Here is a 114,841-nt window from a genome sequence, read left to right as displayed (position 1 = left end):
CCGCCGACCTCGTTGTCCAGGAGTTCGCCGTCGGTGCCCTGGCAGTCGCCGATGCCGTCGTCGTCGGGTACGGCGAGATCGGGCAGCTCCTCGGCGAGGCGCTGCTCCAGGGTCTCGCCCTGGTGGCGTTCCGCCGCCGTCACACCGGTGTGCTCCACGGCCCACGGCCGCTCGGGAGGGGACCAGCCCCGGTCGAGGGGATCGTCGACACCGTCGGCGACCAGCGTGTCCTCCGCGTCGAGCAGCCCCGAGTCCTCCTGGATCTCGGATCCATCGGGCTGGTAGACGTCGTCTCCCCATCCGTCGGCGCTGTCCACGGGTACCTCCAGGTGCTGGGGACGGCTCCTTCTCACCACGGTCGGCGCAGGGCCGTCGTCGCGCGCGGCACGCGTTTCACCCGGCTCGAACCGGACGGCTCCCGGGCGTCCCCCGAACCGGTGCTGCTCTCCAGCCTTCCACCCCGGTTCGGCACCGCGCAACGGCACGGGCCCTGGCCTGGGGGTGCGTGTCCGCGTCACGGTCCGAGGCGGCCGACCGGGCGGCCCGGCGCGGGAAGGACATGCCGCTGTCCGGGCCGGCCGCTTCCGGCCCGGCGGTCTCGCCGGGGCGGCTCCCACACCGCCTCGGCCGGGCGAGGGGGGTACGGTGACCTGCCTGTTCGGTCACCCGTGCCAGGACCGCCAGAGCGCCGCGTAGGCTCCGTCCGCCGCTACGAGCTGGTCGTGGCTGCCGAGCTCGCTGATGCGGCCGTTCTCGACGACGGCGATGACGTCGGCGTCGTGGGCGGTGTGCAGGCGGTGGGCGATGGCGACCACGGTACGGCCGTCGAGGACGCGGGCGAGGGAGCGCTCCAGGTGACGGGCAGCGCGCGGGTCGAGGAGCGAGGTCGCCTCGTCCAGGACGAGCGTGTGCGGGTCGGCCAGGACCAGCCGGGCCAGCGCGATCTGCTGGGCCTGGGCCGGGGTGAGCGCCACACCGCCCGAGCCGACCTCGGTGTCCAGGCCGTCGTCCAGTGCCCGCGCCCAGGTGTCCGCGTCCACCGCGCCCAGGGCCGCCCACAGCTCGGCGTCGACGGCGCCGGTGCGGGCGAGCAGGAGGTTGTCGCGCAGGGAGCCCACGAACACGTGGTGCTCCTGGTTGACGAGGGCGACGTGGGAGCGGACCCGTTCCGCGGGCATCCGGGACAGTTCGGCGCCGCCCAGGGTGATCCGGCCGTCCCGGGGCGCGTAGATACCGGCGAGCAGCCTGCCCAGCGTCGACTTGCCCGCGCCGGACGGACCGACCAGGGCCAGCCGGGTGCCGGGCGCGACCTCCAGCGACACCTTGCGCAGGACGTCGACGCCCTCGCGGTAGCCGAAGTGGACCCGGTCCGCGTGCACATCGCGTCCCTCGGGCGCCAGCGAGGCGTCCCCGGCCTCCGGCTCGATGTCCCGGACACCGACCAGGCGGGCCAGCGACACCTGTGCGACCTGTACCTCGTCGTACCAGCGCAGGATCAGGTTCACCGGGTCGACGAGCATCTGGGCGATGAGCGCGCCCGTCGTCAGCTGACCCACGTCGATCCAGCCGTTCAGCACGAAGACCCCGCCGGCCATCAGCACCGAGCCGAGCACCAGCACGTGCACGGTGCTGATCACCGGGAAGAGCACGGACCTCAGCCACAGGGTGTACCGCTCCCAGGCCGTCCACTCCTTGATCCGCCGGTCCGACAGGGCGACGCGGCGGTCGCCGAGGCGGTGCGCCTCGACGGTGCGGCCGGCGTCCACGGTCTCGGCGAGCGAGGCGGCCACGGCGGCGTATCCGGCGGCCTCCGAACGATAGCCGGACGGTGCCCGCCTGAAGTACCAGCGGCACCCCACGACCAGCACCGGCAGGGCGATCAGCACCGCGGCCGCGAGCGGCGGCGCGGTGACCACCAGCCCACCGAGCAGCAGCACGACCCACACGGAGCCGATGGCCAGCTGCGGCACCGCCTCGCGCATGGCGTTGCCGAGCCGGTCGATGTCCGTGGTGATCCGGGACAGCAGGTCGCCCGTGCCCGCACGCTCCAGTACGCCCGGTGGCAGGCCGACCGAGCGTACGAGGAAGTCCTCGCGCAGGTCGGCGAGCATCCGTTCGCCGAGTATCGCGCCGCGCAGCCGCACTTCGCGTACGAACACGGCCTGCACGACCAGCGCGAGCACGAAGAGCCCGGCGATCGGGCCGAGATGGAGTTCCCCCGCCCCGTCGGACACCCTCTCGACGAGCCCGCCCAGCAGATAGGGGCCCGCCATGGAGGCCACCACGGCCACGGTGTTGACGCCGATGAGGAGCAGGAAGGCGCGGCGGTGCCGGCGGAACAGTTCGGCCACGTAGTCGCGGACGGTCGCGGCGGCACCGACGGGCAGGGTGGTGGCCGTCGTCGGGGCCGCCGGGTCGTATGCCGGTGGCGCGACGCCGATCATGCGCTCTCCTCGATCTCTTCGAGCACGCCTCGCCGGGCGGCCTCGTGGTGGTCCGGCACACCCCGCAGGGCGGCCGTCTCGTCCTCGGTCTCGCGGGTCACGACCGCCCGGTACCGGGGCTCGGTGTGCACCAGTTCGCGGTGCACGCCGACCGCCGCGACCTCGCCCTCGTGCACCAGGACGACCCGGTCCGCCCGGTCCAGCAGGAGAGGCGACGAGGTGAACACCACGGTGGTGCGTCCCGTCCGCAGGTGCCGCACCCCCTCCGCGATGCGGGCCTCGGTGTGCGAGTCGACGGCGGAGGTCGGTTCGTCCAGGACGAGGATCTCGGGGTCGGTGATCAGGGAACGGGCCAGCGCGAGTCGCTGGCGCTGGCCGCCCGACAGCGAGCGCCCGCGCTCGGTGATCCGTGCGTCCATCGGGTCGGCCGCGTCCAGTGACCCCTGTGCGAGCGCCTCCAGAACGTCCCCGCACTGCGCGGCCGCCAGCGCGGCCTCGGCCCGTACGTCACCGGACGCGGGGACGTCGAGCAGCTCGCGCAGCGAACCGGACAGCAGTACCGGGTCCTTGTCCTGGACGAGGACGGCGGTGCGGGCGGATTCCAGGGGCAGTTCGTCGAGCGGCACGCCCCCGAGCAGGACCGACACACCGGCCTCGGCGGGATGCCCGCCGAGCCGTTCCGCGAGCCGTCCCGCCGCGTCCGGGTCGCCGCACACCACGGCGGTGAACCGACCGCTCGGCGCGAGCAGTCCGGTGGCCGGGTCGTACAGGTCGCCGCCCGGCAGCTGGGCCTCGCGCGCTCCCGCGGTGTCCGTGGCCCGTTCCAGGGACAGCACACGCGCGGCCCGTCTGGCCGACGGGCGTGAGAAGGAGTACGCCATGGCGATCTCCTCGAAGTGACGCAGGGGGTAGCTGAGGACCATGACCGCGCTGTAGACGGTGACGAGTTCGCCGACGGTGATCCGGCCCTGGTGGGCCAGGTCGATGCCGTGCCGGACGACCGCGATCAGCAGCAGCCCCGGCAGCAGCACCTGGATCGCGGAGATCAGGGACCACATCCGGGCGCTGCGCACGGCCGCGTGCCGCACTTCCTGCGAGGCGCGGCGGTAACGGTCGAGGAACAGGTCCTCGCCGCCGATGCCGCGCAGTACGCGCAGTCCGGCCACGGTGTCCGAGGCCAGCTCGGTGGCCCGGCCGGCCTTCTCGCGCTGGAAGTCGGCGCGCCGGGTCGCCCGGGGCAGCAGCGGCAGCACGGCGAGCGCCACCACGGGCAGCCCGACCGCGACCATCACGCCGAGCGCCGGCTGGTAGACGACCAGACCGACGCAGACCACGACGACCGTCAGCGCGGCCGCCGTGAAACGCGACACGGCCTCGACGAACCAGCCGATCTTCTCCACGTCGCCGGTCGAGACGGCCACCACTTCGCCGGCCGCGACCCGCCGGGTCAGTGCCGAGCCCAGCTGGGCGGCCTTGCGGGCGAGTAGTTGCTGAATGCGGGCGGCCGCCGTGATCCAGTTGGTGACGGCGGTCCGGTGCAGGAAGGTGTCTCCCACGGCAATGCCCGTGCCGCACAGCGCCATCAGCAGGCCGGTCAGGGCCAGCCGGGTGCCGGAGCGGTCGACGACCGCCTGGACGGCGAGGCCGACGCAGAACGGCAGCGCGGAGACGGACACGAAGTGCAGCAGGCCCCAGGCCAGCGCCTTCAGCTGTCCACCCAATTGGTTCCGCCCCAGCCACCACAGGAATCGGGGACCCGAACGAGCGTCCGGTACGCCCGGGTCGGGGTACGGAAGGTCTTGAATCTGCATGACGTCCCAGTGGCTCGTGTCAGGCGGGGGGAGCGGCAACAAGCCGTGAAAGGTTCGCGTCGGAGCGTGGTCGAAATCAAACGGTTTTCCACGGACCTCGACAGCGAGCCGGGCCGGGGTGCGCTCGCGTGTCGGGAGAAATGCGTGCAGGGACAGACCCCGTCACGGAAGGCAAACGGGCCTGCCCCTGCACGTCGGCGCCCACTCGCCTTCCCCCGGAGTGGCAGGCGCCCCTGACCCCGCCCGGGGTCACTTCTTTCAGCGATCCGTGCGTCATGAGTGTCACGGGGGATTGCTGATGTTTTCCAGGTCGACACCGGTGTGATGGGACGCCCTTGCGGGCATCACGCATCAGCCACGAAGCGAAGGGCATGTGAATCGGGTGATCGCTGATACTCGGGACTTCGATCGATGTCTGACCCATGTGACAGGATCCGCCGCATGGATCTTGCCGCCGTGTTCGCGGGCCTCGACGGGGTTGCCTGGCCGGAACTGCACCATGCCTATGGTCCTGCCGATGATGTGCCCGGCTTGCTGCGCGCGTTGACGGCCGCGGACCAGGCGGCCGTGGCGGAGGCCGATCAGGATCTGTGGAGCAGCCTCGTGCACCAGGGCACGGTGTACGAGGCCACGGTGTCGGCTGTTCCCTTTCTGGCCCGTCTCGCGGCGGCCGGTGTGCGCCGTGCGGACCTGCTGGGCATGTTGGGCGCCATCGCCGAGAGCACGGACGACCACGGCCTGGACCGACCGGGTGCGGCGCGTGCGGCCGTCGTCGCGCAACTCCCGCTGATGCTGCCGTTGCTGTCGGACGCCACCCTCGAGGTGCGGCAGTGCGCTGCCTGGGCGGTCGCCCAGTGCGGGCAGGCGGCGGGCCCGGCCGCACAGCGGGCGTTGCGGCAACGATGGGAGGCGGAGGCGGATCCAGCGGTGCGCGCGGACGTGCTGACCGCGTGCGTCCTGGTCGACCGGGACGCGGCCGACGAGCTGTGCGCGGCCGCCCTGCGCCCGACGGAGCCCGCACCGGTGCGGGTGGCAGCACTCCTGGCCTGTGTCGACACCGGGCGACCATGGGACAGGGAACTGGCCGCTGTCGTGGCGGGGCTGTCGCCGCTGGGGCAGTACGCGGCAGGCAGCCAGTGGGAACGGGAGCCGCTGAAGGCCCTCGCCATGGGCCTGTACGACCGTGGCGACGTGGACGCGGCGATCGAGGTTGTCGTCTCGGCGCTGGATCGCGCGGTGGAGACGGTGCGCGTCGGCGCAGATCCCCGGCCGGCGGTGGCGGAGGCGACCTGGGCAGCCGAATCGCTCGCCCTGCGCTCCAGGACCGCACCGGTGCGGTTGCTGCCGGCGATGCTGCCGCTGTTGGACACTCCGGCCACCGCCGGCGACGTCATCACCGCGGTGCGCGACTGGGCCGAGTCCGCGCCGCGGGCCGTCCCGGCACTGGTCCGCCTCGCCGAGGGGACGAGCGAGTTGGCCGACCGCGCCCTGGCGGCCCTGGTGTCGCTGGGCGCGCCCGAGGCGGCGGATCTCCTCGCACAGCAGTTGGCGGACCGGCCACACGCTCTCGAGGCCGCTTTCCAGCGCACCATGTATCGTCCCCCGGCTCCGCTGCCGTGCACTCCGGCGCTGCTCGGCACGGTCCGCGCACGTCTGGCCGCTGTGACAGCCGACGCCGCGGCGCCGCGCAAGCGCCAACCGCTGCCGGCGGGTGGCCTTGCGGCTGTCAACGAGCCGGTCTTTCTCGCCGGGCTCCTGGCCGGTTGGGGGCCCTCTGCGCGGGCCGCGATACCCGAGTTGGTGGACGCCCTGCCGCATCACTCCGTCGCGGTCGGCCGGGCGCTCGCCGCCGTCGCCGACGCGGAGCCCGACCCTGAAGCGGTCACCGCCCTGCGAGCCTGTGCCGGGGCCGGTCCCCGGCCGCAACGCCAGGCGGCCGCGGCCGCGCTCCACGCCCTGACGGGCGACGCCAGACCCTTGGTCGCGGTTTTGGGCTCGGCGCTCAGCGAGCAGAACACCGCGCGCGACCAATGTGTTCAAGCCGCCGCCTCACTCGGCGAGCAGGCGCGCCCGCTCCTGCCCCACCTCCTGGCCCTGCTGGCAGAACCGGCGGAGACCCGGACCGACACCGCGGCAGTCCGAGCGGGGCTGGCGGCGGCCGCTGCCGTCTGGAAGCTGACTGGCGATCAGGAGAGCGTACTGCCCATGGTCCTGGAGGGCCTGACCTGGGCTGCCAGGCCATGGGGCCACCAGGCCGCGAACCGCGGGGCCGAGGTCGCCGCCCTCCTCGGCCCCGCCGCGCAGCCGACCGTCCCTCACCTGCTGCCGATGCTCGACCGACCGGACACGGCAGCGGCCGCCGTGCGGGCGCTGGTGGCCGCACACCCGGGCAGTGACCGCCCCGCGGGTGTCACGCTCACCGACCTTGTCGACCGCGTCCTCCCGTCAGCCGCGCCAGGCGCGTATCTGAACTCCGCGCTGGCCGCGCTCGAGGCCCTCGCCGCCCTCGGCCCCGCCGCGTTCACCCCCGCCCAACTCGGCCGCGTGCAGATGCTGGCCGACGGCGAACGCCGTGTCGTGGGCTCGGGTAGCCATACAGAGATCATTCACGACGACATGGAGTTCCGCGCCGTCGCCCGGCGCGTGCTGGCGGACTTGGCGGACCTGGCGGACCCGGCGGACTGAACGGTGTCCACCGGTCCCGCCGTCGTCCCGATGTGGAGCCCCCTGGCGTGTCAGTGGTGGTGGTCGTGTCGGCCCAGGGTCTCCTCGGGGGTCGCGCCGGGGCGGGTCCACTGCGGTACGGGGCGGCTGGTCGGGCCCCAGGTGGCGTTTCCGTCCGCGTCCGAGCGCCAGGACCAGCACGCGCTGTGTCCCTTGGGCCAGTCCTCGGGGTTGTCCTCCCATGCCTCGCCGCGGCCGTAGGGCGTCATGTCGAGCAGGCTGAGGGATCCGTTGACCCGCTCGTTGCCACGGCCCGTCGTGGAGTAGGTGAGGAACACACGGTTGCCGTCGCGCAGGAAGCAGGTGATGTACCCCATGTCGCCGCCGACCGGCGCCTCCACGTCGCGCACCGAGTACCAGGGCTGGGTGTAGCCCATGAACGCGACATAGGAAGCCACCTCGTCCCAACGGCCCGTGGTCAGGACGGCGAACGAGACTCCGCGGGCGTTGAGGTAGACCGCGTCCTTCAGGTGCCAGGCCGTGGTGGTGCAGCCCTCGCACTGCCCCTGGTGCGGCGCGCCGTCGTACCACATGTGCTTGTAGACCACGAGCTCGTCGCGGCCCTGGAACAGGTCCAGGAACGGGACCGGGCCGTCGGGTCCCACGACCTCGACCGTCCCGTCGAACTCCACCATCGGCAGCCGCCGGCGGGCCGCGGCGAGGGCGTCGCCCTCGTGCGTGTGGGCCTTCTCGCGGACCAGCAGCTCGTCACGAGCGGTCTGCCAGGTGGCCAGGTCGACCACGGGCGGGCGGCCGGGCAGCGCGGTGGGCGGGTCGTTCGGCGTGGTCGTCATCGTGTCCTCCGAGGTCGTCATCGTGTCCTCTGTGGTGTCCCGGGCCGGGCAGCGTCGTACGCCGTCCTGCCACGGTCACCAGAACAGACTCGCGACGCGGCCGGAACTCATCGCGGCGCGGACGCCCTCGGCCCTGCACCAAAGGGGTACCCGCGGCCCCCCGTCCCGGTGAGCAGTGCCAGGATGACCCGGTGCGGATCGACGGTGTGCGGCGTGTGGTGGTCGTGGTGGCGGCCCTCGGGACCTTTCTGACGGCTCTGTCCGCGTGCGGCACGGCGGCGCACGACGTGGGTGAACCGGAGGGTGCCGGACACGCGGGGCCGTCCCGCACCGTCAGTCAGGACCCCACCCGCATTCCGGACGTCGGTGACCTTCTGCAGCGGCGGATTCCGGCCGAGTCCGGGCAGGTGGTGGCGGTCTACGGGAAGGGCAAGGACTCGGCGGAGTCCACGGTCGTGCTGTACACCAGGCACGGCACGGCCTGGCAGCGGACCCGCAGCTGGGCGGGGCACAACGGCAAGAAGGGCTGGACCACCGATCACCACTCCGGTGACCGGCGCAGCCCCGTCGGCGTGTTCACGCTGACCGATGCGGGGGGTGTGCTCGACGATCCCGGTGCCAGGCTGCCGTACACGCGGGACCCGTCCTTCGCCGCCCCGCGCTGGTGGGCCAGGTCGCACTGGCACGACTTCGACTACGTCATCGCCATCGACTACAACCGGGTCGAGGGAACCCCGCCGAACGACCCACGGCGCCCCGAGGGCGAAGAGCGGGGCGGGAGCATCTGGCTGCACATGGACCACGGCAGCGGTACATCGGGATGCGTCAGCATGTCCAAGTCCGACATGGAGTATCTGCTGCGCACGCTGGATCCGGACCGGCACCCCGTGGTGGTGATGGGGGACAGGGGCGAGTTGGCGGCCTGATCGCGCGGGGCCTCATTGCGGCGGGCGCCTCGATCCCCGTAGAACACCGGCCATGAGAAGCCGGATAGTCATGTCCATGCTCGCTGGAGTGACCCTCCTGGCGAGCACCCTCGTCGGAGCGAGACCCGCCCCCGCGCAGGCCGCCCCCGCGCAGGCCGCCCCCGCGCAGGCCGCCCCCGCGCAGGCCGCCCCCGCGCAGGCCGCCCCCGCGCAGGCCGCCCCCGCGCAGGCCGCCCCCGCGCAGGACGTCCCCGCGCAGGACGTCCCCGCCGAGTTCGGCACCGACTGGCACGACCCGGTCACCGCCGCCCCGCCCGTCGCCGAGCCGGGCGGCACGTCCTGCCGGGTGACCCTCGCCGAGGCACAGTTCCGTGACTTCACCCCGTACAAGGGCAGGTACACACCGCCCAAGGGCTGCGGTGACCGCTGGAGCAAGGTGGTCCTGCGCCTCGACGGCAAGGTGAAGGGCCGTCAGTACGACCGGCTCGGCCATCTGCACGTCGGTGGCGTGGAAGTCCTCCGTACGTCGACACCCGAACCGTCCCCGGACGGCATCGAGTGGTCCGTCGAGAAGGACGTCACGCGCTACAGCGACACCTTCCGCAGTCCCCAGGACGTCGAGATGCTCATCGGCAACGTCGTCGACGACACCTACACCGGCGTCATCGACGTCAAAGTCACGCTGACCTTCCACCCAGGCAGCGGCATCGCCGGGTCCACCGCCCCGGACCGCGTCCTCACTCTCGCCGACACGGCCGACGGCACGACCGTCACCACGCCGCGCAACAGCGAGCGCATCGTCGCCGAGGTGTACGCCACCGGATCCGGCGGCGGCTGCGAGGAGTTCTGGTACCTGACGGTGGCCGACCCGGCGTCGTACTCCTGCAAGGCCGACCACGGTCCCTACCGCGAGGTCCAGATCAAGGTCGACGGCCAACTGGCCGGAATCGCCGCGCCGTTCCCCCACGTGTGGACCGGCGGCTGGTCCAACCCCTTCCTCTGGTACGTCGTCCCGGGCCCGCGCGCCTTCGACGTCAAGCCGATCGAATACGACCTGACCCCCTTCGCCGGGCTGCTCAACGACGGCCGCCCGCACCGCGTCGAGGTCTCCGTCGTCGGTGTTCCCGAGGTGCAGACCGGCTGGAGCGCCCCTGTGGACGTGCTGGTGTGGCAGGACCCGCACCGCGCGCACGTCACCGGCAGGCTCACCGTGGACAGGGCCGGCGACCTCGCCAACTCCTCGATGTACACGCCCGGTTCCACGGAACACCGCGTGGACACAGAGGCCGGTCACCGGCTGACCGTCGCCGGATACGTCGACACCTCGCACGGCCGTGTGACGACCACCGTCCACCGTACGCTGGCGAACACATCCGCGCATCGCTGGACCGATGGTGAGACGACCGACGCACTGGTCGCCACCTGGACGGACGACCAGACCGTCACGGTCGACGGACGCGGGCCGGCGCGGACGGCACACACGCACCGGACCTACACGATGGACGGCACCACGACCCTCGGTACCGACGACCGGCTGCGCACCGTCCTGACTCTCGGCGACCGCGCGGCGGTCGTGGAGCGGCGAGATGGCCGGCGCATGGCGTGGTCGCGGCTCGACGACATCTACACAGGCGATGCCTCGTACACCGTGAACGTGCCCCGCGACCAGCGCCATGCGGTCGGCACGACGAGCGAGCGCTACCGGGTGTACGGCTCGGACGGCTGCTACGACCGCTCCCTGACCACCGTCCAGGGCGTGCTCACGCGGGACGACAGCGGCTGCTGAGCCCGGCCGACGGAATCCGGACGCGCCGCGGCTCCCGCTCCACCGCTACGGACGTGGGAGCCGCGGCCTTCTGTACGTCGGTACGTCCGCCGATCAGCAGCGCGTCACGGCCTCCCCGTCGATCAGCGTGTCCAGCAGCCCGCCGAGCAGCACGCGCTGCTCGTCCGACAGCGGGGCCAGGATCTCCTCCGCCGCCGACCGGCGCGCACGGCGCAGCTCGCCCAGCGTCCTGTGCCCGTCGTCGGTCAGCTCGATCCGGGTGACCCGGCGGTTCGTCGGATCGGGCACCCGGCGCACCCTGCCGCTCGCCTCGAGCCCGTCGACCAGCGTCGTCACCGCCCTGGGCACCACCTCCAGGCGCTCGGCGAGGTCGGCCATGCGCGGCGGCGAGCCGTAGTGCGCGAGCGTGCGCAGCAGCCGGGACTGCGCCGGCGTGACGCCCAGCTCGCGCTGCTGCAGATGGCGCTTCTGGATGCGGTGCACCCGGCGGGTGAGCCGCAGCAACTGCTCGGCGAGCTGGCCCTCGGGATCGGGGGTGGTCATGCGGGAACAATATCAGGACCTAGTTCATTGTGAGCATAGGTAACAATGAGCTATCCTCCGTCAGTCATCGTCGGCCGGCATCCGCGCCGACGCCCGCACACCTCCGTAGGAGCCCATGCATCCCGACCGTGAACCCTCCTGGACACCGTCCGACCCCGCCGGGGACCAGCCCCGGCAGGTGCGCCGCATCCTGAAGCTCTTCCGCCCCTACCGCGGCCGGCTCGCGATCGTCGGCCTGCTGGTCGGCGCCTCGTCGCTGGTCTCGGTGGCCACACCGTTCCTCCTCAAGGCGACCCTCGACGTCGCGATCCCGCAGGGCCGCACCGGCCTGCTGAGCCTGCTCGCCCTCGGCATGATCCTGAGCGCCGTCCTGGCCAGCGTCTTCGGTGTGTTGCAGACGCTGATCTCCACGACCGTCGGCCAGCGCGTCATGCACGACCTGCGCACCGCCGTCTACGGCCGCCTGCAGCGCATGTCGCTCGCCTTCTTCACCCGCACCCGCACCGGCGAGGTGCAGTCCCGGATAGCCAACGACATCGGCGGCATGCAGGCCACCGTCACCTCGACCGCCACCTCCCTGGTCTCCAACCTCACCAGCGTGGTCGCCACGATCGTCGCGATGATCGCCCTCGACTGGCGGCTGACCGTCGTCTCGCTGCTCCTGCTGCCGGTGTTCGTCTGGATCAGCCGCCGCGTCGGCAACGAGCGCAAGAAGATCACCACACAGCGCCAGAAGCAGATGGCCGCGATGGCCGCCACCGTCACCGAGTCGCTGTCGGTCAGCGGCATCCTGCTCGGCCGCACCATGGGCCGCTCCGACTCGCTCACCGCGTCCTTCGCGGAGGAGTCCGAGCAACTGGTCGATCTCGAGGTGAGGTCGAACATGGCCGGCCGATGGCGGATGGCCGTCATCACGATCGTCATGGCCGCCATGCCCGCCGTCATCTACTGGACCGCGGGCGTCGCCCTGCAGACGGGCGGACCCCAGGTCTCGCTCGGCACCATCGTCGCCTTCGTCTCGCTCCAGCAGGGCCTGTTCCGCCCCGCCGTCAGCCTCTTGGCGACCGGCGTCCAGATCCAGACCTCGCTGGCGCTCTTCCAGCGCATCTTCGAGTACCTCGACCTGCCGATCGACATCACCGAGCGGGACGAGCCGGTCCACCTCGACCACGTCAAGGGCGAGGTCCGCTTCGAGGGCGTCGAGTTCCGGTACGACAGCGGCAATGACGCGGTCGACCCGGTCATCGACGGCATCGACATCACCGTCCCGGCGGGCAGCAGCCTCGCGGTCGTCGGCCCGACCGGCGCAGGCAAGTCCACGCTCGGCTATCTGGTGCCCCGGCTGTACGACGTCACCTGCGGCCGCGTCACCCTGGACGGCGTAGACGTCCGCGACCTCGACTTCGACACCCTCGCCCGCGCGGTCGGCGTCGTCTCGCAGGAGACGTACCTCTTCCACGCCTCGGTCGCAGACAACCTCCGCTTCGCCAAGCCGGACGCCACCGACGAGGAACTGCACGCTGCGGCGAAGGCGGCCCAGATCCACGACCACATCGCCTCGCTGCCCGACGGTTACGACACGGTCGTCGGCGAGCGCGGCCACCGCTTCTCCGGAGGCGAGAAACAGCGCCTCGCCATCGCCCGCACCATCCTGCGCGACCCGCCGGTCCTCATCCTCGACGAGGCGACCAGCGCCCTGGACACCCGCACCGAGCACGCCGTGCAGGAGGCCATCGACGCCCTGTCGGCCAACCGGACGACACTCACCATCGCGCACCGGCTGTCCACCGTTCGCGGTGCCGACCAGATCGTGGTCCTCGCCTCCGGGCGCGTCGCGGAACGCGGCACGCACGAGGAGCTGTTGGAGGCGGACGGCCGGTATGCGGCGCTGGTCCGCCGGGACGCGCAACTGGAACCGACAAGCTGACGATATGCCGTGTTTGTGGAGATATGCGGGTTAACGTGCCCGCATGCAGAAGAACACTCCGCCACGGAGCACGATTCGACTGACGCGCCGGGGCAAGCTCGTCCTCCTCGTGTCCTGCGCCGTCGTGACCGGCACCGCCGTGGCGGTGCCGCTGCTGCACTTGTACGGCGGCGGGAACACCACGAAGACCCTGGTGATCCCGGAGGGCTGGCGCGCGAGCCAGGTCTACGACGCCGTCGACAAGGTCCTCGCCCTGCCCACGGGCACCACCCGCAAGTCCATCGGCAAGGCCGGCCTGAAGCTGCCGAGCGACGCCCAGGGCAACCCGGAGGGCTACCTCTTCCCGGCCACGTATCCGGTCCGGGAGGAGGCCACGCCGCAGTCGCTGCTGCAGTACATGGTCGACACGGCGAACCAGCGCTTCAACAGGGCACCGCTCGCGGCCGGTGCGCAGCGCAACGCCATGAACCTCTACCAGGCGGTCACCATCGCGAGCATCGTCCAGGCCGAGGCCGCCACGAAGGAGGACATGGGGAAGGTGGCCCGGGTCGTCTTCAACCGGATGGAGCGCGGCATGCCGCTGCAGATGGACTCCACCCTCAACTACGCGCTGAACCGCAGCACGCTCAGGACGAGCACGGACGACACCCGGATCGAGAGCCCCTACAACTCCTACCGGCGCATGGGCCTGCCGCCCACGCCGATCGACAACCCCGGCGAGCAGGCGATGCACGCCGCGCTCAACCCGCCGCAGGGCAACTGGCTGTACTTCGTCACGGTCAAGCCCGGCGACACCCGCTTCACCGCCGACTACGCGGAACACCAGCGCAACGTGGCCGAGTTCAACGCACACCTGAAGAGCAGCGCGCCGCGGCAGAGCCAGACTCCACAGCAGAGTCGGAGTCCGCAGCCGAGCCAGAGCCCGCAGCGGAGCGGAAGTTCCCAGCAGCACCAGCACCAGAGCCCGGCGCAGCAGTCCCAGTCCCAGTCCCCGACCCCGTAGCCCCCGAAATGACCCGAGCGACGACCCGGCCGGCGACCCGACGGGACATCACGCGGCGACAGGCTCCTCGGCCAGCAGCCGCCTGGTCTCCCGTACGGCCGCGCGTCCCGCGCGGTTGGCCCCGATGGTGCTCGCCGAGGGACCGTAACCGACGAGATGGATCCGCGGATCGGCGGCCGTACGGGTCCCCTCCATACGGATCCCGCCGCCCGGCCCGCGCAGCCGCAGCGGGACCAGATGGTCGAGAGCGGCCCGGAACCCGGTCGCCCACAGGATCACGTCGGTGTCCACGCGCCTGCCGTCCTCCCATTCCACCCCGACCGGTGTGATCCGGTCGAACATCGGCAGCCGGTCCAGGCCCCCGTCCCGAAGCCCTTGCCGAATCGCGTCGTTGAGCGGCAGCCCCGTGACCGAGACCACACTCCGCGGCGGGAGGCCCTGCCGCACCCGCTCCTCCACCAGCGCGACGGCCGACCTCCCCACGTTCTCGTCGAACGGCCCCTCGCGGAAGACCGGCGGCCGCCGGGTGACCCAGGTGGTGGCGGCCGCGTACGGGGCGATCTCCAGGAGATGCTGGGTGCCGGACGCGCCGCCGCCGACCACGACCACCCGCTGCCCGGCGAACTCCTCGGGCCCCGCGTACTGAACGGTGTGCAACTGCCGCCCGCGGAACGTCTCCTGGCCCGGACAGCGCGGCCAGAACGGCCGGTCCCAGGTGCCGGTCGCGTTGATCAGCGCCCGTGTAGACCAGGTGCCGTCCGAGGCCTCCACGAGCAGCCGGTCGTCCTCCCGGTCGCGCACGGCGCGTACGTCGACCGGGCGCCGTACCCGCAGATCGAAGGCGCGCTCGTAGGTGTCGAAGTACTCGGCGATGACCTCGGCCGACGGCCGCGCCGGATCGGTGTCCGTCAGCTCCATGCCCGGCAGCGAGTGCATCCCGTGGACCTTGCCGTACGTCAGCGAAGGCCAGCGGAACTGCCAGGCACCGCCCGGACCGGGGGCGTGGTCGAGCACCACGAAGTCGCGGTCCGGCTCGAAGCCGGTGCGGCGCAGGTGATAGGCGCTGGACAGACCGGCCTGACCAGCGCCTATGACGACTACCTCGACCTCGCGCGTGTTGTTCACGCCTCTGCCAACAGGGCGCCGGCCGAGGATCTTCCCGACGCGACCTGTAGGTTCTCATTTCGCATGTCCCTTTCTCGTCGATCTTGGCCTCTGTCCGGCCCAAAGGACAGCGCAGCGAGACGAACACATGTCTGATCGCTCACCCGTAGTAGTGCAGATCGTGCTTTCGGCTGTGAATTGGTGCTCCCTGGCGTGGCCCTGGAACGTCTCAGCTGATCGAGACCGGGCCAATCACCGAGCCTTTGTAGCTCGGGGGTGGGATGTGTCGCGCATCGTCGGCGATGTCTCCGTAAGCCTGCGTCGTACGGACGGGACGATCGAGGAGGGCCGGGCTTGGCATTCGTCGGGTGTCGATGACCTCGGGCCGTCGAAGCCCCACTACTCGGGCACATATTGGTCCTCCACAATGCGGGATCATGTTGTCTACGAGTCGCGCCTCGAGTTGACGCGCCTGCTCTATGACGACTTCGACCGGAGCGTGACGGGAATCTGGGCCCAGCCGTTCCTGCTCTCCGCCAAGGTGGATGGACAACGAACACGTCATGTCCCGGACTTCCTTGTGAGGCGTGACGGGCATGTGCCGCTGGTCGTCGATGTCAAACCACGCCACCTGTTGATCCGGCCGAAAACGAACTACGCGCTCGGCTGGGCACGTGAGGTAGCCCTGGCTCGCGGTTGGGACTTCGAGTTGTGGAGCGAACCGCCGGAATCCGAGTTGGCGAATCTGCGGTTCCTCGCGGGTTACCGTCGCGACTGGCTCTTCGACGAAGATCTGCTCACGGAGATCCGGGAAGCCGATTTGCACGGGGCATCCCTGGGTGAGTCATTCCGAGCGTTCCCTAATCACTCGGTATGGAAAGTACGGGCCGCCGTGCTGCGGCTGCTGTGGTGCCAGCACTTCGTGACCGACTTGACGGTGCCGCTGTCCGAACGTCACGAACTGCGAAAAGGGCAAGCCTTGCTGGTTGGCGCTGGGAGGCGCGACTTGCCGCCCCTCATAGACGAAAGCGGCCAGGACGAAACGCCCCTGAGGGACGAGCCCGCTCGGCAGGTGCCGGACACACGAAGGGGAGCGAGCATGACCGGAGCCGCGGTACGGGTGGGCGTGGGTACGAGGCTGATGGACGACGGCGAGGCCGTCGTAGTGGAGGCAATGTTCGGCGCCGCTGCGGGCAACGAGGTCCTGGTCCGTGATGGCTCCGGACGCCGATTCCGTCTTTCCGTACGAGAGGTCCTCACCTCCAGCAGGGCCGCCGTCATTCCCGAGCGGCTCGGCCCGGCTTCCGACGATGACCGTGAGACGGCCTCGGTCATCCTGGCCCAGCTCACCGATGCCGAGCTTGCCGAGGTGCGCGAGCGCGCGGCTCACATGGGCAACCGGCCTCCGACGTAGGGGCCGCCGTCCTCGGCCAACTCGCTGCCGACATCGCACGTACCTGCGTGGACTTCCTCCAATACCCCGAGTCCTACTACTTCCACGACGGACCCGGCGACATCTCTCTGGCTCTCACCCTCGGCTACGCCGGCGACTTCGCCGGGCGGACAAGTCGAACAGAGCGCCCGGAGGCCCGGAGCGCCGCAGCCGTGCTCGCCATCGCCCTCGATGACCTCGCCACTGTGCTCGACCAGCGATTCCTGCACACCGGAGGCACAAGACAGCAGGTCTCTGGCCGCCTACGCCCGCGACCACGGCAGCCCCTGAGCGAGCCGAAGGAGGAGTCGGTCCGGGCTCGTATGCGACGGTGCTGGTGGTCGGCAGGCCCGGTTCCATGGCTGTACAGCCGCTCGTTAAAAGCAGCGTGGCTGCCGGGGACAGCACTGGTCGGCGACGAGGTCGCAGACCGTCATCTGCTCAGCCATGCGGGTAGGGGCTCGTCCTGCAGATCCGGGCCCCAGGACATTGCCGCACACCGGCAATGGCGAGCGAGCAGCCGCAGCGCATAATCCTCGGGTGTCCGAGTCTCCCCTCCCGATACCTTCCGCCTCCGTGCCACCAGGCACGCCCATCTGGTCCTCCGAAGATGCTGCCCAGTGGACGCGCGCCCGCAGCGCGCCCTGGGCGCGGCCGCTGTGGTCGATATGGGCACTTCTGATCACCGTGGTCTGGGCGAACGCGGCGACGCCGGACCGGCCGTGCAGCGATGCCGCTCCGTGCGGTGCGGACTGGCTCGGCATGGCAGAAACGGGGCTGGCCGTGGGGCTTCTGTACTGGCTCGCCCGACTGCCGGAGCTGACGCTGCTCACCGCACCCGCCTTGGCGGTCATCGTCGCGCGGGTCGAACTGCCAGGCAGCGGACCGATGGCGGCGGTCGCCAACATCTCCGTACTCGTGGCCCTGGTCTTCGGCTGTGCAGCCGCCTTCGCACGCATCGCCGCCCGTCATCGGCAACGAGGCTTGATGGAGCGCGCCGCGGGGGTCCGGCACTCACTGCCCGACCCGGCCGCCCGACTGCGGCGCGGGACGATCCAGATCACGGCAGGGCTGCTTCTTGTCGGGGTGGCCGCCTTCGCTATCGCTCATGGACTCGATGGCATCCGCGTAGACCAGCACCGCGCGGATCGTGCCGAGCGCACCACCGCGAAGGTGGTCGGCCGGGGCGAGGCATCGGTCCGGGTGCGCACCGATGACACCCGGCGCCTCACCCTCAGCGCGTCCTACCCGGAGGATTACCGCATCGGCAGCACCGTGACCGTACTGGAGGACGGGAGGCGGCGGCGTCTGGCAGCCGAGCCGTACGACGCCCTCGACTGGCAGCTGCTCACCCTGGCCGGCGGCCTGCCCGGGGGCTCCATGCTGCTCACCGGTCTCCTGGCCCGGCGCCGCGCCGCCGTCCTGCGTCGGGCACCGGTGCCGACCTTGCGCGTGCTGGAACGCATCGATGACGACGGGCGGATCGGGATCTACGCAGGAGATGACACAGCCGCTCGTGCGCCGATCTTCGTCGGCCGATTCACAGCGGATCGGCCCGACGCGGACGAGGCCGATGCAGAGCACGGCCATGAGGAAGCGGACGAAGAAGTGCCGCTCGTCATCGACCCCCGGTTGCGCGAAGCCGTTATGTTCGGCTCTCCATACGAAGGCGGCGAACTGGTCCTCGCCACCACCGACAGGGACGCCCAGCCGGTCGTGATCCGTACGACCAGCCCGGTCCGGCTGCCTCGCCCCGGCACGGCGCCGACACCGGCCACCGAAGAGGCAGGAACTACCTCCGCGGCCACGGACTCACAGGGGCCACCCGCGGCCGATCGCGTTCCCACGCGCTTGACCCCGGCGGAACATCCTCTGCGCTGGGGACCGAGCGCTCTGGCGCGCACATGCGGCCTGGCCCTGGCCCTGTGCGTGGGTGCGGGCGTCGCCTTCATCGCCCAGTCGCTCGTGACGGAGGGGTTCGGCTGGAGGGCTGCTCTCCTGCCCGGCCTTCTGACGTGGTTCGGCCCGGCTGCCAAGCAGCTCAACTGGCGGGTCACTGCGGACAGTTCGGGGCTATGGCTGACAGGGGCGTGGAGGGTACGGCATGTCCCCTGGGAACGGTTTCGAGCGGCCCGGTACACAGCGGAAGGGAGCGTGCTGATCACCATGGCGGACGGCCGTACCTGGCAACTTTCGGGCGTGGGCCTGCCGAAGGCGGAACGTCGGCTCAAACTGTGTCCGTCGTACGTCCGCATGGTGAACGAGGTCACCACCCTGCACGCGCACCCAGAGCTGCGGCCCGCCCTCCCTGTCTTCCCCCGCGACCGCGGCCTGCCATTGGGCCCCGTCATGTTGGTCCTCACCGCCCTCGCCGTCGGATCCTGGCTTCTTGGGTGAATACACCGTGGCCGCTGTGCCCCAAGCCGTCGCTCGCGCGGCAGGACGGGCTCATCTCGCGAAGCGCGAGGAGCCGAGGTTCGCTTGGTGACCGACCGTGCCGATCTCGACGCCGGCAGAGGTGGCGCGTGCCGACCTGCAGACCGATCATGTACGACCGGCGGCCGGGGCTACATCCCCGTTGGCCTCAGTCACGCCGCGTCCAAGAAGGCGGCCGCCTGATGCCGGTCCCAGCCACGGACGGATCTCCCCGTAGGCCCCCGCTCCCGGGAGCGGTGCTGGTGACACCCCGACTGATGGCCAGGGCCGTCAGCGCCCGGCACCTCTCGGGCAGGCGGGGTATGCGAGGACTTGGGCGCGCCTGCGTTGGAGTGGAGTCCCGGGTGAGCGGTCCGCTTCGAACGGCGCGGCATGGGATCAGGCGCCGGAGGCGAAAGAAGCGGCTCGCCTCATCGGGGTCTGAGGCAGGCCGTCCGGCGGCAGCGTGATCCTGGTGGAGGGAAACACCAGGATGAACGCTCCGATGACGATCGGATCTGCGACTGACACGGATGCAGCGCCACCAGGCAGCAAGCATGCTACCGGCGCGCCAACACGGTCACAGTGAGGCAGCACGATGTCGGCGCCCCAAGGACGACCGCTAAGGAGGCGTCAAATCCCCGTTTGGAACACATACTTGACCATGAAGGAAGGTCTCGCGATGGTCCCGAGAGGAGCGGCAAGGTGAGTGGTGGGGGGTTGGGCAAGGTCGAGGTGCGGCTCCGGTGGGATCCGAGTCCGTACGGGGAACCGCCTCGGCACCTCGACATCATCGCGACGACGTACCCGGCGGACGATCTTTACGGGCGGCCGGCGTATGTCGTGCACTACGACAGTCGATCGCCGGACGGCACCATCAACATGAGCCGGCACAGCCAGACCGGCTTGGGTTTCGGGTTCGTCGAGGTGATGGTGCTGGAGTTCGAGCGGCTGTCGTCCGTGTACGGGCGAGTGGTGGTCGGGGTGGCCATCCACCAGGACGGCGGCCCCCGCACCTTCGGTGACATATCCAACGCGGAAGTGGTCGTCTTCGAGGGATACCGGCAGCTGCTGGCGGACGACTTCGGCCGGGTCGCCGACGCCACGTCCGCGACGGTCGCCGAGTTCATCAGGAACGCGTCCGGGGCGTGGGAACTGCACGAGATGATCCGGGGCTTCGACAGTGACCCCGTGCTCTTCACCACGGAGATGGGCCGCATCGCGCAGTGAGCACGGCTGGTGCCAGTTCCGGTCGCTCGGCGCATTCCGTACTCTCTCGCATCCCCGGTGGAGCTGCCGCGTGGTTCGACCGGACACGGGGGTGAAGTGATGGTCCTGGTGAGGGCGGGTCGGCTCCACTCTGGCCCAACGTGGGAACGTGTCGATGCGCGACGGGATGGGGAAACCGGCTGACTCCAGCCTTGGAGTACCTCCTGCCCGTGGGCTTGAGGAGCCCACGGGCAGGAGATCGCTCTTTGTTAGCGGTCAGGCCGCCTCTGCCTGGCGCGGTTCCAGCGGACGTACAACCCGGCGGCAATGAGGAGTGTGGCCACCATGGACAGCATGGGCCAGCCACGCAGGGGTGCAGGACGCTCGCCGCGCGTCGGCGTGTTTCACACAATCCCGCGTTCTGGCGTCTGGTGAAGGCGGGCGCGAGAGCACCGTCGGAGAGCAGGGCCGTCAGGAGCCGCGGTGGCTACTTTGCACCGTGGGTCACGTATAGGGGTCGGGCCGAATCAGACCAACGGTAACAACCTCGTCCAGCGCGTTCCGGTGTTTTGCCCGGACCCCGCCGACATCGCGTGACAGCCGTACTGGCGGCAAGCCGCGGGGTGCCCGAGGGAGTGGTTCGACCGTTCGGCTGGTGGCGGACACCCGCTTGTACCTCAGGCCCGGACAGCCCGCCTGACCTGTGCCAGCTTGGAGGTGTCCTTGTTGACCGGAGGAGGCGGCCGATGGCAGGTGGCGGGCATCCGTCGGGTTCGGACCCGTCCAGTGGGCCGCGACGCCGGAAGCCGGGCGACAAGTCGGCGGGCGAGTGGCTGAAGCGTGTGCGCGGCGTCGTGGCGACCGCTGGTGCGGCGGGCGCTGCCTGGAGCCGTGCAGCGGCGCAGCGCTTCGGGCAGATGCCCCCGCCCCCGGGTCCGTTCCGTCCCGGGTTCTGGCGCAGCCCGATTCGAGGGCCTTGGCTGACGTCGATGTTCGGTCTGGTCCTCCTGATCGGGATGCCGCTGCTGTTCGTCACCGGACTGCTCTCCTACGCCTCCTACAACCCCGGGCTGAGCCCGCTCAACGACGAGACCCCCGACAAGGGCGCACTGGGCTTCTACCTTTTCAGCTGGCCCACGCAGCCGTACTGGCTCTATCGGCTGCTCCAGGGCGTGCATGTGACGCTGGGGGTGGTCCTCGTGCCGGTATTGCTGGCCAAGTTGTGGTCGGTGATCCCGAAGCTGTTCGAGTGGCTGCCGGTGCGCTCCGTCGCCCACGCACTGGAGCGGCTGTCCCTGCTGATGCTGGTGGGCGGGGCCATCTTCGAGTTCGTCACCGGCATCTTCAACATCCAGCTCTACTACGTCTTCCCGGGCTCGTTCTATCGTCTGCACTTCTACGGCGCCTGGGTGTTCATCGCCGCCTTCGTCGTCCACGTGTGCCTCCGACTCGGCAGGATGACCCGGGCCCTGCGCTCGCGCAGCCTGGCCGCCGAACTGCGCACCGACCTCGCCCACACCGTGCCCGAGCCCCCCGACCCCGACGGCCTGGTGGCAGCCGCCCCCGCCGCGCCGACGATGACCCGCCGCGGCGCGGTGGGCATGGTGGGTGCGGGCTCGCTGCTCCTCCTCGTGGTGACCGCCGGACAGAGCATCGGCGGCCTGATGCGCGGCACGGCGCTGCTCGCACCGCACAACCGCGACCCGGGCAGCGGCCCGAACGGCTTCCAGATCAACAAGACGGCGGCGAAGGTCGGCGTCACCCCCGCCCTGGTCGGCCCCAGCTGGCGGCTGGAGGTGCACGGACGCGGAGCGCCGCAGGTCTTCGCACGAGAGCAGCTCCTGACGATGCCCCACCACGCCGCCGCGCTTCCGATCGCCTGCGTGGAGGGATGGTCCACGGACGACCAGCACTGGAGCGGCCTCCGGCTGGCCGATCTCGCGGCCATGGCAGGAATGCCGGACGCCGGGAGTGTCCTGGTCGAATCCATCCAACCGCCGGGCCCGTTCACCAGGGTCGTGCTGAGGGGCAACCAGATCCGCGATCCCCGAGCGCTGCTCGCGCTCCGCGTCAATGGCGCGGACCTCTCGCTCGACCATGGCTACCCGGCTCGCGTCATCGTCCCCGCCAACCCCGGCGTGAACAACACCAAGTGGGTCCACCGGCTCACCTTCAGGGCGTGACCATGGCACGATTCGTCCGCTGGTACGGCTCCGGACCCCTGCACCTCCTGGTCCTGATCGCCTCGCTCGCCCTCACCGGCTACGCCATGATGCGCCTGTTCGCCGTCCGGCCGCTGGAGGTGGCGATCTGGTTCGTCGGTGCGGCCGTCCTCCACGACCTCATCCTGTTGCCCTTGTATTCGCTGGCCGACCTGTCGGCACTCTCCGTTCTGAGGCACCGTGCCACCGACGCACCGATGGTGCCGTGGATCAACTACCTGCGTGTTCCCGCCTTCCTGTCAGGACTGCTCCTGCTGGTCTGGTTCCCCCTCGTCTTACGTCTTGCTGTGCCCTACCCCGGTGACACCGGGCTGTCCGACGATGTCTACCTCGGCCGATGGCTGGCGATCACCGGCGTGCTCTTCGCTGCCTCCGCCGTGGCCTTCGCGCTCAAGCTTCGCCGCGCCCGGCGAGCTGTGCGCGCCGACGAGAGCCGGCCCGCCGGACGTGGTACCACACCATGACCGTGGACGAAGACGAGCTGTACGGCGCCGACGAGAATCCCTACGCACTGGCCCTGCGACCAGCCCGCGGGCCGGTTTACCTGCGGCTGGCGGACGGGCGCCGGATCCGGATGCCGGTGCACCGCTGGCACGCGCGGCCCACGGTGGCCGACAAGACCGTGCTGGACCGCTGCATCGGCCCCGTCCTCGACGTCGGCTGCGGGCCTGGCCGTTTGTGCAGCGAACTCCTGAGCCGGGGAGTCTTCGCCCTCGGGGTCGACATCGCGCCTCGCGCTGTCGCGCTGACCTGTGCCTTGGGCGGGCTCGCCCTCTGTCGATCGGTCTTCGACCGGCTGCCGGCCGAGAAAGGCTGGCAGACCCTTCTACTCATCGACGGCAACATCGGCATCGGAGGGGACCCTCGCAGCCTGCTGCACCGCTGCCGCGGACTCATTGCGCCGACAGGGCGCCTCGTCATCGAGGCCGACCCCAGCGACGTCGACGAGCTGTGCACCGCCCGGTTCGAGGAACTCGATGGCCATAGCGGGCCACCTTTTCCCTGGGCGCGGCTCGGACGAAGAGCGCTGCGCAAGGTCGCCGAGGACCTTGGCCTCAGCGTCACCGACCAGTGGACGAGCGGGCACCGACGCTTTGTCACCCTGACTCACCGGAGATCATTCTCGGATTGCCCTGACCTGGGAGCACGATGACGCGGAGGGTGGGATCGAGGTCGTATCAGCCGGCGCCCGTCGGGCCCCCTCGGCTTTGCAGGGCACCCTCGGCGAGCGTCAACAGCGCGGCGGGCCCTGACCTGATCGATCACGAGCCGGGGCCGCACCCCTGGAGCGCCTCTTGGGTCACGGCGGCACTGGCCGAGGAAGCCGGAATGTTTGTGGGTCCGACGAACTTCCAGCCGCGCTTTTTCGGGTCCCTGGACAGTGCGACCGCGGTCGGCGATGTCGAGACCGTCTGTAGCGGGGGTTCGCAGCGCCCGTAGTAGCTGGCCAGCGAGCCGTGCTTGTCGCCAGATCGACCGACCGGCGGGGCGTTGTTGACGACGGCCTCGATCTTGCCTCGGTGGCGCACGATCCGCGGGTCCTGGAGCAGCCGATCTACGTCAGGGCCTGTGAACTCCGCGACCACGTGGTAGTCGAAGTCGGAGAATGCCTCCCGGAAGCTATCCCGCTTGGCCAGGATGTGCACCAGCCGAGTCCTGATTGGAACCGTTCGAGGCTGATCTTCTCGAAGAGTCGCCGGTCGTCGGCGACTGGACCCCACTCGGTGTCGTGGTAGTCGAGGAACTCAGGTGCAGTGCCTGACTACGCGCAACGTGGTTCGCCGTCGCGGGCGATGAACACGGTCATGGGTTCAGCCCGCCAGGAACGCAAGCCGCGGATCGGTACGGTTCGGGGCGATCTCGATGATCTCGGCTGAGACGACCTCGTGGGCGACGAACGGATCGGCCGCAACACGCCGCTGCAGGTCGTCGAAGGTGGTGTTGTGGGCCAGTACGGCACCGCCCTGACCAGGTTGTATGCCTCCGATCAGCAGGAAGACCCCGTCACGCAAGCCTTGCTGGATCCATTCCTGATGGCCTGCCATGTGATCCGTAGCCTGGCTCTTGTTGGCCGCAAAGCGGAGCAGGACGACGAACACTGAATCTCCTTCGTTTGCTGGTGGTGTGGTGGGTCGCCTCAGTGAGGGGAGCGCGGTGACGCGTGGTCTGCGAGGCACCTGTCGAGCCAGTCATGGAGGCGATCGACCTCCCGATGCACGAACTCGCTGTCGTGGAAGGCGTTGGACAAGGTGGCCACGCCTTGAGTGGAAGCTAGGACGTGCATTGCGAAATCGTCGGCTTCGACGGTGAACCCGAGTTCTTCGAACTGTTCCCGAAGCCAGGTCCGGAACAGACCGAAGACGGCGACAGCTTGGGGGCGTGCGGGGTGATCGAGTTTGGCGAGTTCGTTCGTGAGGGTTCCGACCGGACAGCCGTAGTTCTGGATGTCCGCACGGTTGGTGACGACGATCTCCACGAACCGTCGCACCCGCTCAGCGGGACCTGGCTCGTCTCGGTCCCACTCCGCGAGCATCGCGCGCGTGCTCTGGAGCCGGGCCTCGATGACCGCGCTGAGGATCTCGTCCTTGGTCTTGAAGTGGTGGTAGAAGTTGCCCCGCGAGATGCCCACCGCCTCGGCGATCGCCGCGAACGACGTGTGCTCGAAACCCTGCTCGTAGAAGAGCCGGTTCGCAGCATCGACGATCTGCGCCCGCGTACCCGTGCTCCCAGCCACCGCGCAACCTCACCGTCCTCACCCAGTGCTAGGACGAGCGTCCTAGGCGCGAATGCAACTCTAGGACACGCGTCCTAGTAGGGCTTGGTCATCTTCACTCCTGAGTGGCGTGTCTGTTGCCTCGTGGGTGGCGTTGTCGTGGTGTGACACCTGAGGAGATGACCGAGGCCCGGGGGGACCTGGAGGCGTTCGCGGCGGAGTTGTTCGACGGGTTCTTCCGTGCGGACCAGCGGCGGTGGGGACAGGCGTATGTGCGAGGGCTGCTGCTGGACGGGCGGCGTAAGTCGGTGGAGCCGATGGCAGCCCGCCTCGGCGAGGACGGCAACCGGCAGGCGCTGGCGCACTTCATCACCTCCAGCCCGTGGGATCCGGCGCATGTGCGGGCCCGGCTGGCCTGGAGGATGCACGAGGCGATCGGTCCGGAGGCGCTGATCGTTGACGACACCGGCTTCCTCAAGGACGGGGACGCGTCTGCGTGTGTGTCGCGGCAGTACACCGGCACCGCGGGCAAGGTCACCAACTGCCAGGTGGGAGTGTCGCTGCACCTGGCCCGTGAGCAGGCCTCGGCCGCAGTGAACTGGCGGCTGTTCGTGCCCGCTTCATGGGATCCGGCCTCTGGACAGGCGGATGCGGCCAAGGTCGCCCGCCGCGGCCGTTGCGGCATCCCCGCCCAGGTGGGGCATGTGGAGAAGTGGCAGCTGGCCCTGGACATGATCGACGAAACCCGGTCGTGGGGCGTCGATGTCCCCTTGGTCGTGGCGGATGCCGGATACGGCGATGCCGCCGCCTTCCGTCTGGGGCTGGAGGAACGCAGCCTGCCCTATGCGGTCGGGATCTCCTGCCGCCACACCGCCCATCCGGCCGACGCCCGGCCCGTCCAGCCCCCTACGCGGGCACCGGCCGGCACCGAAAGCGCAGTACCCCGACCCTGCGCAGACGGTGAAAGACCTGGTCATCGCGGTACCGGGCGGCTGCACGGCCGGTTTCCTGGCGGGTAGGCTCCCGGCCGGGCACGGGCCGAAACGGCTTCAAGCGCATGTACTCGCGGTTCGTCGCCCTCAGGGTCCGGCCCGCCGGACGGGGCCTACGCAAGACCACGGACGCTCCCGAGCTGCCTGAACGCTGGCTGCTGGCCGAATGGCCCGCCACCGAGAGCGAGCCGGTGCAGTTCTGGCTGTCCAGCCTGCCCTCCGGCATGCCACTGGCCACCCTGGTGCGGCTGACCAAGCTGCGCTGGCGCATCGAGCACGACTACCGGGAGATGAAACAGGCCCTGGGACTTGCCCACTTCGAAGGCCGCACCTGGGGCGGCTGGCACCACCATGTCACCCTCGTCTCCGCCGCCCATGCCTTCTGCACCCTCAGGCGCATGGCTCGCGCCCCAAAAGACACAGCGGCGGTCTGAGTCTCTACCAGATCGTCCGTGAACTGCAGACACTCCTCGCCCTCTGGACCGGCGCCTGCCCCACCTGCCGCCGCGACATACCCGCACCGATAGCAAGATGACCAAGCCCTACTAGGTGACGTCAAGGCTGAGCGGGGACGGACGGTGTCAGCAAGGTCATGACCGCTAGTCACCTCAATGCCTGGATGGAAGCAGCACTCCCCTCCGTCGCAGCACCTCGTACCGGGAGCGGCGTTGGTCCGCAAGGCCGTTGGTCATGAGCGCTTACGGCACGACACGGGGGGCTTCAGAATGGGGTTCCAGGCGAACCAGTCCAGGACCTCGGAGCCGAGGTCCCAAGGGGCATTCAGCAGTGCCTTCTTCGTCGTCTGGAGGTCGGAAGAAACCGACTCCGGTGCCGGTCCGACCTTCTTCATCAGAGCGCCCCACTTTTCGAGGAACTCTTCGTCCTCGCCTCGCAGTCGGCTGATGGAGGCCTCCACACATGCGGGCCACTTCGGCATGCCGAAGTGGTCGTCGTGCGTTCCGATCTGAGGAGCGGCGAGGAAGACCAGGAAGTCATCCGGGGAGAGGCGCTTCTCGAAGTGCCTCAGCGTGTCGATGCGCTGCTTGACGTGCTTCTTGATCTCTCCGAGGAACCCCCGGCCGAAGTCTGTCAACGTTCCGTCACACCCGGGCCAGAGTGCCTCGCGGTCCAGGATCATGTCTTCGAGGCTGTAGAGACGGAAGCGATCTCGGCTGATCAAGGTGTCGTACGCCTGCTTCGTCAGCCACGTGTTGCGCGCGAACATCACGCCGTCGCTCAAATTCTTGCGTCGCCTGGTCGGCCGAGACGCGTGGGCATCCTCGATGGGGCCGTTGCGCCACACGAACAGGACGAGACCGTGGGCGGCTGCCCAGCGAAGCCCTCCGGGACGTTCGAGCACGCCCATCCTGACGATCTGCTCGCGCGCCCACGCAAGCCGTTCCTGCAGCTCCTCGTCCGTCACAGCCCATGTCCTTCGCCCCCACGGCAGCCGCCTCCGTTGTCGCTGCCTCCCCAGCCCGACCGTTACTTCGTGTGCCACGTCCGTGAGAGCGGATTCCAGGGGGCGGTCCGACCTCCCGGTGACGCCATGGGCAGTTGATACCCAAGCGGCCCCGTTGTACGTCCTGTTACGGCACCTTGGCCGGAACTGCCGGACTTCACTTACCGGAGGCCCCCGTACCGTCAGGCTCGGCGCGACCGCGATCTTCTGTACGAAGTACGCGTCGGTGATCAAGGCGGCGAGGCTGATCCACCCCAGCTCCACCACTCACGTCACCGACGTCGAGCAGCGCTCGATCGCACTGGGCTTGAAGGAGGCGAAGGACGGCAAGGGCATCCAGGTCAGCGTCCCGAACAATCGCAACCTGGTCCCGGCTGGCTGGTACATGCTCTTCGTGACCGACGATCAAGGAACACCGTCCAAGGCGCAATGGGTCAAGGTGCCCTGAGGAGACCGCCGCGCGCAGCGGGGTGTGGAAGGTGTGGGTGCGCTGCGGAGCCGGGCGTGGGGCTTCGGCGCTGCCCCGCTTCGTCATCCGGGCGCGGGCCGCTCAACGGGCGATGCCCGCAGAACGCAGGGTGGTCCCGGCATGGGAAATCACCGTCCGGTCGGCCGGCGCGTGTGCGTACGGTTGCGGGTCCGCAGGCGGAAGATGACCAGCCCCACTGTGCTGAACGCGGCAGCCCATGCAAGCCCGAGGGCGAGACGCCCCCATAGAGCGGTGCCGCCGAAGGAGCCCCCGACGGCGAACTGCATGGGGCCGAAGGACGGGAACCACTGCAGGATGGGCTTGTTGGCGAGCGGATTGCCCAGGGGGTTCTGCAGGAAGGTGTCCATCAGCCCGCCCATGATGATGAGGAAGAAGCCCTCCAGGTCACGCTTGACCAGGACGCCGAGGAGCAGCCCAAGGGCGCCGTAGGTGAGAGCGATGACCGCGAATCCGGCGAGTACGGCGAACCAGCCGGCGGCCGTCGGCCGCCAGAAGAACAGGATGGCCAGCGCCGTGTAGAGGGCGATCGCGGTGGCGACCGCTGCGATGGCGAGGGTCTTGGCGCCGATGAGGGTGGACTGCCGGTATCCGGCGAAGACGAGGCGCCGGTCGAAGGCGAGCGCCCTCCGGACGGCGTCGAAGACGACGAACCCGGCGATCATCGTCACGGAGTTGAGGCCCGCGGAGATCAGGGTGAGATGACCGCCGTCGACATGCAGGACCTCTCCGGTGGCATACAGTTTGAAGTCCAGCACCTCGCCCGAGGCCATGGCGTCCATCACCAGGTACCAGACGGGCACGAAGAGGACGAGCAGCAGTCCGGCGAGGCGGTTGCGGGTCTGGTCGCGTACCGAGAAGCGCAGCGCGGTGGGGAACTGGCTGTACAACGGCCGGGGTTGTGAGGTGTCAGGCGCCGACATCGCGGTCCTCTCGGGAAGCGGTGCGTGGGGTGAGGCGGCCGTCGGCGAGGTCGGCCAGCAGGTTGAAGCGGCCCTGCTCGAAGACGAGGTGGGTGATGATCACGACGGCTTTGCCTCGGGCGCGCAGCTCCTCGACCAGGTCCCAGAACCGTAGGTACGTCTCCCAGTCGAAGCCCTGGTACGGCTCGTCGAGGAGCAGGACGTCCGGGTCGTGGAGCAGAGCCAGTGTGAGGTTGAGTTTCTGACGGGTACCGCCGGACAGTTCTCCGGCGGCCGACCGCTCGTACCGCTCGTAGCCGAGGAGCCGGACGAGTTCTCTGCCGCGGTCCACATTGGGCAGCCCCCGGGCGGCGGCGAAGTAGCGGAGGTGCTGCTCGACGGTGAGCGCCCCGTTCAGGACGGGATCCTGCGGACGAGGCACAGCATGTCGCAGCTCAACGATGGTTCGTTGAGGCTGATGTTCCCTCGGGTATGCGGTGGCCGACCGGCCTCACGCTGCTCTTGGCCATGGAGCGACGGCACGGACGTCTCTTGCAATAACTAGTTTGTAATGCAAAGCTGACTGTGTGACAGACGCATCGGTGCCCTCGCAAGGCACGCCTCATGAAGTCCTCGCCGGCCTCGGTGACTTGACTCGGCGGGTCCGTGCCGCCCAGCGCGGTGCCTGGTTCCCCCTCCTGCTGTTCGGCGTGCTCACGCTGGGCGCAATCGTGGCGAGTCGTCTCACTTTCAGGATCGAGTCCGTTCCCTGCCCCGCCGGCGACCCCACGGCAGGCACCGGATGCACTGCGGTCACGCAGGGCTCGCCGGTCTACTGGCCCGTCGGGCTAGCCCTGGCCTACGCCGCGACGGGCTTCTTCTACATCCGCCGCTCCCGCAACCGCGGCGTAGGTACTCCGGTCCGGCCCTACATCCTCACCGGGATCGTCCTCGGCGGCCTGGTGACCGCCACCACGCTCTGGGCCATCCGCCACGGAATGCCGAAGCCCGGCCAGCCGCTCGACCTCTGGGGCCTGCACCTCGATCCCGCCTCAAGGGCGGCGGTGCTCCTCCACCGCCTCATCGGGAACGCCACAACCATCGGGCTGCCGCTGCTGGTGCTGTGCTGGGTGGAACGCAGCCGTGCCCTGCTGCTGCTCACCGCCGTGTACCTGGCCATCGATCTGGTTCCGCTCACCGACGGCTGGGCCGGGATCCCCTACACCTCGCCCTGGTCATCTCTGCCCCATCACGGCGTCCAAGGCATCCTCCTCCTGCTCGGCGCCCTCGGCTTCGGCCTGGCCGAGCTGCCCGCTAAGCGCGCCCGCTCATGAGCGAGCAGATCGACCAGCACCCCGTCAATGGCCTGGACGACGTTGTCCACCAGCGCGTCCGCCTCGGCATTCTCACCGTCGCCCACCAGGGCCGCCGTGTCGAGTTCGGCTTCCTGCGGACAACGCTTGGCCTCACCGCCGGAAACCTCAGCCAGCACCTGGCCACCCTGGAGAAGGCCGGACTGATCGACATCGAGAAGGGCTACGAGGGCAAACGCGCCCGCACCTGGCTCTCCCTCACCCCCGCCGGCGCCCAGGCCCTCCGGGACGAAGTCATCCAACTCAAGCGGCTCATCCACCAGATCGAACAGGGCAGCTCAGACCCACAGCCCTAGCCCGCATCGCCCGGGAACTCCTCCGTGCGCCGCGACCGGCTCGCGCTGGTCGCGGCGCATGCGTGCAGCATGCCCAACGCCTCCAAGAGACTGGGGAAGACCTGTGACCACGACATCGGTCACCACCCGAACGGACATGACGCGCCGTCGCATACTCGCGGCAGCGCTCATCGCCGGCCTCGGGGCTACCGTGCCGCTTGGCGCCGCATTCAGCGCGTGGGCGGCTCCTACCGACTCCGGCCCGGCACGACTCACCCTGCCTGCGCCCACCGGACCGTACCCGGTGGGCACGGTGCCACTCCACCTCATCGACACCTCACGTCCGGACCCCGCGGCCGGTCCCGGGCACCACCGCGAGCTGATGGCCGGCGTCTGGTACCCCGCTTGCAAGACGGAGAACCTGCCGCGCTCTCCCTGGATGACCGACGGCGCGCTGCGGGCGTTCCTGGCGGACGTCGGCTTCCCCCTCGACCCCGCCCTCGGCCCGCTCACCGCCGGGCACGTCGGCGCGCCCGTGCACCGTGCGAGCCACCGTCTGCCCGTCATCGTGTACTCGCATGGCGCGGGCAGCCACCGCGGCGACCACACCATCATGGTCCAGGAACTCGCCAGCCACGGCTACGCCGTGGTCACCGTCGACCACACCTACGACACGTTCACCGAGTTCCCCGACGGCCGGGTGCTCACCCCAGCCGACTTCCCCCCGATGTTCCCGAGGGACTTCGCCGCGGACCTCCGGTTCCTGCTCGACTGCGTGGAACAGCTCGCCGCCGGGCGCAGCCCCGACGTCGACGGCAAGACCCTGCCCCAGGGCCTGCTCGGTGCCCTCGACCCGCAGAGCATCGGCGCGTTCGGCTGGTCGAAGGGCGCCACCGCCACCGCGCTCACCATGCTCGCCGACCAGCGCGTGCGCGCCGGACTCAGCATCGACGGCCCGATGCAGCCGACCATCACCGCCGATCTGGACCGGCCGTTCATGATGATGACCGCCGACTTCACCCGGGCCGGCATGCCGGACGTCGCCGAGTTCTGGATGCATCTGCGCGGTTGGCGGCTGAACGTCCAGGCCGAGGGGGCCGTCCACAAGTCGTACGGCGACGACGCGACGCTGATCCCGCAAGCGGGCAAGATCCTCGGCATGGCCGACCAGCAGATCCAGGACATGATCGGCACCCTCGATCCGGCCCGGGCGGTACTGATCCAACAGGCCTACCCGTTCGCGTTCTTCGACCAGCACCTGCGGCACCGCAGAGGGCACCTCCTCGACGGCCCGAGCCCGGCCTTCCCAGAGGTGAAGTTCATCCGGTGAAGCGTTGGGCGGCGCGGTGCGCGGTCCAACCAGGGCCGCCGGAAAACGCCGTCCCCGCCCGGCCGTGGCCTTCGCAAGGGCGGCCACCCGCGCGCGTAGCCCTTCCCTCGCGTGATCGGCGCTTCTACCGCTGGCCGTTGTCCTCCTCGCGGGTCGAGGGTTCGCGCAGCGGCCTGCGGCCAGCCTCCTGCGGGCGGAAGAACGCGTAGCGGCCGAGGAAGTTGATGTGGTCGAACTGGAGTGGTGAAAGGCGGGCAAGGAGGTCGTCGGGCCGGGGACTGCCGATCAGGCTTGGGTGGGCTCTGGCCCGAATCGGTGTGGGTGGGCTGCTCTGACGTACTTCAGTGCGGTCGTATCGGAGATTCCGAAGACGCGCATCAGGTGCACGGGGTCGGCAGTTTCGTGTGCCTCATCGAGCAGCCGGTCGATGCGGAGCGTCCGGGGCTGGATACCGAGCCTTCTGAAGATCAACCGCAGCCCGTCCTCGGACACCGGAGGGCCGTTGGGGTCGACCGCGGTGACCTGCGTGACGATCAGGTGCGGATTGGTGCTGCGGGGCCAGCGCTCAGCCCGTTCGCGAAGCCAGTCGCTCAGAAGCTTCATGGTCAGTTCGTCGAGATGGACGACGTGATCACCACAGCGGCGGCGGACGACCAAGTGCCCTGCCGGACGGTCGAGGCCGGTCAGGAACTGATGGCGGATCTCCTGTGGCCCCAGCGCGTGGATAGCCACCAAACCGACGACCTTCGCCATCGCGGTCGGTGCCTTGTCCAGCAGACCCACGAGCCGGTCCGACGGGATGCGCCGGGGCACGTTGACGGTGCAGGCCACGGAGACACCGCGGGCTGGATCGCGGAAGATCACGCGCTCGCGCTTCAACGCGCGGAAGAGCGATCGCAAGCTGGCATGGAGCGAACGGGCTTGTTCTCCCGTGCGGCTGCTGAGCATGTCCTCGATGTCGCTGGATCTGCTCGACGGACTCGCCGCCCGGCCGGCGCCGCAGGACGGTGTGCAGCATGCTCTCGGTGATGACGGCCGGTCGGCCGCCGTGCTTGCCCTTGCGGGCGGCGGCGTCGAGCCCTTTCAGGGTCGACTCGCGGATGTTCTCCCGCTCGGTCTCCGGCACCGCTGCGAAGCAGCAGCTTGCCGTGCCCGCTGGGGTCGTACATTCCCGCGAGGGGGCTGGCGAGCATCTCCAGCACCAGGCCGTGGGCGAGCAGGTGGTCGGCGAGCGCGGTGAGTTCGGCAACGTCGCGGCCGAGCCGCTTCATCTCGTCCACCGTGGATGACCCGCCAGTCGGACTGTGGCCATCCACTCCCTACGGGCGTACGCGGATGACTGTCTTCCCGCTGCGCCGCGTGGTCGGGTTAAGGGCACCGATGGCATCATCGAAGCTCGCGACGTCACCGATGTTTGTCCGTAGCCGTCCGTCCCGCACCCGCTGCACGATCTTACCCAGTTCGGCACGATCGGCCTCGACAACGAAGTCCACCGCCAGGCCGTCAGTGGGCCGCGCCTCGACCGGGCCGACGACGGACACCAGCGTTCCTCCGGCCTTGATCAGGGCAGCGGACCGCCTCTGAACGTCACCACCGATGACATCGAAGACCAGATTGACACCCCCGACGTCTTTCAGCGCGTCGTTCTCGAGGTCGACGAACTCATGCGCGCCGAAGTCGAGTGCTTTCTCACGGTCGGCGGCGCGTCCGGTGCCGATGACGTAAGCGCCGGCCTCACGTGCGAGCTGGGTCACCATCGTCCCGACCGCGCCTGCAGCGCCATGAGCGAGGACGGTCTGGCCGGCCTGAAGGCGGCCGTGCTGGAACAGCCCCTGCCACGCGGTCAGACCTGAGATGGGCAGGGACGCGCCTACCGTGAAATCGACGTCGCCGGGCAGCGGCGCGAGGTTGCGTGCTTCGATCGCCACGTACTGCGCAAGGGTGCCGTCGCGGTACCAGTCGGCGAGGCCGAACACCCGCTGCCCGACCGACAGCCCCGTCGTGCCGTAGCCGACGGCGGTGACCACTCCGGCCAGCTCGTGGCCGGGGATCGACGGGGTCCTGTCACGGCCTGCGCGATTGGTCCAGGTCGACGGCCACTCCATCTCAGTCGGGACGAAACCCGATGCATGAATCTGAACGATGACGTCATTGATCGCTGCGGGCGGCTCAGGCCGCTCCGCCAGCGTCATCCCGGCCGTTCCCGCGGCCTGGTCGGTAACCACAATGGCTTTCATCGGGATCGTCCCCTTCCTTGTATGAGCTTGTAACACGATCATGAGCTGTGAGGACTCACTCGGTACCGGCCCGAGGTAAGCGCCGATGCTCGCTCCTGTGAACCGCTTCCAGTCGCCGATTTCCACGGCCAGGGCGAAGGCGGTGAGAGTGTCGATTCCGCGCAGGCACCCGAGCCGGGTGACCACCGCAGACCACAGAGAGTCGGTGGCCATCGCGGTGATCGCTTTATCGAGTCGGGTCCGGCGTCCCTCAGCCAGGACCACCGCCTCGTACGCGCCTCAGGAGGCCTCCCGCCCAAGCCTTCTCGACGTCCTGCACAGCAAGCAGTCCGGCAGCCTGCGCCACGCCGCGCCACGGGACCACATCCTTCACGTGATGCGGCTGAGCCCAGGGGCGCCCACCGGGCATCATGACCTGCTGGATACGGCTCTCAGGCCCCTTGCCGATGTCCCCCGCGGCCGCGGCAGCAGGACAGTATCTCAACAGGATGAGGAACGGCGGGCGGCTCTAAAGGGACAAGACCATGAGACAGAAGTGCCGTGGCCCACGGTGAGACAGTCGAGAAGCTCCGAGGTGGGGACAACGGAAGGGGACATTCCATTCGAGGTCCTACACGGCCGTGCGGGCCGGCCGCGACGGCCGTGCGTGCCGACCGGGCCGACCGCGCCACAGGGCCGAAAGCAGCCAGGAGTCGAGCCGACGGTCAACGGGGTCGCGCGGAAGGGTCAGGATGGTGGCATGTCAGATGCCTTCACGACACGAGTGCTGAACGTCGCCACCGGTTCCCGGGAGCGCATCGTCGACCTCACCGGCGACTGCGAGGTCTTCCTGCGCGAGACGGCGGGCGGCCGCGACGGCCTGCTGAACCTCTTCGTCCCGCACGCCACCGCCGGTATCGCCGTCATCGAGACGGGTGCCGGCAGCGACGACGACCTCCTGGCCGCGCTGCACACCCTGCTGCCCGCCGATGACCGCTGGCAGCACCGTCACGGCAGCCCCGGCCACGGCCGCGACCACGTCCTGCCGGCCTTTGTGCCGCCGCACGCCACCCTGCCGGTGCTGGGCGGGCGCCTGGCCCTTGGAACCTGGCAGTCGGTGTGCCTGGTGGACACCAACCGGGACAACCCCAACCGCCAGGTCCGGTTGAGCTTCCTCGGCTAGGGATCCGCTTCGGGCGGCGCTAGTCTGGTCGTCGGCTGTGATCTCCGGTCACGGCGCGGCGGTGGGGCTCGCCGTACCCGAACCGCGGCATCGATGCCGCCAACAGTCCCTACTTGCGATGGAGTGTGCCCACCTGCCCGTGGGCTCCGGCGAGTAGGAGAACGTACGTACATGACTGCCCCCGACTCCGGCGTGACGGACGAGCCCACGGATCCCGACGTCGATCTGCACGTGCCCGTGCGGCGGCGGGAGTCGTGGCGTGAGCAGGGGCCGATCGTGGTGGTGGTAGCGCTCGGCGGGGCGGTCGGGGGCTCGGCCCGGTACGGGGCTTCGCTGGTGTGGCCGGTCGCGGCGGGCTCGTTGCCGTGGACGACGCTGTGGGTCGATGCCGTGGGCTGCGCGGTGATCGGCGTGTTCATGGTGCTGATCACGGACGTGTGGGCGGCCCACCGGCTGGTCCGGCCGTTCTTCGGGACCGGGGTGCTGGGCGGGTTCACGACGTTTTCCACGTATGCCGTGGACATTCAGAAGCTGGTGGCCGGTGGCCGTCCCCGGACCGGGCTGCCGCGTATCTCGCGGCGACGCCGTGCACGGCGCTTGCGGCGGTATGGCTCGCGGCGGCGGTGACGCGCCGCTCGGTGTCGTGGAGGCAGCGGTGACAAGGCTGACACGGCCGGTGTCCGGGGAGCGGCAGCCGGAGCGGTCGTCGGCAGGGATGGGGCCGTGGCGGTTCGTGGTCTGGTTCGGCACGGTCAGCCTGCTCGCGGACGTCGTCTACGAGGGCGCCCGTTCGATCACCGGCCCGCTGCTGGCCTCGCTGGGCGCCTCCTCCCTGGTCGTGGGGACGGTCACGGGAGCCGGGGAGACGGCGGCGCTGGGGCTGCTGCTGGTCTCCGGGCCGATGGCGGATCGGACCCGCCGATTCTGGGGCCTGACGATCGCCGGGTACGCGCTGACGGTCCTCTCGGTGCCGCTGCTGGGCGTGGCGGGTGTGCTGTGGGCCGCGTGCGTGCTGGTGATCGCCGAGCGTGTCGGCAAGGCGGTGCGCTCGCCCGCGAAGGACACCCTGCTGTCACACGCCACCGCCGCGACCGGCAGGGGCCGGGGCTTCGCCGTCCATGAAGCGCTGGACCAGATCGGTGCCATCGCCGGTCCGCTGCTGGTGGCGGGCGTGCTCGCGCTGACCGGGAACGACTACGGTCCCGCGCTCGGCGTGCTCGCCGCCCCTGGCATCGCCGTCCTCCTGCTGCTGTTCTGGCTACGGGCCCGGGTGCCCGACCCGGAAGCCTACGAACGCGGGGTGACCGCCGAGGCGCCCCAGCCCGCGATGCCGGAGAGGCGGGACGGACGGCTGCCGAGGGCGTTCTGGACCTACGCCGGCTTCACCGCGGCCACCACGACCGGGTTCGCCACCTTCGGCGTGCTCTCCTACCACCTGGTCCAGCGGCAGTTGCTGACCGCGGCCTGGGTCCCGGTGCTGTACGCGATGGCGATGGCGGTGGACGCGGTCGCGGCGCTGGCCACCGGCTGGGCCTACGACCGGATCGGCCCGCGTGTCCTGGTGGTTCTGCCGGTATTGACCGCGGGCGTCGTGGTGCTGGCGTTCTCCGACACGGTCGCGATCGCGGTGGCCGGTTCGCTGGTGTGGGGCGCGGCCATGGGCATCCAGGAGTCCACCCTGCGGGCGACGGTCGCGGACCTGGTGCCCAGCGGTCGGCGGGCGACCGCGTACGGCCTGTTCGCGGGCGTGGTCGGTGCGGCGAGCCTGGCCGGCGGTGCACTGACGGGTGGTCTGTACGGCTACTCGGTCCCCGTGCTCATCACGGTGGTCGTCGCCATCCAGGTGGCGGCCGTGGTGCTGCTGGCCGTCACCCGGGTCGATCGGCGCTGAGCCGCCGGGGCAGTTCGTCGTCTCACCCACTCAGGCCGTACGGCAGGGAGGGACGCCTCATCGGGGTGGTTCACGCCCGCTCGCCGGTGGCCGTGGCCGCGCGCCGTCGGGACGCCTCGATCTCCGTGTACGCCGCGTCCCGGCCCTCCCAGTGGGAGCCCTCGACCGACTTGCCGGGCTCCAGGTCCTTGTAGACCTCGAAGAAGTGGGTGATCTCCAGCCGGTCGAACTCGGAGATGTCCCCGATGTCCTGCACGTTCGCGTAGCGCGGGTCGTGGGCGGGGACGCACAGCACCTTCTCGTCGGGGCCGTGTTCGTCCTTCATGCAGAACATGCCCACCGCCCGGCATTCGACGGTGCAGCCCGGGAAGGTGGGCTCGCCGGTCAGTACGAGCGCGTCGAGCGGGTCGCCGTCCCGGCCCAGGGTGCCGTCGATGTAGCCGTAGTCGGCCGGGTACTTGGTGGAGGTGAACAGCAGCCGGTCCAGCCGGATGCGGTGCAGCGTGTGGTCCATCTCGTACTTGTTGCGGGAACCCTGGGGGATCTCCACGGTCACTGTGAACTCCACGTCGTCCTCCCTGCCTGGTGTCCGAGCGGGGCGTGAGAGCCGGGCAGACGGGGGCGCACTGGGTGCGGGCATGGCTGCTCCTGGTCAGCGCGGCTGGACCAGGGACCGTCAGCGGACGCGCGCCCGCGGTTGCGGTGAGCCCCATCACCGGCACGTCCTTCCAGGCCGTGCCCTTCCAGTGTGCGCCTCGCTCCCTTCCGGGCCACCTGGCCGACGGCGGTCGGGGACCGGACGGGACAAGGGGCGGTCCAGCCACCCTTTGGTTGCCGCCCCGGCCGTGCGGCAGGAGACTGCTGGTATCCGGCGATGGGGCTCGCCGACAACCGCACGCCTGCGGTGCCGATGGCCTCCACCCCGCTGACCGCGCTCACATCTGAGGAGGTCAGGGCCATGCCCCGGATCACTGTCGACATAGACGCGACCGCCTCGTCCACCATCCGCAAGTCCGACGACGGCGCCTCCGGCCGCCTCACCTCACAGGGCTGGCCGGTCGGACACGGACGTGTCCCGGACACCCTCGACGCCGATGGGCTGCCCCTGGACGCCCTGGTGGTGATGCCCGAACCGGCACTGGCCGGTGCCACGGTGCCCGCTTGGCCGCTGGGCGTCCTGCACCGCATCGCCGCCGAGTCCGAAACTGCCGCCCCGGTACTGCTGTGCGTGGCCGAGGACCCCTCCTTCATCGACCTCGTCGACACCCCCGACCTGCCACGCTGGCACGCCGAGGGCGACGCCTGGGCCGCCGTACTCGCACGCCTGCAGCACCAGGCCGTCGGCAAGGTCACGGCCTGCGGTACCCGCGCCGAGGCCGAGCACCTGATCAGCGACGCTCATCACGCCTACGAGCGGCTCACGGGATGCCTCGAATGACGGGCGGTGCCGTCGACGCGGGGGAGCGGTGGCCCGTGTTCCACGCCGCGGCACACAGCGCCCGGTCCACTTCGTCGGTGTAGACGGCGGCGGCGAGCCAGGCGCGGGCGAAGCGGTCCGTGTCGGCCGGGAGGAGCCGGCCGAAGGGGTCACGCGCACGGGCCGGCGCGGCGCAGTGCAGTTCGTCCAGCAGATCACCCGCGGTCGCCAGGCCGTGCCCGCGCAGACGTGCGGCGTCCGCGGCGCCGCTCCCGGGAAACGCGAGCACCTGCCGGCCGCCGGACGCGGCCTGCTGCACCCGGCGGCGCAGGAGGTGCAGCGGTGCTTCGTCGGGTGTGGGTACGACGGTCCCGGCGGCCGGTGCCGTCGCGGCGGGCAGGTCCGCGTGCCGGAGCCGGTCCAGGCCCAGGTCGAGACGGGTGCCCGGCTCCTTCGGGTGGTCGGCGGCCAGCAGCAGGGCCCGGGGGTGCGGGGCAGGGCTGAGCCGGGCGATCACGCGGAGCCGGCTGCCCCGGGCGGCGCCCAGCAGACGGAGGTTGTCGCGGTAGGGAAGGGCGGGGTCGTCGTGGGCGGCGACCAGACGGAGCGTCAGCCCGTCGCAGTCCGCCAGCAGACAGTCGCCCGCCGCCTCACGGACCGTCCCGGTGAGTGTGACCTCCAGGAACAGCAGGTCGTGGCCGTCGGCCAGGGCACGCGCGACCTGATCGGCGACCGGCACGGCCCAGAGCCGGCCGAGCGGTTCGCCCTGCCAGTCGGCTCCGGAGGCCCGAACCGCCCGTACCCCCGCCCCCGCACCCAGCCGACCCGTCGGCGAGACGGTGGCACCGGACACCGCGAGGCCCGCGCGCGACAACTCACGGTGGGTCAGGGCCGTGTCACCGATGCGCACGGTCCGGTCGGCCGCCCCCACGGCCCGGCCGGGGCCGCCCGGGGCCACGTCGGAGACCGTGTGGAGACGGCCCTCGGCGTCGGCGGTCCAGGTGACCGCGCCCGCATAGCCACTCGCCGTGAGCACGGGCTCGGAGAACAGGCCGTACAGCCGCAGCGAGCCGTCCGGGGTGTACGGCTGGCGTACGGTGCCGCGCAGCGCGGTCAGTTCGGGGCCGGTGGCATACGGGACGCGGTGGGCGACGGCCAGGACCTCGCGCAGGGTGGAGACGAGGTCGGCGAGGCGGTACGCGGGGTCCGCCGAGCGGGCCGCGCGCACCGCGGTGACCACGGAGACCGCCGCGGCGGCCGCCCTGGGGAGTCCCGCCAGCCGCGCGGTGTGCGCCGCGCGCAGCAACTCGGCCTGGAGCACCGCCCCAGCGCCGTCGGTGCCTGCGTCGAGGACCGCGGCCGCCGCGCCGTAGAGCGCCTGCGCGGCGGCGCGCTGGTCGGCGGTGGCCGCGTCGGGCTCCGCCGTGGACGGGGTCTGGGCCTCCGACGGGGCCTTTGCCGCCTCGGCCGGTTTGGATTCCGCCTCCGGTCCGGCCGGTCGATCCGGTTCGGTGTCGGCGATCGGGGCCGCCGACGCCGCGGCCGCCCGGTGCAGGCAGTCCGGTGCCAGCAGACAGCCGCAGCGGATGCCGTCGACGCCGGTCACGGCGCCGCCGGGGGCGTGCAGTTCGAGGTCGGTGTCGTCGTCGACGGCGATGCGCACGGTGTCGCCGTCGCGCACCACCGGCCGGTCCGCCAGCTTCGCGATGCCCGCGTCCAGCCGCTTGCGCAGCCGTGGTGACAGCGCCGCGACCAGTTCGGCGGTCACGGACGGGGCGACCGGAGGAAGGTCCTGGTTCATGCGATCTTCTCCCCTACCCAGCGGGCGAGTTCGAGCGGGCTGAGGGCGGCGACGGGCATTCCCGCGGCGACGACCTGCCCCGCGACACCGGTGGAGTACCGGGGACGGCCGGAGTCGTCGAGGCTCGCGCAGCCGAGGACATGGCAGCCGGCGCCGACGAGGGCGCGGACCTCGGCGAGCAGCCCGCCGAGCGGATAGCCCTCCTCGAAGTCGCTGACGACCACGACGAGGGTGCGGGACGGCACCGTCACCAGTTCGCGCGCGCGCCGGAGCCCCGCCGCGATGTGGGTGCCGCCGCCCACGCTGACCTCCAGCAGCAGCGACAGGGGGTCCTCGACGTGGTCGGTGAGGTCGATGACCTTCGTGGAGAAGGCCAGGAAGTGCGTGGACAGGGTCGGCACCCCGGCCAGTACCGAGGCCGTGAGGGCTGCCCAGACCGTGGACGCCTCCATTGACCCGGACACGTCGGTGACCAGGACGAGCCGCCAGTCGGAGGCACGCCGGGCGCGGGTACGGAACACGGGACGCTCGGGGACGACCTGGACCGTGCCGTCCGGGCCGCGCCGGGCGGTCGCCAGGTTGGCCCGCAGCGTACGGGGCAGGTCGAGGCCGCCGCCCGGCCGTCGGCTGGGCCGTGGCAGGGCCGTGCCGTGCAGCGCGGGGCGCAGCCGGGTCGCCAGCTCCCGGGTCAGCGCCTCGACCAGGCGTCGTACGAGCGGACGCAGCGCGGCCAGCCGGGCCTCGGGCAGTCCGCCCGCGTGCCGGAGCATGCTGCGCAGCAGGTCGACGGAGGGCCGGACGCTGTCCGGATCCAGCTCGGTGAGCACGTCCTGGCGGCCCGACGCGGCGGCCGCGGCCAGTACCTCCTCGCGGATGCCCGGCCCGAACAGGGCAGCCAGCTCCTCGGACCACTCGCGCACCCCGGGGTACGGTGCCTCCCGGCCACCGCCCCGGCCCCGGCCGCCGAGATTCCCCCTGCTGCCCTCGCCGCGCCCGCTGCCGTACAGCTCGTCCAGTGACGTGGCCAACGCCGATGCGGACTGGGGCAGTTGGCCGGTACGGCGGCCGAGGAGCAGCCGCCAGCGGTCGGCGGGGGCGAGCCGGTGTGTCTCGCCGGGGACCTGGGCCGGCGCCTCGTGGGTGGCGGCCGGTTCGGCGGCGGGCTCCGGCTGTTCGTGGTCCCGCGGTGCGGGCAGGAGCCCGAGTCCGGCCAGGGCCTCACGTGCCGCGAGGTCCGCGCGGGTCCAGGTGGCGAGGGCATCGGGGTCGATGCCGGAGGTGTCGGCCAGGTGACTCGTGCCGAGCCGTTCCTCGACGGCCGAGAGGAGGCGGTCGCGGGCGGCCGGGCTGAGCGTCTCGAAGCCTCCCCGGAGCGCGGGCAGTCGGTCGAGGAACTCCCGGTCGAGCAGCTCCGAGACCCGGTTGAGCAGGGGCTCCAGCGCGGGGGCCGCGGACTCCAGGAGCCGGCCCGCCGCGGTCAGCAGTCCCGTGAGCCGCGCGGTGAGCGCTGCCCGGGAGCCGGCGTCGGTGGCCGAGTCCACCCAGGAGGCGACGCGGTCGCCGAGGACCCGGGGGTCCTCGTGTCCGAGGAGCACGCGTACGGCCCCCGCGGCGCCGCGCATCAGCGGGGAACCGTCGGCCGCCAGTCGGGTGAGGGCGTCGGTGAGCCGTATGCCGCCGAGGAGGTCGGCGCGGTGGGCGAGTTCGAGCAGGGCGTGCGCGTCGGCGGGGTCCTCGGAACCGGCGAGGCCGTCCACCTGGCGCACCGCGGCGGCCGTGAGCAGCTCGGCCACTTCGGCCGCACGGGCCGAACGGTCCTCGTCGGCCTCGAGTCCGGCGATGTGCCCGGCCCGCAACCGGTCCAACAGGGCAAGCCCGGAGAGCAGTTCGGGCAGGGTGGCGGAGTGCGGCAGCACGTCGGCCGTGTCCGCCAGCCGCTCGTCCGTCAGTCCCGGCAGACCGCACTCCGCCGCCCGCTCCAGACCGTCCAGGGCCTGCGCGGCGGTCGGCCCGCCCTCGTCGTGCTCCGCCCGCCACCGCTCCCGCAGCACGCCCTCGGCGGCCTGGGCCGGGGTGACACCGCGGACCCCGGCCGTGGTCAGCATGGCCGCGCTGGCGGGGGTCCAGCGCACCTCCCAGCGCGAGGTGAGCGCCTCGGCCCCGCCCGCGCCGACGACCTCCTTGGGCTCGGCGTACGGCACCCCGCACACCGTCAGCCGGCGGAGCAGGAGTTCACGCCGGCGGTCGAGGTCGGAACGGAGCGGGTCCAGACGCAGGTCCCGGGCCGTACCGGGGCCGCCGTCCGCCGGTCCGGGCAGTCCCAGTGCCGCCAACTCGGCCTCGACGGCGGGGGCGAGACCGCTGCGGGGCGCTCCGGGGCGGGGCGGCCGCCGCGCGTCCCGACCAGCACCCGCTCCATCGCCCGTGCGACGGCCCGTCCCCGGCCGTACGGCTCACCCTGCGCGAGCACCGTCTGCACCGCCTCGACCAGCTCGCCCCGGCCGGCCGCGGGCAGTCCGCGCAGCCGGGCGAGGTCTCCGGCCAGCCGGGTGATCTCGCGCGCGTCGGCGGGGCCCGACGGGTGGCCAAGAGCGCGGAGTTCCGCACACACCCGTACGGCCGCCCGGGTCAGCGCCTCCTCCAGCGCGTCCGGATCACCCGCCGCGCCGAGCACCAGGTGCTGCCACTCCGGATCGCGGATACCGGCCGGATAGCCGGAACGCTCGTCCAGGAGCGCGTAGGTGTAGGGGATGAGCGAGGTCGTCCAGACGGGGCGGTCGTCGGGGGCGAGGGATCCGGACTCCACGGCGGGCGAGGCCGACTCGGGCCCGCCGGATCCTGCCGGGGACAGCAACGCCGGGGCGTGGAACGCGCCCACGAGCACCGCGGCGCGCTCGCCGTTCGTGGTGGCGGCCGCCAGGCAGGAGCGCATCCAGCTCTCGCGTCGCAGGTCCAGCTCCGGCACACCCCCCGCCGCGGCCGCGTCCTCCCGCAGCGCCCACCCCGTCAGCAGCGCGGCCCGGCGCAGTGCCTCCGATGCCGAGCCCGGAGCCGTGGCCTCCACGAGCCGGTCCCACAGGTCGTCGCCGGGGCGACCGGTGAGACGCGAGCGCAGGGCCGTGGTCAGGCGGGGGCCACCGGGAGCCTGTGCCCGCTCCGGGCGTTCCTCCCCCCACGCCCGGTCGGCCAGCGGCAGGTCACAGGCGACGACCGGCACGCCCCGCCGCGCGGCCCAGCGCACCGCCGCGAGTTCGGGCGAGAAGTCGGCGAAGGGAAAGAACGCCGGTCCACCGCCCCCGCCCACCGGAGCGGCCGCGAGGGCGACCGGGGCCCTGGTCTCCTCATGGGCGAGCCAGGGCAGCCACTCCTGCACCTCGGCGGGGAGCTCGACGAGCAGCACGTCGGGCTCGGCCGCGTCGAGGAGCGCGGGCACCGCTGCGGCCAGCGAGGGCGCGTGGTGCCGCACGCCGATGAGGTAGGGCGCCCCCGGGCCGGTGAGGGCCGCGACGGCCTCGTCGGGGGAGACGGGGGAGGCGGTGGAGAGGGGCACGGCCGTCAGCTCCCCAGGACCGTGCGCAGGTCCCACAGGGTTCGCCAGGTGGCGGAACCCTGCTCGGCGCGGCGCCGTACCGGACCGTCCCAATAGCCGCGCAGCCGGGCCGAGTCGGCCGGGTCGTCCTTGCGTACGACGCCGAGCAGATGCCCCGGCAGCAGCCCGAGCACGTCCCGGTCGCCGGGGAAGTAGGCCGCGGCCAGCCCCAGCGCGCCCGCGACGGAGACGGCCTCCGCCGTGCTCATCACCGTGGAGGGCCGCTCCACTTCCCAGCCCTCCGTCGACCGGCCCTCCCGCAGGTCACGGAAGGCGGTCACGAGGGCCTCCAGCACGGCGTCGTCGACCTGGAACGGCGCCCCGGCCCGCTCGACCGACGCCCTGGCCTGGCTGCGCACCAGCGCGGTCTCGGCGTCGAGGTCCGGGATGGGGCCCACGGTCTCGAAGTTGAACCGGCGCTTGAGCGCGGCGGACATCTCCGACACGCCCTTGTCCCGCAGGTTGGCGGTGGCGATGAGATTGAAGCCGGGCGCGGCATGCGCCAGGGCGTCGTCCGTGCCCGCCAGTTCGGGGACCGCGATGCGCCGCTCGGAGAGCAACGACACCAGGGAGTCCTGCACTTCGGGCAGACAGCGGGTGACCTCCTCGACCCGGGCGATGCCGCCCCGGGTCATGGCGGTGAGGACGGGGGACGGCACAAGGGCTTCCCGACTGGGGCCCTTGGCGAGCAACAGGGCGTAGTTCCAGCCGTACTTGAGCTGGTCCTCGGTCGTGCCCGCCGTACCCTGCACCACAAGACCGCTGGTGCCGCACACGGCGGCGGACAGCAGCTCGGAGAGCATCGACTTGGCGGTGCCGGGCTCGCCGACGAGCAGCAGACCGCGCTCACCGGCGAGGGTGACGACACACCGCTCGACCAGTGCCCGGTCGCCGACGAACTTGCCCTCCACCACGAGTCGGCGCGGCACCCCGGCGGGCACCTCGGCGCCGTCCGGAAGCTTCAGCGCCTGCCCGCCGCTGCCCATGACGAACGTGACGACGGCACGCGGGGTGAGATGCCAGGCGGGCGGGCGCGGCCCGTCGTCGTACGCCGCGAGGAAGGCCAGTTCGACGGCGTGGCGGTCCTCGGGCGGGACGATCTGACGGGTCGCGTCGGGAGCGAGGGCGGTGGTCATGGGCGGTGGTCCTTCGGGGTGGTACGGGTGGTGGTCGTCGGCAGGGGCAGAGACGCGGCCATCGGCAGGCGAGGCGGCGCGGTCGTCGGCGGGGGAAGCGGCGCGGCCATCGGCGGGTGAAGGGGCGCGGTCACCGGCGGCGCCCCTTCCGGCCGGTCCGGGTGGTGAGTTCCTCGTACGCCGGAGCGTCTCCCGCGCGGACGCGTTCCCAGGCGCGGGCGAACAGCTCGGGCACCGCAAGGAGCGGCACAGTGCGGCCGGTGACCGGGTAGAGGCCCTCCTTCCAGGTCTCCACCGGCGTGGCCGGGGCCTTGAGGTCGTACCAGCCGCAGGGCAGGAACAGGGTGCGTCCGGCGCGCGGCCGCTTGGCCTCGACGACCAGGTCGGTCGCGGCCAGTTCGGCGCGGGCCTTCTTCATCCGGGCGGGCTTCCAGCCGGTCCAGCGGGCGCAGTTGCGGTCCGTCGGATCGGGCAGCGCCAGCAGCTGGAGGTACAGCGCCGCCGCGTCCTCGCCCAGGCCGTGGGCCTCGGCGACCTCGGCGACGAGAGCGGGCACGCTCGCGCTCGCGTCCTGGGCGTGGCCCATGGGCCCCTCGGTGTCCGTGCCCGCCGCGAGGGCGCGGGCGAGGTCGTCGCCGAGGATGGTCCGCAGCGCCCGCACACCGCCCCGGCGCGCCGGGGCCACCAGGCCCTCGACGAGCCCGAGGACCGCGTCGTCCGGGCCGGTGAGCCCGGCGGGGCGGACCAGGACCGTCTCGGTGTCGCCGTACCAGGGACGCAGCACGAGTGCCTCGCCGAGCCGGGTGAAACCGTACGCGTCGGCGCCTGCGGTGGCGGGCAGGCCGTACGCCTTGCGGAGTTCGACGGCGGTCGGCCCGCCCTTCTCGGTCCACTCGATGTCGAGGTCGACAAGCAGTTCCGGGTCGGCGACGCGACGGCGCAGGGCGGCCAGGCCGTCCGGCAGGGCGGCGCGCAGGGGATGCCCGTACGGCAGGGTGTAGGCGAGCTCGGCCAGGGCGTCGACGGCACGAGTGAGGTCGTACCGCCCGGGGAGCGCCGCGGGGTCCTCCGCAACCAGGTTGCCGTCCTTGTCGGGGCGTTGGACCGTGGTGCGGCTGAGCCACGGAGTGCGCCCGGGGTTGAGCAGCGCCTCGGCGGAGCCGACGGACAGTCCAAAGAGGCCGGCGGCGACCTCCTCGGGCAGCCGGACGAACGAGCCGAGCCGCTCGGTCCACACCCGTCCCGCGGCCGCCGTGTCCGGTCCGGCCGTCCAAAGGTCGGCGGGGTCCTCGGGCAGCAGGGCGCCGATCAGCGCCGCCCGGTCCCGCCGGTCCACCGAGCCCAGCATGCCGTTGCCGAAGTCCCTCTGCCGCGGCTTGAGTCCCATGGTGGCCAGGGCCTCGGCGCCGGGCTTGTGCGGCTGCCCGGCGAGCAGCACGGTGGCCTGGACCGGGCCCAGCCCGCCGGCCGTCGCCGCGGCGAGCGCCTCGGGTGCCTCGGGTCGCCACGGGGCCGGGCCCTCGTCCCGGATCAGCCGGGTGACGGCGGCGAGCAGCTCCGCGGTGATCGCCGAGGTGTGCATGGTCTCGGTCTCCAGCGTGAAGTGGGCGACCGCGCCGAACGCGCCGGTCGGATCGTGGTCCAGGGCCAGCCAGTTGACGCGTTCCCGTTGGCCGTCGATGCTCTGGCAGCCCAGGAGCACGACGGTGCGGCCGTCACGGCGCAGCACCTGACCGGCGCGCTGCTGCTTGTCGTGCGGTTCGCTGAGCACGATCTCTCGGAGCGTGCCCGCGGGGGTCGCCAGCGGCCCCTCGGCGATCGCCTCGAACAGCAGGAGCAGCGGCTCGCGTTGGTCGTCGGCCAGAGCGGGCGAGGCGGCCCGGTAGGCGAGCGGGCGCAGTGTGCTCAGCACGGACGGCCACACCATGCCGATGCCGGGGACGGTGTGCTCGTCGCTGCTCCAGCCGTCGGTGAGGACGGCGAGTCGCTGTCCGGGCAGCGGCTTGCCGTCGGCGGGCCTGCCGGAGAGCACGTGGTTCACCGCGCGGATCTGCTGGAGCACACTCCAGCGTTCGCCGCCCCACCAGCCGTTCAGCTCGGCGATGCCCGTGGCGGCGTCGTGCAGCGTCCGGTCCTCGCCGTGCCGGGGCTTGTAGTCCGCGAACATGCCGTGGGTCCGGTTGGCGGGCTGGAGCGGCCGCTCCTGGGGCGGGGTCACGAAGGCGGCGGCGGACTCGGTGATGCGCAGTGCCGAGCGGACCAGGGCGGCAACGCCCATGAGGAGCCGCTGGTCGGTGAGTTCCGGCAGGGCGTCGCGTACGGCGCGCAGGGCGACCTGGTCCGCGGTCGGCACGGCCGGCTTGGCGTCGGCGGCCTGTCCGGCCGACTGTCCGTGGAGGTTCTGTCCAACCGCAGTCGCTTCGTCCGCCGTTGCGCCGGAGCCGCCCGCCCGGGCGATCCGCTCCTGCCGTTCGGCCAGGGCCGTGGCGGTGACCCGCAGCACCTCGGCCGCCCGTTCGTCGGTGAGTTCGCGCAGCACCGCCGACCCCTTCTCGTCGCGGGGGCGCAGGGCGTGCCAGAAGGCGACGGGGGGCACGAACCGGGTGCCCGCGGCGAACTCCCCACCCCGCTCGTGCGGCGTCACACGGCCGAGCTCTCCGGCGGAGGAGGTGTCGTCGGCCGCGAACAGGGAGACCCGCATGTTGACGCGGGCGACGACCGGCTCTGCCCCGCCGGGCAGCCGCAGCGCGCCCAGCGGAACACCGTGCGCCCAGCCCCGCTCCCCGGACAGCGTGACGGTCCGGCCGTCCGGGGTGCCGGCGACCGTGCGTGCCTCGGTTCCCTTCCCCTCCTTGCGCACCCAGCGGCCGAGGACCGTGCCGTCGGTGCCGAACGGGCTGTGCTCCAGGCCGGGTTGCAGGGGCAGGACCTCGCAGCCGTCGAGCTGCAGGGACGCGTCCTCGCGGATACCGGCCCGCAGGAAGGCGGGGAGTGAGGCACGTCCGTGCGTGCCCGTGCCGGGGTCGTACTCGAGCCACACCGTCTGCCGGCCCTGTCGGCCCTGGCGCCAGTACGTCGTGCCGTCGCCGATCACGGACCGGGTGGGCGGCAGGACGGTGTCACCGGCGTGCAGTGTCCGGCCGCCGGTGGCGCGGCCGCCGCCGGGCAGCGGGATCGACGGCGTGCCGGTGTCGTTGCCGGACCACCAGGTGGGGATCTGCTCGCCGCCGAGGGTGAACACGTCGGTCGGCCGCGCGGACCAGTACGCGGACTGCTTGCTGCCCTGCCGCCACATCACCAGCAGTTCGCCGTCTGTGTAGCGGAAGCGGGGGCGCTGCCAGCGGTCCAGGTCCGCGGGCAGACGCAGGTCGTGTTCGAGCAGGATGCCGTCCGGGCCGACGACGACCGCCTTGTACGGGCGCGCCAGGATCAGCGCGGGCCAGGCCTCGGTGACGGTCAGCGTGTTGTCCTCGCCGTTCTTGGGCTTGCCGTCGAGCAGCCGCAGGGCCTCCTCCAGAGCGGGCCAGCCCAGCTCGTCCAGGATGCCCGCGCGCAGGGTGCGGCCGAGCAGCGGCGCGACCCGGTGCTCCGCGACCGCGGCGACGGCGAGCGGGCCGACCTCGGCGGCCACACCGCGGAACGGGCGCAGCCGCTCCAGTGCCGTACGGGCGCCGGGCAGGCCCACCGCGCCGACGAACTCCTTGGCCGAGACCTCCAGCCACTCGCGCAGCACGTCGCGGAGCACGGGGTGCTCGGCGCCCTTCAGCAGGTCGGCGGCCGAACGGTGGTCGCCCAGGGTGCCCACCGCCTGGAACAGCAGGGCGCGCAGCCGTGGATGCGCCGCGGTGGCGACCAGGTCGCGCCGCCCGTCCAGGGAGTCGCGCAGCCAGGCGTCGAGACCCAGATGCACGTCCACGCCGACGTCGGGAAGGGTGAGCGGGACGCCCTCCGCCGCGCACAGGTCCAGCAGGTCCAGCTCGGCACCGTCGCGCCAGCGGCCGGTGAAGAGGTCGACCGCCCGGCCGTCGGCCCGCAGCCGGGGCGCCATCCGTGCGACCAGCGCGAGGGTGGCCGGGGAACGCCTGGAGACCGCCCCGCCGTGCTTGCGGTGCAGTGCCCAACGGCTCAGCCACTCCGCGGCGTCGACCTCGTCCCCGTCCGTCAGCAGCCGCTCGGCCCCGCACTCCGCGAGCAGGGTCAGCCAGAACTCGTCGTCCGCGACCTCGCGGCCCAGCCCGGTCGGCATGATCTCCAGCAGCCGGGCCCTCACGGCCGGCCGGTGTTCGGCGAGGACCGGCAGGACGGCGCGGTAGGCGGTCCAGAAGGAGGCGGGCGCCCGGACGGCGGCGGGCGAGGCGATCAGGTCGGCGACGAGTGCGCACTCCTCGGTGACCCGGTCCAGACCGGCCGCCTTGATCAGGCCCCGGGCGTCCTGCGGCAGCGAGGCGTACGGCGGCATGCCCGCCGCGCAGCGCTCCACCGTCAGCTGCCGGAACTGCTCCCATGCCGTCGCGGGGTCGAGACGGCGGGCGAGGTCCTTCACATACTCCTTGAGCGCCTTGACCGTCAGCGCGCCCGCGAACGCGAACTCCAGGAACACGGCACGCTGCCGCTCCTCGTCCACGGCCAGGGCGTGCACCCGCTCGGCCTCGCGCGCCTTGCCGAAGAAGGCGGCGGCGTACGTGGTGTTCTCGTGCTGGAGGAAGACCCGGGCCGCCTGCTCGTAGAAGGTGGGCAGGAAGTGCGGCACGGTGCGGCCGAGCCGGGTGCCGAGCTCCTCGAAGCCGTCCTTGGCGTTGCCCGGACGGGACTTGGCCTGCCGCGCGAGCCGCTCGACGTCCTTGACCAGGGCCAGCGCGTGGTGCCCGTTGGCCGGGTCGTTGACCAGCGCCCAGGCGGGAAAGCCCAGGGTCTCCCGGCGCACCTGGCCGACCTCGGGGGTCTTGGGTTCCCGGGCCAGTCCGAGGAATTCCAGGGCCAGGTCCTCGGCCTCGCCGAGGGTGCCGGGCACCAGCCGGACCACACTCCGCTCCGCCAGGGCCGGGTGGGTGTAGGTGCGCACGGTGAGGACGTCCGCGTCCTCCCGGGCGGTGCTGCCCGGCGGCAGGACGGCGCCGGCGTCGAGCAGCGCGGCCACGGTGGTCCCGTCGTATGTCGTCGTGGTCGTCATGCCGCCCGCTCCTCGTCCTCGATGTCCCGCCCCGCGTACAGCGCCGCCGCCATGCGCATGCCCTCCGACCAGGCGACCGGCCCGACCTGACCGAGCTTCAACGCCCGGCCCGCGGAGTCCGTCCACATGAGGGGACCGGTCTCGGTCTCCTCGTAGCCGTCGTAGTCGCCGATCCACACGCGGGCCTCGGCGGCGCAGCCGTCCTCCAGCACGGAGCAGACGGCGTGTCCCCCGCGCACGCGGTAGCCCAGCTGCGCCGCCCTGCCGTGCAGGAACCGCAGCTCCTTGAAGGCCCCGCCCGCGTACTCCTCGACCTGAGTGCCCTCGGCGTCGAGCGCGGCCGGGCGGTGCCACACCTCGCGGAAGAGCTGCTGGGCACGCTGCTCGACGCCGAGTTCGACGGCGAACTCCCGCAGCTCCTCCAGGTCGTCGAGGAGCACGGGGTGCGGGATGCGGACGAGGTCGGGGGTGATGCGCACGGTGTCGCCGTCGAGGTCGACCAGACCGAGTCCGCGCTCGGGGTCGGCGTCCCTCAGGAACCCGGCGACCTCTCCGTCGGCGCCCGTCACGACGACGTCGCGCAGCGCGGACTGCCAGGCGGGATCCGGCCAGACCCCGGCGAGGACGGCGCGCGGCACCGGGAGCGAGCGCACCATCCACCGCTCGACATCGGCCAGACACTGGCGGTCGTGCCGCTCCAGCCACTCGGCGAGCTGCCGAAGCCCCGTCACCGCCGGATCGTCAGCAAGCTTGGCCGGAACGGACTTCAGCCGCCGTCCGGCGGCGTTGCGGCACACCACCCTTCCGCCGTCGAGGGCGACCTCGTAGCCGCCCGCCGGAACCCACCCCATACGTGCCTCCCCGCACCGCAGTGATCAAGTGACGGGAACTGTAGAGGAGCCCACTGACAACGCCCCGGGCCGGTGGAGACGACGGTCCGTGGAGGTGACCTTGGTGGAACCGGCCACCGTGGATTGTGTACGACTGGAGAAGGCCTGGAGATGGTGTGCAGGCCCGCGCGCCACCGCCGCGCGGCGTCCTTGGGGGTTCCCGCAGGAGCCGGGATCCGACCGCCTCCCCGCGCGGACGGCCGCTGTGCAGAAGCTGTGCACCGGCTGTCGAGGGCGCGGGGGCGTGGCGTGTGAATACCGGGAATTGACCTTCACAAAACCTTCTCCGGGGGTGGCCGGAAGGCACCTTGTTCCGTCAACTCCGCGCGCATCAATGCTGGTGCTCCTCGGCCGGCTCGTCGGCCACCGCCCGCGACCCGGTGTGGCGGCCGGCACTCATCTCGCCTACACCCTCGAACGCGATCCGCGCGCCGAGGCCATGCCGGTGCTGATCCCGCGCGGCGCGCGCAGCCACAGCGTGCCCGCCTCCGCCGACGAGCAGTCCCTGACCTTCGAGACCGGCCGCGACCTCACCGCCCGCTGGGACTGGAACGAGCTGAAGGTGCGGCGCCGCCGTCCCTCCCTGATCACCCCCGACGACCTCGACCGCCGCTCGCAGCTGTTCGTCGAGGGCACGGCGAACTCCCTGCGGACCGGCGACCAGTTGCTCTTCGTCTTCGGTGAACAGGCGGGCGGGGAACGGAAACTGCTGCCCGTCGTGAACGTCCGGATCGACCGTGAGGAAGAGATCACCGCGATCTCCCTGCCCAAGTCGGCCCCGCCCGCGTTGAAGGAACTCGTCGACGAGGTACGGCGCTGGACCGCGGGGCCGGTGGACCCGGGCGAGCCGGGCGAGCCGGGCGACGAGCCCCCCACGCCGGAGGTCCCCAACCCCCGTCCGGTCAGCCGGCTGATCGAGGACTTCGACGACCAGGTCCTCGCCCCGCTGCGGGCCGACCTGGACGGCATCAAGACCCCGGGCGGCCTCGCGACCCGCCTCGCGGACCCCGTCGCCCGCCTGGGCGAGGCCCAGGTGCTCGCCGAGCCGTACGAGGACGTGGCGGCGTGGTTCGAGCAGCTGGAGGCGGTGCTGGCGGAACTCGCCGAGCGGGCGGGAGAGTTGGCGCCCGCGCAGCTTGCCGATACTGCCGCTTCCGACGCCTTGTCCGGGGCGGTGGTCGGCACCGATGCGCAGAAGGGAACGGCCCGCGACCCCCACCACGCCGCCCTCCAGACCCTGAGCAGGATCCTTCCCGCCCTGCGCTCCACCGCCCCCGCACCCCGTGCAGGCGGCCGCCCCCACCGTCCCGGCACCGACACCGCCCGTCTCCTCACGGCCCTCGACCCGGGGCTCGGCAGCCTCTACCCGGCCTGGCGTACGGCCGCCGCCCCGGGCACCGCGCAGCTGCTTCGGGAGCTGCTCGTGATGCGCGTCACCGCGGCCCCCTTCGGCGCCACGGCCCCGCTGAAGCCTGTCCAGGACGACCGCGGCCGGGTCATCCGCACCGCGGACTGGCCGCTGACGGGCGCGGTGCTGGCGAGCATGCGCGTGGTGTACGACACCGCGGGCAAGGTGCCGGTCCGGGCGGAGTTCCAGTACGTCGAGGGCAGCAGCTCCGACCAGCGTGCCGAGAACCTGCCCGTCACCCAGCAGCTCACGTTCCCGCTCGGCCCCGGCCAGGTCGACCTGTCGACCCGCGCCGCCCAGGACCGCGAACTGAGCTGGCTCAACCGCCGCCCGGCCGTCGCCGAGGAGCCCGGCGTCACCGCCCGTCTCCACTCCGGCCTGCCCGAGCGCACCCTGTTCGTGTCCCGGCCGGAGGAGGACGGCACGGTCCATGTGGGCATCCACAACGGCACACCGCAGGAGTTCACCCTGCGCCCCGGGGCGCCCGTGCAGGTCACCCACGGGGAGTACGAGGTGTCCCTCAGGTACACCATGGGCAGCACCGAGCCCAACGTCGAGGTCGTCATCGCGAGCAAGCCGGAGCCGGTCAACTTCCGTGTCCTCCAGCTGGACAGCGTGCACGACGGCATCACGGTCGGCAGCTGGGTGGCCGTCCAGCGCCCGGCCAAGGGAGCCACCGTACCCGGCGACGCCAAGCTGGCCTTCGTCACCACTCAGGTCGCGGCGGCGCGCACCGCGGCGTACTCCGACTACGGCATCACCGGCCGCGGCACGGAACTCACCCTCGCCGATCCCTGGCTGGACGAGTTCGACGTCCTGCTCTCCCACATCCGCGACACCACGGTGCACGCGGCGGGTGAGCCGCTGCGCCCCGCCGACGAGCCGCTCGGCGAGGACGTGCACGGCAACGAGATCGAACTCGCCGAGCTGTACGACGGGTTGCGCCCCGGCCGTACTCTCGTCGTGAGCGGCGAGCGCGCCGACATCCCGGGCGCGACCGGTGTCACGGCCACCGAGGTGGTCACGCTCGCCGCCGCCGACCCGGCCGTCGATCCACGGCTGCCCGGCGACCACGTGCACACCCGGCTGACCCTCACCGCCGACCTCGTCCACCGCTATCGCCGCGCGAGCGTCCGGATCCTCGGCAACGTCGTCGAGGCCACTCACGGCGAGAGCCGCGAGGAGGCCATCGGCAGCGGGGACTCCGACCGCGTCAACCAGACCTTCGCGCTCTGGCAGTCCCCGCTGACCTGGCTCGCCGCGGACAATCCTCCCCCAGCCTTCGGCCGCGGGTACCCCCATCTCGCTTCGCTCGGCGCAACCCCCGTCCTGGAGGTGCGTGTCGACGGGGTGCTGTGGCACGAGGCCGACAGTCTCGCCGGGCGCGGTCCGACCGAGCGGGTGTACATCACGGGCACCGCGTCCGACGGCCGGACCACCGTCACCTTCGGCGACGGCGTCCACGGCGCGCGGCTGCCCAGCGGCCACGAGAACGTGCGCGCCCGCTACCGCTTCGGCACCGGCCGGGCCGCCGACGTCCCGGCCGACCGGATCACCCAGCCCCTCACCCGGCCGCTCGGTGTCACCGCGGTCACCAACCCCCGTCCGGCCACGGGCGGCGCGGACGCGGACGGGCCGGGCCTCACCCGCCGTACCGTCCCGCTCGCCGTCTCCGCCCTGGACCGGCTGGTCTCCCCGGCGGACTACGAGGACTTCGCCCGCTCACGGGCGGGCATCGGCCGGGCCGCGGCCCGCGAGCTGTTCGACGGACGCCGGCGCGTGCTGCATGTGACGGTAGCGGGCACCGACGACGTCCCGATCGCCGACGACTCCGACCTGCTGCGCGCCCTGCGCGGGGCGCTGACGGAGTACGGAGACCCGAACCTCCCGGTCCGCGTGGACGTGCGCGAACTCGTCCTGCTGCTGGTCGCCGCCAAGGTGAAGGTCGCTCCGGACCACTCCTGGGAGATCGTCGAACCGCGGCTGCGTCAGGCCCTGTTGCGACGGCTCGGCTACGAGGGCCGGGAACTGGGGCAGCCCGCCCGGCTCTCCGAGCTGCTGGCCACGGCGCACTCCGTACCCGGCGTCGACCACGTGGACGTCGACGTCCTCACCGGGGTCCCCGCCTCGGCCGGCCCGGAGGAGCTCACCGCGCTGCTCACCGGACCCGGCACACCCGGGCCGTCCGTACCGGCGCACCAGGCCACGTACGAGGAGCGCACCCACACCGTCCGCGACGAGCACGGCGAGACCCTGTCGGCCGTCTGCGCCCGGTACGGCATCCCGCTCGCCCAACTCCTGTGCCTCAACCCCGACATCACCGACACCCGGCCCTTGGCGAAGGGCCGGACGGTGTTCGTCTTCCGCGGCATCCGCCCCGCCCAGCTCGCTCTGCTGTCGGCACGGGCCGCGGACACCCTGATTCTCACGGAGGTCAAGTGATGGCCGCGCATTCGCCGGATGTCCAGTTGGAGACGTCGGCCCCGGTCAAGCCCCGGGAGCCCGACGGGCTCGCGGAGCTGCTGCCCCGCTGGCACCGGCTGCGCGACGCCGAGGAGGGCGAGCCGCTGCGCGCCCTGCTCGCCGTGATCGCCGAGCAGCTCGACCGGGTCCGCGACGGGGTCCAGCAGGGCTACGAGGATCTGTTCGTGGAGACCGCGGCCCCCTGGGTGCTGCCGTACCTCGGCGACCTCGTGGGCTATCGCACCCTGCCGGGCTACGAACGCGTCCTCACCACCGGTCTGCACGGCGGCGGCCGGGACGCCCTGGCCGAGGCCATCGCCCCGCGCGCGGACGTGGCCGCCACCGTCGCCCACCGCCGCCGCAAGGGCACCCTCCACCTGCTGGAGGAACTCGCCGAGCAGGTGGCCGAGTGGCCCGCCCGCGCGGTCGAGTTGTCCCGGCACGTGGCCCACACCCAGCCGGTGAAGCTGTACGGCACCGGCCGGCGAGGGGAGCGCGGCCGCCTCCTCGACCTGCGCGACGGCGCGGGACTCGCCCTCGCGGGCGGCCCGTTCGACGAGGCGGCCAGGACCGTTGACGTACGCCGTGCCGACTCGTCCCGGAGGCAAAGCGGTTGGACTTGCGCCGGGGTCGGGCTCTTCGTCTGGCGGCTGAAGTCCCACTCCCTCACCGCCTCCCCGGCCTACTGCATCGACCGCGCCCGCAACCTCTACACCTTCTCCATCCTCGGCAACGACACCCCCCTGGTCACCAAGCCCGTCCCGGAACCCTCACCCGCCCTCCCCCACTCTCGACTTCGCTCGAGCGGGGGGACCCCCACCGCCGCCGTCGACAACGTCCCGGCGTTCATCACCCGCCGCCTGCTGCACGACCGGCTCGCCGACTACTACGGCCCCGGCAAGAGCCTCGTCATCCGGCGCGACGGCGAGGACCGGCCCGTACCGCCGTCCGACATCGTGGTCGCGGACCTCTCCGACTGGCGCTACCGCCCCAGGCGCGGCCAGATCGCCGTCGACCCGGAGCTGGGCCGGATCGCCTTCGGGTCGCGGTCGGCGCCCCGGCAGGGCGTATGGGTGGACTACCACCACGCGTCCGTCGCCGACATGGGCGGCGGCGAGTACGAGCGCGCGGACCGCGAGCCCCGGCCCGACGCCGACCTCTACCGCGTCGGCCCTCAGCAGCCGTACCGCAGGATCATGGACGCCTACCGCGCCTGGCAGGACGCGCGCAGCCCGGACCGCACCGGCATCATCGAGATCACGCACAGCGGCGCCTACCAGGAGCAGCTGGACTTCGACCTCGATCCGGGCGACCGGCTGGAACTGCGGGCGGCCGAGGGCACCCGACCGGTGATCCGGCTGCTCGACTGGTACAGCAACCGCCCCGACGCCCTCAACATCCGTGCGGTGTCCGACGACTGCGCCCCGCACGAGCGGCCCCGCCTGGTCCTCGACGGGCTGCTGGTCGCCGGACGCGGCATCAACATCACCGGCCCGATGGGCGCCGTCGTCGTCCGGCACTCCACACTGGTGCCGGGCTGGTCGCTGGAGCCCGAGTGCGAGCCACACTCGCCCGACGAGCCCAGCATCGTCCTGGAACGCACCACCGCCTGCCTCCAGATCGAGCACAGCATCCTCGGCACCATCGAGGTCATCGGCGACGAGGTCGCGGAGGACCCCCTCGACATCCACCTGCGCGACAGCGTCCTGGACGCCACCGGCCACGACCGCGAGGCCCTCTCCGCACCGGACTGCCGCCACGCCCACGTCGTGCTCCATCTGCACCGGACGACCGTGATCGGCGAGATCCACACGCACGCCTTACGGATCGCCGAGAACTCGGTCCTCACCGGCCGGCTGCACGTGGCCCGGCGCGGCATCGGCTGCATGCGGTACTCGTACGTCCCGCCCGGCTCACGCACCCCGCGCCGCTACCGCTGCCGGCCGGACCTGGCCGGACCCGAACAGGCCGCACGTGTACGGCCGTTGTTCGCATCGGAACGCTATGGGGCGCCCTGGTACGGGCAGTTGGCGAACCGGTGCGCCGAGGAGATTCGGCGCGGCGCGGACGACGGCGCCGAACTCGGCGCCTTCCACGACCTGTACCGGCCGCAGCGCGAGGACGGTCTGCGGGCCCGCCTCGCCGAGTACACGCCCGCGGGCACCGACGCCGGGATCTTCTTCGTGACGTGAGCCGAGCCGCACCTCCTACGCCTGATCCGAGACATCCCGAACCAGGGGGACCCCTTCCATGCACGCTGACCTCTCCCGCGCCACGTTCCGTCCGGAGCGGCACTACTCGGCGGTCCTCGCCCAGCAGGGCCGCGTCCAGCTCGACGCCGACCTCAACGAGCAGACCGCGATCCAGCTCCACCGGGCCCGTACCCTCACCGCGGACCTGATCGGCCGGCACGGCGGACCGCGCGACGCGACCGGCTTCCGCATCGAGTACGTGGGCGGCAAGCACGACATCGACACCCTGTACATCCACGGAGGCCGCTACTACGTGGACGGCATCCTGTGCGACGCGGACCGCCCGGCACCCGGCACGCCCGTGCCGGACGAGGACGCCGCGGAACCGGAGCCGGCGCCGACGGCGGAGACGTACTGGGACTACTGGAACCAGCCCGACGGCTTCCGCGACCCGGAGAAGCCCGGCGACCGGCTGCCCTCGCCCGCCCAGACACCGTTCCTGGTCTACCTGAAGGTGTGGGAGCGCGCCGTCTCGGCAGCCGAGGACCCGGCGCTGCGCGAGGTCGCCCTCGGCGCCGCACTGCCCGACACCGCCGTCCGCGCCAAGGTCGTCTGGCAGGTCCTGCCGCTGTCCCTGGCCGAGCTGGAGATCGAGGATGCCGAACCCTCCAAGGAGGTGGTGCGCGCCGCCTTCGACCGCTGGGCGCAGCGCCAGGCCGCCCCCTCGGCGCGGCTCGCCGCCCGCAGCGAGCGGCCCGAGCACGCCGACGAGGACCCGTGCCTGGTCCGGCCCGACGCCCGCTACCGCGGCCCCGAGAACCAGCTGTACCGGGTGGAGGTGCACGCGCGCGGCGAGGCGAAGGACGCCACCTTCAAGTGGTCCCGGGAGAACGGCTCCGTGGTCTTCCCGGTCGACGAACTCGACGGCACCTGGGTGCAGTTGGCCACCCTCGGCCTCGACGACAAGCTGGACCTGGACGTCGGTGACCTCGTCGAGTTCACCGACACCGCGTACGCCTCCCGCCTCGAACCGCTGCCCCTGCTGCGGGTCGAGGAACTGGACCTGCCGGGCCGGCGCGTCCGCCTCTCCGGCGAACCGGACCCGGGCGTGGGACGGCTGCCGCCTCTGCATCCGTTCCTGCGTCGCTGGGACCACCGCGAGGGGCCGCGGCGCAAGGGCCGTACCGCTGTCCTGAAGGGCGGCGGGGTGCCCGTCACCGAGGGGGAGTGGCTGCCCCTGGAGGACGGTGTCGAGGTGTACTTCGCCAAGGGCGGCGGCTACCGCACCGGCGACCACTGGCTGATCCCCGCCCGCACCGCCACCGGCAGCGTCGAGTGGCCCGCCGACCCGGCCCGCCGCCCCCTGCTGACGGCGCCCGCCGGGATCGCCCGGCACTTCGCGCCGCTGGCCCTGGTCAGGGGCGAGGGCGGCACCGTCGACCTGCGCCTGGCCTTCGGACCGCTGGCCGTCGGCATTCCGGCGGCGGACGAGGTGACGCTCGCGGCCGAGGAACAGGCCGCGAGCGAGGAACAGGCCGCGGAGGCCGATCCCTCCGGCGGCCGCTCACAGACCACAGCGGCGGCCGAGGCCGCCGTGGAAGGAGACCGCTGATGGCCCAGCCGATGAGCGCGTCCAAGCTGGTGGAGATCCTGCGTGCCGAGGGCGTCACCGTCCACGAGGTGCGCGACTGGCGTCACCACAACCGCAACAGCAAGGGCCCCTGGGGACCGGTGAACGGTGTCGTGATCCACCACACCGTCACCTCCGGCACGGCCAACTCCGTGGACATCTGCTACAACGGCTACTCCGGCCTGCCCGGCCCGCTGTGCCACGGCGTGATCGACAAGCAGGGCCATGTCCACCTCGTCGGCAACGGCCGCGCCAACCACGCGGGCCTCGGCGACAGCGACGTTCTGCACGCCGTCGTCAACGAGACGAGACTGCCGCACGACAACGAGGCCGACGTCGACGGCAACCGGCACTTCTACGGCTTCGAGTGCATCAACCTCGGCGACGGCAAGGACCCCTGGCCCGAGGCGCAGAAGGAGGCCATCGAGAAGGTCTCGGCCGCCATCTGCCGCCACCACGGCTGGTTCGAGCGCTCCGTCATCGGGCACAAGGAGTGGCAGCCGGGCAAGCAGGACCCGCGCGGCTTCACGATGGACAGCATGCGGGGGCGCATCGCCCAGCGGCTGGCCGGCCGGGGCGGCGGGAAGGACCCGGGCGACCCCAAGCCCGCGCCGAAGCCGGCACACGCGCCCTTCCCGGGCAGCGGCTTCTTCCACATCGGGCAGAGATCACCCGTCATCACGGCCATGGGCCGCCGACTGGTCGCCGAGCGCTGCGGCCACTACGAGAGCGGGCCGAGCCCCGAGTGGACCGAGGCCGACCGCAAGTCGTACGCCGCCTGGCAGCACAAGCTGGGCTTCAAGGGCAAGGACGCGGACGGCATCCCCGGCAAGGTCAGCTGGGACCGGCTGAAGGTGCCGTCGGGCGGGTGAGCGGGCCGCACCCGAGCGGGGCGGGGTCTCAGTCCCGCTCGGCGCCCTGCTCCTTGTCCCGCTTCAGGTTCTTGACGCGCACCGACTCCTTGCGCACCTCGGCCTGGGTGGCGCGCTCCTTCTCCAGCCACTCGGGCCGTTCCCGCTTCAGCGCCTCGATCTGCTCGGTGGTGAGGGCCTCGGTGACCCCGGCACGCGCCAGACCCGAGATGGACACCCCGAGCTTCGCCGCCACCACGGGGCGGGGGTGGGGGCCGTTGGCGCGCAGCTCGCGCAGCCACTCGGGCGGATCGGCCTGGAGCTCGTTCAGCTCGGCGCGCGAGACGACACCCTCCTGGAACTCGGCGGGGGTGGCGGGGAGGTACACACCCAGCTTCTTCGCCGCCGTGGCGGGCTTCATCGTCTGGCCGGTCTGCTGCGAACTCATGAGGTCAAGGGTATCGGCCGGGTACGGGAGGTCCGACCACGGCCGGTAACCTGGCCTGGTGACAGGCTCGGAGGAAACACCGTCGTTCCGGCTCGCGTACGTCCCCGGCGTGACGCCCGCCAAGTGGGTACGGATCTGGAACGAGCGCCTGCCCGACGTCCCCCTCACTCTCCTCCAGGTGACGGCCGCCGAGGCGCCCGACGTGCTGCGCGACGGCGGGGCCGACGCCGGGTTCGTACGGCTGCCGGTCGACCGTACGTTCTTCAGCGCGATCCCCCTCTACACCGAGGCGACGGTGGTCGTGGTCCCCAAGGACCACCTGATCACGGCGGCCGAGGAGGTCACCCTGGACGACCTCGCCGACGAGGTCCTCTTCCACCCCCTCGACGACGTCTTCGACTGGGACAGCCCGCCCGGGGAGCCCGCCTTCGAACGCCCCGCCACCACGGCCGACGCCATCGAGTTGGTCGCGGCGGGCGTGGGCCTGCTGGTCGTCCCCCAGTCCCTGGCGCGGCTGCACCACCGAAGGGACCTCACCTACCGCACGGTCGTGGACGGCCCCCGGTCGAGCATCGCCCTGTCCTGGCCGGAGGAGGCCACCACCGACCTGGTCGAGGACTTCATCGGCATCGTGCGCGGGCGGACGGTCAACAGCACCCGCGGCCGCGCCCAGCCCCCGGCGCAGGAGAAGGGCAAGCGCCCCGAGAAGAAGCCCGCCGCGGGCAAGTCCGCGGCGCGGAACCCACGGGGCCGTTCCGGCGGCGCGCAGGGCACCAAGCGGGGCAGGCCCCGGAAGCGGTCGTAGGGGCGGGGATCCGGCTCTGCCCAGGAGACGCCACGGTCAGGACTGCGGTGCGCGTTCGCCCAGGTCGGCGACGGCCAGGGCCAGACCGGCCAGGACGAACAGGAGAGCCGTCAGCACGCCCAGCTGCAGTGCTCCGGAAGCCCGGCCGTGGTTGGCGAGGTGCGCGAAGTACACCGCGCCCACGGCGGCGATGCCGGCGGCCGACCCGACCCGCTGCCCCATCTGCAGCACCCCTCCGGCCGCGCCGGCCCGACGCACCGGGACGCGGGCGAGGGTGAGCGCGGTGTTGGGGGAGGTGGTCAGGCCCGAGCCGACCCCGGCGACGAGCAGGGGCAGCGCCGCGGCCCACCCCACGCCCACACCCGGCACCAGCCACACCGCCGCCATGGTCCCCAGCAGGCCCAGCACCACGGCGCACAGCCCCCGGACCACCAGTCTGCGGCCGTACCGGACGACCAGCCGTCCCCCGGCCAGCGCGGCGACCGCCGAGCCGACCGCGAACGGCATCGCGGCCAGCCCGGCCGCCAACGCGCTGTAGTCCAGGCTGTTCTGCAGGAACAGCGTGTACACGAAGAAGACCGAGGTGAAGCCCGCGAAGTACACCAGGCTCAGCAGCGACCCGCAGGTGAACGACCGCCGGTTGAACAGCCGCAGGTCGACCAGCGGCCCCCGCCCCAGCCGCCCCTGCCGCCGCTCCCACACCCAGAACGCCACCAGCAGCGCCACGGCCACGGGGACCAGCACCCACTTGCGCCGCCCGGGCCACGCCTGCTCCTGCACCAGGGGCAGCATCATCGCCAGCGCACCGGCACCGAGCAGCAGCACCCCCGGCACGTCGAACCCCTCCCCGGAGCCCTTCGGCGGGGACTCGGGCAGCAGCCGCAGCGCCGCGGCGAACACGGCCACGCCGATGGGGAGATTGACGAAGAACACCCAGCGCCAGCTGCCGGACGCCTCGATCAGCAGACCACCCGCCAGCGGACCGACCGCGGTGGAGACGGCGACGACACTGCCGAACATGCCGAACGCCCGGGCGCGCTCGGCACCCTGGAACATCTGCTGGATCAGCCCCGACCCCTGAGGCGCGATCATGCCTCCCGCCACGCCCTGGAGGAGCCGGAACACCACCAGCCATCCGGCGGTCGGCGCCAGCCCGCAGGCCGCCGAGGCCACCGTGAACAGGGCGACCCCGACGATGAAGGTCTCCCTGCGGCCCCGCAGATCGCCCAGCCGGCCCGCGGGCACGAGGAACAGGCCGTAGGTCAGGGCGTAGCCGGAGACCACCCAGGACAGGTCGGCCTGCGCCGCGTGCAGCCGCTGCTCCATCGAGGGCAGCGCCACGTTCACGATCGACGTGTCGAGCAGGGTCATGAAACCCGCCGTCAGACAGACCGCGAGCGCCTTCCAGCGTCGCTCGTCGGTGACCAGCTCCGTGGAGTCGGCCTGCACTGTGGTCATGGGGCCTCCGCCCGGAGCGGTCCACCGCGTCGTGGATTCCTGCGATCACCGTAGAAACCGGCACCGCCCCGCGCTCGTCGTGCCACGACCGCCGTACGCCGCCGCGGGCCACCCGGGGGTCGCAAGACTGATGCGGCTGCTGGCCGAGGGGGCCGTGACACATCCGAAGAACAGTTCCTGCTCGGACTGCGCCGACCGGGCGACGCCCCCGTTCACGGACCTGCGCCACGCCGTCCGTCAGGGCTTGCCCGTGCCCAGGAGCCACGCGTATGCCGACTGCGCCGTGAACTCCGCCTGGCCGCCCCGCAGGAGCAGCCCCGCGGTGGCGAACTCCGGGGCGTCGGCCTGCGCGGCGACGTACGGGATGGCGATGCAGCGCATTCCCGCCGCGTGCGCGGCCGCCGCGCCCGGTGCCGCGTCCTCCAGGACCACGCAGTTCGCGGGGGCCGCCCCGAGGCGCCGCGCAGCCTCCAGGAAGATGTCGGGCGCGGGCTTGCCACGGGGCACCTCGTCGGCCGAGACGACCGTGCGCAGATACGCGTCCAGGCCCGTGCCCGCCAGCACCGCCTCGATGGCCTCCGGGGAGGAGCCCGAGGCCACGCCCGTCGGGACGCCCTCGGCAGCCAGCAGCTCCACGAACTTGCGCATCTCCGGATACACACGGGTGCGGGCGCGGGCGAGCCTCAGATAGCGGCGGTTCGTCGCGGCGAGCAGTTCGTCGACCGGGGCGGTCAGGCGGTATCGCTCCTTCCAGACGATCACCGTCTCCAGGGTGCTGACCCCGACGTAGCTCCCGTGGTCCGCCCAGGTGTAGCCGCGTACGCCGTGCTCGGCGAGGGTCTCCCGGCTCGCTTCGTAGTAGTTGGGCTCACTGTCCACGAGCGTTCCGTCGAGGTCGAAGACGACCGCGACAGTGCCGAGTCGGCCGGGCTTGCTCATGGCGTCCAGGATGCCAAGCGTCAGGTGCGCGCGGCCGTCCGGCCGACCGACTCCACCAGGGGCAGCAGCCGGTGCGCGACGCGCTCGCGCAGGGCCACTTCCGTCCGGGTGCGCACCACGCCCGGCAGGCTGATCAGCTTCTGGATCACGTCCTCGAGATGGGCGTTGTCCCGCGCCACGACCCGGGTCAGCAGATCCCCGCCGCCCGTGATCGAGAAGGCCTCGACGATCTCCGGCACGGCGGCCAGCGCGTCCCCGACGTCGTCGAGGTGGCCCTGGGTGACCTCGATGTGCACGAAGGCCAGCACCGGATGGCCCAGCGCCGCGGGGGACAGCACGGGACCCGTGCCGGTGATCACGCCCTCCCGCTCCAGACGGTCCAGCCGGGCCTGCAGGGTGCCGCGGGCGACGCCGAGGATGCGGGCGTACTCGCGCACGCTGGTGCGCGGCTGCTCCAGGAGCAGTCGCAGGATGCGGGTGTCGAGCTCGTCCACGGCCATGGTGCGCCGGCCTCCTCGTCCCTTCGATGATCACCGACGACAGTACCAATGGCACAGCTCACAGCAGTGCGGATGAGCCGTCCGGCCTGGTCCGTTGGCCCGTCGCCGGACGATGTCGACCGATCTCGGTTGTACCAATGGTTCAGTGATGCGGAGCTCACTTGAGCCAGTGACCCCGTTGATGCTGTCATGGAGGCGTCGATGGCGCTGCGGATCCCGCGGCGCCTTTTTCATGCCAGTGTCCACAGGGGGCGGGAAAGCAGTGCTGAAGAGGGTGTTCGTGGCTCCGGACCCGGGGCGGCTGCGGCTGCGGTTCGCCGCGCGGGCCGTGCTCGGCATCGCACTGGCGGTGGTCGTCTGCGGCCTGGCCGGACACTCCCTCGCGGGCGCCGTCACGGGCGGGCTCGCCGCGCTGCTCGCCCTGTTCACGGTCACCGACACCACCGTCCGCGGGCAGGCCGTCACCACCGCGCTGCTGCCCGCAGTGGGCCTGCCGGTGCTCGCCGTCGCGGCCGAGCTGCACGACCACCCCGTGGCGCGGGACATCGCCTTCCTCGCTGTCGTCGGCGCGGGTGTGTACGCGCGCCGCTGGGGGCCGCGCGGGCACAGCCTCGGCGTTTTCGCCTTCATGACCTTCTTCATCGCCCAGTTCCTGCACGCCACCGCGGGACAGCTGCCGGAGCTGTACGCCGCCGTCGTGCTGTCCGTCCTCGCCGCGGCGGCGGTGCGCTTCGGACTGTGGTGCTACGAGCGCCGGCTGTCCCCGGTGGCCGCGCCCGCCCCGCCCGCCGGCACCGGCCTGGCCCGCGTGACCACCCGGCAGGCCGTCCAGGCCACGGCGGGCGCGGGCTTCGCGCTGATCGTGGGCCATCTGGTGTCCGGACAGCGCTGGTACTGGGCCGTCGGTGCCACCTGGTGGATCTTCGTGAACACCGCCTCGCGCGGCGAGACGCTGGTCCGCGGCTTCCGCCGGGTGCTCGGCACGGTCATCGGCATCGGCCTCGGCCTGCTGATCGCCGTCCCGGTGCACGGCGCACCGGCCCCCACCGCGGTCCTCGTCGCCGTCGCCGTCTTCGGCATCTTCTACACGGCCGCCGTGTCCTACACCTGGATGATGCTCTGGGTGACACTGCTCGCCGAACTGCTCTACGGCCTCCTCGGCGTCCTGAGCCCCGGCCTGCTCGCCCTGCGCCTCGCGGAGACCGGCGTCGGCGCCCTCGGTGCCGTACTCGCCGTGCTGTTCGTGCTGCCCGTCACCACCCACCTCACCACCGACGCCTGGATCCAGCGCGCCCTGCGCTGCGTCCACGCCTGCACCGCCGAGGCCGCGGCCCGGCTCGCCGGCTCGCCCAGCGCGGACCCGGCGCCACGGGTGGCCGAACTGGAGCAGCTGCTCGGCCGGGTACGGCTCTCGGTCGCGCCGCTCGTGCACCCGCTCAACCCGATGCTCGGCCGCAAGCGCCGCGTCCGCCGGGTCCTCACCCTGCTGGACGACTGCGCCCGGGAGATCCGCGGCCTGGTCGCCGTCGCCGCCGACCCTGAGGCCTCCCACGACGCCCGGCTGGCCGCCGCCTGCTGGCGCGTCGAAGCGGCCGTCGAGGCGCTCACCAGGGGTTCGGAGCACATCACGTGGCCCGCCGAAGCGCCCGCGGAACCCGCCCTCGCCCATCTGCACGGCCTGGAACGCGCCCTCGCCGAACTCTCGGAACCCCTGCGCACCCCCGCGGGGTCACCCCTGGTCGGCGCCTGAGACGCGCCGACCCGCACGTCTTGGTCTAGACCGCAAACTGCTACCGTCGGCCCCGTACCGGCTCGTACTGGCTCGTACCGAGAGGGGACAGCGGTGGCAGACGGCGGCAGGCGGCAAAGGGCGTTCATCGGGTCGTTCACGGCGGCGGGCGGGCCCGGGGTCGTCACGGCGGCGGTCCACCCGTACAGCGGCGCCCTGGCCCTCCTGGAGAGCGTCGGCGGTGTCCCCGACCCGTCGTATCTCGCGCTCGCGCCCGGCGGGCGCACCCTGTACGCGGTCAGCGAGACCGCCGACGGCGCGGTGGCCGCCTACCACGTCCACGACGACAAACCACGGCTCGCCGGGCCGCCGGTCCCGGTCGGCGGCAGCGGGCCCACCCACCTCAGCCGCTTCGACGGGCACGTCCTGACCGCCAACTACGGCTCCGGCAGCGTCACCGCCGTCCCCGTGCGCCCCGACGGCACTCTCGTGGGCGCCGCCTCCGGGGTGCTCCAGCACACCGGCTCGGGTCCGCACGAGCGACGCCAGCGCGGGCCGCACGCCCACCAGGTGCAGCCCGACCCCAGCGGCCGCTGGGCGGTCAGCGTCGACCTCGGCACCGACTCGGTCCGGGTCTGCACCCTGAACGGCGGCACCCTGACCGTGCACCGCGAGGTCGCGCTGCGCCCCGGATCCGGCCCTCGCCACCTGGCCTTCCATCCCGGCGGCGGACACGTCTACGTCGTCAACGAACTCACCCCGACCGTCACCGTCTGCCGCTGGGACGCGGAAGGGGGCTCCCTGAAGCCGCTGACCGAGACCCCGGTGCTGCCCGGCGCCCCGGCCGGCGACGCCTACCCCTCGGGCATCGTCGTCTCGCCCGACGGACGCTTCGTGTGGACCGCGACCCGCGGCGAGGACGTCCTGTCCGTGTTCGCGGTCGAAGGGGAGGGGCTGCGGCTGACCGGCACCGTCCCGTGCGGCGGCCACTGGCCCCGCGCTCTCGCCCAGTGCGGCGGTTTCCTCTACGCGGCCAACGAGCGCTCCGGTGAGGTCACCTGGTTCGCCATCGATCCACTGACCGGCATGCCGCGCTACGACGGCTCGGTGGCGGTGCCCGCGGCCTCCTGCGTGGTCTTCGGTTAGGGCCTGTCCGGCGGATCAAGTCGCAGGAAAGCAGCGGTGCCGAACCAGCCCAGGTGAGCGGGGCCTGGTGCGTCCGGCGGCAAGGCGGAGGAGGGCGTCGACGCGGAGCGTCGGCAACCGACGACAACGCGGCAGATGGGCGGGCCAGGTACCGCTTCTGCGGCATGATCCGGCGGGGACAGGCCCTAAGCCCGCCGTCGGCCCCACCGGGCCCGCCGCACAAGGCGAAGGGCCCGCCCCCCGTCCCGGGAGCGGGCCCTGTGCCGTACAGGTGCCGTGCGGCGTCAGCGGACCGGAGTGCCCTGCGGCTGCTGCGGGGCGATGCCCAGCGCCGTCGTGTACTTGGCCAGCGCGAGCTTGCCGATCGCAGGGTACGCGCCCAGCGCCTCGGCGGTCGCGCAGCCGGCCTCGGCGGCGGCCGCCTGCAGCAGGCCCGGGTCTATCTCGGGGCCGATCAGGTACGGCGCCAGCGCCAGCTGCTGCGAGCCCGAGGCCCGCAGCTGCTCGGCGACGGAGGTGATCGCACCGTCCTGGTCCAGGGCCGCCGCCATCACCGGCACGGCGAGCCGCGCGGCGAGCAGCATGCCGGTGATACCGGCCGCCTGCACGGCCTCGTCGCCACCCACGGAGGCGAGGATGATGCCGTCCGCGGCGGTCGCCACCGTGAACAGACGGGCGCGGTCGGCGCGGGCGAGGCCCGCCTCGGACAACCGCACGTGCAGCGCCTCGGCGAGCAGCGGGTGCGGGCCGAGCACATCGGTCAGGTCGGCGGCGACCCGGCTGTCCATGACGGCCTGGCGCACCCGGCGCAGCAGCGCACTGTCCGGACCGGCCAGCAGTGGGACGACGACGGCGACCGGGCCGTCGGGCTCCTTGACCTCGACACCGGCGGCGACGGCCTGCTCGTAGCGGGCGGTGCGCTCCTCGGCCGTGTACGACAGGACGGACCGCAGGGTGGGGAACTCGGCATCGTCCCCGTCCAGGTAGCCGATCCGGGCATCCAGGCCGGGCAGCTCGGAGCGGGCGATGCTCACGACCTCCTCGGCAAGGCTGCGCGTGGCGGCGCTCGGTGTACCGGGCACCGCGAGGACGAGCGCGGGCGCGCCCTCGGGAGCCACCAGCGGTTCGGGTCGGCGGTGCCGCCCGGGCTGGCGGGGTCGCGGCATTCGTACTGGCAGGCCGGACGCGGGCCCAGTGGGGGAGCTCATGGAGCCGCATGTTAGTGGCTTCTTGGGCTCCTCTGTTCGGGGAGGGTCCAGGTGAGCGGTATCCGTCCGGTTTTGTCTGATGAGTTACGCGCGAATCAGAAGTGATCGGGCCACGTGGGGGACAGTTGCGCCACCAAGAGGATCAATCACGTTTTCCGGTCACGATGTACAACATCGTCTCTTCACTCGGCAGAGTGAGCCGACCCGCCGCGAGATCGGTCGCGACCCGTACGGCGCCGTGCAACGGGTCCCCCTCGGCCGGGACCCGCAGCGCGTGCGGCAGCCGCCTCGCCAACTCCTCTCCGAGGGGTACGAGAAGCGGGTCACCCAGCTTGAACAGGCCACCGGTGAGCGCGATCCGGGGCTCACCCGCCGCCGGGCACACCGCGGCGACGGACTCGGCCATGTGCCGGGCCGCCGCACGCAGGATGCCGGCCGCGACCGGGTCCCCGTCCGCACAGGCGGCCACCCTGGGCGCGAAGGAGGCGAGGACCGCGGGTCGGTCGGAACGCGGGTAGAGCAGGCCAGGAAGCCCCGTCACCGGGCCGAACTGCTCCTCGGCGCAGGTCAGCAGCCGTACGGAGCCGCCGTCCCGCCCGTCGTGGGCGCGCAGCGCCGCCTCGAGACCGGCCCGCCCGATCCAGGCCCCGCTCCCGCAGTCGCCCAGCAGATGACCCCAGCCGTCCGCCCGCCGCCAGCAGGTCAGATCGGTGCCGATCGCCACCAGACCCGTACCGGCGGCGACCACCGCACCGGGGCACGGTCCCAGGGCTCCGACATAGGCCGTGACGGCGTCGGCGGCGAGCACGACGGTCCGCACGCCGAGCTCCCGGGCCAGCGCAGCCGGCAGTTCGGCACGCAACGCCTCGCCCAGGGTGGCGAACCCCGCGGCGCCCACGACAGCCGTGTCCAGCCCGCTCACCCCGGTCTCGGCGGCCAGGCCACGGACCATGGGCAGGAGCTGCTCCAGCAGATGGCCGGGATCGATCCCCCGCGCACCGGTGCGCACCGGCTCCCCGGACTCCCGCTGGGCCGAGGGCCCCCGGCCTGCGACGCCGACCACGGCACGGAGACCGGAGCCTCCCGAGTCGACGGCCAGGAAGCCGGATCCGTCCCCCGTGCCGCCGGTCACGGCAGGCGCCAGTCCACCGGTTGTCCCCCCTGCTGGACCAGGAAGTCGTTGGCCCGGCTGAACGGGCGCGAGCCGAAGAAGCCACGATCGGCCGACATGGGCGAGGGATGGGAGGACTCCACCGACGGCAGAGCGCCGAGGAGCGGCCGCAGATTACGGGCGTCGCGGCCCCACAGGATGGACACCAGCGGCTTGCCGCGCCCGGCCAGCGCGCGGATGGCCTGCTCGGTGACCTCCTCCCAGCCCTTGCCGCGATGCGCCCCCGGGCTGCGCGGGGCCGTGGTGAGCGCCCTGTTGAGCAGCAGCACACCCTGCTGCGTCCAGGGCGTCAGATCACCGTTGGACGGCTGCGGCAGGCCCAGATCGGTGTTGAGCTCCCGGAAGATGTTGATCAGGCTGGGGGGCAGCGGACGGACCTCGGGTGCGACGGAGAACGACAGCCCCACCGCGTGTCCCGGTGTCGGGTACGGGTCCTGGCCGACGATCAGGACGCGTACGTCGTCGAAGGGCTGCTGGAAGGCCCGCAGAACGTTCGCTCCGGCCGGTAGATAGGTGCGTCCGGCGGAGATCTCCGTGCGCAGGAAGTCGCCCATCTCGGCGATCCGTCCGGCGACGGGTTCCAGGGCCTTCGCCCAGCCAGCTTCGACAATTTCATGCAAAGGTCGTGGTGCCACGGGCGTCACCCTACTGCCGTACACAGGGTGACGATCAAGCGGTGGTCACAGTCCGACCGAGCTTGACCGAACCGCCGACCCGGATGACCGGAACCCCCTTTCCTCGCGGCAGTTGACCTCATCCGACGACCGCGGCCCGCACGCACAGCACGTCCGGCAGATGAGAGGTCAGCTGCTGCCAGCTGTCGCCGTCGTCCGCCGAGGCGTACACCTCGCCGTTGCGGTTGCCGAAGTACACGCCCGCCGGGTCCGCGTCGTCCGTCCACAGGGCGTCCCGGAGCACCGTGCCGTAGTGGTCCTCCGCCGGCAGTCCGGCCGACAGCGGCTCCCAGCTCTTGCCCGCGTCCGCCGTGCGGAAGACCCGGCAGCGGTGGTCGGCGGGCACCCGGTCGGCATCGGCGTTGATCGGGAAGACGTACGCGGTGTCGGCGCGGTGTGGATGGGCGGCCACCGCGAAACCGAACGTCGACGGCAGACCCTCGCCGATGTCCGTCCAGTGCGCGCCCGTGTCGTCGCTGCGGTACACACCCCAGTGGTTCTGCAGATACAGCCGGTCCGGGTTGCCCGCGTCCTTGGCGACCTTGTGCACGCACTGGCCGAACTCCGGGTTCGGATCCGGCAGGAACACCGCGGAGACACCGGAGTTGGACGGCGCCCAGCTCGCTCCGCCGTCCGTGGTGCGGAACACCCCGGCCGTGGAGACGGCCACCGTCACCGCGTTCGGGTCGCGCGCGTCGGTGAGCACCGTGTGCAGGCCCTCACCGCCGCCGCCCGGCACCCACTGGGAGCGGGTCGGGTGCTCCCAAAGAGGACGCACCAGCTCGAAGCTCTCCCCCCGGTCCTCCGAGCGGTAAAGGGCGGCCGGTTCCGTGCCCGCGTAGACCACGTCCGGCTCGGCGGCGGCCGGGTGCAGCTGCCAGACCCGCTCCAGCGAGGCGCCGGTGTCCTGGGGGAACTTGACGGCCGGCCGGGACGGCTCGGTCCAGGTGCGGCCCAGGTCGTCGGAGTGGAACACGGACGGGCCCCAGTGCGCGCTGTCGCCCCCGGCCAGCAGCCGCGGGGTGCTGCCGCGGGTGTCGAGGGCCACCGAATAGACGGCCTGTGCGTTGAAGTAGGGACTCTCGTCGAACTCCCAGGACCCTCCCCGCCGCCGCCCGATGAACAGACCCTTGCGGGTGCCCACGGCGAGCAGTACCTCGGTCATGCCGACCACCTCCGGGACGTCTTTGTCACGAAAAGTTTTCAGACATCGGCCAGTGTGCACCCCGGCACTGACAACGACCCATGGAAGCCGCGTCGTCGCAGGTCGGAGGGCTGGTGTCGGCCTGTCGCGGAATTCCGGAGCGCATGTTCCGGCAGAAGCCTGCGCGAGCGGTGACTCTCGTGCGACCGTCGGGACGGGGGCTCGCCCTGAGCAACGAGAGGACCTCTCCCGTATGGGAGGGCGGTCCGGCCTGTCCGTGCGCTCGTCGAGGAGGATGCCGTTGAGGGCGTTCCGTGGTCCGAAGGTGTGGCTGTGGCGCTGGCGGCGCAACCCGCTCAGGCGTCGTGCCGACATGGTGGAGGCCTGGGTGCTGCTCGGTGCCTGGGGGCTCACCGTCCTGGCCGGGGTGCTCGCCGGTCTGGTGACGGCCCGCTCCGTCGAGCAGGGGCTGGCCCGGGAACGGCTGGAGTGGCGGCCCGTCGTGGCGCGGGTCATCGGGAAGGCGCCGGGCTCCGCCACGTCGGGCAGCGGCGCCACGGGCGGCGAGCGGGTGTGGGCGAAGGTGCGCTGGACCGTGGCCGACGGCTCCTTGCACACCGGCCAGGCGCGGGTCGCGCCCGGCAGCAGGGCCGGCACACCGGTCACCGTCTGGACGGACCCGCGGGGCCACCTCGTCACCAGGCCCGCCACCGCCTCCCAGGCCCACCTCCGCGCCGGCCTGACAGGCACCCTGGGCGGTGTGAGCGCGGCGGTCGTCCCCTTCATCGCCGGCCGCGCCCTGCGCGGCCGCCTGGAACGACTCCGCATGGACCGATGGGACGCGGAGTGGGCACGCCTGGGCCCCCAGTGGGGCCGGATGACGGGCTGACCCCGGTCAGCCGGACTGTGCAGTGCCGGCGCGCGCGAACGCCACCACCCCGCCGCGCCGCTACCCGGCCCCCAACACCTCGCGGCACCTCCTCAACAGCCTCTCGTCCTTCAGGATGTCGTGGCTGCCGTAGCCGCCCGTGCGGGCCGTGTGGCGGCGAGGGGTGGTGAGTTCCCTGGTCACCAGGTCCCACAGCGGCGCCCCCGTGGGGCCCATCTCGGCGAGGAGGGCGGCCGTCGTGGCGCGCGTGCGGGGGTTCTCCGCCCAGGCGGAACGGAGGACCGGGAGCACGGGCTCGGGGTCACCGCCGATCCGCCAGCAGGCGCACGCGGCGGACGTCCGCTCCCAGAGCCGGTCCGACTCGGTCATGCCGCGCAGCGCGGGCAGCGCGGGCGGGCCTCGGGACCGAGCCGGGCCAGCTCCGCGGCGGCCGCGCGTCGGCGGCCGGGCTGTTCGTGCGCCAACTCCCGTAAGAGGACGGCGAGTACGGCGGAAACGTCTCGCTCCACCGACCACAGCGCTCCCGCCGCGACGGCCGCGCACCCGGTGTTCAGCAACCGCCGCAGGTCCGGCACCGCCGCGCGCGCTGCCGGCCCGAACGACCCCAGGGTGCGGACCGCGTTCGCCACCACGGCCTCCCCGGGCCCGGGGCCGCCCGGTGTGCCGCGCACCAGCCGCAGCACCTCCGGGACGGCCTCCGTGTGGCCCAGGGCCCGGAGCGCCGACAGCAGCGGTACGGCACGGTCGGTGACGTCGGGGGAGTCGAGGGCCACCCGAGCGAGCCCGCGGCGCAGCGCGGGAGCCAGTGGAGCCGCGGACCCGCCGAGGTGGACGACCACATGTCCGAGGTCGTCGGGTACGGCCGGCCCCGCGAGCACCTCGGCCAGCAGCGGCACCGCCCGCGGATCGCCGCTTCTGGCGAGGGCCTTGAGCGGGCCGCCCAGCGTCGGTGCCCCGCGCTCCCACCGGTGGACCCGCAGTCCGGGCCGCTCGGTCAGCAGCGCGGCGAGGTCGTCGGCGGCGGGCGCGGCCAGCTCGAACAGCTCCGACAGGACGGACACCGAGGCGTCCCGCACCTGGTCCTGCTCCGCCCACAGTTGGGCGCCGATCAGCGCGACCGGCTCGGAATGGTCGGCGCGCCACTCGCGGAACAGCGCCGCCGACATCCACACCGCGTTGCACCGGTCGATCGGGTCCGGGCTGGTCAACTGCCCGCTGAGCAGGGCGATCCGGTCGGCCACCCGGCCGCCGAGGGCGGTGTGGAGCGTCCGCAGCAGGTGCGAGCCCTCCTCGTCCGACGGGCGCAGTCGCCGTATCCGGCCCACCAGCGTGTCCGTCTCGGCCCGGTCCGGCCCGCCGCGACGCTGCTCGGACCTGTCCCTGAGCAGCCGCACCACCGTGGGGACCAGATCGGCCGGGAGCCGGTCCGGCGCGCCGAGCGCGAGCTGGCCGAGCGCGGCGAGGCGCAGGCCGGGGTGGTACGGCGGAGCGCTCTGCGCGGTCAGGAGGTCCACCGCCGCGGCGGCGTGCCCGGGGTGGCGCCGTACGAACTGGCCGAGGCCCTCGGTCAGGGCCAGCAGCACCCGGCCGTCCCGCTCGACCGTGAGCCGCTGGCGTAACAGGTCCAGCACGCGTGCCGGTTCGTCCAGGAACCGTACGAGCGCCCCGGGTGCCGCCCGCCGCACCCCGGCGTCCTGGTCGCCGGCCAGCGCGACGAAGGCCTCCGCGCCGCGCGCGCACCGCGGTGCGCGCCGGCGCGCGGCTGCCTTTGGCGCACTCCTCGCCGATGCTCACCAGCAGTTCGACTATGCCGCCCCGGTCCGGCACCTCCGCGCGGGCCATGAGCCCGAACAGGAACGGCACGCAGGCCAGCGTCGAGTCGTACACGTTCCCCTGGTGGTGCACCGAGCCGTACATCCCGTCGAGCGCGATCTCCCGCTCGGCCGGGTCCACGGAGGCGAGTCCCCGCAGCAGTGCGGGCACGTCCTCCGCGCTGCCGTACGCGTGCCGCAGCGAAGCCCAGTCGACCTCGTCGATCCCCGTGAACACGTTGTCCTCCCCAGGCGATTGCCACCTGATCGCGAGTCTGCACCACGGCACCGACAACGAAGCGGAGTCGCGCGGCGACTGTGTGCGATCCGTCGGCTGTCACCGGCCACGGAGCGCGCGCACGGCGGGAGGGATCAGTTTCCGCCGGGCAGCGCCCGCTCCAGGATCGCGTCGAGGTCGGCCGCGCCGGACAGCGTGCCGAAGGCGTGCCCCCAGTCGCCGCCGAGCCGGCTCGCGCAGAAGGCGTCGGCGACCGCGGGCGGAGCGTGCCGCACGAGGAGGGAGGCCTGGAGGGCCAGGGCCATCAGCTCCACCATGCGGCGGGCGCCGGTCTGATCGGTTTCGGCCAACTGGTCCTTCAGCCGGGCCACGGCCGCGTCCAGCCGCGTGTCCGCCCCCTGTGTCAGGGCGAGTTCGGCGAACAGGGCCTCCGCGGTGCCGGGCTCGCGGCCGAGCGCCCGCAGCACGTCGAGCGCGTTGACGTTCCCCGACCCCTCCCAGATCGACAGCAGGGGGGCTTCCCGGTAGTGGCGGGGCATGCCCGAGTCCTCGACATAGCCGTTGCCGCCCAGGCACTCCAGGGCCTCCGCCGTGAAGGCCGGGCCCCGTTTGGTCACCCAGTACTTGCCGACCGCGGTCGCGATCCGCCGGAAGGCCTGCTCCCCGGCGTCCCCGCGCACCGCCCGGTCGGCCGCCCCGGCGAGCCGCAGCGTGAGTGTGGTGGCGGCCTCCGACTCCAGCGCGAGATCGGCCAGGACGTTTCGCATCAGCGGCTGCTTGATCAACCGCGTGCCGAACGCACTGCGGTGCCGCGCGTGGTGGCCCGCCTCGACGAGCGTCTTGCGCATCAGCGTCGCCGAGGACATCACACAGTCCAGCCGAGTGCAGTTGACCATCTCGATGATCGTCTTCACACCCCGGCCCTCGGGACCCACCAGCCAGGCCACGGTCCCGTCGAACTCCGGCTCGGAGGACGCGTTGGACCGGTTGCCCAGCTTGTCCTTCAGTCGCTGGATCCGGAACGTGTTCCGGGTGCCGTCGGGCAGGATGCGCGGCACCAGGAAGCAGGACAGTCCCTGCGGAGCCTGGGCCAGCACCAGGAACACATCGCACATGGGCGCCGAGGTGAACCACTTGTGCCCGCGCAGCGTGTACACACCGGGCTCGGCGGTGGGCGTGGCCACGGTGGTGTTCGTACGGACGTCGGAGCCGCCCTGCTTCTCCGTCATGCCCATGCCAGCGAGCAGCCCTCGCTTCTCGCTGGGCACCCGCAGCCCCGGCTCGTACTCGCGGCTCGTGAGCAGCGGTTCGTAGACCTTGGCGAGCTCCGGCTGGGCGCGCAGCGCGGGGACGGCCGCGTACGTCATCGACGTCGGACAACCGTGTCCTGCCTCGGTGTGACCCCACACCAGCCCGCCCGCGGTACGGGCGACATGCGCGCCCGGCCGGGCGTCCGCCCACGGCGCGCCGGCCAGCCCCTCGGCGACCGCGACCCGCATCAGGTGGTGCCAGCTCGCGTGGAACTCCACCTCGTCGATCCGGTTGCCGTACCGGTCGTGGGTGCGCAGCTCGGGCTCGTGCCGGTTGGCCTGTTCACCCCACTCCTGCGCCTGGGCGCTGCCGGCGCTCAGGCCGAGGCGCCGTAGGTCCTCCTCGGCCCAGCCGGCCCCCTCGCGGCGCAGCCCCTCGAGGAGGGCCTGGTCCTCGGAGGCGTCGTAGGGAGCCAGGGGAGAGGCCTGGTTGGTGACGTCGTGGGTGGCGTACTGCGGCTGCGGCTGTGCGGGTGTCGAGACCATGTGGCCATGTTGCACTCTTCCTGCGGCTGTAGCAATGATGCAACAAGAAGGCGCACGTACAGTACGTGCCCATGCGGATGAACGTGTCAGTGCAGCCCGGTGAGGCCGACGTGCGGCCGCTGTCCGCGCGATCGGTCGTGCTGAGCCTGCTGCTGGGCACGCATCCGCCGGAGCTTCCGGTGAAGGACCTCGTGCGGCTGGTGGAGCCCTTCGGGGTCGGCGGCTCCACCCTGAGGGCCGCGCTCAGCCGGATGGTGGCCGTCGGCGACCTGCGGCGCACGGACGCGGTCTACGGGCTCAGCGACCGGCTGCTGGTCCGCCAGCGCCGCCAGGACGAGGCGGTGCACCCCCGCACGCGCGCGTGGGAGGGCGACTGGGAGATGGTGGTGATCACCGCGACCGGCCGCGGCCCCGCCGAACGCGCCGAACTGCGCACCCGGTTGACCGCCCTGCGCCTGGCCGAACTCCGCGAGGGCGTGTGGCTGCGGCCCGCCAACCTGGTCCGCTCCCTGCCGGACCAACTGGAGCGGGTCGCCCAGTCCTACCGCGCCCGCCCCGAGGGTTCCGCGCACGAGCTGGCCGCCCGCCTGTGGCCGCTCGACGCCTGGGCCGCCACCGCCCGCGCGCTGCTCGCCCATGTCACCGAGTCCCACCGCCCGGCCGACCTGCTGACCGCCTTCGCCGCGGTCGTACGCCATCTGCTCGCCGACCCCGTCCTGCCCCCGGGGCTCCTACCCGCCGACTGGCCGGGTCAGGCCCTGCGCACCGCGTATGCGGACTATCAGCGGGAGCTGGCCCGGTCAGTCAGGTGATCTCTCCGTCCGGCAGCGCGGCCTTTGCCTCACGGGTGGTAGAGGACGTATGTGAGCGCCCAACCACCGTCCGGCCCGCCGCCCGGTCCGCTGCACGGAGTGCCGGAGCCCGGACCGCCGCCACCGCCGCCTCCGCCTCCCGCCGCCGGGCGATCCTGGTGGCGTGGCGCGCCCGCGCGCGTCGTCGCGGTGCTCGCGGTCGTCGTCGGCATCGTGGTGGTGTTCGTGATGGAGTCCGGGGGCGGCAAGGGCGGGACGAAACAGGACATCGGGACCGTCGCGTCGGCTCGCGAGGTGACGAGACGCGTGGCGCTGACCCCCGCGGACTGGGGATCCGGTTTCACCCGGAGCGATCACTACGAGAACGAGGAAAAGTCCGAGGGCGTGACCGATCCCGACTGCAACTACGTGACGCAGCCGATCGGGAACGCGCTGGCCGTCCTGCAGCGCGGCGTCCAGAAGAAGGACAACACGGTCTTTGCGAACTCGACGGTCGTGGTCTTCCGGAACGCGAGCTCCGCTCAGGCGGACGTGGCTCGGCTGCGCTCGGACGTGCAACGGTGTCCGACGGAGAAGGAAGCCGCGAGCAAGGCGCGGTGGGAGGGCGTCCACGAGGTCGACGTCCCGGGGCTGACGGGTTTCGACGAGGTGGTGGGGGAGGAGGGCCACCTGGTCGCCGACGAGAACGGCCGGCCGGCGGACGCCTACTACACGTATCTCACCGGCCGCAAAGGGCGCTACATGGTGCGGACGTACGTCACCCGCGGCGGCACCCCGACCCAGAACCGCAGCGACGCCACGAACGCGCTCTCCCTCATGCTGAGCCGCCTCTAGCGCGCATGTCACACCGACCGGTGATTACGTCACACCGACCGGTGATACTGCTTCGGCACCCGCACCTCGCCCCCGAGTTCGCGTGCCGCCAGCCGCGGCCAGGACGGGTTGCGGAGCAGCTCGCGGCCCAGCAGGACCGCGTCCGCCTCGCCGTTGGCCACGATCTTCGCCGCCTGCTCGGCATCCGTGATCAGGCCCACGGCGGCGACCGGCATCGGGGTCTCGGCCCTCACCCGGGCGGCGAAGGGGACTTGGTAGCCGGGGCCGACGGGGATCCGGACACCGGAGGCGTTGCCGCCGGTGGAGACGTCGAGCAGGTCGACGCCGTGGGCGTGCAGTTCGCCCGCGAAGCGGACCGTGTCGTCCGGGGACCAGCCGCTCTCCTCCAGCCAGTCGGTCGCGGAGATACGGAAGAACAGCGGCTTGTCGTCCGGCCACACCGCCCGTACGGCGTCCACGACCTCCAGGGCGAAACGGGTGCGGTTCTCGTACGAGCCGCCGTACGCATCGGTGCGGTGGTTGGAGTGCGGGGAGAGGAACTCGTTGATCAGATAGCCGTGGGCACCGTGGATCTCGACGATCTCGAAGCCGGCGTCGAGGGCGCGGCGGGCGGCGGCCGCGAACTGCTCGACGATCTCCCGGATCCGATCCACCGTCAACTCGTCCGGCACCGGATGACTGTCGTCGAACGCGACCGGGCTCGGCGCCAGCGGCTGCCAGCCGTGCGCCTCGCTGCCGACCGGTGCGCCGCCCTTCCAGGGACGGTCCGTGGACGCCTTGCGGCCGGCGTGCGCGAGCTGGATCGCGGACACCGTGCCCTGCGCGGCCAGGAAGCCCGTGATCCGGCGGAACGCCTCGGCCTGCGTGTCGTTCCAGAGGCCCAGGTCGTACGGCGAGATCCGGCCCTCGGGGGAGACGGCCGTGGCCTCGACGACGATCAGACCGGTGCCACCGGTCGCGCGGGCCGCGTAGTGGGCGAAGTGCCAGTCGTGCGGGGCACCGGTCAGCGGGCCCTCGGGGGCGGCCGAGTACTGGCACATCGGGGGCATCCAGACCCGGTTCGGGATGGTCACTTCGCGCAGGGTGTAGGGCTCGAAGAGCGCGCTCACGGCGGACTCCATTCGTCACGGGACAAGTGGCAGGCTCATACGATAGGCATCGTAGTACGGTAGATGTCAAACTACGATGGTCCTCGTACAATGGTGATTCCGATCAGCCGAAGTGGAGCCGCCGCCATGACCAGTAACACCAGGGCGACCAGTAGCACCGACGCGACGGGTCGCGCGCTTCCGCATCCGAGCCGTGAGGAGATCCGGCTGGAGGCCGTACTGCACGCGCTCTCCGATCCGCTGCGGCTGCGGATCGTGCGCGATCTCGCCACCGACGGCGGCGAGCTGTCGTGTTCGCACTTCGACCTGCCGGTCACCAAGTCCACGACCACGCACCACTTCCGGGTGCTGCGCGAGAGCGGAGTGATCCGGCAGGTCTACCGGGGCACGGCCAAGATGAACGGCCTGCGCGGGGAGGACCTGGAACATCTCTTCCCGGGACTTCTCGACACCCTCCTCGCCGCCGCCGACAGACAGGCGGTCCGCCTCGGGGACGACGGCTGAACCGGCGAAATCGCCGCGACCGGGCCGCGCACCTCGCGAACCGGCCCGGCTACGGGGCCGCCGTCCGTGCCGCCGTCAGCAGCGAGTCCCAGTCGGCCAGCTTGACCACGCTCCGGCCCAGCGACGCCCCGAGTTCCGCCTCGGCCCGCTCGATGGCCTGCCAGCCCGCCCACGCGACCGGCTCGATCCCCGCCGCCCGCAGCGCCGCGACGGGGTCCGCCGGCACGTCCCGGCGTACGAGGACGGGCGCGTCCGCCAGCAGCGACGTCGCCGTCTCCTTGGCGCAGGGGCGGTTGGTGCCGATGACGCCGGTCGGACCGCGCTTGATCCACCCGGACACATACTCGCCCTGGGAGGTGAGGCCGTCACGCACGACACGGCCCTCCTCGTTCGGCACGGTGCCGGTGCGCGCGTCGAACGGCAGCCCCGCGAGCGGCACTCCGCGATATCCCACCGAGCGCAGCACCAACTGCGCCTCGATGTCCTCGAAACGGCCCGTGCCGGTCACCCCGCCGTGCCCGTCCGGCACGGTCCGCTCGAAGCGCACCGCGCCCACCCGCCCCTCCTCGGCGAGGAGTTCGACGGGGCGCAGGAAGAAGCGCAGCCCGATGTGGCGTGCCGCGTCCCCGGGCGGCCGGTCCGCCCAGCCGCGCAGCACCTCCACGTTGCGGCGCTGCGGCGCGGGCAGTCCCGAGGGGTCGCTGTAGGCCGGGTCCAGTGCCAACTCGGCGCGGTCGACGGCGACTTCGGTGTCGGGCAGGCCGCCCAGCTCGCGCAGCTCCTTCGTGGTGAAGCGGGCCTGCGAGGGGCCGCGCCGGCCCACCATGTGCACATCGGTCACCCGGCTCGCCGCCAGTGTCGTCAGCGCCGCCTGCGGCATGTCGGTGGGGCTCAGCTCCGCCGCCCCGCGGGCCAGCATCCGCGTGACGTCCACCGCGACATTGCCCACGCCGATCACCACGGCCGACCTGACCTCATGGACGAAGTCCGCCGGCGCGGAGTCGGGGTGGGCGCTGTACCAGGACACGAACTCGGTGGCCGACCAGCTGCCCGGCAGATCCTCGCCGGGAATGCCCAGGTGCCGGTCGGTCGCGGCGCCCACGCAGTACACCACCGCGTGGTACAGCTCCCGCAGCCGGTCCACGGGCAGCCCGCGGGGGCCGCCGATCTGCACGCCACCGAGGAATCTCACCCGGTCGTGCTCCAGGACCGTCCGCAGGTTTCCCTGCAGCGACTTGATCTTCTCGTGGTCCGGTGCCACGCCGTAGCGCACCAGACCGTACGGGCACGGCAGTCGGTCCAGGACGTCGACTCGCACCTCGGAGTCCTGCTGGATCAGGCTCTGGGCGGTGTAGCACCCGCTCGGCCCGGAGCCGACAACGGCGACACGCAACACGGCGGAACCCCTTCCCCGGAAGGCCGGAGGAGATCGCTGGTGGCTCCAGCATTGCACCGCGAGGGCTCCGCTGACAGGGTGCAGGCGGGTGATGGGACGCGTGTCCATTCGTATGGATTGTGATCATGCGGTTACGTTCCGTGTGTGCTAGACGCATCCTTTCTTAATCTTTCCGCCCGTTGCGCGGAGGGCGGCGTGGTGACCGTTCAGCCCGCGTGGGCGGTGCGGGAGCGCGGGGAGCGCACGTCCTGGTTCCATGTCCTGCTGGCCTTCACCGACGGCGCCCGGGTCGACGCGCTGGCCGTGGTGACCGGGGGAAGCGTGTCCATCGAGGACGTCAGGGCCCAGCCCGCCCTCTCCCTTGCCGACCTGACGGTCCTCGCCGACTGGATCGAGACACCACTGTTCGAGGCGTGCGGCATGGAGACAAAAGCCAGGGCGGGGACGAACGCCAGGGCGGAGACGGAATCCGGGCTGGAGACGAATGCCGCCACGGAGACGGTTGCCGGGACAGGGACGGCGTACGGCATCCACCACGCCAGGCCGCTCGGCCCGAGTCGGGCCCGCCCCGCCTGGCCGCGGGGCGTCGAGGGGCGCCGGCTCGTCGCGGAGAAGTACCGCGCCGCCCGGGACGAGGGGCTCGACCCCGTCCTCGCGGTGATGTGCGCGACCGGGCACAGTCGCCGCAGGTCGCTCCGGCTCATCGCCCAGGCGCGGGACGCGGGGCTGCTGACGCCCGGTCACGCACGGCGCTGACGGCCGGTCCGGTCACTCGGGCCGGTCGTCTGTTGCGAAGAACCGCGACAGATCCTTGTCGCACGTCCCGCCGGGCGGCTCGGTCCCGGGCGGCGTGCCCAGCTCCCAGTCGAGCCGATAGCGCTTGAACAGCTCCGCCCGCAGAACGGGGATCTGCATCGGCACTCCGGGGATCAGCGCCGCGTACACGGCGCCCATGAGGTGCGCGCGCAGCATCGGGTAGTCGGTCGCGACGTCCTGGGAGCCGTACCGGGCGACGGTGTCGATGAGCAGCTCCGACAGGCGCCGCTGCTCCGGGCACTGCACGAACCCCTGGGCCTGCAGGAGTCCGGCCATGTGCTGCCGCATCAGCACGGGCCGGTCGCGGGCCAGCCCCAGAATCGCGTCGATGGCCCTGGCCAGCTGCTCCCGGCCGTCCTCGGTGCGCGGTTCGCGCTCCAGGGCCTCCTGAAGCGTCCGGTGCATCAGCCGGTGCACCGCGGACTGCACCAGCTGGCGTTTGCCGGGGAAGTAGTACGACACCAGTCCGCGCGCCGAACCCGCCCGGTCCGCGATGTCACCCAAGGTCGTGGCCTCGAAACCGTGCTCGCTGACCAGTTCGACCGCGGCCTGCAGGAGCCGCTCCCGGGAACGTCGGCGCAACTCTTCATTGACCGAGGCGCTGCGCGGGGACATCCTGTAACTCCTGCGTTGACTGGCTGCCAGCCAACTATACTCAACGCAGCAGGCCCGGTTTCTGCTCGGGTCCACTCAGGGCTGCCGTCCGTCTGGGGCGACGCGGGGGATCGTCTCAGGCGGACGGCTTTTTCCTTCGTACGGGGGCGGGTCGGCCCATCAGGTCCAGCACCGGCAGCAGCGCGTCCGGCCGCTCGGCGCACGGCAAGTGGTCCACGAAGTGCACCTGGCAGCCCAGCGCGGTCGCACCACCGTCCGCGGGGCGGCTGTCACCGACCATCAGCACGTCCCGCGGATCGGCACCGAGCGCCTCGCAGGCGGCGGAGAACAGCCGCGGGTCCGGCTTCTGGACGCCGTGTTCGTACGACAGGACGTAAGCGTCCACGTATCGGTCGAGCCCGTGCTCGCGGAACACCGGGCGCAGGTCCCAGCCGATGTTGCTGACGATGCCGACCCCGATCCCGCGCTCGTGGAGCGTCCGCAGCACCTCGGCGGCATCGGGGTACGGGGACCATGCGGTGGGGGACATGTGCCGCTCGTAAAGCGCGTCGTGCAGCGCGGGGTCGGGGAGCGGGACCCGGCGGGACAGGCCCGTGTACGCGGCCCGGTGCGACTCGGCGCTCTCGTCGCGCACCGCCCACACCTCGGCGAGTTCCTCGGGCAGCTCGACCGGGAACGCCCCGCCCGGCAGCGCGCCGGCAGTCTCCAACGCCCGTGCGGTCTCGGTCAGTTCCGGCTCGGAAAGGCTGAAGACGGTCTCGGCCAGTACAGCCCGCAGCCATGACTCGGTGGACTCGATGCGGAAGAGGGTCCCGGAGAAGTCGAAGAGGACGGCAACCATGTGCCGGACCCTACCGGGGGGCCGTCCAGCGCATGGCCGCGCTCCGGTGCGCGTCGGTCCGGCGGAGCGGACGGCGCAGTGCCCCAGAACTCGGGAGTGCCCCAGAAAGTGATGGCCGGCCGCCCAGCGGCCCCTCGTACGCCACCACCGCCACGGCCACCACCAGCGCCCCCAGCAGCCACCCGCCCACCACGTCCGAGAACCAGTGCACCCCCAGCCACACCCGGGTCAGACCGACCCCGACGACGGAGACCACCGCCACCGTGAGCGCCGTACGCCACAGAGCGCGCCCGGCGCCGAAGCGGTGCAGCAGCCACAGCAGCAGGCCGCACACCACCGTGGCGGTCATCGCGTGACCGGAGGGGAAGGCCGCGTAACGGGCGGAGTCGACGGGGTCCGGCCAGACCGGGCGCGGGCGGCCGACAGCCGCCTTCAGCGCCTGCTGCACCACCGTGGCCAGCGCGCAGACGCCCTCCAGCCACAGCGCCGTCCGCCACGCCGAGCGGCGCCACACCAGCCACAGCGCGGCCGCCGCGGCCACCAGACGCATGGTCAGCGGGTCCCACACCCAGTCCGTGAGGATGCGGAAGGTGTGCGTGAGGCCGTGTTCGGCGACCGCCCAGCGATGGGTGGTGCGGGCGACGTGCCCGTCCAAGGTCATCAGGGGACGCCACTCGACGGTGACCAGGGTCAGCAGTGCCGCACAGAGCACGGTCAGAGCGGTGATGGCGAGGACGGCCGGGCGGGTCTGGCTGCGCATGCCGTGATCTTCTCCGACGCGTGCGGCGGGAGGTCAACCCCGGGGCCTCTTCGGTGTCTCAGCTGAGCGCGCGCAGCCCCGGGACGAGTGTCACCAGCACCGGGATCACCGGCACGAGCGCAGCTGCCGCCGTCAGCCTCAGGCGGCGCATCGCGGTCAGCCGGTCCGGGGGAGTGAGCAGCCGGTGCACCCGCTGCGGGACGTTGGCCTGAGAGGTGGCGCCGGGGCCGAACACACCCCGGTCCTCGTTGAGTTCGACCAGCGCCAGTGCGATGGTCAGCCGGCCGAAGCGGCGGGAGGCCACGTCGTCGGCGGCCAGCTCGACCAGCCGGTGCATCTCGTCGCGGAACGCGGCGAACACCGGGACCTGCGGGAATCCGCTCGCGAGCGCGTCCGAGCAGTGCAGCAGCCAGTCGTGCCGGGCCCGTGCGTGACCCTGCTCGTGGGCGAGCACGGCGTCCAGTTGCCGCCCCTTCAGGCGGCGCAACGCGGCCGTGGTGATGACGAGTTGAGGTGCGGCGCCGGGCAGCCACCAAGCGCCCGGCCGCTCTCCCTCCAGCACCACGAGCCGTCCGCTCGCCGGCTCCTCGCCCGGCAACAGCGGAGCGCGCACCAGGAGTTCGGCCCGCCGACGGCGCCGCCGCGCCCCGGCCCGTACGATCTCACGGACCAGCATCGCCCCGGTCCACAGCCCGCCGCAGGCGAGCGCCACCGCGGTCGCCGCGGCCCAGGGGCCGGTCGAGCCGAGGCCGTACGCATCCACGACAGCGCTCGGAGCCGGCGCGAACACATGCCCGCGCACCGCCTGCCAGGCCGCCGCCGCGCTCAGGGTCATGGACAGCGCACAGCACAGCAGTACGGCTGCCACGACGCACTGCCACATCCACAGCGCCACCACCGGTTCACGGTCCGGCCAGTCGGCCCGGGCGAGCAGCCGGGGACCGACGACGGCGGTCAGGGCGCCGAGCAGCAGCAGTGCCACGGGGACCATCATGAACAACAGCCTACGAGCGGCGGGCCACCCGCGGATACGGCCCGTCGCGGCAAAGTGACACAGACAACGCTTTCATACGCCGCACCGCACCGCGGCACCGGTCAGAGCGTGAGCAGCATCGCCAGCATCCCGATCCCCATCGACAGCCGGCACGCACGGGCCAACTCCGGCCGGTCCCCCCATCCGGCGACGGCCCCGGTGGATCCCGCCACTGTGCCGGGGATCAGCCGTATGCCGGACAACAGGACATATCCGGTGAAGTAGACGAGCAGCAGCCCCGTCACCATGGGCACTCCGGTGTCGCCGTGCGCATGGTGATGAGCTTCCGGGGAGCCGGCCATCACGACCGCCATGTAGACCATCGCCGCGGTGCCCATCAAGTGGTGCAGATGGTGCGGATGACCACGCGCGGCCCACAGGGCGCGCAGCGCGGCCGCGCCGAACACCACCGCGTACACCGGCCACATCCACGACGGCGGGGTGAACACCGCCGCCGGTACGGCCATCGCGGCCATGCCGAACCCCATCAGCGCCTCGCCGCCCGCGGCGCGCCGCTGCTCCTCGACGCTGCTGCGCATCCGCAGCAGACAGTACGCACCGGTCGCCGCACACAGCGCGACCAGCAGCCAGCCGGGCGAAGCCGGTCCGTGCACGCGCACCTCCCCGCTCTGCGCTTCACGATCCGTCGAGGTTGGGATGCCCGCGACATGCGGCGCGCACGCAAGCGCAAAGGGGTACACGGGGAGCGTTCGGCGGAGCACGGCAGGTGAGAAGGGGTGCGGGTGGTCCCGCGGGAGCGGGCTGCAGATGTTTCACTGATAAAACACATGCTAAATTGATGATATGGGCAGTGTGCGCAGTGCGACCTTTCTCCGTCTTCCTCTCGCAGGGGTGCTGCGCCTCGGCCGGCCCTCGGACATCTGGTTCAAGCCCGCTCAGCGTGGTGGCCCCGCCCAGTCTCGCCCTGCCGGCGCTCGGCAGACTCGACCTCGCGATGTACACGATGGCCGGGTCCCTGTGCGCGCTGTACGGCCACAACCGCCCGTACGCCGCGCGGGCCCGCGCCTTGGCGCTGGTGGTGCTCGGCATGGTCGGCGGGCTCGCCGTGGCCCTGGTCACGGCTTCGCTCACCACCGACGCCGTCGTCCTGGTCACCGTCGGCGCGCTCATGGCCGCCGTGCAGAAGGCGCTGTGCGACGCCGGTCGCATCGGCCCGCCCGGAAACGTGGTGCTGACCTTCATCAGCTCCGCCTCGCTCTTCGCCCCGCAGACCCTCGGTCAGGTGCCCGGCCACACGGGGCCGGCGCTGGCGGCGGGCGGCTGGGCCTGGCTGGTCGGCATGGCGCCGGGGCTGGTCCGCCCGCACGGCCCCGAGCGCCGCGCCACCGCCCACGCCCTGGACGCCGCCGCCGCGCATGCCGCCACGCGCGGCACCGCCGACGGCCATGCCCGGGCCCGAGCCGCCGCGGCCACGGCCGTGCAGGCCGCCTCGCAGTCACTGCTCGCCACCGGCGCCCGCCCCGACCCCACCCGCCGTGCTCTCGAACTCCTCGTCCGTGCCGAGGCCGCCCTCGCCGCACCCGCGGACGCGGACCCCGAGCGGCTGCGCGCCTGGGCCCGAGACCTGCGCGGCACCGGACACACCCCACGCGCCGACCACCCGGAGGAGCCCGCCGACGAACTCCTCGGCGTGGACGCCGAACTCGCCGCCCCGCGCCCTTAGCCGTGGCGCGGGCTCGGCCCGCTCACCCCGATCGCCGCCCGCACCGCCCTGGGCTGCGCCCTCGCCGGATACGCCTCCCTCGCCCTCGGCGTGGGCCGCCCTTACTGGGCCCTGGTCACCGCGGCCTCCCTCTACCAGGCCAATGTCACCCTCACCTGGAGCCGGGGCGTCCAGCGGGTCGTCGGCAACCTCGTCGGGGTCCTCGTCTTCGCCGCGGTCGTCCCTCTCGCCCATCTCCGTCCCGCGGCGCTCGTGCCGTGCTGCCTGGCCTTCAACTTCGGCGCCGAGGCCCTGATCGGCCGCAACTACTGGCTCGGCAGCGTCTGCGTCACCCCGATGGCCCTGCTGATCACCGAATTCGCCCGGACGCAGGACTCCGGCCGGCTGATCACCGAGCGGATTGCGGACACCCTCGTCGGCGCGCTGGTCGGGTTCGTCGCGGCCGTGGCCGTCACCAACCGGCGGGCCGGCGACCGCGTCGAGCAGGCGCTGACCGCCGTCGAACGGGCCCGCGAGCACGCCGCACGCCTCCTGGCCGAGCCGCATCCGGCGCCCCGGACCCTGGAGTCGGCCCGCCGCGGACTCGTCGCCGCGCTGGCCGAACTGCGCGCCACGGCCGACGCCGCGTCCGGCGAGTGGTGGCAACGTGCCCTCCCCCAGGAGCGGGTCGTGCTCGTCGAGCAAGCCGGACACCGTACGCTCGCCGCGACGGTACGACGCACGGGGCCGCGGTCCCGTGCCGGTACGAAGGCTACGGAGACTGCGCAGTCGACAACGACAACGGAGGACGTACGGCCATGACGGCGACGAACGGACGACCGGCGGCCGGCAACGACGCGGGGAGGGGGGACACCGTCGCCGTGGTCGTCCGGCAGTGGCAGTCCGTCCACCCCGAGCTGGACACCGGGCCCATGGAGGTCATCGGCCGCATCAATCGCTGCGCCGCCCTCCTGCAACAGGCCGAGGACGCCCCGCTGCGCCGCGCCGGCCTCAGCCGGTCCGAGTTCGACCTGCTCGGCGCGCTGCGCCGCACCGGCCACGAACTGACCCCCAGCGAGCTGGCCCGGGAGACCTTCTCCTCGGGCGCCGCCGTCACCAAGCGCCTCAAGCACCTGACCGAGCGCGGCCTCGTCGAACGCCGCGGCGACACCCGCGACCGGCGCGTCGCCCATGTCCGCCTCACCGACAACGGCCGCGACCTCGTCGACAGCATCCTCCCCGAGCAACTGGCCTACGAGACGGCCGTACTGTCGGTGCTCGCCCCCGAGGGACAGGGGCAACTGGCGGGCCTGCTGGCCGAGTTGCTGAGCCGACTCGAGGGCCGTGTCGGCGCGCTGCCCGTCTGAGATCCGCCTTGGCGCATCGGCACCGGGCGCAACCCGCACGGGCAGTGCTCGGCGTACGCGCCGGTCATCGGACGGGTCAGCCCTGGTCGGTCTGCGCGTACACCCCGAAGGCCGCGCCCTGTGGATCCCGCAGCACCCCGATGCGCCGGACGTTCCCCATCGACCTCGGCTCCACCAGGACCGAACCGCCCGCCGCGACCGCCACCTGCGCCGTCGCGTCCACGTCCGTGACCGCGAAGTACGGCAGCCAGTGCGGCGGCACCTCGGGCGGGAAACGGTCGCCCATGTCCGCCATCCCGCCGAAGTCCTCGCCGCTGATGCCCCACTGCGTGTACCACTCGGAGGCGTTGACGGTCCATCCGAAGACCGTGGTGTAGAAGTCCCGTGCCCGGTCGGTCTCGCGGGTCGCGAGTTCGACCCAGCCCAGCGATCCGGGCGCGTTGAACAGCCCGGCACCCGGGAACGCGCGTGCCTGCCACAGCTGGAAGGCCGCGCCCGTCGGGTCCAGGGCCACGGCGAAGCGGCCGACGTCGAAGACGTCCATCGGGCCGAGGACCACGGTCCCGCCCGCCTCCTCGACCTTCCGTGCCGCCGTGTCCGCGTCCGCCACCGCGAACGACACGTTCCACGCGACCGGTTGGGACTCCTGGTACAGCGGGGTGAGGGCGGCGACCGCCGCGTCGCCCATGTGCGCGACCGTGTAACCCCCCGCCTCCTGGCGCGGATCCGTCTCCGGAAGCCAGCCGAACAGATCCGTGTAGAACCGCTTGGCGCCCTCCAGGTCATTCGTCCCCAGCTCCGTCCAGCAGGGTCCGCCGATCACCGGCTTGTCGAACTTCATGGCACTCCTCCCGGCGCGGAACCGTCCCCTCTCAGCACGCTAGTCCCGCCGTACGACAGCGGCCATCGGGAAACCCCTCGCGCGGCGCGCCGGCACGGCCGTACGCTCGTCCCGTACCGCATCGCATGGCGGCCTCCCACGACGGTTCCCGACCGGAGGCCACGCATGCCCGAGGTACGCCCCTTCCACCGCGACGACCGCGACCAGCTCACGGACCTGATGAACGCCCATGTGGCCGCCGTCGTCCCCGGTGTCTCCGTCTCCGTGAACACCGTGCTCAGCAGCCTGGAGCGACGCCCCGACGAATTCCTCACCGACCCGTGGGTGAGCGAGCGCATCACGCTGGTCGCCGAGCAGCGCAGGCACGTCGTCGCCGCAGCGCACCTGCTGCGCTACCGCGCCGACGCCGAGGTGGGCCCGGACTACCGGGACGCGGGCGAGATCGGCTGGTTCCTGTGGCATCCGGCGGCCTCCTACCGGCCGGACACCGAGGCGGCCGCCGACCTGCTCATGAGCGCCTGCCTGGCCCGGCTCGCCCGCTGGAACGTCCGCACCCGCCACGCCTCCGGCGACCTGCCCGCGCCCGCCGTCCACGGCCTGCCCCGGAACTGGCCGCACGTCCGGGCCGTCTACGAACGCGCCGGATTCCGGCACACCGGCACGACGGAGGTGATCCTGTTCGCCCGGCTCACCGACCTGCCCCGGCCCGAACCGTGCCCGGGCGTCACGGTCGAGCGCACGCTGGGGGAGTGCGGCACGCGCTTCACCGCCTGCGTGGCGGGATCACCCGTGGGCTTCATCGAGGTGGACACCACCCTGGCCCGCCCCGAACGCCACACCCGCGCCGAGGGCCTGGCCGACATCGGCAACCTCCATATCGACCCCGGCCGCCATGGAGAGGACTGGGAGCACCACCTCCTCGCCCACGCGGCCGACTGGCTGCGGCTGTGCGGCGTGGACCGCCTCCTCGCATACGAAAGCGCCGACGGCCGGGCCGGGATCGACACCCTGCTCAAGGCGGGCTTCCACGAACTGACGAGAACGGACCGCACCTGGACCCACACCCCGCACTGACGCCCGCGGAGGACGATCCGGCCCGTCCGTGTCGGCCCGCGCCTAGATTCCCGGGCGGTACCGCAGTGGATGGTCGCCCGGGACCTCCACCAGGACGATCGGGGTGCCGTCGGGATCTGTGATCCACATTTCGATCAGGCCCCACGGCTCCTGAACCGGTGGGCGGACGATCTCCACGCCCTTGGCCAGCAGTTCCGCGTGCGCCTGCGTCACGTCCGGGACCTGGAGCCACAGGCGCACGGCCGGGGGCGGTGGAGTCTGTGAGCGCCCGGAGAGCTCCAGGAAGCCGCCGCCGAGGAAATAGACGGTGCCGCGTTCGGGGCCCGTGCCGAACTCGCGGTAGACGGCGAGGCCCAGCTGCTCGCCGTAGAAGGCCCGGGAGCGCTCGGGGTCGGTCGGGCGCAGGAGTGTCCGGCTGCTGAGTACGTGCACCATGCACCGGGAGCCTAGCGGCAGCGCTAGTCTCGTCCCTGCCGTGCCGCGTAACAGATTCGGAGACCCGACCCATGGACACCGCCGCCACCGCGCCCACCTTCCGTGACGCCACCGACGCCGACGTGGACGCGCTGGTCGCGTTGATCGAATCGGCGTACCGGGGTGACACCAGCCGGGTCGGGTGGACCACGGAGGCGGACATCCTGGAGGGGCAGCGGACCGACCCCGAGGGCGTGCTCCAGGTCATCAAGTCGCCCGACAGCAGGCTGCTGACGGTCGAGCAGGACGGCCGGATCGTCGCCTGCTGCCAGCTCCAGCACCGCGGTGACCACACCTACTTCGGCATGTTCGCGGTCAGCCCCACGATGCAGGGCGCGGGCCTGGGCAAGGTGGTCATCGCGGAGGCGGAGCGGCTGGCCCGCGAGAGCTGGGGCACCACCGAGATGCACATGACGGTGATCTCCGTACGCGACGACCTGATCGCCTGGTACGAGCGCCGCGGCTACCGCCGCACGGGCCGGATGACCCCGTTCCCGTACGGCGACGAGCGCTTCGGCATTCCGCAGCGCGACGACCTGCAGTTCGAGCTCCTGGTCAAGGAGCTCGCATGACCGTCACGCCGTGAAACGGCCGGTGCGCTTGATCTCCGGGTAGTCGGTCGTCGCGCCGTCCAGCTGCAGGGCCCGTACGAGCCGCAGATGGTCCTGTGTGTTCACCACCCAGCCGATGATCCTGAGGTCCGCCTTGCGGGCCTGCTCCACGACCTCCAGGGTCAGGCGCCGGATGTTCAGGCAGACGGTCGTGGCGCCGGCCTCGAGGGCGCGATCCACGACGTCCGGCCCGTAGCGGCCGGCGATGAGCGCGGTGCGTACGCCCGGCACCAGGCGGGCGATCTCGGCGATCGCCTCGTCGTGGAACGAGGACACCTCCACCCGGGAGACCAGGTCCCGCTTGTGCATCACCTCGGCCAGCGCCCGGGCCGCCGCCACGTCCTTGATCTCGGCCTGCAGCGGCGCCTTCACGGCGTCCAGGACCTCCTCGAAGACCGGCACGCGCTCGCCGCGGCCCGCGTCCAGGGCACGCAGCTCGGCGAGGGTCTTCTCGGCGATCGGGCCGGTGCCGTCGGTCGTGCGGTCCACCTCGGCGTCGTGCATGACGACCAGGGCACCGTCCTTGCTCAGGTGCAGATCGAGTTCGATCAGGTCGAGGCCGGCCTGCTGGGCGGCGACGAAGGAACGGAGGGTGTTCTCGGGCTCGACGCCCATGACTCCGCGGTGACCGATGGTAAGGAAGTTCAAGGTTCAACTCGCTTCCGTCGACGGCGGCTCGGCGCGCGCGTGGAGCGGGACGGGCATCGCGGACGTCGCTGTCCACACGGCAGGGTCGCAGCCTAATGGCCGGGTCTGCCGATGAACCCGCGCGTACACGCGGGATCGGCGTGACAGGTGGGGCGCACCGGCCTGGTGCCTGGCCCGTGCCCGCGCGGACGGTCACCCGGGCGTGGGCGAGTCCCCCATGTATTGACTGGCTGGATCCGATCGGTGGCCGGTTGTCGGCCGCGGGTCGTGGGCCGCCGGTCGTTGATATCGGAAGTGAGCGTCGTCACGGTTTAAGACAGGAAAAAGAGCGGTGACCATGCAAGTCGGCAGAATAATTTTCGGCAACTGCTCTTGCTGAGAGAAACCACGTCCGCTTACGGTGTCCCCCGTTCGGTTCACGCGTGGAGGATTGGTCATGACGGAAATTCTTGTGCAGGTGGGTGCGGAGGAGCAGGTTCCTCCCGCGACCAGGGTTGTTGAGCACCCGTCGTGGCCCGTGCTCAAGGATGCCGTGGAGCAGATCCGGCCATGGCAGTCCAAGGACGGCTCGATCGACTTCGACGCCGAGGGCTCCCCGGACCGTGCGGACGCCGAGCAGGCCGTGTGCCGTGCCGTGGAGGCCGTCGAGGAGCTGTCCCCGCTGCTCCCGCACGACGCCGACTACCACCAGGCCCTCGTCAAGGACCTCCGCCGCTGGGCGGACGGCGGCTTCGAGGTGCCCGACTTCCTCGACTCGCTGCTGGCCTTCCAGCCCGCCGCGGGCCGCGCGGACGGCCTCCAGCACCTGGTCGTCTTTCCCATGTACACGCAGAACGGCAACCCGGACCGCAACCTCGAGGCGGTCGTCCTGCGCATGGTCTGGCCCGAGTGGCTGGCCGAGCTGGAGCGCACCCGCTACGACAACCCGCTGTTCTGCGGCATCACGTTCGAGGACTTCACGGCGGGCTACGACACCAACTCCGCCGTCCTCTTCCCCGAGACGATAGCCGTCCGTGAGGCGCCGGAACGTTTCACCTGGGGTGGCATCTTCTGCGACCGCGAGGCCGCCCGCTTCCGCCGGGTCACCGACGCCGCCGTGGACATCCTGGGCCTGGAGCTGCCCGAGGACATCGCCGCCATGGTCCACGACCAGAAGCGCTGCGAGGAGGCCTTCGTGCTGTGGGACATGGTCCACGACCGCACCCACAGCCACGGCGACCTGCCGTTCGACCCGTTCATGATCAAGCAGCGCCAGCCGTTCTGGATGTACGGCCTGGAGGAGCTGCGCTGCGACCTCACCGCCTTCAAGGAGGCCGTGAAGCTGGACGCGGACGGCGTCCCGCAGGCCCGTGACGTGCAGTACGCGGTCCTCTTCGACCGTATGTTCCGCTTCCCGCTCACCGGTGACCGCAACCGCAACTACGACGGCCTCGGCGGTCAGCTCCTCTTCGCCTACCTGCACAAGCACGACGTCGTCCGCTGGACGAACAACAAGCTCACCATCGACTGGCAGCGCGCCCCGCAGGTCACCAACCAGCTGTGCGCCGAGATCGAGAAGCTGTACCGGGACGGCATCGACCGCCCGAAGCTGGTGCACTGGTTCGCCGGCTACGAGCTGGTCTCCACCTACCTCGCCCCGCACCCGGGCTCCAAGTGGGCCAAGGGCCCCGACGCCCTGGACCTGACCCTGCCGCCGCGCAGGCTCGTCGATGACGTGCTTCCCGACGAGTTTCCGCTGAGCATGTTCTTTGAGGCACTGTCGAAGAAGCTGAAGAATGTGATCGCCTCGACCAAGGGCATCACGGCGGACAGCGCCGAGCGGGTCGCCGCGTGAGCGACCGCGTCCAGAACACTGCTACGGAGGCGAGAAAAATGGGGAACGGGGCTCTCAGCGGTGCGGTGATCGCGGTGGCCGGCGCGGGCGGTCCCGCCGGCCGGGCGACCCTGCTGCGGCTTGCCGAGGCGGGCGCGACCGTCGTCGGGGCCGACAACGACGCCGAGCGGCTGTCGGAGGCCGTGGACGCGGCCCGCTACGCGTCCGGCGGCGCCACCGTCACCGGCGACACCGTGGACCTGCTCGACCTGCAGTCCACCCGTGACTGGGCCGCCCACATCGAGAAGGACTTCGGCCGTGTCGACGGCCTGGTCCACCTCGTCGGCGGCTGGCGCGGCAGCGAGACCTTCACCAAGACCAGCCTCGACGACTGGGACTTCCTGGAGCTGCTGCTCGTCAAGACCGTGCAGCACACCTCCCTCGCCTTCCACGAGGCGCTGCAGCGCAGCGAGCGGGGGCGGTACGTGCTGATCAGCGCGGCGGGCGCGAGCAGGCCGACCGCGGGCAACGCCGCGTACTCCGCCGCCAAGGCCGCCGCCGAGGCGTGGACGCTGGCCATGGCCGACTACTTCCGCAAGGCCGGGATCTCGGAGGGTGCCGAGGGGCCGACGTCGGCGGCTGCGATCCTGGTGGTGAAGGCGTTGGTGCACGACGCGATGCGCGCCGAGCGCCCCAACGCGAAGTTCGCGGGCTTCACGGACGTCAAGGACCTGGCCGAGGCCATCGAGGGCGTCTGGAGCAAGTCCGCCGCGGAATTGAACGGAAACCGTCTGTGGCTGACCGAGAAGCCGTGAACCCTCCCAGGACCGACGCGCGTCGCCACCACGACCCGGAGGTCCGCGGTTTCGCCAGTGACAACTACGCCGGGGCGCACCCGGAGGTGCTGGCCGCCCTGACGCTGGCCAACGGCGGCCATCAGGTCGCCTACGGCGAGGACGACTACACCGAGAACCTCCAGCGGATCATCCGCAGCCACTTCGGCTCCACCGCCGAGGCCTTCCCGGTCTTCAACGGCACCGGCGCCAACGTCGTCGCGCTCCAGGCGGTCACCGACCGCTGGGGCGCGGTGATCTGCGCCGAGAGCGCGCACATCAACGTCGACGAGGGCGGCGCCCCCGAGCGCATGGGCGGCCTCAAGCTGCTCACCGTGCCCACGCCCGACGGCAAGCTCACGCCCGAGCTGATCGACCGGCAGGCGTACGGCTGGGAGGACGAGCACCGGGCGATGCCGCAGGTCGTCTCGATCACCCAGAGCACGGAGCTCGGCACCCTCTACACGCCGGACGAGATCCGCGCGATCTGCGAGCACGCCCATGCGCACGGCATGAAGGTGCACCTGGACGGCTCCCGGATAGCCAACGCGGCCGCCTCCCTGAACGTCCCCATGCGGACCTTCACCAATGCGGTCGGCGTCGACATCCTGTCCCTGGGCGGGACGAAGAACGGTGCCGTGTTCGGCGAGGCGGTCGTGGTCATCAACCAGGACGCCGTCAGCCACATGAAGCACCTGCGCAAGCTGTCCATGCAGCTCGCCTCCAAGATGCGCTTCGTGTCGGTGCAGCTGGAGGCGCTGCTCGCCAAGGACCTGTGGCTGCGCAACGCCCGCCACGCCAACGAGATGGCCCAGCGCCTCGCGGAGGGCGTACGCGCGGTGCACGGGGTGGAGATCCTCTACCCGGTGCAGGCCAACGGCGTCTTCGCGCAGCTCCCGCACGATGTGAGCGAGCGGCTGCAGAAGCGGTTCCGGTTCTACTTCTGGGACGAGGCCGCAGGGGTCGTGCGCTGGATGTGCTCCTTCGACACGACCGAGGACGACGTGGACGCGTTCGTGGCGGCCCTCAAGGAGGAGATGGCACGCTAGCGCGGCTTGCATAGGTATGCGGTCATCCGAAAAGTCATTGACTGTCGGTTGATCGCATTCCTATGCTCTGCGGGCATGGAACTGATCCAGAACACCTCCGACCTTTCCGCCTATCTGGCCGCCGACGAGGTCATCGACCACGACCATCCGGTGGTGCGCGAGACGGCCGCCCGCCTCGCCGAGGGTGTTCCCGACTCGTATGCCTATGCGCGAGCCGCCTTCGAGTTCGTGCGCGACGCCATCCCGCACTCACAGGACTCCGGTGACCGCCGGGTCACCTGGCGCGCCTCCGACGTCCTCGCGCGGCGCACCGGCATCTGTTACGCGAAGGCGCATGCGCTGGCGGCGCTGCTGCGGGCCGAGGACATCCCCGCCGCGCTCTGCTACCAGCGACTGGCCGACGACGACGGTGCCGGTCATGTCGTGCACGGGCTGATCGCCGTACGGTTCCATGGCGCCTGGCACCGGCAGGATCCGCGCGGCAACAAGCCGGGGGTCGACGCGCGGTTCTCCCTCGACGGTGAGCGGCTGGCCTGGGTGCCCGACCCCAAGTCCAATGAGGTGGACTATCCGGTCCTGTACGCTGAACCTCATCCGGTCGTGCTCGGTGCCCTGAAGGCGGCTCCCGACCGGCCGTATCTGTGGAAGACGCTTCCCACCGCACTCTGAGGCGAGGCAGATGACTCTCACGCTCACCGTGTCCGACGAGGTGCGCGCCCTGGCGCCCGGCTTCACGCATGTCGCGATCGAGGCGCACGGCCTGGTCAACGGGCCCAGTACCGAAGCGAGTTCCGCGCTCCTCGACGACGCGGCCCGCCGCCTGGCCGCACGCCTCGACGGCCGCGCCCCGCACGAGGACCCGCACATGGTGGCCTGGCGCGAGGCGTACACGGCGTTCGGCTCGAAGCCCTCCCGCACCCGCAATTCGGCCGAGGCGCTGGCCAAGCGGGCGCTGTCGGACGCCGGTCTGCCGCGCATCAATCTGCTGGTCGACCTCTACAACGCGATCAGCGTGGCCCATCTGATCCCGGTCGGCGGCGAGGACATCGACCACATCGAGGGCGCGATGCGTCTTGTGCGTGCCACGGGCGACGAGGACTTCGTGACCGTCGCCGGGGGCGAGGAGGTCGTCGAGCACCCCGACGCGGGCGAAGTGGTGTGGCGCGACGACACCGGCGTGACCTGCCGCCGCTGGAACTGGCGCCAGGGTCCGCGCACCCGGCTCACCGAGCGGACGACCTCCGGCATCTTCCTGCTGGAGACCCTCGCGCCCCTGCCGGTCGACGAGGCCGAGGCGGCGGCCGCCGAACTGGCCGAACTCATGGAGAAGTTCAGCCCCGGCGCCCGGGTCACGCGGCACGCCGCCGCCTGACCCGTGCGCGCTCGCCGGGCGGCGCCCGCAGCCTCGGGGGATGAACCCGGTCTCCGGGAAGGCCCTTGGGTGTGCGAGAGCCCGACGGCCCCCGTGGCCGAGGGGGTCAGCGTGCCTCGGCGGCCTTCAGCTGCTCCTGCGTCGGGGCCGTACCGCCCAGGTGGGCCGGGAGCCACCAGGAGTCCTCCGTGCCCTTGGGGCGTGCGGGGTAGGCGCGCTGGGCGGCCTCCAGGAGCTCCTGGACCGCCTCACGCAGCCGGCGGGTGAGGGCGCCCGCGTACAGCTCGCGGGAGGCCTCGACCGCCTCGCCGACGCGGATCGTGATCGGGGTGTGGCTGCGCTTGAAGTTGCGCGGGTGACCCTTGGTCCACAGCCGCTGCGTGCCCCACACCGCCATCGGGACGAGCGGGACGCCCGCCTCCTGGGCCAGGCGCGCGGCGCCCGACTTGAAGCTCTTCAGGGTGAAGGACTGCGAGATCGTCGCCTCCGGGAAGACGCCCACGATTTCGCCGGAGCGCAGCGAGTCCAGCGCGTGCGCGTACGCCGCCTCGCCCTGTTTGCGGTCCACCGGGATGTGCTTCATCCCGCGCATCAGCGGACCGGAGATCTTGTGGCGGAACACCGACTCCTTCGCCATGAAGCGCACCAGACGCTTCTGCGGGAGGGCCGCCAGGCCGTTGAAGATGAAGTCCAGGTAGCTGATGTGATTGCTCACCAGCACGGCGCCGCCCGAGCGCGGGATGTTCTCCGAGCCCTTGCAGTCGATCTTGAGGTCCCAGGCCTTGAACATCGTCAGGGCGAGACCGACGACGGGACGGTAGACCAGCTCTGCCATGGGCGGGGTGGACCCTTTCTGCTCTGCCTGGGAAAGGGTTCCCGGCGGGAAGTTACGCAGCCGTAGGTTTACGGCGTCTCGCAGATCGTGCCCGAAGAATGTGCGGGTAGCCAGTCCTGGTGCCGCGGTTCGGCGAGATCCTCGTCACGTCGGCCTACGATCGGCCTCGGTTTTTTTGAGCCTCCCCGACAGTCTGGTGAATGCTTGTGCAGGTGATGACCGGACTTCGGCAGAGCGGGAGAGCGCGGGTGCGCGGGCAGGACGAGGGGAAGCGGCTCGAAGTCGCCGAGTTGGGCGGCGAGCTCGGGGAGCGGGCCACGCTCGTGCAGTTCTCGAGCGCCTTCTGCGCGCCCTGCCGGGCGACCCGGCGCATCCTCGCCGAGGTGGCCGGAATGGTGCTCGGCGTCACACATGTCGAGATCGACGCCGAGGCCCGGCTGGACCTCGTACGCGCGTGGGAGATCCTCGAAACCCCCACTGTTCTGGTCCTCGACGTGGACGGACGGGTGGTGCGGCGTGCGGCCGGACAGCCCCGCAAGGCCGATGTGATCGCGGCGCTGGGAGAGGCGGTGCGACGGCCGTGCGGATGACGGTGAGGCACCTCCCATATCCCGGAACGTACTTGACTGTGTGCGCCACCTATCGTCAGCCTGACCCCATGGCAACGGAAATCCTTCTCTTCGGGCGGGTCCACGTCGACCTCGCCCGTACCGCGAGCGTGCGCTGTCCGGGCTGTTGAGCAGCAACGGATCCGCTCGTCCCCTTTCGCAGAAGGACAACTCCATGACGGCCACGCCCGACCTCCGCTCCCCCCAGCTCGCCTCCCCCGACCTGCTGCGCTCCGCCTTCCGGCGGCATGCCGCCGGTGTCGCGGTGATCACGGCCGGCGGTGCCGGGGGACCGGTCGGCTTCACCGCCACCTCCCTCACCTCCGTCTCCGCCGACCCCCCGATGCTCTCGTTCGGCATCGGCACCGGCTCCTCCAGCTGGCCTGCCATATCGACGGCCGACCACGTCGGTGTCCATGTGCTCGGTGAGCACCAGAGCGAGCTGGCAGCCACCTTCGCCCGCAGCGGCGCCGACCGGTTCGGCGCGCCCACCACCTGGCGTGAGGGACCCGAGGGCGTACCCGTGCTCGACGACGTCCTGGTGTGGCTGGTCTGCCGGATCGTGGGCCGAGTGCCCGCCGGGGACCATCGCATCGTGCTCGCCGAGGTCGTCCTGGGCGATCCCGCGGGCGCGGGCCGGCCGCTCCTGTACCACCAGGGGCGGTTCAACGGTCTGCGCGATTGATCACTGCCCGTCCGGCCTGTGCGGCAGTCGAATTCCGGTTACGCTGCGTTGCGAAGGTCACAGTCCAAAGCGCTTGCTTAGCGCGCATGAACTGGGTGTACTGGCGAGTAATATTTCGTTCGGAGCGCGCGGCCGCCCCGACCGGGATAGGCCGCTTCAGGCGCCTATGCTGCCTGCAAGAGGCAGCCCAGAAATGACGATGCAGTAGGAGAGCCGGCGTGAGCTTGAGGATCGTTGTCACTGTGAAGTACGTGCCCGACGCCACTGGCGACCGGCACTTCGCCGATGACCTGACCGTCGACCGCGACGACGTGGACGGTCTGCTCTCCGAACTGGACGAGTACGCGGTCGAGCAGGCGCTGCAGATCTCCGAGAACTCCGACGACGACGTCGAGGTCACGGTCCTGACGGTCGGCCCGGAGGACGCCAAGGACGCGCTGCGCAAGGCGCTGTCGATGGGCGCGGACAAGGCCATCCACGTCGAGGACGACGACCTGCACGGCACGGACGTCATCGGCACCTCCCTGGTGCTGGCCAAGGCCGTCGAGAAGGCCGGCTTCGACCTGGTGATCTCCGGCATGGCCTCCACCGACGGCACCGCCGGCGTGGTCCCCGCCCTGCTGGCCGAGCGCCTGGGTGTCCCGCAGGTCACCCTGCTGTCCGAGGTCTCCGTGGAGGACGGCACGGTCAAGGGCCGCCGTGACGGCGACGCCGCCTCCGAGCAGCTCGAGGCGCAGCTCCCGGCCGTCGTGTCGGTGACCGACCAGTCGGGTGAGGCGCGCTACCCGTCCTTCAAGGGCATCATGGCCGCCAAGAAGAAGCCGGTTCAGTCCTGGGACCTGTCCGACCTGGACATCGAGGCCGAGGAGGTCGGTCTCGACGGCGCCTGGACCAAGGTCGAGACCGCGGCCGCGCGTCCGGCCCGCACGGCCGGCACGATCGTCAAGGACGAGGGCGAGGGCGGCAAGCAGCTCGCTGAGTTCCTCGCGAGCCAGAAGTTCATCTAAGGCTCGCCCCCGCTGACCGCCCCTCAACTTTCGTACGCAGGAGAGCAATCCCATGGCTGAAGTCCTCGTCTACGTCGACCACGTGGACGGTGCCGTCCGCAAGCCCACTCTGGAGCTGCTGACCCTCGCCCGCCGCATCGGCGAGCCCGTCGCCGTCGCCCTGGGCAGCGGCGCCGCCGACACCGCCGCCACGCTCGCCGAGCACGGCGCGGTGAAGGTCCTCACCCACGAGGCGTCCGAGTACGCCGACTACCTGGTCGTCCCGAAGGTGGACGCCCTCCAGGCCGCCGTCGAGGGCGTCTCCCCGGCCGCCGTCCTGGTCTCGTCCTCTGCGGAGGGCAAGGAGATCGCCGCCCGTCTGGCGCTGCGCATCGGTTCCGGCATCATCACCGACGCCGTCGACCTCGAGGCCGGCGACGAGGGCCCGGTGGCCACCCAGTCGGTGTTCGCCGCGTCCTTCACCACCAAGTCCCGTGTCATCAAGGGCACCCCGGTCATCACGGTCAAGCCGAACTCGGCCGCCGTCGAGGCCGCCCCGGCCGCCGGCGCGGTCGAGGCCCTGTCCGTGTCCTTCTCCGAGAAGGCGACCGGCACCAAGGTCACCGCCCGCACGCCGCGTGAGTCGACGGGCCGTCCGGAGCTGACCGAGGCCGCGATCGTGGTCTCCGGTGGCCGTGGCGTCAACGGTGCCGAGAACTTCTCGATCATCGAGGCCCTCGCCGACTCCCTCGGCGCGGCCGTCGGCGCCTCGCGTGCCGCGGTGGACGCGGGCTGGTACCCGCACACCAACCAGGTCGGCCAGACCGGTAAGTCGGTCTCGCCGCAGCTGTACATCGCCAACGGCATCTCCGGCGCGATCCAGCACCGCGCCGGTATGCAGACCTCCAAGACGATCGTGGCCGTCAACAAGGACCCCGAGGCCCCGATCTTCGACCTGGTCGACTACGGCGTCGTCGGCGACCTGTTCGACGTCGTCCCGCAGCTGACCGAGGAGATCAAGACCCGCAAGGGCTGATCACCTCCGGGCTGTACGAGGCCCCCGTGACCGCGCGCCGGTCACGGGGGCCTCGGCTCATCCCAGGGTCAGCCACGCCTGCACGGGCACGTGGTCGCTCGGGAACCGGCCGCTCCTGGAGAAGGTGTTGATCGAGGCCCGCTGGACCGTGACGCCAGGCGTGGCCAGGATCCAGTCGATGCGGTCGCCGTCCGCAGTGAGCGGTCTGTAGCCGTGGAAGGTGCCGTACAGCGCGCTGCGCTCGGCGGCGGCGTCCCAGCTGTCGACGAGACCGGCGCCCAGCAGCGTGTCGTAGACCGGGTTCTTGTGCGCGGCGACGTTGAAGTCCCCGGTCACCACGATCGGCAGGCGGCGGTCGAGTCCGGCGATGCGCTGGGCCATGAGGGCGGCACTGCGTTCGCGCGCGTACTGGCTCGCGTGGTCGAAGTGGGTGTTGAGGACGTAGCACTCCCGCCCGCCGTCGCGCAGGTCGCGGAAGCGGATCCAGGTGACGATGCGGGGGAACGCGGCGCCCCAGGTGTTCGAGCGGATCATCTCCGGGGTGTCGGAGAGCCAGAAGGTGTAGTGCTCGGCCGGGGACAGGCGCCGGGTGTCGTAGAAGATCGCCGCGGACTCGTCGCGGCTGCCGCCCTCGCGGCCGGTCCCGACCCAGTCGTAGTGCGGTCCGAGGTCGGAGTCGATGTCGCGCAGCTGCTGGTAGCGGCCTTCCTGTGGTACCGATGACGTGCGGCCGCTCGCGGCGCAGCAGTTCGCGCATCACTGGTCTGCGCACGGTCCAGCTGTTGGGTTCGGAGGTGCTCGCGAAGCGCAGGTTGAAGGACATGATCCCCAGGCGGTGGGCCCTGCGTTCCTGCGCCGAGGCGGACGACGCGGACAGTGCTGTACTGGAGAGGGGGACGGTGACGGCTGCGGCCAATGCTGGCCAATGCGGCCTTGAGGCCCAGGCGGCGCGTGACTCGGCTGTGGTTCGGCACACGGGCTCCTTCGGTGGAACGGCCGGGTGACTCGAGCGGACGCAAGTGTGATACCGCGGGATGAGATGGGCGTGAACATGACGAGATGGCGAAGTGGCGCTGCTTCAACAGGGTGTTGACCATCCCGAACGTCCCCGGATAACTTCGTTCTACGGATTGTTGATTCCGCGGAACGGAAACAAGGAGGGTGCGGGATGGGCCAGGGCCGGCAGGAGAAGGTGGCGACAAGCCTCGCGGGCGCCGTCAGCGAGGAGATCAGCGCCTCCCTCGCGCCGGTCGACGCCGAACTGGAGCGCCGCTATCCCGGAGACCCCGGCACCCGCCAGCCCGTCCACACGGTGTACGTCCCCGGTGACGTCTTCGCCGCCGACACCATCCGCTCCTGGGGCGACCGGGCGCTCGCCGCCCTCGACGAACACGCCCCGGACGCCGCCTCCTTCGCCGCCGTCCTCGGCCTCACCGACGAACTGGCCGAACCGGTGTACTCCCGCGTCCGCGCCAAGCTGGAGCGCGAACCGATCGAGGACCTGCGGGTCGACTTCGAGGACGGCTACGGCCCCCGCCCGGACGCCGAGGAGGACGAGGCGGCCGCCCGCGCGGCCCGGCTGATCGCGCAGGCCTACGAGAACGGCACGGCGGCCCCGTACATGGGCATCCGCATGAAGTGCATGGAGGCCGCGGTGCGCGACCGGGGCATCCGCACCCTCGACATCTTCCTGACCGGCCTGCTGGAGGCGGGCCCACTGCCCGGCGGACTGGTCCTGACTCTGCCGAAGGTGACCTACCCCGAGCAGGTCACCGCCATGGTCCGGCTCCTGGAGGCCTTCGAGAAGGCGCGCGGCCTCGAGCCCGGCAGGATCGGCTTCGAGATACAGATAGAGACCAGCCAGTCCATCCTCGCCACCGACGGCACCGCCACCGTCGCCCGGATGATCCAGGCCGCCGAGGGTCGTGCCACAGCTCTGCACTACGGCACCTTCGACTACAGCGCCTGCCTGGGCGTCTCCGCCGCCTACCAGGCCAGTGACCACCCGGCCGCCGACCACGCCAAGGCGATCATGCAGGTCGCGGCGGCGGGCACGGGCGTACGGGTCTCGGACGGCTCGACCAATGTGCTGCCGGTCGGCCCGGCCGAGAAGGTCCACGCCGCCTGGCGACTGCACTACGGCCTCACCCGGCGAGCCCTGGCACGGGCGTACTACCAGGGCTGGGACATGCACCCCGGCCACATCCCCACCCGCTACGCGGCCGTCTTCGCCTTCTACCGCGAGGGCTTCGAGCAGGCGGCAGCCCGTCTCGCCCGCTACGCGAGCCGGACCGGCGGCGACGTCATGGACGAGCCCGCCACCGCCACGGCCCTCAGCGGCTATCTGCTGCGCGGTCTGGACTGCGGCGCGCTCGACATCGCCGAGGTGGCCGGGCCGACCGGTCTGACCCGGGCCGGCCTGGAGGGCTTCGTGTCGCCGCGGCGGGGCGATCTGACGGCCTCCGCCAAGTAGCGGGCGGGCCGCTGTCGGTCCGTGCGAGTCGGCTTCTTCTGGCGGTCCAGGGCCGCCGCAGGCCTCAGCCCTGCTCGGGCCGGACGTACCCTTCGAGCCCGGACGCCGTCATCCACTTGTGCTCGGCGAACAGCCGTATGCCCCGCCGGCACAGTGCGGCGTCGCCGCGGGCCCGTGCGCAGAAGTCCTCCGGCGTGACACCGAACAGCTCCCGCAACGGGGCAGACCCCGCCAGGAGTCCGGTGAGCAGCTGCCGCTGCCCCGGATGGGCGCGCGGTGTGCCGGAGCCGTTGTGCAGGACGCCGTGCCGGTTGACGTACGCGTACGCGCCGGTGAGCGTCCCGCCGTCGGACAGCTCGATCCGTACGTCCGGCGCGGGCAGCCAGGCGCGGCTGTAGTTGCCTCCCGCAGCGGCACGCCCTCGCTCGCGTCGATCACGGCCAGCTGCCGGGCGTCGAGCCAGATGACGAACAACTCGCGGGTGCACCCCGGTGCCGCGACGGGCGAGGCGGAGACATACCCCAGGCGGCTCACGTGCGCGGAGACGCCGACGTCGAGCCCCGTGACCCGGGTCCGCACCATCGGGACGGGCGTGGTGATCCCGGACTCGGCCAGCTTGTGGCGCAGTTGACCGGGGCAGGCGTTGGAGCCCACCGCGAGGACCGGCACCCGGTCCTCGTGCACCAGGCGGTCGAGCGGCAGCATCCGGTCGCCCCGCAGGAGCCCGGAGTCCTTCGGCCAGGCGCCCGGATAGGTCAGCGGATGGTCGCGCGGCGCCCGCGCGAGGCCCAGTTCCTCCAGGGTGCGGCCCGTCATCCGCGGCTCAGTCCGCCGGCGGCAGTTCGCCCGAGCCGCGGGTGATCAGCCGGGTCGGCAGCTCGATGCGCTCCGGGGCGATGAGCGTCCCGTCCAACTGGCGGAAGAGCCGCTCGGCGGCGGTGCGGCCGAGGGTGGCAGCGTCCTGGGCGATCACCGTGACGCCCGGCTGGAGCAGATCGGCGAGCTCGATGTCGTCGAAGCCGACGAGGGCGACCCGGCGGGAGTGCTCGGCGAGCACGCGGACGACGGTTACCGTCACCCGGTTGTTGCCAGCGAACACCGCGGTCACGGGAGCGGGGCCGGACAGCATCTCCTCCGCGGCCCGGCGCACCCGCTCCGGGTCGGTGGCGCCCAGGGACATCCAGGTGTCCTCGACGGGTATCCCCGCGTCCTCCATGGCCGCGCGGTAGCCGCGCAGACGCTCGGCCGCGGTGTGGATGCGGGGCATGTCGCCGATGAACCCGATCCGGCGGTGGCCGTGGGCGATCAGATGGGCGACACCGGCGCGGGCACCGCCGTAGTTGTCGGACAGGACCACATCGGCGTCGATCTTCCCGGCCGGGCGGTCCACGAACACGGTCGCGACGCCGGCCTTGATCTCCGGCTCCAGATAGCGGTGGTCGTCCCCGGCAGGGATGATCACCAGTCCGTCCACCCGCCGTGCGCACAGCGCCAGCGCCAACTCCTGCTCGCGGTCGGGGTCCTCGGCGCTGGAACCGTTGATCAGCAGCGCCCCGTGGGCGCGGGCCACCTCCTCGACCGCGCGGCTGAGCGGGCCGTAGAAGGGGTCGGCGAGGTCCTCCAGGACCAGCCCGATGCTCGCGGTACGGCCCTTGCGCAGCACCCTCGCGCTGTCGTTGCGGCGAAAGCCCAGCGCGTCGATGGCCTCCTGGACACGGCGCTCGGTGTCCGGGGTGACGCCGGGCTCGCCGTTGACCACGCGCGACACCGTCTTCAGCCCGACTCCGGCTCGCGCGGCGACGTCCTTCATGGTCGGACGGTTGCCGTACCGGCTCCCGGAGTGGCGGTCGGGGAGGCCGGCGGCGCGGCGGGTGGTCTCGGGCACGATGCGGTGTCCTGTCCTGTCGTCCACGGGGATGCGTCGGTCCATGGGTTTGTATGAGGATGTGGCGTCGAGCATAGAGCCTGGACAACGTTGTCAGATGCGGGAGACACTGTCCACCGCAATCAACCGGCCTGCGCCCCCACCGCTTGACCGGACATCTTGCTCACGGTTGACGGGGAGATCTGACTCTGATGCACACCGACCTCGTGGCGGCGCTCGACATCGGCGGCACGAAGATCGCCGGCGCGCTGGTGGACGGCGACGGACGGATCCAGGTGCGCGCGCAGCGCGCGACGCCCGCCAAGGAGGACGGCGAGACCGTCATGCGGGCCGTGGAGGAGGTGGTCGCGGAACTCGCCGACTCGCCCCTGTGGGAACGCGCGGGCTCCCTCGGCATCGGCAGCGCGGGACCGGTGGACGCCTCGGCGGGCACCGTGAGCCCGGTGAACGTGCCCGGGTGGCGGGACTTCCCGCTCGTCCGGCGGGTGCGTGCGGCCACCGGCGGGCTGCCGGTCGAGCTGATCGGCGACGGCGTGGCGATCACGGCCGCCGAGCACTGGCAGGGCGCCGCCCGCGGCCACGACAACGCGCTGTGCATGGTGGTCTCGACCGGTGTCGGTGGCGGCCTGGTCCTGAACGGCCGACTGCATCCGGGACCGACCGGCAACGCGGGCCACATCGGCCACATCAGTGTCGACCTCGACGGCGACCCGTGCCCGTGCGGCTCGCGGGGCTGCGTGGAGCGCATCGCCAGCGGCCCCAACATCGCCCGGCGCGCACGGGAGGACGGCTGGCTGCCGGGCCCGGACGGTGATGCCTCCGCCGCCGCGGTGGCCTTCGCCGCCCGGGCCGGCGATCCGGTCGCCGTCGCCTCCTTCGAGCGTGCGGCGCAGGCGCTCGCCGCCGGAATCGCGGCCACCGCGACGCTCGTCGAGATCGACATCGCGGTGATCGGCGGGGGAGTGGGCAAGGCGGGCGACGTCCTGTTCACACCGCTGCGCAAGGCCCTTGCCGACTACGCGACCCTGTCCTTCGTGCGGCGCCTGACGGTGACACCCGCTCAGATGGGCACGGACGCGGGCCTGGTGGGCGCGGCGGCCGCGGCACTGGTCCGACGGCCGGACGCGACGGCGGCCGGCGTCTGACGACGAACACGGCGACGGGAGGCCACGGGCGAGCAGGAACGTTTGGCCTGCGCCGACAGACGGGGCTCGGCGGTTCTTCGCCCCCCTCGGCCGACGGCCCCGGGGTTCGCCCATGGGGCCGAGGCCGTTCGACAGCTCTTCCTGCCTGCCGACGCGACGGCAGGACATCGGAGGTCCCGGCGTGTCCCCTGCGAGGGGCGGCCGACCTGACCAGGGGTTCGGACCGGGACTCTCGGGCGTTCACACGCTACGGCCACACTTTCGCCGCAAGACCTCCATGAGCCAGTCTCCGCGAGGCATGATTCTCCCCGTCAACGGCATCACTTCTGGGGGGAACATGAGCCGACACATCACTCCGCCGCCGATGCCGGGCTACGGGCCGCCGGTACCACCGCCGCAGTCCCCGAGGAAGACCAACACCATCATCATCGCCGCCGCGGCAGCGGTGGTCGCCGCCGTGGTCTCCTCCGCGATCACCGTCGGCGTCACCAAGAGCGACGGAGTCGAGGCCTCGCCCACGGTCACCGTCACCGAAGTGGGCACGGACAGCGACGGCGCTGCCGCGGCGGACGAGAGCACCGATCCCACGCCTGAGGACACCGGCGACGGCGTCTTCGCGCTCGATGACACCGTCACCTACGAATCCGACGTCGAAGTGAGCCTCTCGGGCTTCAAGAGATCTGTGACCGGCGAATACGCCGAGCCGGAGAAGACCGCCTACGTCCGGTTCACCGTCAAGGTCAAGAACGGTGGGAGCAAGACCCTCGACTCCACCATGCTCTCGGTCAACTGCTCCTACGGCCAGGACGGGCACACCAGCGACTCGGTCTTCGACAGCGAGCACGGGCTCGGAGGGGGTCCGGACACGAAAGTCCTCGCCGGGCGATCCCTCAATGTGCCCTGGGGTTGCGTACTTCCGAAGAACGAGAAGCTCATCCAGATCGAAGTCTCACCCGACATGGAATCAGAGACCGCGATTTTCACCGGTGACGTGGAATAGCGACCGGCGGCGGCCCCCGGCGCAGGACGGCGATCGGCCCGGAGAGCGGAAGCGCGGTGATCCGCGTGACTCCAGGCGGTCTGCGTAGTTGAACGGGGCATGAAGAAGCGCAGCATGCTCGCCATCGCCTCCCTCGCCACCGGGTTCGTCGTGGCCGCGATCAGCCCGTCCCACGGTGAGGACACCCACGCCGTCAGTGATCTGAACGTGTCGGACACGGTCGACACGGTGGGCAACCTCGTCAGCCAGGAAAGTCTCGCTGTCGACGACAACGCCCTGGGACAGGAGTAGAACCACTCACAGGCACTGTGCGGTGCCGGGGCCCCGTCGCGGGGCGCCGGCGCCCCGTTCGCATGCCCTCAGCTGGGGCTGGTTTCCATGGCAGTGTGGAGCGGGCAAGCCACAGGGGGCCAACAGAAGAGGGGGAGTCCGTGACCGTCGTCTGGATCAACGGCGCGTTCGGTGCGGGGAAGACCACCACCGCACGGGAACTGATCGAACTGATCCCGAACAGCACGCTCTTCGACCCGGAGGTCATCGGCGGAGCACTCACGCACCTGCTCCCGCCCAAGCGCCTCGCCGAGGTCGGTGACTTCCAGGACCTGCCGATCTGGCGGCGACTCGTGATCGACACCGCGGCAGCGATGCTCGCCGAACTCGGCGGAACCCTCGTGGTCCCCATGACCCTGCTGCGCCAGGAGTACCGCGACGAGATCTTCGGCGGCCTCGCCGCGCGCCGTATCACCGTCCGGCACATCCTGCTCGCCCCGGCGGAAACGATCCTGCGGGAGCGAATAGCCGGGCGGGAGGTCCCGCCGGACCTCCCCGACGGCGAGTTGCGGCAACGGCAGTGGGCGTACGACCACATCGAGCCGTACCGCGCCGCGCTCGCCTCCTGGCTCACCGCCGACGCCCACCCCGTCGACACCGGCGCCCTCACCCCGTACGAGACGGCCGTCCGTGTCGCCGAGGCCGTCAGCAGTGGTGCCGTCGCCCCCTGCGACATCGTGCAGACCCCGGAGCCCACCGCCGAGACCCTCGCCGCGGGCGTGCTCCTCTTCGACGAGCAGGACCGTGTGCTGCTAGTCGATCCCACCTACAAGCCCGGCTGGGAGTTCCCCGGCGGTGTGGTCGAGCGTGGCGAGGCCCCGGCCCGTGCCGGTATGCGCGAGGTCGCCGAGGAGACCGGGATACGGCTGGAGGACGTGCCGCGGCTGCTCGTCGTGGACTGGGAGCAGCCGGTGCCCCCGGGCTTCGGCGGACTGCGGCTGCTCTTCGACGGCGGCCGGCTCGACTCGGCCGAGACGGGCCGGCTGCTGCTGCCGGGTCCCGAACTGCGCGACTGGCGCTTCGTCACCGAGCAGGAGGCCGCCGACCTGCTGCCGCCGGTCCGCTACCAGCGGCTGTGCTGGGCGCTGCGGGCACGTGAGCGCGGGGCCGCGCTGTATCTGGAGGCGGGCGTTCCGGTCGGCTGAAGCCCGGACGGCTCCGACGCCGTAGCGGCGGAGTCCGTCATCAGTACGGACCCGCGTAGGCGTCCGCGGCTTTCCGCAGGACTGTCGAGGCGTTGCCCGTCACGGGATCGCCGTGGCCGAAACAGGCCAGGTCCGCGTCCAGGTCGGCCAGCCGGTGGAAGGACGCGACGGTCCGGGCCCGGTCGAGGTTGAACACACCCGGTATCACCGACCCGGTGACCGGTGCCGCGGCCACCGCGTCCCCCGTGAACAGCACGCCGTGCGCGGGGAGTCGGACGGCGATGCTGCCCTCGGTGTGTCCGGGGACGTGGACGATACGGGCTCCGTCGCCGAAGTCGAGGACATCGCCGTCGGACACTTCGGTGACCCGCTCCGGGCGCGCCGGGTCGCCCTGGGGCAGTTGCCTCGCGGCCTCGGCGTGGATCGGCAGCTCCCAGTCCTCGAAGACCGGCGGCGGGCCGGGCGTCTCACCCCTGACGACCGGGGCGTCCCGGCCGTGCGCCAGCACCTCGGCGCCGGTCAGCGCGGCCAACTCGCCCGCCCCGCCCGCGTGGTCCTCGTGGAAGTGGGTGAGCACGATCCGGCGTACGTCCGAAGGGGCCCGCCCAAGGGCCCGGACCACGTCGGCGATCACCCGGCCGGAGCCGATCGGGCCGGCGTCGATCAGCGTCAACTCGTCGCCGTCGCGCCAGAGATAGGCCGGGCCGACCGGGAAGCGCAGGAGATGGAGACGGGGAAGGAGTTCGATGACGTCCATGCGCCGACCGTAGGGAGGACCTCCGCCTTCCTTGAGGGCCATCTGCTGTGGGCAGAGCGGTTCAGCCCGCCGCGTAGTTCCGCAGGAACAGGGCCTCGGCCACCGACAGCCGCTCCAGCTCCTCGGGGGAGACGCTCTCGTTGACCGCGTGGATCTGGGCCTCGGGCTCGCTCAGGCCGATGAGCAGGATCTCCGCCTCCGGGTAGAGGCCCGCGAGGGTGTTGCACAGCGGGATGGAGCCGCCCTGACCGGCGTACTGCATCGTCTCGCCCGGGTAGGCGACACCCATCGCGTCCGCCATCGCCTGGTACGCCGGGCTGCCGGTGTCGGCGCGGAATGCCTGGCCCTGACCGACCTGCTCGGTGTGCACCCGGGCGCCCCACGGCGTGTGCGTCTCCACATGCGCCTGGAGCAGCTTGGTGGCCTCGGCCGCGTCGACGCCCGGCGGCACCCGCAGGCTGACCAGGGCGCGGGCGCTCGACTGGACCGACGGGGTGGCGCCGACGACCGGCGGGCAGTCGATGCCGATGACCGTGACGGCAGGCTCGGCCCAGATGCGGTCGGCGACCGAGCCGTCGCCGATCAGCCCCACGCCGTCCAGCACCTTGGCGTCGGCGCGGAACTGCTCCTCGGTGTACTCCAGCCCCTCCCACCGGGTCTCGGGGGCGAGCCCGTCGACCGTCGTCGAGCCGTCCTCGGCGCGCAGCGAGTCCAGGACGCGGATCAGCGCGGCCAGCGCGTCCGGGGCGGCGCCGCCGAACTGGCCGGAGTGCAGATTGCCCTCGAGGGTGTCGATCTGCACGCGGACCAGGGTCATACCGCGCAGCGTGGTGGTGACGGTCGGCAGGCCGACGCGGAAGTTGCCCGCGTCGCCGATCACGATCGTGTCGGCCCGCAGCAGCTCGGGGTGCTGCTCGGCGTACCGCTCCAGACCGCCCGTGCCCATCTCCTCCGAGCCCTCGACGATCACCTTGATGTGCACCGGGACGCCGCCGTTCGCCTTGAGGGCGCGCAGCGCGAGGAGGTGCATGAGCACGCCGCCCTTGCAGTCGGCGGCCCCGCGGCCGTACCAGCGGCCGTCACGCTCGGTCAGCTCGAAGGGCGGGGTGGTCCAGGCGGACTCGTCCAGCGGCGGCTGCACGTCGTAGTGGGCGTAGAGCAGGACCGTTTTGGCGCCCTCCGGGCCCGGGAGGAAGCCGTACACCGACTGCGTGCCGTCCGGGGTGTCGAGCAGGGCCACGTCCTCGAAGCCCTCGGCGCGCAGCGCGTCGGTGATCCAGTTCGCGGCGCCCTCGCTCTCGCTCCTGGGGAACTGGTCGAAGTCCGCCACCGACTTGAAGGCCACCAGCTCGGTGAGTTCCGCCTTCGCCCTGGGCAGCAGCGAGGCGACGGTCTCGGCGACCGGATTCGACGACATGGGCACGCTCCTTGTAGGTGCGACGTTGTACCTCTGGATAGACCCGATCCTCCCACAGCGGCCTGCGACGACCTCCGCCGTAGGATGCGGGGGACAGGGGCGGCAGACGGCTTGATCGGAGCGGCGGACCATCGTGAGCAGCGAGAACTCTTCGGCGGACGGCGTGCAGCGGGTGTGGGACGTCGTCGTGGTGGGCGCGGGCCCCGCGGGGGCCTCGGCGGCCTACGCGGCGGCGGTCACGGGACGGCGCGTGCTGTTGCTGGAGAAGGCGGAGCTGCCCCGCTACAAGACCTGCGGCGGGGGCATCATCGGCCCCTCGCGCGACGCGCTGCCGCCCGGCTTCGAGCTGCCCTTCCGGGACCGGGTGCAAGCGGTGACCTTCTCGAACAACGGGCGCTTCACCCGCACCCGCCGCTCCAAGCAGATGCTGTTCGGGCTGATCAACCGGCCCGAGTTCGACCAGCAGCTGGTCGAGCACGCGCAGAAGGCGGGCGCCGAGCTGCGTACGGGCGTCACGGTGTCGCGGGTCGAGCAGCACGGCTCGGCGGTGCCGGACCGGCGCACGGTCGCCGTCGTGCTGCAGGGCGGCGGGACGCTGCTGGCCCGGGCGGTGGTGGGCGCCGACGGCAGCGCCAGCCGCATAGGAGCGCACGTCGGGGTGAAGCTGGAGCAGGTCGACCTCGGCCTGGAGTCGGAGATCCCGGTGCCCGAGACGGTCGCGGAGGACTGGAAGGGACGGGTCCTCATCGACTGGGGCCCGATGCCCGGCAGTTACGGCTGGGTCTTCCCCAAGGGCGACACCCTCACGGTCGGCGTGATCTCGGCGCGCGGCGAAGGCGCCGCCACCAAGCGGTACTTGGAGGACTTCGTCGCCCGGCTGGGCCTGGCCGGCTTCGAACCCAGCATCTCCTCGGGCCACTTGACCCGCTGCCGGGCCGACGACTCGCCGCTGTCGCGCGGCCGGGTGCTGGTCTGCGGCGACGCGGCGGGACTGCTGGAGCCGTGGACCCGCGAGGGCATCTCCTTCGCACTGCGCTCGGGGCGGCTCGCGGGGGAGTGGGCGGTCCGGATCGCCGAGGCGCACGACGCCGTGGACACCCGCCGCCAGGCCCTGAACTACGCGTTCGCGATCAAGGCGGGGCTCGGCGTCGAGATGAGCGTCGGCAAGCGGCTGCTGACGGCGTTCGAGCGCCGTCCCGGCCTGTTCCACGCGGCCCTGACGAGCTTCCGCCCCGCGTGGAGGGCCTTCAAGGACATCACCCGGGGTTCGACGTCCCTGGGCGAGCTCGTCCGCACCCACCCCATGGCCCAGCGCGCCCTGACCGCGCTGGACCGGCGCCAGGCCATGGCCCAGGCCTCGCCCTCGCCCTCGGCCTCGGGAGACGCGGTCAGCTCGTGACCGTGATCCGGAAGACCGGGTGGTCAGGGGCGATACGGCGCATCTCGTCGTCGGGGGAGTCGGGGCCGACCCCGTCGAAGAAGACGCCGACCTCGGCCTTCCAGCGCTTCAGGTAGGCGCGCAGGAGCGGGACCTTGTCCTCGTCGGCTATCTCGGTCGCGGTGAACACGTCCACCTGCTTGCCCAGCCGCAGCTCGCCACCGCCGGCCGCCCGCATGTTGTGCGTCCACTGGACGTGACCGCGCGGGGCGAGCAGGTACTGCTGTCCGTCCACGGTCAGCAGGTTCACGGGGGTGGTGCGCCACTCGCCGCTCTTGCGGCCGCGCACCGCCAGGACGCGGGAGCCCCAGACACTGAGGCCGCGACGGGTCAGCCAGGCGACGAAGCGGTTGAAGACGTTGACGGTGAACCAGCCGGGCTTCTTGACGTGCGCGGACATGACGACCCCCTGCGGATGGGAGAGCGGGCGCTCTCACTGTTTGGGAGAGCAGTGCTCTCGCTTGAGATGAGTGTGCACCCCCTCGACACCCCAGGGCAAGAGCGGTGCTCTCTTTTGTGTGCAGTGCTCTCGCTTCGTGGCAGACTGCTGCCCATGACCAAAGCAGGAGGCGCCCGCGCGCGGGCCAGGACCGAAGTGACCGCGGCCATCAAGGACGAGGCACGCAGACAGCTGGCGGCTGAGGGTGCGGCCAGGCTGTCGCTGCGGGCCGTGGCGCGCGAGCTCGGCATGGTCTCCTCGGCGCTGTACCGCTACTTCCCCAGCCGTGACGACCTGCTGACCGCGCTCATCATCGACGCGTACGCCTCCCTCGGCGAGGCCGCCGAGACTGCCGAGGCCGCCGAGGCCGAGGTCCGGGACGCCGCCCCCGCCGAGCGCTGGGTCGCCGTGTGCGAGGCGGTCCGTCGCTGGGCGCTCGCGCATCCGCACGAGTACGCACTCATCTACGGCTCGCCGGTGCCCGGCTACTCGGCACCCGAGGCGACCGTCCCGCCCGCGTCCCGGGTGGGGGTCCTGCTCATCGGCATCGTCCGTGAGGCGTACGAGCGGCGCGGCGTGGCTCGTACACCGCTGCCCGCCGAGCTGGAGCCCGAGGCCCGGCGCATGGCCGCCGACTTGGCCCCCGACCTGCCGCCCGAGGTGGTCGTGGCCCTGGTCGCGGCCTGGGCGCAGCTGTACGGCCTGGTCGGGTTCGAGCTGTTCGGGCAGTTCACCAGGGTGGTGGAGGACCGCGAGCCGTTCTTCCGACACGCGGCGACCCGGCTCGCCCAGGATGTGGGTCTGGTCCTCCCTCATGCTCCGCATGGCTAGCCCTGCTCCTGCGGGATCAGGACGACCTTGCCGGCCACCGTGCCGGACTCGGCCAGCCGCATGGCCTCGGCGACGTCCGTGAGCGGCAGCCGGGCGGCGATCCGGGCGCTGACCTCGCCGCGCTGGAGGGCGTGGAACACCTCGGTGAGGTCGGCGCCCAGGCGGGCCCGGAAGCGGTCCTTGCTCAGGGCGCGGCCGGCCCAGACGTTGAAGAAGTACGCGTGGCGGCCGTTGGGCAGCGCGTTCCACAGCCACACCCGGCCGAGGATCTTCAGGACGGGCCACTGCTTGGAGCCCGTGTCGTCCCGGGTCGCGGCGCTGCCGTAGGAGACGAGCGTGCCGCCGGGCGCGAGCAGGTGCCAGGAGGCGATCACGCTCCGGCCGCCGACGTGGTCGAAGACGGCGTCGACCCCGCCGGGGGCGAGTTCACGGACCCGGGCCGGGACGTCCTCGGTGCGGTAGTCGACGGGAGTCACGCCCAGTTCGCGCAGCGCGTCGTGATGGCGGGCCGACGCCGTGCCGATCACCTCCAGGCCGGCCGCCAGTGCCAGTTGGACCAGGACGGTGCCGACACCGCCGTTGGCCCCGTGGACGAGGATCGTGCCGCCGCTGCGCACACGGGCCTTGCGGTGGAGCATCTGCCAGGCGGTGATGCCGTTGACCACCAGGGTCTCCGCCTCCGCCGCGTCGATGCCGACCGGTACCTCCACTGCGTCGGCGGCGTCGAGCACCACATGGCTGGCCCAGCCGCCGACCTTCACCAGCGCCGCCACCCGCTTGCCGACGAGGCCGGGGGCGACGCCGGGTCCGGCCGTCATTACCGTGCCGACCAGGTCGTAGCCGGGCACGAACGGGAAGGGTGGCTGGTCGTAGTACCGGCCGCGGCGCATCTGCTGCTCCGCGAAGGAGACCCCGGTGGCCTCCACCCGGACCACGATCTGCCCGGCACCCGCGGCCGGTATGTCCCGGCGCCGGAACTGGAGCCCCTCCGGTTCGACCGTTCCCGGCAGGACGACCTCGACGAGTTCCGCGCTTCCCATGACGACCTCCGTGTAGAGCCACTCGTTTGCGTTAGAAGTTATAACTAACATGACGATGCATCGCGTGAGTGTCAAGCTCTTGCGACGATATCTGTTATTGGTTATCGCTGTGGTGATAGGTTGAAACGAACCGACCGGACGAAGAGGGAGAGGAGCGTGGAGGCGATGGCGGCAGGCGCGACGAGCCCTCGCGAGCGGTACCGCAGCCAGGTGCGTGCCGAGATCAAGGCGCGGGCCTGGGAGCAGATCGCCTCGGCGGGCGCGACGGGGCTCTCTCTCAACGCCATCGCCAAGGAACTGGGCATGAGCGGCCCGGCTCTCTACCGATACTTCAGCGGCCGGGACGAACTGATCACCGAGCTGATCCGCGACGCCTACCGCAGCCTGGCGGACACCTTCCGTGCCGCCGCCGACTCGGGCGGCGGACTGCCCGGCCTCGCGCACGCCCTGCGCCGCTGGGCGCTGGCGGACCCGCAGCGTTATTTCCTGGTCTACGGCACGCCCGTCCCCGGCTATCACGCCCCGGACGACATCACGGCGATCACCCAGGAGATCATGGCCGTACTGCTCGACGTGTGCGTGGCCGCGAGCGCCGACACCCACGGCGCCGACACACGCGACACCTTCGACGCCCACCTCGCGGACCACCGGCAGTGGGC

The 114,841-nt window shown here is 71.9% G+C and carries 94 protein-coding genes and 8 pseudogenes (2 of these 102 cut by a window edge); 54 read left to right on the top strand and 48 right to left on the bottom strand.

Going from position 1 to position 114,841, the window contains the following annotated elements; genetic code table 11:
• From N8I87_RS05565 to N8I87_RS05555, 3 genes are all read right to left on the bottom strand, one after another.
• Nucleotides 1-317, bottom strand: partial view of a DUF5709 domain-containing protein gene (locus tag N8I87_RS05565; RefSeq protein ID WP_263206021.1) — the 5' portion only. Its footprint begins 154 nt before the window's first position; 317 of the gene's 471 nt are visible here — the first part of the coding sequence; the start codon lies at nt 315-317; its stop codon lies off the left edge, out of view.
• Nucleotides 318-662: 345 nt separating this feature from the next.
• A complete protein-coding gene (locus tag N8I87_RS05560) occupies nt 663-2,444 on the bottom strand; it encodes an ABC transporter ATP-binding protein (protein WP_263206018.1) in 1,782 nt (593 codons plus the stop codon).
• Nucleotides 2,441-4,255 (bottom strand): ABC transporter transmembrane domain-containing protein, encoded by a 1,815-nt coding sequence (locus tag N8I87_RS05555; protein WP_263206016.1) that lies wholly within the window; start codon nt 4,253-4,255, stop codon nt 2,441-2,443. Before N8I87_RS05555 ends, N8I87_RS05560 begins: the two co-directional genes overlap by 4 nt.
• 441 nt (nt 4,256-4,696) lie before the next feature.
• On the opposite strand from N8I87_RS05555, the gene N8I87_RS05550 reads away from it, so the two are divergent.
• A complete protein-coding gene (locus N8I87_RS05550) occupies nt 4,697-6,940 on the top strand; it encodes a hypothetical protein (protein WP_263206013.1) in 2,244 nt (747 codons plus the stop codon).
• Nucleotides 6,941-6,990: 50 nt separating this feature from the next.
• On the opposite strand, the gene N8I87_RS05545 is transcribed toward N8I87_RS05550, so the two are convergent.
• Complete coding sequence (locus N8I87_RS05545) at nt 6,991-7,773, bottom strand: DUF899 domain-containing protein (protein ID WP_263216314.1); 783 nt, start codon at nt 7,771-7,773, stop codon at nt 6,991-6,993.
• A 191-nt stretch (nt 7,774-7,964) separates the two neighbouring features.
• Between N8I87_RS05545 and N8I87_RS05540 the strand changes: the two genes are divergently transcribed.
• Both N8I87_RS05540 and N8I87_RS05535 read left to right on the top strand, forming a co-directional pair.
• On the top strand, nt 7,965-8,699 hold the full coding sequence (locus N8I87_RS05540; RefSeq protein WP_263206011.1) for a L,D-transpeptidase family protein: 735 nt from the start codon (nt 7,965-7,967) through the stop codon (nt 8,697-8,699).
• Between the two features lie 52 nt (nt 8,700-8,751).
• Nucleotides 8,752-10,485, top strand: coding sequence for a peptide-N4-asparagine amidase (locus N8I87_RS05535; RefSeq protein WP_263206008.1), 1,734 nt, complete (start codon nt 8,752-8,754; stop codon nt 10,483-10,485).
• A 93-nt stretch (nt 10,486-10,578) separates the two neighbouring features.
• On the opposite strand, the gene N8I87_RS05530 is transcribed toward N8I87_RS05535, so the two are convergent.
• On the bottom strand, nt 10,579-11,028 hold the full coding sequence (locus N8I87_RS05530) for a MarR family winged helix-turn-helix transcriptional regulator (protein WP_263206006.1): 450 nt from the start codon (nt 11,026-11,028) through the stop codon (nt 10,579-10,581).
• Nucleotides 11,029-11,143: 115 nt separating this feature from the next.
• On the opposite strand from N8I87_RS05530, the gene N8I87_RS05525 reads away from it, so the two are divergent.
• Both N8I87_RS05525 and mltG read left to right on the top strand, forming a co-directional pair.
• A complete protein-coding gene (locus N8I87_RS05525; protein WP_263206004.1) occupies nt 11,144-12,955 on the top strand; it encodes an ABC transporter ATP-binding protein in 1,812 nt (603 codons plus the stop codon).
• Nucleotides 12,956-12,998: 43 nt separating this feature from the next.
• A complete protein-coding gene (mltG, locus tag N8I87_RS05520) occupies nt 12,999-13,958 on the top strand; it encodes an endolytic transglycosylase MltG (protein ID WP_263206002.1) in 960 nt (319 codons plus the stop codon).
• Nucleotides 13,959-14,006: 48 nt separating this feature from the next.
• Here mltG and N8I87_RS05515 read toward each other — a convergent pair whose 3' ends face one another.
• Nucleotides 14,007-15,083 carry an NAD(P)/FAD-dependent oxidoreductase gene (locus N8I87_RS05515; RefSeq protein WP_263206001.1) on the bottom strand — a complete coding sequence of 359 codons (1,077 nt, stop codon included), beginning with the start codon at nt 15,081-15,083 and terminating at the stop codon, nt 14,007-14,009.
• Nucleotides 15,084-15,345: 262 nt separating this feature from the next.
• On the opposite strand from N8I87_RS05515, the gene N8I87_RS05510 reads away from it, so the two are divergent.
• The 6 genes from N8I87_RS05510 (at nt 15,346) to N8I87_RS05485 (ending at nt 23,493) form a co-directional block, all read left to right on the top strand.
• On the top strand, nt 15,346-16,476 hold the full coding sequence (locus N8I87_RS05510) for a TnsA-like heteromeric transposase endonuclease subunit (protein ID WP_263205998.1): 1,131 nt from the start codon (nt 15,346-15,348) through the stop codon (nt 16,474-16,476).
• A 507-nt stretch (nt 16,477-16,983) separates the two neighbouring features.
• Nucleotides 16,984-18,891, top strand: coding sequence for a hypothetical protein (locus N8I87_RS05505; RefSeq protein ID WP_263205997.1), 1,908 nt, complete (start codon nt 16,984-16,986; stop codon nt 18,889-18,891).
• Nucleotides 18,892-19,614: 723 nt separating this feature from the next.
• Entirely contained in the window at nt 19,615-20,139 is a 525-nt protein-coding gene (locus N8I87_RS05500) for a TerD family protein (RefSeq protein WP_263205994.1), read from the top strand.
• Nucleotides 20,140-21,035: 896 nt separating this feature from the next.
• Nucleotides 21,036-22,301: a molybdopterin-dependent oxidoreductase gene (locus tag N8I87_RS05495; RefSeq protein ID WP_263216312.1), complete on the top strand. Its 1,266-nt coding sequence runs from the start codon at nt 21,036-21,038 to the stop codon at nt 22,299-22,301.
• 2 nt (nt 22,302-22,303) lie between these two features.
• A complete protein-coding gene (locus tag N8I87_RS05490) occupies nt 22,304-22,804 on the top strand; it encodes a hypothetical protein (RefSeq protein ID WP_263216311.1) in 501 nt (166 codons plus the stop codon).
• The gene (locus N8I87_RS05485) at nt 22,801-23,493 is read left to right on the top strand and encodes a class I SAM-dependent methyltransferase (protein WP_263205992.1); all 693 of its coding nucleotides are present in this window, start codon (nt 22,801-22,803) and stop codon (nt 23,491-23,493) included. Before N8I87_RS05490 ends, N8I87_RS05485 begins: the two co-directional genes overlap by 4 nt.
• 109 nt (nt 23,494-23,602) lie before the next feature.
• On the opposite strand, the pseudogene N8I87_RS05480 reads toward N8I87_RS05485, so the two are convergent.
• The 3 genes and pseudogenes from N8I87_RS05480 to N8I87_RS05470 form a co-directional block, all read right to left on the bottom strand.
• Nucleotides 23,603-24,033: pseudogene (locus N8I87_RS05480) on the bottom strand (DNA-3-methyladenine glycosylase I); the annotation flags it as partial.
• A gap of 118 nt (nt 24,034-24,151) precedes the next feature.
• Nucleotides 24,152-24,439: a YciI family protein gene (locus N8I87_RS05475; protein ID WP_263205986.1), complete on the bottom strand. Its 288-nt coding sequence runs from the start codon at nt 24,437-24,439 to the stop codon at nt 24,152-24,154.
• Nucleotides 24,440-24,477: 38 nt separating this feature from the next.
• Entirely contained in the window at nt 24,478-25,074 is a 597-nt protein-coding gene (locus N8I87_RS05470; protein ID WP_263205985.1) for a TetR/AcrR family transcriptional regulator, read from the bottom strand.
• 158 nt (nt 25,075-25,232) lie between these two features.
• On the opposite strand from N8I87_RS05470, the pseudogene N8I87_RS05465 reads away from it, so the two are divergent.
• Nucleotides 25,233-26,479: pseudogene (locus N8I87_RS05465) on the top strand (IS701 family transposase).
• Nucleotides 26,480-26,733: 254 nt separating this feature from the next.
• Here the strand turns inward: N8I87_RS05465 and N8I87_RS05460 are convergent.
• A complete protein-coding gene (locus N8I87_RS05460; RefSeq protein ID WP_263216974.1) occupies nt 26,734-27,741 on the bottom strand; it encodes a hypothetical protein in 1,008 nt (335 codons plus the stop codon).
• Here N8I87_RS05460 and N8I87_RS05455 point away from each other — a divergent pair.
• Nucleotides 27,641-27,955, top strand: a pseudogene (locus N8I87_RS05455) (galactose oxidase early set domain-containing protein); the annotation flags it as partial. The gene N8I87_RS05460 and the pseudogene N8I87_RS05455 sit on opposite strands and share 101 nt — an antisense overlap.
• Before the next feature lie 149 nt (nt 27,956-28,104).
• Here the strand turns inward: N8I87_RS05455 and N8I87_RS05450 are convergent.
• Nucleotides 28,105-28,884: an ABC transporter permease gene (locus N8I87_RS05450; RefSeq protein ID WP_263205982.1), complete on the bottom strand. Its 780-nt coding sequence runs from the start codon at nt 28,882-28,884 to the stop codon at nt 28,105-28,107.
• Between the two features lie 19 nt (nt 28,885-28,903).
• Nucleotides 28,904-29,338: an ATP-binding cassette domain-containing protein gene (locus N8I87_RS05445; RefSeq protein ID WP_263205980.1), complete on the bottom strand. Its 435-nt coding sequence runs from the start codon at nt 29,336-29,338 to the stop codon at nt 28,904-28,906.
• Nucleotides 29,339-29,483: 145 nt separating this feature from the next.
• On the opposite strand from N8I87_RS05445, the gene N8I87_RS05440 reads away from it, so the two are divergent.
• The 3 genes from N8I87_RS05440 to N8I87_RS05430 are packed head-to-tail and all read left to right on the top strand — an operon-like array spanning nt 29,484 to nt 31,874.
• The gene (locus N8I87_RS05440) at nt 29,484-30,230 is read left to right on the top strand and encodes a hypothetical protein (RefSeq protein WP_263205978.1); all 747 of its coding nucleotides are present in this window, start codon (nt 29,484-29,486) and stop codon (nt 30,228-30,230) included.
• Complete coding sequence (locus N8I87_RS05435; RefSeq protein ID WP_263205977.1) at nt 30,227-30,565, top strand: winged helix-turn-helix domain-containing protein; 339 nt, start codon at nt 30,227-30,229, stop codon at nt 30,563-30,565. Before N8I87_RS05440 ends, N8I87_RS05435 begins: the two co-directional genes overlap by 4 nt.
• Before the next feature lie 58 nt (nt 30,566-30,623).
• Nucleotides 30,624-31,874 carry an alpha/beta hydrolase family protein gene (locus N8I87_RS05430; RefSeq protein WP_263205975.1) on the top strand — a complete coding sequence of 417 codons (1,251 nt, stop codon included), beginning with the start codon at nt 30,624-30,626 and terminating at the stop codon, nt 31,872-31,874.
• 285 nt (nt 31,875-32,159) lie between these two features.
• Here the strand turns inward: N8I87_RS05430 and N8I87_RS05425 are convergent, their stop codons facing one another.
• The gene (locus N8I87_RS05425) at nt 32,160-32,822 is read right to left on the bottom strand and encodes a site-specific integrase (protein WP_263205973.1); all 663 of its coding nucleotides are present in this window, start codon (nt 32,820-32,822) and stop codon (nt 32,160-32,162) included.
• Between the two features lie 68 nt (nt 32,823-32,890).
• On the opposite strand from N8I87_RS05425, the gene N8I87_RS05420 reads away from it, so the two are divergent.
• Nucleotides 32,891-33,163, top strand: a complete 273-nt coding sequence (locus tag N8I87_RS05420) for a hypothetical protein (RefSeq protein ID WP_263205970.1) — start codon at nt 32,891-32,893, stop codon at nt 33,161-33,163.
• A gap of 30 nt (nt 33,164-33,193) precedes the next feature.
• On the opposite strand, the gene N8I87_RS05415 is transcribed toward N8I87_RS05420, so the two are convergent.
• Entirely contained in the window at nt 33,194-34,111 is a 918-nt protein-coding gene (locus tag N8I87_RS05415) for an NADP-dependent oxidoreductase (RefSeq protein WP_263216308.1), read from the bottom strand.
• Between the two features lie 739 nt (nt 34,112-34,850).
• Between N8I87_RS05415 and N8I87_RS05410 the strand changes: the two genes are divergently transcribed.
• From N8I87_RS05410 to N8I87_RS05400, 3 genes and pseudogenes are all read left to right on the top strand, one after another.
• A complete protein-coding gene (locus N8I87_RS05410) occupies nt 34,851-35,273 on the top strand; it encodes a YjbQ family protein (protein WP_263205969.1) in 423 nt (140 codons plus the stop codon).
• 171 nt (nt 35,274-35,444) lie between these two features.
• A pseudogene (locus N8I87_RS05405) lies at nt 35,445-35,932 on the top strand (fluoride efflux transporter FluC).
• Nucleotides 35,929-37,164, top strand: a complete 1,236-nt coding sequence (locus N8I87_RS05400) for an MFS transporter (protein ID WP_263205968.1) — start codon at nt 35,929-35,931, stop codon at nt 37,162-37,164. Before N8I87_RS05405 ends, N8I87_RS05400 begins: the two are co-directional and overlap by 4 nt.
• Nucleotides 37,165-37,234: 70 nt before the next feature.
• Here N8I87_RS05400 and N8I87_RS05395 read toward each other — a convergent pair whose 3' ends face one another.
• Entirely contained in the window at nt 37,235-37,732 is a 498-nt protein-coding gene (locus N8I87_RS05395) for an inorganic diphosphatase (protein WP_263205967.1), read from the bottom strand.
• 390 nt (nt 37,733-38,122) lie between these two features.
• Between N8I87_RS05395 and N8I87_RS05390 the strand changes: the two genes are divergently transcribed.
• Entirely contained in the window at nt 38,123-38,602 is a 480-nt protein-coding gene (locus N8I87_RS05390) for an inorganic diphosphatase (protein ID WP_263205964.1), read from the top strand.
• Here the strand turns inward: N8I87_RS05390 and N8I87_RS05385 are convergent.
• From N8I87_RS05385 to N8I87_RS05365, 5 genes and pseudogenes are all read right to left on the bottom strand, one after another.
• The gene (locus N8I87_RS05385; protein WP_263205963.1) at nt 38,583-40,382 is read right to left on the bottom strand and encodes an SWIM zinc finger family protein; all 1,800 of its coding nucleotides are present in this window, start codon (nt 40,380-40,382) and stop codon (nt 38,583-38,585) included. The genes N8I87_RS05390 and N8I87_RS05385 overlap by 20 nt on opposite strands.
• Nucleotides 40,379-43,932: pseudogene (locus N8I87_RS05380) on the bottom strand (vWA domain-containing protein). Before N8I87_RS05380 ends, N8I87_RS05385 begins: the two are co-directional and overlap by 4 nt.
• A gap of 5 nt (nt 43,933-43,937) precedes the next feature.
• Nucleotides 43,938-45,107, bottom strand: a complete 1,170-nt coding sequence (locus N8I87_RS05375; RefSeq protein WP_263205961.1) for an ATP-binding protein — start codon at nt 45,105-45,107, stop codon at nt 43,938-43,940.
• Between the two features lie 130 nt (nt 45,108-45,237).
• Nucleotides 45,238-50,277 (bottom strand): hypothetical protein, encoded by a 5,040-nt coding sequence (locus N8I87_RS05370; protein ID WP_263205959.1) that lies wholly within the window; start codon nt 50,275-50,277, stop codon nt 45,238-45,240.
• The gene (locus N8I87_RS05365) at nt 50,274-51,128 is read right to left on the bottom strand and encodes a DUF4132 domain-containing protein (RefSeq protein ID WP_263205958.1); all 855 of its coding nucleotides are present in this window, start codon (nt 51,126-51,128) and stop codon (nt 50,274-50,276) included. The genes N8I87_RS05370 and N8I87_RS05365 overlap by 4 nt, the downstream gene beginning before the upstream one ends.
• 373 nt (nt 51,129-51,501) lie before the next feature.
• On the opposite strand from N8I87_RS05365, the gene N8I87_RS05360 reads away from it, so the two are divergent.
• From N8I87_RS05360 to N8I87_RS05345, 4 genes are read left to right on the top strand one after another with little or no spacing between them, the layout of a single operon-like run.
• A complete protein-coding gene (locus tag N8I87_RS05360; RefSeq protein ID WP_263205956.1) occupies nt 51,502-55,017 on the top strand; it encodes a putative baseplate assembly protein in 3,516 nt (1,171 codons plus the stop codon).
• Nucleotides 55,017-57,230 carry a hypothetical protein gene (locus N8I87_RS05355; protein WP_263205954.1) on the top strand — a complete coding sequence of 738 codons (2,214 nt, stop codon included), beginning with the start codon at nt 55,017-55,019 and terminating at the stop codon, nt 57,228-57,230. Before N8I87_RS05360 ends, N8I87_RS05355 begins: the two co-directional genes overlap by 1 nt.
• 58 nt (nt 57,231-57,288) lie before the next feature.
• Entirely contained in the window at nt 57,289-58,842 is a 1,554-nt protein-coding gene (locus tag N8I87_RS05350; RefSeq protein ID WP_263205952.1) for a DUF6519 domain-containing protein, read from the top strand.
• On the top strand, nt 58,842-59,732 hold the full coding sequence (locus N8I87_RS05345) for a peptidoglycan-binding protein (RefSeq protein WP_263205950.1): 891 nt from the start codon (nt 58,842-58,844) through the stop codon (nt 59,730-59,732). The genes N8I87_RS05350 and N8I87_RS05345 overlap by 1 nt, the downstream gene beginning before the upstream one ends.
• 28 nt (nt 59,733-59,760) lie before the next feature.
• Here N8I87_RS05345 and N8I87_RS05340 read toward each other — a convergent pair whose 3' ends face one another.
• A complete protein-coding gene (locus N8I87_RS05340) occupies nt 59,761-60,159 on the bottom strand; it encodes a DUF5997 family protein (RefSeq protein ID WP_263205947.1) in 399 nt (132 codons plus the stop codon).
• 58 nt (nt 60,160-60,217) lie between these two features.
• Between N8I87_RS05340 and N8I87_RS05335 the strand changes: the two genes are divergently transcribed.
• Nucleotides 60,218-60,964 carry a LysR family substrate-binding domain-containing protein gene (locus N8I87_RS05335; protein ID WP_263205946.1) on the top strand — a complete coding sequence of 249 codons (747 nt, stop codon included), beginning with the start codon at nt 60,218-60,220 and terminating at the stop codon, nt 60,962-60,964.
• A gap of 36 nt (nt 60,965-61,000) precedes the next feature.
• On the opposite strand, the gene N8I87_RS05330 is transcribed toward N8I87_RS05335, so the two are convergent.
• The 3 genes from N8I87_RS05330 to N8I87_RS05320 all read right to left on the bottom strand — a co-directional run bounded on the left by N8I87_RS05330 (nt 61,001) and on the right by N8I87_RS05320 (nt 63,861).
• Nucleotides 61,001-62,422, bottom strand: a complete 1,422-nt coding sequence (locus N8I87_RS05330; protein WP_263205944.1) for an MFS transporter — start codon at nt 62,420-62,422, stop codon at nt 61,001-61,003.
• 237 nt (nt 62,423-62,659) lie between these two features.
• Nucleotides 62,660-63,361: an HAD family hydrolase gene (locus tag N8I87_RS05325; protein ID WP_263205941.1), complete on the bottom strand. Its 702-nt coding sequence runs from the start codon at nt 63,359-63,361 to the stop codon at nt 62,660-62,662.
• A gap of 20 nt (nt 63,362-63,381) precedes the next feature.
• A complete protein-coding gene (locus tag N8I87_RS05320; protein WP_263205939.1) occupies nt 63,382-63,861 on the bottom strand; it encodes an Lrp/AsnC family transcriptional regulator in 480 nt (159 codons plus the stop codon).
• A gap of 262 nt (nt 63,862-64,123) precedes the next feature.
• Here N8I87_RS05320 and N8I87_RS05315 point away from each other — a divergent pair, with 262 nt between their 5' ends.
• On the top strand, nt 64,124-65,611 hold the full coding sequence (locus tag N8I87_RS05315; RefSeq protein WP_263205936.1) for an FUSC family protein: 1,488 nt from the start codon (nt 64,124-64,126) through the stop codon (nt 65,609-65,611).
• A 93-nt stretch (nt 65,612-65,704) separates the two neighbouring features.
• Complete coding sequence (locus tag N8I87_RS05310) at nt 65,705-66,736, top strand: lactonase family protein (protein ID WP_263205934.1); 1,032 nt, start codon at nt 65,705-65,707, stop codon at nt 66,734-66,736.
• 284 nt (nt 66,737-67,020) lie between these two features.
• Here N8I87_RS05310 and N8I87_RS05305 read toward each other — a convergent pair whose 3' ends face one another.
• The 4 genes from N8I87_RS05305 to N8I87_RS05290 form a co-directional block, all read right to left on the bottom strand.
• Complete coding sequence (locus N8I87_RS05305) at nt 67,021-67,944, bottom strand: sirohydrochlorin chelatase (RefSeq protein ID WP_263205932.1); 924 nt, start codon at nt 67,942-67,944, stop codon at nt 67,021-67,023.
• A gap of 142 nt (nt 67,945-68,086) precedes the next feature.
• Entirely contained in the window at nt 68,087-69,076 is a 990-nt protein-coding gene (locus N8I87_RS05300; RefSeq protein WP_263205929.1) for an N-acetylglucosamine kinase, read from the bottom strand.
• Nucleotides 69,073-69,750 (bottom strand): uracil-DNA glycosylase, encoded by a 678-nt coding sequence (locus tag N8I87_RS05295; protein WP_263205927.1) that lies wholly within the window; start codon nt 69,748-69,750, stop codon nt 69,073-69,075. Before N8I87_RS05295 ends, N8I87_RS05300 begins: the two co-directional genes overlap by 4 nt.
• Nucleotides 69,751-69,868: 118 nt before the next feature.
• Nucleotides 69,869-70,954 (bottom strand): WD40/YVTN/BNR-like repeat-containing protein, encoded by a 1,086-nt coding sequence (locus N8I87_RS05290; protein ID WP_263205924.1) that lies wholly within the window; start codon nt 70,952-70,954, stop codon nt 69,869-69,871.
• Nucleotides 70,955-71,234: 280 nt separating this feature from the next.
• On the opposite strand from N8I87_RS05290, the gene N8I87_RS05285 reads away from it, so the two are divergent.
• The gene (locus N8I87_RS05285; protein WP_438829309.1) at nt 71,235-71,822 is read left to right on the top strand and encodes an Rv1733c family protein; all 588 of its coding nucleotides are present in this window, start codon (nt 71,235-71,237) and stop codon (nt 71,820-71,822) included.
• A gap of 60 nt (nt 71,823-71,882) precedes the next feature.
• Here N8I87_RS05285 and N8I87_RS05280 read toward each other — a convergent pair.
• Nucleotides 71,883-73,871 (bottom strand): annotated as a pseudogene (locus N8I87_RS05280) (HEAT repeat domain-containing protein).
• 134 nt (nt 73,872-74,005) lie between these two features.
• Entirely contained in the window at nt 74,006-75,667 is a 1,662-nt protein-coding gene (locus N8I87_RS05275; RefSeq protein WP_263205921.1) for a DNA alkylation response protein, read from the bottom strand.
• A gap of 71 nt (nt 75,668-75,738) precedes the next feature.
• On the opposite strand from N8I87_RS05275, the gene N8I87_RS05270 reads away from it, so the two are divergent.
• Nucleotides 75,739-76,479 carry a PaaX family transcriptional regulator C-terminal domain-containing protein gene (locus tag N8I87_RS05270; RefSeq protein ID WP_263205918.1) on the top strand — a complete coding sequence of 247 codons (741 nt, stop codon included), beginning with the start codon at nt 75,739-75,741 and terminating at the stop codon, nt 76,477-76,479.
• A gap of 51 nt (nt 76,480-76,530) precedes the next feature.
• On the top strand, nt 76,531-77,313 hold the full coding sequence (locus N8I87_RS05265) for a hypothetical protein (protein ID WP_263205916.1): 783 nt from the start codon (nt 76,531-76,533) through the stop codon (nt 77,311-77,313).
• A 29-nt stretch (nt 77,314-77,342) separates the two neighbouring features.
• Here the strand turns inward: N8I87_RS05265 and N8I87_RS05260 are convergent, their stop codons facing one another.
• Nucleotides 77,343-78,422, bottom strand: coding sequence for an NADH:flavin oxidoreductase/NADH oxidase (locus tag N8I87_RS05260; RefSeq protein ID WP_263205914.1), 1,080 nt, complete (start codon nt 78,420-78,422; stop codon nt 77,343-77,345).
• Between the two features lie 126 nt (nt 78,423-78,548).
• Here N8I87_RS05260 and N8I87_RS05255 point away from each other — a divergent pair, with 126 nt between their 5' ends.
• Nucleotides 78,549-78,926: an ArsR/SmtB family transcription factor gene (locus N8I87_RS05255; RefSeq protein ID WP_263205912.1), complete on the top strand. Its 378-nt coding sequence runs from the start codon at nt 78,549-78,551 to the stop codon at nt 78,924-78,926.
• A gap of 49 nt (nt 78,927-78,975) precedes the next feature.
• Here the strand turns inward: N8I87_RS05255 and N8I87_RS05250 are convergent, their stop codons facing one another.
• Nucleotides 78,976-80,322, bottom strand: a complete 1,347-nt coding sequence (locus N8I87_RS05250) for an FAD-dependent oxidoreductase (protein WP_263205910.1) — start codon at nt 80,320-80,322, stop codon at nt 78,976-78,978.
• 198 nt (nt 80,323-80,520) lie between these two features.
• Between N8I87_RS05250 and N8I87_RS05245 the strand changes: the two genes are divergently transcribed.
• Nucleotides 80,521-81,078 carry a DUF6214 family protein gene (locus tag N8I87_RS05245; RefSeq protein WP_263216304.1) on the top strand — a complete coding sequence of 186 codons (558 nt, stop codon included), beginning with the start codon at nt 80,521-80,523 and terminating at the stop codon, nt 81,076-81,078.
• Nucleotides 81,079-81,090: 12 nt separating this feature from the next.
• Here N8I87_RS05245 and N8I87_RS05240 read toward each other — a convergent pair whose 3' ends face one another.
• The 5 genes from N8I87_RS05240 to N8I87_RS05220 form a co-directional block, all read right to left on the bottom strand.
• Nucleotides 81,091-81,753, bottom strand: a complete 663-nt coding sequence (locus N8I87_RS05240) for a TetR/AcrR family transcriptional regulator (protein ID WP_263205908.1) — start codon at nt 81,751-81,753, stop codon at nt 81,091-81,093.
• Between the two features lie 115 nt (nt 81,754-81,868).
• Nucleotides 81,869-82,594 carry an HAD family hydrolase gene (locus N8I87_RS05235; protein ID WP_263205906.1) on the bottom strand — a complete coding sequence of 242 codons (726 nt, stop codon included), beginning with the start codon at nt 82,592-82,594 and terminating at the stop codon, nt 81,869-81,871.
• A 10-nt stretch (nt 82,595-82,604) separates the two neighbouring features.
• Nucleotides 82,605-83,354: a phosphatase PAP2 family protein gene (locus N8I87_RS05230; RefSeq protein ID WP_263205904.1), complete on the bottom strand. Its 750-nt coding sequence runs from the start codon at nt 83,352-83,354 to the stop codon at nt 82,605-82,607.
• Between the two features lie 58 nt (nt 83,355-83,412).
• Complete coding sequence (locus N8I87_RS05225) at nt 83,413-84,348, bottom strand: M56 family metallopeptidase (RefSeq protein WP_263205902.1); 936 nt, start codon at nt 84,346-84,348, stop codon at nt 83,413-83,415.
• A gap of 101 nt (nt 84,349-84,449) precedes the next feature.
• Nucleotides 84,450-85,001, bottom strand: a complete 552-nt coding sequence (locus N8I87_RS05220; protein ID WP_263205900.1) for a DUF5134 domain-containing protein — start codon at nt 84,999-85,001, stop codon at nt 84,450-84,452.
• A 190-nt stretch (nt 85,002-85,191) separates the two neighbouring features.
• Here N8I87_RS05220 and N8I87_RS05215 point away from each other — a divergent pair.
• Nucleotides 85,192-86,872, top strand: a pseudogene (locus N8I87_RS05215) (FUSC family protein).
• Nucleotides 86,869-87,417 carry a MarR family winged helix-turn-helix transcriptional regulator gene (locus N8I87_RS05210; RefSeq protein ID WP_263205897.1) on the top strand — a complete coding sequence of 183 codons (549 nt, stop codon included), beginning with the start codon at nt 86,869-86,871 and terminating at the stop codon, nt 87,415-87,417. The pseudogene N8I87_RS05215 and the gene N8I87_RS05210 overlap by 4 nt, the downstream one beginning before the upstream one ends.
• A gap of 76 nt (nt 87,418-87,493) precedes the next feature.
• Here N8I87_RS05210 and N8I87_RS05205 read toward each other — a convergent pair whose 3' ends face one another.
• On the bottom strand, nt 87,494-88,258 hold the full coding sequence (locus tag N8I87_RS05205) for a VOC family protein (RefSeq protein ID WP_263205895.1): 765 nt from the start codon (nt 88,256-88,258) through the stop codon (nt 87,494-87,496).
• A gap of 165 nt (nt 88,259-88,423) precedes the next feature.
• On the opposite strand from N8I87_RS05205, the gene N8I87_RS05200 reads away from it, so the two are divergent.
• A complete protein-coding gene (locus N8I87_RS05200; RefSeq protein ID WP_263205893.1) occupies nt 88,424-89,332 on the top strand; it encodes a GNAT family N-acetyltransferase in 909 nt (302 codons plus the stop codon).
• 42 nt (nt 89,333-89,374) lie between these two features.
• Here N8I87_RS05200 and N8I87_RS05195 read toward each other — a convergent pair whose 3' ends face one another.
• Nucleotides 89,375-89,767, bottom strand: a complete 393-nt coding sequence (locus N8I87_RS05195) for a VOC family protein (RefSeq protein WP_263205891.1) — start codon at nt 89,765-89,767, stop codon at nt 89,375-89,377.
• A 71-nt stretch (nt 89,768-89,838) separates the two neighbouring features.
• Between N8I87_RS05195 and N8I87_RS05190 the strand changes: the two genes are divergently transcribed.
• Nucleotides 89,839-90,378 carry a GNAT family N-acetyltransferase gene (locus N8I87_RS05190; RefSeq protein ID WP_263205889.1) on the top strand — a complete coding sequence of 180 codons (540 nt, stop codon included), beginning with the start codon at nt 89,839-89,841 and terminating at the stop codon, nt 90,376-90,378.
• 3 nt (nt 90,379-90,381) lie between these two features.
• Here N8I87_RS05190 and N8I87_RS05185 read toward each other — a convergent pair whose 3' ends face one another.
• Nucleotides 90,382-91,065 (bottom strand): glycerophosphodiester phosphodiesterase, encoded by a 684-nt coding sequence (locus N8I87_RS05185; protein ID WP_263205888.1) that lies wholly within the window; start codon nt 91,063-91,065, stop codon nt 90,382-90,384.
• Between the two features lie 436 nt (nt 91,066-91,501).
• Here N8I87_RS05185 and N8I87_RS05180 point away from each other — a divergent pair, with 436 nt between their 5' ends.
• The 5 genes from N8I87_RS05180 to N8I87_RS05160 all read left to right on the top strand — a co-directional run bounded on the left by N8I87_RS05180 (nt 91,502) and on the right by N8I87_RS05160 (nt 96,132).
• Nucleotides 91,502-92,899, top strand: coding sequence for a DUF6421 family protein (locus tag N8I87_RS05180; protein WP_263205886.1), 1,398 nt, complete (start codon nt 91,502-91,504; stop codon nt 92,897-92,899).
• A gap of 38 nt (nt 92,900-92,937) precedes the next feature.
• Entirely contained in the window at nt 92,938-93,693 is a 756-nt protein-coding gene (locus tag N8I87_RS05175; protein WP_263205884.1) for an SDR family oxidoreductase, read from the top strand.
• Complete coding sequence (locus N8I87_RS05170) at nt 93,690-94,760, top strand: threonine aldolase family protein (protein ID WP_263205883.1); 1,071 nt, start codon at nt 93,690-93,692, stop codon at nt 94,758-94,760. Before N8I87_RS05175 ends, N8I87_RS05170 begins: the two co-directional genes overlap by 4 nt.
• Nucleotides 94,761-94,835: 75 nt before the next feature.
• A complete protein-coding gene (locus N8I87_RS05165; RefSeq protein WP_263205881.1) occupies nt 94,836-95,429 on the top strand; it encodes a transglutaminase domain-containing protein in 594 nt (197 codons plus the stop codon).
• A gap of 10 nt (nt 95,430-95,439) precedes the next feature.
• Nucleotides 95,440-96,132, top strand: coding sequence for a B3/B4 domain-containing protein (locus N8I87_RS05160; RefSeq protein ID WP_263205879.1), 693 nt, complete (start codon nt 95,440-95,442; stop codon nt 96,130-96,132).
• Nucleotides 96,133-96,238: 106 nt separating this feature from the next.
• Here the strand turns inward: N8I87_RS05160 and N8I87_RS05155 are convergent, their stop codons facing one another.
• On the bottom strand, nt 96,239-96,967 hold the full coding sequence (locus N8I87_RS05155; protein ID WP_263205877.1) for a lysophospholipid acyltransferase family protein: 729 nt from the start codon (nt 96,965-96,967) through the stop codon (nt 96,239-96,241).
• Between the two features lie 200 nt (nt 96,968-97,167).
• Between N8I87_RS05155 and N8I87_RS05150 the strand changes: the two genes are divergently transcribed.
• The 4 genes from N8I87_RS05150 (at nt 97,168) to N8I87_RS05135 (ending at nt 100,282) form a co-directional block, all read left to right on the top strand.
• Nucleotides 97,168-97,557, top strand: coding sequence for a TlpA family protein disulfide reductase (locus N8I87_RS05150; protein ID WP_263205875.1), 390 nt, complete (start codon nt 97,168-97,170; stop codon nt 97,555-97,557).
• A 193-nt stretch (nt 97,558-97,750) separates the two neighbouring features.
• Nucleotides 97,751-98,260 (top strand): flavin reductase family protein, encoded by a 510-nt coding sequence (locus tag N8I87_RS05145; RefSeq protein ID WP_263205874.1) that lies wholly within the window; start codon nt 97,751-97,753, stop codon nt 98,258-98,260.
• Between the two features lie 218 nt (nt 98,261-98,478).
• A complete protein-coding gene (locus N8I87_RS05140) occupies nt 98,479-99,267 on the top strand; it encodes an electron transfer flavoprotein subunit beta/FixA family protein (protein WP_263205872.1) in 789 nt (262 codons plus the stop codon).
• A 52-nt stretch (nt 99,268-99,319) separates the two neighbouring features.
• Nucleotides 99,320-100,282, top strand: a complete 963-nt coding sequence (locus N8I87_RS05135; RefSeq protein WP_263205871.1) for an electron transfer flavoprotein subunit alpha/FixB family protein — start codon at nt 99,320-99,322, stop codon at nt 100,280-100,282.
• A gap of 57 nt (nt 100,283-100,339) precedes the next feature.
• On the opposite strand, the gene N8I87_RS05130 is transcribed toward N8I87_RS05135, so the two are convergent.
• Nucleotides 100,340-100,963 (bottom strand): endonuclease/exonuclease/phosphatase family protein, encoded by a 624-nt coding sequence (locus N8I87_RS05130; RefSeq protein WP_411577365.1) that lies wholly within the window; start codon nt 100,961-100,963, stop codon nt 100,340-100,342.
• A gap of 487 nt (nt 100,964-101,450) precedes the next feature.
• Between N8I87_RS05130 and N8I87_RS05125 the strand changes: the two genes are divergently transcribed.
• Nucleotides 101,451-102,755, top strand: a complete 1,305-nt coding sequence (locus N8I87_RS05125) for an HpcH/HpaI aldolase/citrate lyase family protein (protein WP_263205869.1) — start codon at nt 101,451-101,453, stop codon at nt 102,753-102,755.
• Nucleotides 102,756-102,819: 64 nt separating this feature from the next.
• On the opposite strand, the pseudogene N8I87_RS05120 reads toward N8I87_RS05125, so the two are convergent.
• Nucleotides 102,820-103,571, bottom strand: a pseudogene (locus N8I87_RS05120) (hypothetical protein).
• Nucleotides 103,572-103,578: 7 nt separating this feature from the next.
• Nucleotides 103,579-104,685 (bottom strand): LacI family DNA-binding transcriptional regulator, encoded by a 1,107-nt coding sequence (locus tag N8I87_RS05115; RefSeq protein WP_263205867.1) that lies wholly within the window; start codon nt 104,683-104,685, stop codon nt 103,579-103,581.
• Nucleotides 104,686-104,831: 146 nt separating this feature from the next.
• Between N8I87_RS05115 and N8I87_RS05110 the strand changes: the two genes are divergently transcribed.
• The 4 genes from N8I87_RS05110 to N8I87_RS05095 all read left to right on the top strand — a co-directional run bounded on the left by N8I87_RS05110 (nt 104,832) and on the right by N8I87_RS05095 (nt 108,260).
• Nucleotides 104,832-105,785, top strand: coding sequence for an ROK family protein (locus tag N8I87_RS05110; protein WP_263205864.1), 954 nt, complete (start codon nt 104,832-104,834; stop codon nt 105,783-105,785).
• A gap of 337 nt (nt 105,786-106,122) precedes the next feature.
• Nucleotides 106,123-106,785 (top strand): hypothetical protein, encoded by a 663-nt coding sequence (locus N8I87_RS05105; protein WP_263205862.1) that lies wholly within the window; start codon nt 106,123-106,125, stop codon nt 106,783-106,785.
• 99 nt (nt 106,786-106,884) lie between these two features.
• Entirely contained in the window at nt 106,885-107,076 is a 192-nt protein-coding gene (locus N8I87_RS05100; protein WP_263205860.1) for a hypothetical protein, read from the top strand.
• Between the two features lie 140 nt (nt 107,077-107,216).
• Entirely contained in the window at nt 107,217-108,260 is a 1,044-nt protein-coding gene (locus N8I87_RS05095) for an NUDIX hydrolase (RefSeq protein WP_263205858.1), read from the top strand.
• A 40-nt stretch (nt 108,261-108,300) separates the two neighbouring features.
• On the opposite strand, the gene N8I87_RS05090 is transcribed toward N8I87_RS05095, so the two are convergent.
• Nucleotides 108,301-109,017, bottom strand: a complete 717-nt coding sequence (locus N8I87_RS05090; RefSeq protein WP_263205855.1) for an MBL fold metallo-hydrolase — start codon at nt 109,015-109,017, stop codon at nt 108,301-108,303.
• Between the two features lie 61 nt (nt 109,018-109,078).
• Nucleotides 109,079-110,434: a dipeptidase gene (locus N8I87_RS05085; protein ID WP_263205853.1), complete on the bottom strand. Its 1,356-nt coding sequence runs from the start codon at nt 110,432-110,434 to the stop codon at nt 109,079-109,081.
• A 133-nt stretch (nt 110,435-110,567) separates the two neighbouring features.
• Here N8I87_RS05085 and N8I87_RS05080 point away from each other — a divergent pair, with 133 nt between their 5' ends.
• Nucleotides 110,568-111,833: a geranylgeranyl reductase family protein gene (locus tag N8I87_RS05080; protein WP_263205851.1), complete on the top strand. Its 1,266-nt coding sequence runs from the start codon at nt 110,568-110,570 to the stop codon at nt 111,831-111,833.
• On the opposite strand, the gene N8I87_RS05075 is transcribed toward N8I87_RS05080, so the two are convergent.
• Entirely contained in the window at nt 111,823-112,272 is a 450-nt protein-coding gene (locus tag N8I87_RS05075) for a nitroreductase family deazaflavin-dependent oxidoreductase (RefSeq protein WP_263205849.1), read from the bottom strand. The two genes, N8I87_RS05080 and N8I87_RS05075, sit on opposite strands and share 11 nt — an antisense overlap.
• Nucleotides 112,273-112,425: 153 nt before the next feature.
• On the opposite strand from N8I87_RS05075, the gene N8I87_RS05070 reads away from it, so the two are divergent.
• Entirely contained in the window at nt 112,426-113,142 is a 717-nt protein-coding gene (locus N8I87_RS05070; RefSeq protein WP_263205847.1) for a TetR/AcrR family transcriptional regulator, read from the top strand.
• On the opposite strand, the gene N8I87_RS05065 is transcribed toward N8I87_RS05070, so the two are convergent.
• Nucleotides 113,139-114,182 (bottom strand): medium chain dehydrogenase/reductase family protein, encoded by a 1,044-nt coding sequence (locus N8I87_RS05065; protein WP_263205844.1) that lies wholly within the window; start codon nt 114,180-114,182, stop codon nt 113,139-113,141. The genes N8I87_RS05070 and N8I87_RS05065 overlap by 4 nt on opposite strands.
• 165 nt (nt 114,183-114,347) lie before the next feature.
• Between N8I87_RS05065 and N8I87_RS05060 the strand changes: the two genes are divergently transcribed.
• Nucleotides 114,348-114,841: the 5' portion of a TetR/AcrR family transcriptional regulator gene (locus tag N8I87_RS05060; RefSeq protein ID WP_263205842.1), read on the top strand. Its footprint extends 166 nt past the window's final position; 494 of the gene's 660 nt are visible here — the first part of the coding sequence; the start codon lies at nt 114,348-114,350; its stop codon lies off the right edge, out of view.

The organism is Streptomyces sp. HUAS 15-9 (assembly GCF_025642155.1).
In the GTDB taxonomy this organism is placed as follows: Bacteria; Actinomycetota; Actinomycetes; order Streptomycetales; family Streptomycetaceae; genus Streptomyces.
Note: the sequence above shows the minus strand (reverse complement) of the source record. Positions and strands in the feature narration are given on the sequence as shown.

Coding starts and splice junctions, on each gene's coding strand:
- N8I87_RS05225 (WP_263205902.1), bottom strand. CDS start 84,348: ATGATGGTCCCCGTGGCACTGCTGCTGCTCGGCGCCCTGACCGCCGTC.
- N8I87_RS05325 (WP_263205941.1), bottom strand. CDS start 63,361: ATGAGCAAGCCCGGCCGACTCGGCACTGTCGCGGTCGTCTTCGACCTC.
- N8I87_RS05435 (WP_263205977.1), top strand. CDS start 30,227: ATGAGCGAGCAGATCGACCAGCACCCCGTCAATGGCCTGGACGACGTT.
- N8I87_RS05125 (WP_263205869.1), top strand. CDS start 101,451: ATGGGCCAGGGCCGGCAGGAGAAGGTGGCGACAAGCCTCGCGGGCGCC.
- N8I87_RS05255 (WP_263205912.1), top strand. CDS start 78,549: ATGACCAGTAACACCAGGGCGACCAGTAGCACCGACGCGACGGGTCGC.
- N8I87_RS05065 (WP_263205844.1), bottom strand. CDS start 114,182: ATGGGAAGCGCGGAACTCGTCGAGGTCGTCCTGCCGGGAACGGTCGAA.
- N8I87_RS05410 (WP_263205969.1), top strand. CDS start 34,851: ATGTCAGATGCCTTCACGACACGAGTGCTGAACGTCGCCACCGGTTCC.
- N8I87_RS05545 (WP_263216314.1), bottom strand. CDS start 7,773: ATGACGACCACGCCGAACGACCCGCCCACCGCGCTGCCCGGCCGCCCG.
- N8I87_RS05530 (WP_263206006.1), bottom strand. CDS start 11,028: ATGACCACCCCCGATCCCGAGGGCCAGCTCGCCGAGCAGTTGCTGCGG.
- N8I87_RS05535 (WP_263206008.1), top strand. CDS start 8,752: ATGAGAAGCCGGATAGTCATGTCCATGCTCGCTGGAGTGACCCTCCTG.
- N8I87_RS05240 (WP_263205908.1), bottom strand. CDS start 81,753: ATGTCCCCGCGCAGCGCCTCGGTCAATGAAGAGTTGCGCCGACGTTCC.
- N8I87_RS05100 (WP_263205860.1), top strand. CDS start 106,885: ATGAAGAAGCGCAGCATGCTCGCCATCGCCTCCCTCGCCACCGGGTTC.
- N8I87_RS05070 (WP_263205847.1), top strand. CDS start 112,426: ATGACCAAAGCAGGAGGCGCCCGCGCGCGGGCCAGGACCGAAGTGACC.
- N8I87_RS05375 (WP_263205961.1), bottom strand. CDS start 45,107: ATGACCACCGCCCTCGCTCCCGACGCGACCCGTCAGATCGTCCCGCCC.
- N8I87_RS05360 (WP_263205956.1), top strand. CDS start 51,502: ATGCTGGTGCTCCTCGGCCGGCTCGTCGGCCACCGCCCGCGACCCGGT.
- N8I87_RS05275 (WP_263205921.1), bottom strand. CDS start 75,667: ATGGTCTCGACACCCGCACAGCCGCAGCCGCAGTACGCCACCCACGAC.
- N8I87_RS05180 (WP_263205886.1), top strand. CDS start 91,502: ATGACGGAAATTCTTGTGCAGGTGGGTGCGGAGGAGCAGGTTCCTCCC.
- N8I87_RS05210 (WP_263205897.1), top strand. CDS start 86,869: ATGACGGCGACGAACGGACGACCGGCGGCCGGCAACGACGCGGGGAGG.
- N8I87_RS05525 (WP_263206004.1), top strand. CDS start 11,144: ATGCATCCCGACCGTGAACCCTCCTGGACACCGTCCGACCCCGCCGGG.
- N8I87_RS05195 (WP_263205891.1), bottom strand. CDS start 89,767: ATGGTGCACGTACTCAGCAGCCGGACACTCCTGCGCCCGACCGACCCC.
- N8I87_RS05560 (WP_263206018.1), bottom strand. CDS start 2,444: ATGATCGGCGTCGCGCCACCGGCATACGACCCGGCGGCCCCGACGACG.
- N8I87_RS05330 (WP_263205944.1), bottom strand. CDS start 62,422: ATGACCACAGTGCAGGCCGACTCCACGGAGCTGGTCACCGACGAGCGA.
- N8I87_RS05090 (WP_263205855.1), bottom strand. CDS start 109,017: ATGGACGTCATCGAACTCCTTCCCCGTCTCCATCTCCTGCGCTTCCCG.
- N8I87_RS05390 (WP_263205964.1), top strand. CDS start 38,123: ATGCCCCGGATCACTGTCGACATAGACGCGACCGCCTCGTCCACCATC.
- N8I87_RS05175 (WP_263205884.1), top strand. CDS start 92,938: ATGGGGAACGGGGCTCTCAGCGGTGCGGTGATCGCGGTGGCCGGCGCG.
- N8I87_RS05555 (WP_263206016.1), bottom strand. CDS start 4,255: ATGCAGATTCAAGACCTTCCGTACCCCGACCCGGGCGTACCGGACGCT.
- N8I87_RS05350 (WP_263205952.1), top strand. CDS start 57,289: ATGCACGCTGACCTCTCCCGCGCCACGTTCCGTCCGGAGCGGCACTAC.
- N8I87_RS05320 (WP_263205939.1), bottom strand. CDS start 63,861: ATGGCCGTGGACGAGCTCGACACCCGCATCCTGCGACTGCTCCTGGAG.
- N8I87_RS05340 (WP_263205947.1), bottom strand. CDS start 60,159: ATGAGTTCGCAGCAGACCGGCCAGACGATGAAGCCCGCCACGGCGGCG.
- N8I87_RS05385 (WP_263205963.1), bottom strand. CDS start 40,382: ATGAACCAGGACCTTCCTCCGGTCGCCCCGTCCGTGACCGCCGAACTG.
- N8I87_RS05415 (WP_263216308.1), bottom strand. CDS start 34,111: ATGAAAGCCATTGTGGTTACCGACCAGGCCGCGGGAACGGCCGGGATG.
- N8I87_RS05115 (WP_263205867.1), bottom strand. CDS start 104,685: ATGGACCGACGCATCCCCGTGGACGACAGGACAGGACACCGCATCGTG.
- N8I87_RS05420 (WP_263205970.1), top strand. CDS start 32,891: ATGCTCTCGGTGATGACGGCCGGTCGGCCGCCGTGCTTGCCCTTGCGG.
- N8I87_RS05425 (WP_263205973.1), bottom strand. CDS start 32,822: ATGCTCAGCAGCCGCACGGGAGAACAAGCCCGTTCGCTCCATGCCAGC.
- N8I87_RS05135 (WP_263205871.1), top strand. CDS start 99,320: ATGGCTGAAGTCCTCGTCTACGTCGACCACGTGGACGGTGCCGTCCGC.
- N8I87_RS05550 (WP_263206013.1), top strand. CDS start 4,697: ATGGATCTTGCCGCCGTGTTCGCGGGCCTCGACGGGGTTGCCTGGCCG.
- N8I87_RS05150 (WP_263205875.1), top strand. CDS start 97,168: ATGCTTGTGCAGGTGATGACCGGACTTCGGCAGAGCGGGAGAGCGCGG.
- N8I87_RS05160 (WP_263205879.1), top strand. CDS start 95,440: ATGACTCTCACGCTCACCGTGTCCGACGAGGTGCGCGCCCTGGCGCCC.
- N8I87_RS05345 (WP_263205950.1), top strand. CDS start 58,842: ATGGCCCAGCCGATGAGCGCGTCCAAGCTGGTGGAGATCCTGCGTGCC.
- mltG (WP_263206002.1), top strand. CDS start 12,999: ATGCAGAAGAACACTCCGCCACGGAGCACGATTCGACTGACGCGCCGG.
- N8I87_RS05485 (WP_263205992.1), top strand. CDS start 22,801: ATGACCGTGGACGAAGACGAGCTGTACGGCGCCGACGAGAATCCCTAC.
- N8I87_RS05110 (WP_263205864.1), top strand. CDS start 104,832: ATGCACACCGACCTCGTGGCGGCGCTCGACATCGGCGGCACGAAGATC.
- N8I87_RS05235 (WP_263205906.1), bottom strand. CDS start 82,594: ATGGTTGCCGTCCTCTTCGACTTCTCCGGGACCCTCTTCCGCATCGAG.
- N8I87_RS05155 (WP_263205877.1), bottom strand. CDS start 96,967: ATGGCAGAGCTGGTCTACCGTCCCGTCGTCGGTCTCGCCCTGACGATG.
- N8I87_RS05145 (WP_263205874.1), top strand. CDS start 97,751: ATGACGGCCACGCCCGACCTCCGCTCCCCCCAGCTCGCCTCCCCCGAC.
- N8I87_RS05365 (WP_263205958.1), bottom strand. CDS start 51,128: ATGGGGTGGGTTCCGGCGGGCGGCTACGAGGTCGCCCTCGACGGCGGA.
- N8I87_RS05495 (WP_263216312.1), top strand. CDS start 21,036: ATGCCCCCGCCCCCGGGTCCGTTCCGTCCCGGGTTCTGGCGCAGCCCG.
- N8I87_RS05105 (WP_263205862.1), top strand. CDS start 106,123: ATGAGCCGACACATCACTCCGCCGCCGATGCCGGGCTACGGGCCGCCG.
- N8I87_RS05430 (WP_263205975.1), top strand. CDS start 30,624: ATGCGTGCAGCATGCCCAACGCCTCCAAGAGACTGGGGAAGACCTGTG.
- N8I87_RS05370 (WP_263205959.1), bottom strand. CDS start 50,277: ATGACGACCACGACGACATACGACGGGACCACCGTGGCCGCGCTGCTC.
- N8I87_RS05305 (WP_263205932.1), bottom strand. CDS start 67,944: ATGAGCTCCCCCACTGGGCCCGCGTCCGGCCTGCCAGTACGAATGCCG.
- N8I87_RS05075 (WP_263205849.1), bottom strand. CDS start 112,272: ATGTCCGCGCACGTCAAGAAGCCCGGCTGGTTCACCGTCAACGTCTTC.
- N8I87_RS05490 (WP_263216311.1), top strand. CDS start 22,304: ATGGCACGATTCGTCCGCTGGTACGGCTCCGGACCCCTGCACCTCCTG.
- N8I87_RS05200 (WP_263205893.1), top strand. CDS start 88,424: ATGCCCGAGGTACGCCCCTTCCACCGCGACGACCGCGACCAGCTCACG.
- N8I87_RS05190 (WP_263205889.1), top strand. CDS start 89,839: ATGGACACCGCCGCCACCGCGCCCACCTTCCGTGACGCCACCGACGCC.
- N8I87_RS05270 (WP_263205918.1), top strand. CDS start 75,739: ATGCGGATGAACGTGTCAGTGCAGCCCGGTGAGGCCGACGTGCGGCCG.
- N8I87_RS05355 (WP_263205954.1), top strand. CDS start 55,017: ATGGCCGCGCATTCGCCGGATGTCCAGTTGGAGACGTCGGCCCCGGTC.
- N8I87_RS05205 (WP_263205895.1), bottom strand. CDS start 88,258: ATGAAGTTCGACAAGCCGGTGATCGGCGGACCCTGCTGGACGGAGCTG.
- N8I87_RS05085 (WP_263205853.1), bottom strand. CDS start 110,434: ATGTCGTCGAATCCGGTCGCCGAGACCGTCGCCTCGCTGCTGCCCAGG.
- N8I87_RS05165 (WP_263205881.1), top strand. CDS start 94,836: ATGGAACTGATCCAGAACACCTCCGACCTTTCCGCCTATCTGGCCGCC.
- N8I87_RS05230 (WP_263205904.1), bottom strand. CDS start 83,354: ATGCGCAGCCAGACCCGCCCGGCCGTCCTCGCCATCACCGCTCTGACC.
- N8I87_RS05290 (WP_263205924.1), bottom strand. CDS start 70,954: ATGACCGAGGTACTGCTCGCCGTGGGCACCCGCAAGGGTCTGTTCATC.